This is a genomic window from Agromyces sp. NDB4Y10 (assembly GCF_001620055.1).
Classification (GTDB): domain Bacteria; phylum Actinomycetota; class Actinomycetes; order Actinomycetales; family Microbacteriaceae; genus Agromyces; species Agromyces indicus.
On sequence record NZ_LQGY01000014.1, the window covers coordinates 57,080 to 170,102 of the forward strand.

The window sequence follows — 113,023 nt, forward strand, 5'->3', positions numbered from 1 at the left end:
ATCGCCGCCGCGCAGCTCGCGCAGTTCCCGAACGTCGTGACCCGCATGGTCGAGCGCCGTCCCGGGCGACTCGCGATCGGGCAGGCCGACGGCATCCAGGCGCGCAGCGTCGAGACCTTCCAGGCCTTCGGGTTCGCCGAGCGCATCATCGCCGAGGCCTACCGGATCACCGAGATGTGCTTCTGGAAGCCCGACCCCGCCGACCCGTCGAAGATCGTCCGCACCGCGCGTCCGGCCGACGACCCCACGGGCATCAGCGAGTTCCCGCACCTCATCGTCAACCAGGCCCGCGTGCTCGACTACTTCGCCGAAGTCGCCGCGAACGGTCCCACCCGATCGGTGCCCGACTACGGCTACGAGTTCGTCGGGCTCGAGATCGCCGACGAGTCCGAGGGCGCCGAGTACCCGGTGGCGGTCACCCTCGCGCACACCTCGGGCGAGCGGGAGGGGCAGCAGCGCGTCGTCCGGGCCAAGTACGTGCTCGGTGCGGACGGCGCCCACAGCCGAGTCCGCGCCGCGATCGGCTGCACCATGAAGGGCGACAGGGCCAACCACGCCTGGGGCGTCATGGACGCCCTCGCGGTGACCGACTTCCCCGACATCCGCACCAAGTGCTCGATCCAGTCCGAGGCGGGCAACATCCTGCTCATCCCGCGCGAGGGCGGGCACCTGTTCCGCATGTACGTCGATCTCGGCGAGGTCGCGCCCGACGACGCCGGCAGGGTGCGCCAGACCACGCTCGACCAGGTCATCGCCAAGGCCAACGCGATCCTGCACCCGTACACGCTCGACGTGAAGAACGTGGCGTGGCACAGCGTCTACGAGGTGGGCCACCGGCTCACCGACCGGTTCGACGACGTGCCGACGGATGCCGCGGGCACCCGCACCCCGCGCGTGTTCATCGCCGGCGACGCCTGCCACACGCACAGCGCGAAGGCCGGCCAGGGCATGAACGTGTCCATGCAGGACGGCTGGAACCTCGCGTGGAAGCTCGGCCACGTGCTCGAGGGCCGCAGCCCCGAGAGCCTGCTCGCGACGTACTCGGCCGAGCGCCAGGTCGTCGCGCAGAACCTCATCGACTTCGACAAGCAGTGGTCGACGATGATGGCGAAGAAGCCCGAGGAGTTCGCGAGTCCCTCCGAGCTCGAGGACTTCTACGTGCAGACCCACGAGTTCCCCGCGGGCTTCATGACCCAGTACACGCCGTCGCTCATCGTCGGCGAGGCCGCCCACCAGGACCTCGCGACCGGGTTCCCCGTGGGCAAGCGGTTCAAGTCGGCGCCCGTGACGCGCGTGTGCGACGGCAACCCCGTCCACCTCGGCCACCACGCCACGGCCGACGGGCGCTGGCGCATCTACGTCTTCGCCGACGCCGCCCCCGTCGGCGGCGGGTCGGCGGCCGCGGAGCTCGCGGACTGGCTCGCCGCCTCGCCCGAGTCGCCCCTCGCCGCGACGCCCGAGGGCCTCGACCGCGACGCGTGGTTCGACGTGAAGCTCGTCACCCAGCAGCCGCACACCGAGGTCGACCTCGGCAGCGTGCCGTCGGTGTTCCTGCCGCACGTCGGCCCGTTCGGCCTCGTCGACTACGAGAAGGTGTACGCGGCCGACCCCGCCGACGACATCTTCGAGGTGCGCGGCATCGACCGCGCCGGGGCGATCGTCGTGGTGCGACCCGACCAGTACGTGTCGCACGTGCTTCCGCTCACCGCGACAGCCGAGCTGGCGGCGTTCTTCGCGCCGATCCTCCGGTCGGGCGAGCGCCAGCCCGCGACCGCCTGACGGTCGTCATCGGCCGAACGCCTCGCCGAAGGGTCGCGGTGCGCGGCCCTTCGGCTGCGTGGGTCGCGGGCCCGGGTCCGGCAGGGGCGGGGTCGCGCGGGTCGTCGGCCGGTGCGACTCGAGCTCGACCGCCTCGTCGAAGTGGCGCACCGTCACGGGCTCGCCCTCGACGAGGGTGTAGGTCGTGGCATCCGTCGACGCGTCGACGCGGAGGACCCGGCCGCAGAACCGGATGCCGAACGCCAGGCGCGTGAGCTGCGGCGGCAGCCGCGGAGCGAACCGCACCTCGGTCTCGCTGTCGCGGAACCCGCCGAAGCCCGCGACGAGCGCCGTCCAGATGCCGGCGAGCGAGGCGAGGTGCACGCCGTCCTCGGTATCGCCCTGCACGTCGTCGAGGTCGAGCGTCGCGGCCTCCGCGAGGTAGTCGGCCGCGAGTTCGAGCTGCCCGACCTGCGCGGCGATGACCGCCTGGATGCAGGCCGACAGCGACGAGTCGCGCACCGTGATGGCCTCGGAGTAGCGGAAGGCCCGCTCGGTCTCCTCGGGCGTGAAGGCGTCGTACGCGAAGTACAGCGCGAGCACGAGGTCGGCCTGCTTGACGACCTGGCTCCGGTAGAGCGAGAAGTACGGGTAGTGGTCGTGCAGCGGGTAGTGCTCGGCCGGGGTGCCCTCGAAATCCCAGCGGGCGTACTCGGTGAACCCCGCCGCCTGCTGGTGCACGCCTCGGCGCTCGTCGTACGGCACGACGATCCGGGCCGCGGCGTCGCGCCATCCGTCGACCTCGTCGGCGCCGGCGCCCAGCCGCTCGGCGACGTCCGGCACGCTCCGAGCAGCGGATGCCGCGGCGCGCAGGTTCTGCGCGGCCATGAGGTTCGTGTACGCGTTGTCGTCGACCATCGCGCTGTACTCGTCGGGCCCCGTCACGCCGTCGAAGTGCACGCCGCCGTCCTCGTCACGACGGGCGAGGGACATCCAGACCCGTGCCGTCTCGATGAGGAGTTCCGCGCCGCACTCGCGCAGGAACGCCTCGTCCCGCGTGCCCCGGTGGAAGTGGATGACCGCGGCGGCGATCGCCGCCTGCAGGTGCCACCCGATCGTGCTCGCGGGCCAGTAGCCCGAGCTCTCCGTACCGTCCAGCGTGCGCCAGGGGAACGCCGCACCGGCCAGGTGCAGCTCCCGGGCGCGTTCGCGCGCGAGGTCGAGCGTCGCATGCCGCCATCGCAGCGCCTCGCGGGCCGACTCGGGAAGGGTCGAGGTGAGCACCGGCAGCACGAACCCCTCGAAGTCCCAGAACGTGTGGCCCTGGTAGCCCGCGCCCGTGAGCCCCTTGCCCGGCACCGACCGCCCGTCGAGGCGGACCGCGGACTGGAACACCTGGAACAGCGCGAACCGCACCGCCTGCTGGAGCCGGGGCTCGCCCTCGACGACCACGTCGGCGGCGTGCCAGAACCGATCGAGGCGGCGGCGCTGCGCGTCGGCGAGGGCGTCCCAGCCCTCGCGGAGCGCTTCGGCCACCTCGGAGTCGGCCCGGTCGCGCAGCCCGCCGGCCGTGGCATCGTCCGCCCACTCGTAGGCCACGGCCTTCACCAGCTGCAGCCGTTCGCCCGGCCCGAGCCGGACGCCGACGGTCGTGCGGGCGAGGTCCGGCGACGTCTCGGTGTCGACGCGCGCCCCGCCGGGCGCGTCGACGAGGTGGTCCATGGCCGCAGCGACGCGCAGGCGGCGTCGGCGCAGCCGATGGACGAGCGTGGCGGCCGTGCCGAGGACGTGGTCGCCGACGGGTGCGAGCGGTCGCTCGAGCATCCGCTGGATGCGCTCGTCCGGGTGGGTGCCGTCGGGCACCGGCACGTTCGCCATGAGCTCCGACTGCACGGTCACCTCCACCGCGGCGTCCGCGGCCTCGACCGAGTACCGGACGGCCACGACCGACGGGCGATCGTAGGAGACCAGGCGCGTCGACGTCACGCGCACCCGTGACCCCGACGGCGAGACCCAGTCGACCTCGCGGTGCAACGTGCCCGCGCGGAAGTCGAGCCGCTGCTCGTGGCGTTCCAGCACGCCGGTCCGGACGTCGAACGGCTCGCCGTCGACGAGGAGCCGGATCAGCTGTCCGTCGGGCACGTTGACGATGCTCTGCCCTTCGGAGGGGTACCCGTAGGCGGGCTCGGAGTACGGCATCGGATGCGTCTCGAAGACGCCGTTCGCGTAGCATCCGGCGATGCCCACCGGCTCGCCCTCGTCGAGGACGCCGCGCCAGCCGATGCAGCCGTTCGACAGGGCGAACACGGACTCCCGGTGGGGCAGTCGGTCGGCGTCCACGCCCTGGAGGCCGAGGCCCCACGGGTCGTCGTCGAAGCGCAGGGGGCGGCGGTCGGGATCGTGTCGGTCGTCGCTCACGGCGACAACCTAGTCGCGATGCCGCGCCCCGGCCCGGCGGCGCGTCGGATCCCCAGCGCTCGCACGGTTCCACCGGCCGCCGTCAGCCGCCGAGCGCCTCGCGGATGGACGTCGACGCGGCCGTCAGCCGCTCGGCGATCTCGGCATCCGGGTGGGGACTGGAGACGTAGACGACCGCGATGGCGGCCGGCTGCCCGTTCGGGAGCCGGAGCGGGACGGCGGTCGAGCGCACGCCGGGGATCACCTCGTCATGGCTGATCGCCCAGCCGCGTCGGCGGACCTCGTCGAGCTCCGCCCGCCGTGCGGCATCCGTCGGCTCGGGCACCTCGCCCGGAGGCAGCTGGGCGAGGATCGCCTTGCCGGGCGCGCCGATGCCCATCGGATGCCGCGTGCCCGGCCGCTGGGCGACCGACGCGACCGCGTGCCGGGGCTCGACGCTCGTGAGGGTCACGATCTCGTCGGCGTCGAGGACGGCGAGGAAGCAGGTCATCGCCAGTTCGTTCGCGGCGCTCGTGAGCTCGGGCAGGGCCTCCGCCTGCAGGTCGTGGGCGACGCCCGCGGCGAGCGCCGCGAGTCGCGCGCCGAGCGCGATGCGCCCGCGCGGGTCACGCACCGTCAGGCGGTGGTGCTCGAGGGTGCGCAGGAGCCGGTACGCGACGGATCGGTGGACGCCGAGGCGCTGGGCGAGTTCATCGATCGAGAGCGGCTCGCGTGCGTCGGCGAGGATCTCGAGGATGCGGATGCCGCGCGAGAGCGTCTGCGAGTGCGGGGCGGCGGTGCTGCCCTCGTCGGCGGCGGGCATCGGATCTCCTCGGATCGGGGGAGTGGACCGCGTTCGACGGCGCTCGGCAGTCGAACGTTGCGTTCGACTTTAGAACATCGAGACGTGGGACGTTCGGCACGCCGGGCACCGGACGGACCCCGCGGGGCGGCTCGAACCGCCCCGCATGCGCCGGGCGGCATGCGGCGTCGCTGCGCGGAGTCACCGCCCGGCGGCGGAGGGCGGCCTCCGGAAACGCTTCCACGATCCGCGGAGCCAAGTGTCCATGCCGCACGCGGCCGCACGGCGTCGACCGCGCGTCCTGCGACGAGAATGTGCGCCGCGTGCACGTTTCGCGCTGATTTCGCGATTCGAACCCACTGTTGACGCACGAAGCGCGCGTGGGCTAGACAGAAGCCACGGTGCCCGGGTATCGCTTTCCGCGGCTGCGGGAGGCGCCTGCCGTCCGAACCGAATGCACCACCGCAATTGATGAAGCACCACCCACGAAAGGGAACGCTTGATGCACACGGTGACACGACGAGCGCTCGGCGGGACGGCGGCGGCAGCCGCGCTCGCCGGGCTGCTGCTGACCGGCATGACGCCGATCAGCCCCGCTGCCGGCACGGAGCAACTGCCGGAACTCACCCACGACGCCCACGAAGAGGTCGGCGTCGTCGAGGTGGTCCTCCCCGACCAGACCGAACTCGACCGGCTCGTCGACCTGGGCGTCGACCTCGACCACGCGGCGCACCTGAACCCCGACGGCACCATCACGGCGCACGCGGTCATCAGCGAGGGCGAGGCGGAGGGCCTGCGGGCGCGCGGCTTCACGGTCGGCAAGACCGTCCACGACGAGGACGACACCGAGGCCGTCCTCGCCGAGCGCGACGCCATGCGGACCGCCGCCGCCGAGGAGAACGCGGCATTCGCCGAGGCCGCCGAAGCCGCCACCGTGTCGGACGTCAAGATCATCCGCGCCGACTACTACACCTCGTTCGGCGTCGGGTACCTCAACGTCGAGGCCAAGTGGGCCAACGGCCAGACGGCCACCAACGCCCTCACCGTCCAGCGCGACAGCGGCCCCGGCACGGCCATGGGCTCCGGCGGAACCCAGAGCATCACCCGCTTCGTCGACGCGAGCGTCTACCTGTACCACCGCGGCGCGGCCGTTGTGCAGACCCGGCCCGACACCGTCCAGATCACGAGCCCGACCGGCGACGTCGCCACCGCCAAGGTGACCGACTGGCTGCCGATCGAGGGCGAGCCCGAGGTCAGCCCCGACTACCAGTCGGACTTCATCACCTCGTACCTCACCCCGACCGAGCTCTACGACCGCATCCACGCGCTCGCGGCCGAGTTCCCGCAGATCTCGGAGATCGTCGAGCTGCCGAAGCAGACGAACGGCTACCGCCGCCTGGCGCAGGCCGTGCTCGGCAGCGCCAACGCCAGCCGCGTCGGCATCGACTCCAAGGCCTGGGGCCACGAGGGCGGCAACGCCATCCGCGTCCGCGCCCTCAACCCCGGGGCGGCGAACTCGCCGCTGTCGGTCGGCGTCTCGGGCAACGACATCACCGTGTCGCTCGCCACGAACGGCGCCGGTGCGCTGACGAGCACTGCCGCCCAGGTGGTCGCGGCGATCAACGCGAACCCCGCGGCATCCGCCCTGGTCTCGGCCTACACCTACCGCGGCAGCGCCGGCACGGGGGTCGTGGCAGCGGCCGGGTTCACCGCGCTCAGCGACGGGCTCAACGCGCCCGCCTCCGTCTCGCGCGACCCGCAGACCGTCTACGCGATCCGCATCGGCAAGGTGCGCGACGGCTCGAAGCCGGGCGTGCTCGCCTACGCCCAGGAGCACGCACGCGAGTGGGTGCCGCCGCTGGTCACCATCGAGGCCGCCGAGCGACTCCTGCGCAACTACGAGCTCGACGGCAGGACGAAGCAGCTGGTGAACAACCTCGACATCTGGATCGTGCCGTCGGTCAACCCCGACGGCGGTCACTACTCGTTCTACGACTTCAACTCGCAGCGACGGAACATGACCAATCACTGCCCGATCACCGGCAACGCCGACTTCCTGGCCCGCAACACCTGGGGTGTCGACAACAACCGCAACTACGACACGTACAGCCTGTTCGACGGGTACAACGGCGCATCGACCGCGTGCACGAGCGACACCTACGCCGGGCCGAGTGAGCTGAGCGAGCCGGAGAGCGCCAACATCGACTGGATCGCCGCGAACAACGAGAACATCAGGTTCGCGATGAACCTGCACAGCTCGGGCAACTACTTCATGTGGTCGCCGGGTGCGTACATCACCCCGGGTCGCATCTCGGCACCGCGCCCGACGCTCGAGCAGGAGGGCTACTTCTGGGGCAGCTCGTCGCGGATCCTCACCGAGATCAAGCGCTACCGCGGCATGTCGGTGACGCCGGCCCGCACCGGCCCGATCTCGGACGTGCTGTACTCGGCGGCCGGCAACTCCGGTGACATGCTCTGGTACAAGTACGGGATCTACGCGTGGAACTTCGAGGTCGGCACCACCTTCCAGCCGCCGTTCTCCAATGCGAACCCCAACGGCGCCTCGGCGCACGCGGAGTCGCAGGAGTACGCCAACGGACTCATGGAGCTGTTCCGGGTCGCGTACGACTTCGACCGTGACAAGCAGCGCCCCGAGAGCACCGTCGCGGTGTCGAAGAGCGCGCAGGCGGGCATGGTCGACGTGAAGTTCAACGCGACCGAGGCGGCATCGGTGTTCTACACGCTCGACGGCTCGAAGCCCACCTACGACTCGACGCTCTACGCGAGCGCCGGGATCCGCGAGGGCGGCGAGACCATCACCGTCCCGGTCGGCACGAAGATCCACTGGTTCTCCGTCGACTCCGCCGGCAACGTCGAGAAGAACTACCGTCCCGACGGCAAGTCCAACAACCACAACAAGCTGACGGTCACCGCCCCCCAGTGATCCGTCGATGAGAGCTGCGGCCGCGGCATCCGGCGAACGGATGCCGCGGCCGCGGCCTGTGCCTACGATGGAGGACCACGCCCATCGTCCGACGGGAGGCGTCATGGTCCAGGTCCGGGTCCTCGGGGTCGCGCTCGACCAGTCCGGCCAGCACATCATCCTGCTGAAGCCGCTCGGCGAGGACGAGGGCCGCGGCCGCGTGCTCCCGATCTGGATCGGCGCGCAGGAGGCCACGTCGATCCTCATCGCCGTGCAGGGCGAGCAGGCCCCACGGCCGCTGTCGCACGACCTGATGAAGCTGCTGCTCGAGGCGGTCGGCTCGAACATCGAGCGCGTGGACGTCACGCGCATCGAGGACGGCACGTTCTACGCCGAGCTGACGATCATGACCCCGACCGGGCCGTACGTGATCGACGCGAGGCCGTCCGACTCCGTCGCGCTCGCCTCGCGCACCGACGCGCCGCTGTTCGTGGCCGACGAGGTGCTCGAGCAGGCCGGCATCCCCGCCGAGATGGTCGAGTCGCGCTCCGACGAGGAGGAGTCCGAGGAGTCGGCCGAGGAGAAGCTCGAGGAGTTCAAGAAGTTCCTCGAGGACGTCGATCCGGAGGACTTCCAGGGCTGACGGGCGGGGCCCGCGGCCGCTGTTACGATCCAGCGTGCGCATCCTCCGCCGTACGGTCGCCGTCGTCGCCGTCCTCGCCCTCGTGCTGATCGTCGCCTTCACGGGCGTCTCCCTCTGGCAGCAGCCCATCCTCCTCACGGGCACCGGCTACGCCGCGCACAACGCATGCGCCGTGACCGAGCTCGCGGGGCGCGACGACCCCGCCTCCGACCTGCCGTCGAACCCGCTCGTCCCGTACCTGCGGGTCGACGGCGCCGGTGACCCGACGACGGGCGCCCTGCCGGGCGCCATCGCCACGCAGCGCGCCTGGTACGCCGAGGGGTTCGGGTGCACGCTGGCCGACGAGCGGCCGGAGCTCGGCGCGGCATCCGTCATCGAGCCCGGTGCCAACCCGTTCACCGACGCGCCGGCGCCCGACGCCGACCCGGCCCTCGACGAGGCCGTCGCCCGTGCGTTCGGCGACGACCTGCCCGACGACGTGGCGGCGGCGCTCGGCACGCGCGCGGTCGTCATCGTGAAGGACGGCGAGCTCGTCGCCGAGCGCTACGCCGACGGGTTCGACGCCGACACCCCGCAGCTCGGCTGGTCGATGTCGAAGAGCGTCGCGAACCTCCTCACGGGCGTGCTCGTCGAGCAGGGCGTCGTGTCGCTCGACGACGACGGGCTGCGGCCGGAGTGGACCGACGAACGCGCCGACATCACCATCGACCAGCTGCTGCGGCAGACCAGCGGACTGGAGTGGGACGAGACCTACGACCTCGGCACGCCCATCACGCGCATGCTCTACCTCGAGCCCGACATGGGGCGGTACGTCGCCGGGCAACCGCTCGCGCACGAACCCGGCACCGTGCAGCAGTACTCGAGCGGCAACACCAACCTGCTCTGCTCGGTGCTCGCCGAGCGCACCGGTCTCGGCGCCGACCTGCCGCGGCAGGTGCTGCTGGGGCCGCTCGGCCTGACCTCGGCGGTGCTCGAACCGGATGCCGCGGGCACGCCCGTGTGCTCGTCGTACCTGTGGGCGACGCCGCGCGACTGGGCCGCGATCGGGCAGTTCGCGCTGCAGGGCGGCGAGTGGAACGGCGAGCGGATGCTGCCCGAGGGGTGGATGGCTCAGAGCCTCGAGGTCGACGAGGTGGAGGAGACCGACGACCCGGGGCTCGGCGCGAGCTGGCGGGGCAACGAGGTGCTGTTCGGTGAAGCGCGCTGGCCCGAGCTCCCCGAGGACACGTACTACGCCAGCGGACACGACGGGCAGAAGATGATCATCGTCCCGTCGGAGCAGCTCGTCGTCGTGCGGCTCGGCTTCACGCCCGAGGCCGACGACGACCCGTCGGTCGTCGCGCTCGTCGAGGAGGCCATCGCGGCACTCGGCTGACGCGCCTGACCCGCCACGTACGATGGCGGGGTGGAATGGCTCTGGGTGGTCGCGGGCGTCGTCCTCATCGCGCTCGGGCTCAACGAGGTCTTCCACACGCTGCTGCATCCCACGGGCCGGGGTCGTCTCTCGCACTTCGCGGCGAGCACCACCTGGAACCTGTCGTCGCGGATGGGCCGGCGGGGCCGCAGCCTCGCGGGCCCGCTCGCCGCGGTCGCGGTGATCGGCAGCTGGGCGGCCCTCCAGCTCATCGGCTGGTCGCTCGTGTACCTGCCGTTCGTGCCGGACGGGTTCTCGTACGGCAGCGACATCCGCCCCGAGGACTACCCGGCGATCGTCGAGGCGTTCTACTTCTCCGTGGTCAGCATGTCGACCCTCGGCCTCGGCGACGTCTACCCGATCGAGCCGTGGCTCCGCGTGTTCTCCCCGCTCCAGGCCCTGATCGGCTTCGCGCTGCTCACCGCGGCGGTCGCGTGGTTCCTCGAGCTCTACCCCGGCCTCGGCCGCCGGCGGGCCCTCGCCCTGCGCCTCGCGCTCATGGGACGCGCCGACACGTCGGGCCACCTGCTCGACATGGAGTCGGCGAGCTCGAGCGGCGTGCTCGACTCGATCACCGTCGCGCTCGCGCAGGCCCGCGTCGACCTCTGGCAGAACGCGGAGACCTACTACTTCACCGAGGAGGAGCCCGAGACCTCGCTCGCCGCGCAACTGCCGTACGGCCTGCACCTCGCGCGCGTGGCGCGGCGATCCTCCGATCGCACCGTGCGCAACAGCGGGCAGATGCTCGAGGAGGCCATCGACGACTTCGCCGACCTCGTCCGCAACCGCTTCACGCTGCGCGTCGAGGGCACCGACGAGATCCTCCGCGAGTACGCCCGGCAGCACCGCCAGCGACCCGTCGAGATCGACGAGTCGACCGAACGCGCGTCCGACTGACCCCGACCGCGCGCCGACGGGTGCGCTGTGGCACGGGTCGGACTAGCGTGAGAACGTGTCCGCTCCGGCGATCGACGCTCGGGCCGCTCACGCCGAGGGTGTCGAGCGCCTGCTGCGGAGCGCGCGGGCCATCCCGCCGGGGGCCCCGGTCCGGCTCGCCAAGCGCACGTCGAACCTCTTCCGGTCACGCGTGCGAACGGATGCCGCGGGGCTCGACACGTCGGGCCTGACGGGCGTCATCGCGGTCGACCCCGATGCGCGCACCGCCGACGTCCAGGGCATGTGCACCTACGAGGACCTCGTCGCCGCCACCCTGCCCCACGGCCTCGCGCCGCTCGTGGTGCCGCAGCTGAAGACCATCACCCTCGGCGGCGCCGTCACCGGACTCGGCATCGAGTCGACCTCGTTCCGCAACGGGTTGCCGCACGAATCCGTCCTCGACCTCGACGTCCTCACCGGCGCCGGCGAACTCGTCACCGCGTCGCCGCACGAGCACGCCGACCTGTTCCGCGCGTTCCCCAACTCGTACGGCACGCTCGGGTACGCCGTGCGGCTCCGCATCGAGCTGGAGCCGGTCGAGCCGTTCGTCGCGCTCACCCACCTCCGATTCCACTCGCTGCCCGAACTCGTCGCGGCGATGGACGCCATCGTCGCGACCGGCCGCCACGACGGTGCGCCCGTCGACTACCTCGACGGCGTGGTCTTCGGCGCCGACGAGGGGTACCTCTGCCTCGGCGTCCGCACCGCGGCATCCGGACCCGTCAGCGACTACACCGGGCAACGCATCTACTACCGCTCCATCCGGCACGACGAGGGCGCCGCGCACGACCGCCTCACGACGCACGACTACCTGTGGCGCTGGGATGCCGACTGGTTCTGGTGCTCGGCGGCGTTCGGCGCGCAGCATCCGCTCGTTCGCCGCGTCTGGCCGCGGCGGTACCGCCGCAGCCGCTCGTACGCGACGCTCATGCGGCTCGAGCGCCGCTACGACCTCGGCAACCGGCTCGAACGGCTCAAGGGTCGCCCGCCGCGCGAACGCGTGATCCAGGACATCGAGGTGCCGATCGAGCGCACCGCCGAGTTCCTCGACTGGTTCCTCGCGAACGTGCCCATCGCGCCGATCTGGCTGTGCCCGCTGCGCCTGCGCGACGACGAAGGCTGGCCGCTGTACCCGCTGGAGCCGCGCCGCACCTACGTCAACGTCGGCTTCTGGTCGACCGTGCCGGTCGGCGCGACCGAGGGCGAGGCGAACCGGCGCATCGAACGCGAGGTCGCCGCGCTCGACGGGCACAAGTCGCTCTACTCCGACGCCTACTACCCGCCCGACGAGTTCGACCGGCTCTACGGCGGGACCGCCTACCGGGCGGTGAAGCGACGGTACGACCCCGACTCACGGCTCCTCGACCTCTACGCGAAGGCGGTGCAACGACGATGACCTCGTTCAAGGACGACGCGGCGACGACGCAGCGAGACCGGGCGACGGCGACGGATGCCGCGGCGCCGGCGCACGACGGCCGGCTCACGCTCGCCGGCATCCTCGAGACCCTGGCGGGCGGCAGGCTGCCCATCCGCTTCACCGCCTACGACGGCAGTTCCGCCGGCCCGGCCGACGCCCGGTTCCGACTCGACCTCGTCTCGCCGCGCGGCACCACCTACCTCGCGACCGGACGCGGCGACCTCGGGCTCGCCCGCGCCTACATCGCCGGCGACCTCGAGGCGCACGGCGTCCACCCGGGCGATCCGTACGAGCTGCTCCGGGCCCTCGCCGACGACCTCGTGTTCACCCGGCCATCCCCGCCGATGATGGCGAAGCTCGTGCGTTCGGTCGGCGTGCGGCACCTCCGGCCGATCGCGCCGCCGCCGCAGGAGGCGCGACCCCGCTGGCGCCGCGTCGCCGCCGGGCTCCGGCACAGCAAGGCGCGCGACGCCGAGGCCATCCACCACCACTACGACGTCTCGAACACCTTCTACGAGTGGGTGCTCGGCCCGTCGATGACGTACACGTGCGCGTGCTACCCGCGGCCGGACGCCACCCTCGACGAGGCGCAGGAGAACAAGTACCGGCTCGTGTTCGACAAGCTGCGCCTGTCGCCGGGCGACCGGCTCCTGGACGTCGGCTGCGGCTGGGGCGGGATGGTGCGCTACGCCGCCCGTCGCGGCGTCCGGGCCGTGGGTGTCACCCTCTCCGAGCAGCAGGCGGCGTGGGCCCGACGGGCGATCGCCGACGAGGGCCTCGACGACCTCGCCGAGGTGCGGTTCGCCGACTACCGCGACGTCGCGGAGTCCGGCTTCGACGCGGTGTCCTCGATCGGGCTGCTCGAGCACATCGGCGTGCGCAACTACCCCTCCTATTTCGAGTTCCTGCGCTCGCGCCTCCGCCCCGGCGGGATGCTGCTCAACCACTGCATCACCCGCCCGGAGAACCGCACCGACCCCGCCGCCCACGGGTTCATCGACCGCTACGTCTTCCCCGACGGCGAGCTCACCGGCTCGGGCCGCATCATCAGCGCCGCACAGGATGCCGGCTTAGAGGTGCTGCACGAGGAGAACCTGCGCCCGCACTACGCGCTGACCCTGCGCGACTGGTGCGCGAACCTGGTGGCGCACTGGGACGAGGCCGTCGCCGAGGTGGGCCTGCCGACCGCGAAGATCTGGGGACTGTACATGGCCGGGTCGCGGCTCGCGTTCGAGCAGGGCGGCATCCAGCTGCACCAGGTGCTGGCCGTGCGTCCCCACGACGACGGCGGTGTCGGCGACCTGCCGCTCCGGCCGTGGTGGACGCCGTAGCGACCGGCAGAATGGGCGCATGGATGCCCCACTGCCCGCCCTGACGGAGATGCCGTCGCCGCAGTTCGTGATGTCGGGGGAGGGGCGCCGCATCGCGACCTACCTCTGGGGCGACGAGGACGCACCCACGGTGCTGTGCGTGCACGGGTTCGCCTCCAGCTGCCGCGACAACTGGGTGAACACGGGATGGGTGCGCGACCTCACGCGCGCCGGCTTCCGCGTCCTCGGGGTGGACCAGCGCGGCCACGGACAGAGCGACAAGCCCCACGAGGCCAACGCGTACGGGATGGACGCGCTCGTCGACGACCTCCTGACGGTGCTCGACACCTACCTGCTCGATACCGTCCGCTACGCCGGGTACTCCCTCGGCGCGCGCGTGGGATGGCAGGTCGCCGTGCAGGCGCCCGACCACGTCGAACGGGCCGTCCTCGGCGGCATCCCCGACGGTCGCCCGCTCGCACGCATGCAGATCGAGCAGGCGAGGGCGTACGCCGCGGACCGCACGCCCGTCGACGATCCGGTCACGCGGAACTACGTCACCCTCGCCGAACGCGTGCCGGGCAACGACCTGAATGCGCTCGTCGCGCTCGCCGAGGGCATGCGCCTGGGCGACGCCGACCCCGATCCCGCGAACCCGCCCCGCCAGCCGATCCTGTTCGCGACGGGCAGCGATGACGCGATCCTCGCGCAGTCGCGGCAGTTGGCGGATGCCACGCCCGACGGCACCTTCGTCGAGCTGCCCGGCCGGCACCACTTCAACGCGCCGGGTTCGCGGGTGTTCCGGCAGGCGGCGGTGGACTTCTTCACGCAGGGCTCCTGATCACGCACCCGACCGCCGGCACCGCCTCGCGCAGAAGCGGACACCGGAAGTCAACACCCTTCCGCCGGCGTGCACCGCGTGGGCATGATCCCGGGACGGGACGCATCCGACGGGCCGGAGGTCGCGACGAGGGAGGGGCCATGCGGGAGATCACGACGCTGCGCGAGCTCGGCGAGGCCATCGCCGATGAGGAGCTGTACGTGCGCTACTCCGAGGGTCCGGACGACGACCGGTCCAGCGGCAGCCTCGACACCGAGAGCGGACTCGAACTGCCCGGACTGTCGGCCAACCCGCTGCGCCCGGAATCGTGGTGGACCCGGCCCGTCGAGGACTGGCTCGCGCGGCAGGTGTGCCAGTACGAGCACCTCCGGCGGAAGGAGCCCGCACGCTTCGCCTGGGTGCTCGCCGGACCCGTCGTCGGACGCGGGCCGGACTGCGAGCCGCTCATCCGCCCGTTCCGACCTGTCGCACGCCTGTCGGACGACCTGCTCGAGGAGGCGACGCGGCGATACCGGGAGCGGTTCGACGCCGGCCGCGGCCCCGGCGACGACGAATCGTAAGCGTGCACCCTTCATCGCCACCGAAGCCCGGGTGCAGCGCCTGTGAAACACCGGTATGCGCTTGCCGCCCCGCGGCGGCACTGCAACCGTGGGGCCGATGCGACAACACGAAGCACACGCCCGACCGTCAACCGACCCGGCCCTCGCGGTCGATGGCTGGATGCGCATCGAGCTGGATGACGAGCTCCTCGCGCACGTCGCCCTCGTCGTCTTCGCCAAGCTCCGCCGCAACGAGCCCATGCTCGTCTCCTGGACCGACCCCGCCGGCAGCCCCGCCCAGGCCTGGCTGCACCCGAACGCCACCATCGTCGCCCGGCACACGCCCGGCGCCGACACCTCGATCGACCGCCGCCGCGCCGAGCGCATGATGATCGCCGCGAACAGCAACCTCGGCCTGCGCCTGGCCGACGACCCGGCGCACCTCGTCGCTGCGCCCGACGCCGCGGAGTCGGTGCCCGCCTAGCGCGTCAGCCCTCCACCTGGAAGTACAGGTGGGTGTGCAGCCGGCAGCGCTCGTTGAACCGCGAGCCGCACGCCGGACACCCGGTCGCCTCGAGGTAGGCCGCGATCGTGAGCTCGGTGCCGCACTCACCGCACAGCACCGCCGCACGGTCGCGCGCGGCCACCGGCCACTGCTCGGCGGGGTGGTCGGCGGTCTCCTCGTGACACCGGTGGCACGGGTAGTACTCGCCGCAGCACGCGAAGCGGATCGCGATGATGTCGACCTCGGTGCGGTAGTGCACGCACCGGGTCGCCTCGTCCACGACCGGGCCGAGCACGCGCGGCCGATCGCCGGCGGTCACGGTCTGGCGGGCGGGGCGTTCGGTCACCGGTCCATGATCGCAGGCCGAACGGGCAGCCCTCCCAGCGGCTTCGCAGAGGATCCGCAGCCCCGGGGTCGCGTCGGCGCCTACGGTCGATCACATGGACGGACGCGCGCACGCACGGGGCTCGAACGCCCGCCCCGCGCCCGTCCGGCGCCCCGGCGCGGAGCCGCCCGCCTGGACGCGCGCGCTCGCCGAGGGCGACGACGCCGGCTGGTTCGGACCGGGCAGTGCGGTGTGGGCGGTGCACGGCGCGCTGCCGACCCTCGTCGCCGGCATCCGTGCGCTGCTGCTGCAGACCCTGCACCCGGGCGCCATGGCCGGCGTGCACGATCACTCGCGATACCGCGACGACCCGCTCGGCCGCCTCGACGGCACCATCCGCTGGGTCGCGACGACCACGTTCGGCGACCGCCGGGCCGCCGCGGCCGCCTGCACGTTCGTGACGCGGCTCCACGACCGGGTCACCGGCACCTACGTCGACGCGCGCGGCGTCGAACGTCCGTACGCCGCGAACGACGTGGAACTGCTGCGCTGGGTGCACGACGCGTTCACCGAGGCGTTCATCGGGGCGCACGAGATCTGGGGCGGGCCGATCCCGGGCGGCGCGGACGTTTACGTGCGCGAATGGGCGCAGGCGGGTCGACTCATGGGCCTGCCCGACCCGCCCACCTCGAGGGCCGAGCTGCGGCAGGAGCTCGACGCGTTCCTCGCCGACGCGAAGCCGGACGACCGGGTCGCCGAGGCGGTGCGGTTCATCCGTCGACCGGGCCTGCCGGGCCTCACGGGGCGCCTCTACCCGATCCTCTTCGGTGGCGCGGTCGCCTCGCTCGATCCGCGCCATCGCGAGCTGCTCGGGCTGCGCCGCCCGCGCTGGCCCGCGATCACGATGACGCGCGTCCTGCTGTGGTCGGCGACGCGCGTGTTGGGGCGGATGTCGCCGAGCGAACGCAACGCGCGAGCGCGCATCGCCCGCCTCGACGCGGCAGGCCGTCAGCCGGGGGAGGGGTCGCGCAACCCCTCGCCGGGAAGGTCCGCGGCCGCGTAGCGTGGCTGCCCGACCGAGAGGAGCATCATGCGAACGTACCGGGTCGGAACCTTCATCGGCAGCCTGTCCTCCACGTCCATCAATCGCACGCTCGCGAAGGCGCTGATGCGCGTCGCACCCGACGACCTCGAGTTCACGGAGATCCCGATCGGGAACCTTCCGCTCTACAGTCCCGACTTCGACGACGCCTACCCGCCCGAGGCGACCGCGCTGAAGGAGGCGATCGCGGCATCCGACGCGGTGCTGTTCGTCACGCCGGAGTACAACCGGTCGATCCCCGGGGCCCTGAAGAACGCGATCGACTGGGCGTCGCGGCCGTGGGGGCAGAACTCCTTCGACCACATCCCCGCCGCCGTCATCGGCGCGTCGCCCGGGCAGATCGGCACCGCGGTCGCCCAGCAGAGCCTCCGCGCCGTACTCAGCTTCTGCAACGCGCGGCAGATGACGGCCCCGGAGGGGTACATCACGTTCAAGCCCGAGGTGTACGGCGACGACGGCTCGATCGCCGACGAGGGCACCGAGCAGTTCCTCACCGAGTTCATGGCGGAGTTCCGCGACTACATGGAGCGGGTGCTCACCGTGCTGCCGCGCTGAGCGCCGGCGCCCTGGACGCATACGACGGCGGATGCCGCGGGCTCCACCCCCGCGGCATCCGCCGTCGACCTGGTCCCGGCCCGACCGGTGGGTCGCACCGACCGGGCCGGAGTCTCAGCCGCGACCCTGCACGGCGTACGGGTTGAGGATCGCCTCCTCGGTCCCGGGGACGATGCCCTCCTCGGTCGCGGTGGGCTTGCCGGGGTCCGGCGGGAAGGACTCGGTCATCGACATCGGCATCGCGCCGTTGCGGTAGAGGTTGTTCGATCCCGTCGACGGCTTCCACTCGCCGGGCTCCCAGTCGGGCACGTAGTTGCGGTAGCCGCCGGTGTTCCACTCGATGCGCATGCCGCTCGGGTCGCGGAAGTAGAGGAAGCTCTGCTCGCCGACGCCGTGGATGGACGGGCCGTACTCGATGTGGGTGCCGCGCTCCATGAGCACGTCGGCGGCCTGCAGCAGCTCCTCGCGGGAGTCGACCCAGAACGCGTAGTGGTTCACGCGACCCGGACGGTCGGAGCTGTCGAGCACCACGCCGAGGTCGTGGGACTTCTCGTTCGTGGTGATCACGCCGAACACCGTCACGGGGTAGTCGTCGAGCGTCGTGTAGGCCATGATGCGGAACCCGAGCACGTCGCGGTACCACTCGGTGAAGGCCCGCACGTCGGAGGCCGCGACCGTGACGTGGTCGAGCTGCCGGGGGCCCACGGCGTGCTGCGTGCGCTTCTCGGGGCGGTCGGGGAAGACCGACCGGAACTCCTCGGGCGCGACGTACTTCTCCACCTCCCAGAAGAGCTCCATGGTGTGGCCCCACGGGCCGGTGAAGCGGTAGGAACGGCCGTGCCCGTGGCCCGGGTCGAGCCACTCGCCGGTCACGCCGGCGGCCTCGACGCGCTTCGCGGCCTCCTCGAGCGCCTCGGGGCTCGACGTGCGCCAGGCCATGACGTTGAGCGCGGGCTCGGGACCCTCGACCAGGACGAGGGAGTAGTTGTAGTAGTCGCCCCACGAGCGCAGGTAGACCTTGCCGTCCGCGCGCGACTGGACCCGAAGCCCGACCTGCTCCTCGTAGAAGCGGACGGAGGCCTCGACGTCGGGCGCCGCGATCTCGAGGTAGGAGAGGTGGGAGAGGAGTTTGATCATCGTCGATCCTTCGGTCGGAGTGCGGTGATGACGACCGCGTGGTTCGGGTGCCGTTCGGGTGGCACGTCCTCCACTGTCGGCGCTGGCGGAGTATCAGGGAAGCCGAATCTCTTGATGGCGCCCATTGCTGCGACTGATGTGGCGTGCGGCGCGGGCTAGCATGTGCGCATGTCGGGCGGTGCCGCGGATTCGCGATCGGTCGCGGAGAAGCTCTTCGCGATCGCCGACGCGTTCGTCGGTCGCGAGTCGCTGAGTCTCAGCGACATCGCCGCCCGCGCGCGCCTGCCGCTGTCGACCGCGCACCGGCTCGTCGCCGAGTGGGTCGCCTGGGGTGGACTCGTGCGCGGCGACGACGGCCGCTACCGGGTGGGGATGCGGCTCTGGCAGCTGGGCGTCCGCCAGCCGACCGCGCTCCGGTTGCGCCGCATCGCCATGCCGTACCTCGAGGACCTGCTCGAGGCGACGGGTGAGCACGTGCACCTGGCGGTGCGGGACGGCCTCGGCGCGGTCTACCTCGAGCGGCTGAGCGGTCCCGGCGCGGTGTCGGCGATCTCGGATGTCGGCTCGCGCCTGCCGCTCCACGCCACCGGTGTCGGCCTCGTGCTCCTCGCCCACGCGCCGACCGAGGTGTTCGACGAGGTCATCGCCGCGAAGCCGCGGAAGTACCTGCCCAACACGCTCGTCGAGGAGCGCGAGCTCCGCCGGCGGATGGCGGAGATCCGCTCGTTCGGCATCTCCACCTCGGTCGAGGAGCTGACGCGCGGGGCGTTCTCGATCGCCGCGGCGGTCCGGGATGCCACGGGAGAGGTGGTCGCCGCCGTCTCGGTCATCGCGCACGTCGAGCGCGTGGGCGAGCCGCAGTTCGCGCTCGGCGTGCGCATGGCGGCGAGGGGGATCTCCGCCGCGCTCGGGTACCGCCCGCCGAGCGACTGATTCTTCCACTGGGCGGAAGTGGCGACCCGCGGCCTCCCTCGAGCACGCACCCTCGACACGTCCATCCCGACGACGTGAGAGGCATGCACGTGCGAAAGTCCACCTCCGTGGCCATCATCGGCGCGGGCCCAGCGGGCCTGCTGCTCGGCCACCTCCTCGCGCAGGCTGGGGTGCCGTTCACGATCCTCGAGGCCCGCAGCCGCGAGCACGTGCTCGGCCGCATCCGGGCGGGCGTGCTCGAGCAGGGCTCGGTCGACCTCCTCGCCGAGCACGGGCTCGACGCCGACCTGCGCGAACGCGGGCTCACGCACCACGGCATCTACCTGCAGTACGAGGGGCAGCGCCACCACCTCGACTTCGTGGACCTGGTCGGGCGGACCGTCACCGTGTACGGCCAGCAGGCGCTCGTGCGGCACCTCATGGACGAGCACGACCGCATCGGCTCGGACGTGGTGTTCGAAGCCGGCGACGTCGAGCCCGTGGGCGTGACCGGTACCCGCCCGACCGTCATCTACACGACGGACGGCGTCACCGAGGAACTCGAGTGCGACTTCGTCGTCGGCGCCGACGGCTACCACGGCGTGTGCCGCCGCACGATCCCCGACGGCGGGATCCGGGTGTTCGAGCGCAGCTACCCGTTCGGTTGGCTGGGCATCCTCGCTGACGTGCCGCCGTCGACCGACGACCTCATCTACGCGCTGCACCCCGACGGCTTCGGCATGCACTCCATGCGCTCGCTCGAGGTCTCGCGCCTGTACGTGCAGGTCGCACCAGACGAGTCGATCGACGACTGGAGCGACGCGCGGATCTGGGATGCGCTGCAGACGCGACTCGGCGTGGAGGGCTGGGAACTGCAGGAGGGCGAGATCACCGAGAAGTCGATCACGCCCATGCGCAGCTTCGTCGTCTCGACCATGCAGCACGGCCGCCTGTTCCTCGCGGGCGACGCCGGCCACATCGTGCCCCCGACGGGCGCGAAGGGGCTGAACTCGGCCGTCGCCGACGTCGCCCTGCTCGCCCGCGCCATCCTCGACCACCGCGCGGGCGACGACACCGGACTCGCCCGGTACAGCGAGCGGGCGCTCGCCCGCCAGTGGAAGGTGCAGCACTTCTCGCAGTGGATGACCGAGATGCTGCACGTGCACCACGAGGTGCCGGATGCCGCCGCGCGCGCCTTCCGCTACCGCAGCCAGGTCGGCCAGCTCGAGTACGTCACCGGATCCCGCGCCGCCAAGCAGAGCCTCGCCGAGCAGTACGCCGGCCTTCCCTTCACCACGGAGTGACCATGCATCCACCGACGACCCAGCCCGAGACCACGCAGCGGCAGATCAGCGACGAGATCGCCGAACGCCAGCGGCGTGAGACGGATGCCGCGGCATCCGCTGCCCGGCCGCTCGCCGTGCACCCCCGGCGCGACTTCGCGCCCTACCGCTCGACGACGCTGCGGCACCCGACGCACGAGCTCGTGCGCGCCGACCCCGAGGAGATCGAGCTCGTCTCGCCCGCATTCGGCCACACCGACGTCGCGGCCGAGGAGTCCGACCTGACGATCCAGCACGCCGGCGAGCCGCTCGGCGAGCGCATCATCGTGACCGGTCGCATCCTCGACGGCGATGGCCGGCCGGTGCGCAACCAGCTCGTCGAGATCTGGCAGGCGAACGCCTCGGGCCGGTACGTGCACAAGCGCGACCAGCACCCGGCACCGCTCGACCCGAACTTCACCGGCGTCGGCCGCGTCATCACGGGCGACGACGGGTCGTACCGCATCACGACCATCAAGCCCGGCGCGTACCCGTGGAAGAACCACCGCAACGCCTGGCGGCCGGCGCACATCCACTTCTCGTTCTTCGGGAGCGCGTTCACGCAGCGGCTGATCACGCAGATGTACTTCCCCGGCGACCCGCTGTTCGCGCTCGACCCGATCTACCAGTCGATCGTCGACCCGGCCGCGCGTGAGCGACTCGTCGCGCAGTACGACCACGACGTGTCGGAGCCCGAGTGGGCGATCGGCTACCGGTGGGACGTCGTGCTGACCGGCCCGAAGTCGACGTGGATGGAACCGGAGGACGCCGACCATGCCTGAGCAGCCCACGACCGACGAGGCGTTCGACGCCGCCGACCTGCCGGGCGCCGACGCCCACCCCGAGCCGCACACCGGCCCGCTCGGCCAGACCCCCTCGCAGACCGTCGGCCCGTTCTTCGGCTACGCGCTGCCCTACGCGGGCGGCCCCGAGGTGCGCGCGCCCTGGCAGCCCGACGCGATCCGGGTCCACGGCACGGTGCGCGACGGCGCCGGCGATCCCATCCCCGACGCGTTCGTCGAGATCTGGGGCGCGGATGCCGCCGGCCGGCCCGCCACGGCGCGCGGGTCGTTCGCCCGCGACCCGCACGGCTTCGCCGGCTTCGGCCGTGCCGCCGTCGACCGCGACGGGCACTACTCGTTCACGACGGTCAAGCCCGGCGCGATGCGCGCGGGTTCGGCGCCGTACCTGCTCGTGACCGTCTTCGCGCGTGGCGTGCTGCAGCACCTCTTCACGCGGGCGTACTTCGGCGACGAGCCCGAGGCCAACGCGGCCGATCCCCTGCTCGCGCGGGTGGACGCCGAGCGGCGCGGGACGCTCATCGCCGAACCCGACGGCGAGCGCTCGTACCGGTTCGACCTCCGACTCCAGGGCGACGGCGAGACCGTGTTCCTCGACTACGGCACCGAGGTCTGAGCAGGATGGGGCGATGACCGACTGGGGATTGCTGGATCCGGGCGCGGCCGACCGCGCCGGCACCGACGACGACGCCGTGCTCGCCACGATGGTGGAGGTCGAGCGGGCGATGCTGCGAGCGTGGGGCGACGTGCTCGGCGAGCGGCTGGACGCGCAGGCGGACGCGCTCGATGCGAGTGCCGTCGACCGCGGGGCGCTCGCCGCGGGCGTCGAGCGTGACGGGGTGCCGGTCGTGTCGCTCGTGCCGGCGCTGCGTACGCAGCTCGACGCGGCGGGCCTGAGTACAGATCGGCTGCACCTCGGCGCGACGAGCCAGGACGTCGTCGACACCGCGCTCGTGCTCGTCGCGCGCGACGCGCTGCGCGCGAGCCGCGCCTCCCTGGTGACCGCGGGGCGCCGCCTCGCCGCACTCGCGCACGCGGCCCGGCAGAGCCCGCGCATCGCCCGCTCGCTCGCCCGGCACGGCGAGGCCTCGACGCTCGGCGTGCTCGCGGCCGGGTGGCTCGAGGGCGTCACCTCGGCGATCGACGCGATCGACGCGACGCGCTTCCCCGTGCAGTTCGGCGGCGCGGTCGGCACCGGTGCGGCAGCGGATGCCGCGGCGGGCCGCACCACGGGCGCCGCAGAGCTCCGCGCCGGCCTCGCCCGCCGCCTGGGGCTCGCCGACCCGGGGCGGTCCTGGCACGCCGAACGGACGCCGACGCTCGCGATCGCGTCCACGTGCGCGATCGTCATCGCCCCGCTCGGGCGGATCGCCGGCGACGCCGTGTTCCTCTCCCGGGAGGAGGTCGGCGAGGTCCGGCTCGCGAGCGCCGGCGGCTCGTCGGCGATGCCCCACAAGCAGAACCCCGTCGACGCCGTCGCGATCACCGCCGCGGCGGTGGAGGCGCCCGGTCTCCTGCAGGTCGTGGCGAGCGCCGCCGTCGCGGGCGACGAGCGGTCCGCGGGTCGGTGGCACGCCGAATGGTCCGCCGTCCGGCGGCTCGCGCGGCTCGCCCGCTCGGCCTCGGCCGCCGTGGACCGGCTCGTCGGCGGGCTCGAGTTCGACGCGGCCCGCGCGGCGGCGATCGTCCGCGGGGCCGGACCCGCGGGGGCACGACCCGACGTCGAGGTCCTCGCCGCGGCATCCGACCGCATCGTCGACGCCGCCGTCGCCCGCTTCATCCGAACCGCAGGAACGGAGGCCCGACCATGACCGCGCCCCGACTGCTCGGCTCCTTCGTTCCGGGCGCCGCCCCGAGCGGGTCGAACCCGCTGCTCGTCCTCCGGCCCTCGCTCGGCACCACCTCGGCGCTGTGGGACGGGGTCGTGTCGCGCCTCCGAGCCGACCGGCGCACCGCCGCCCTGCGCATCCTCCGGGTCGACCTGCCCGGCCACGGCGCCTCGCCCGCCGCGCACGAGCCGTTCACCGTGGCCGACCTCGCCGACGCGGTGCTCGCGGTCGTCGAGGAAGCCGGCGGCGGGGCCTTCCACGTCGCGGGCGTCTCGCTCGGCGGCGCCGTCGCGCTCGAGCTCGCCGTCGCGCGCCCGGAGCGGGTCCGCAGCCTCGTCGTGAGCTGCAGCGGTGCGCGCATCGGCACCGCCGAGGGCTGGGCCGAACGCGCCGCCGCCGTGCGCGCGAGCGGCACGGCGTCGCTCGTCACGGGCAGCGCGGCGCGCTGGTTCGCCCCCGGGTTCCTCGATCGCGAGGGCGGCGGGCCGGGGGCGGCCTCGCTCGGGCGACTCGTCGACGTCGACGACGAGTCGTACGCGCGGTGCGCGGAGGCGCTCGCGACGTTCGACCGCACCGGTGACCTGCCGGAACTCCGCGTCCCGCTGCTCGCGATCAGCGGCGAGCACGACACCGTCACCACGCCCGAGTCGATGGACGACCTCGCCGACGCCGTCCCGGGTGCCCGGCACGTCGTGCTCGACGGCGCCTCGCACCTGGCCGTGCTCGAGGAGCCGGCGGCGGCGGCCGAACTGATCGCGCAGCAGGCCGACGAGGCCGAGCGCGCCGGAGCGGCATCCGTCGCCCACGACCGCGGGATGACCGTGCGTCGCGAGGTGCTCGGTGACGCGCACGTCGATCGCGCCGTCGCCGGGACCACGTCCGAGACCGCGGCGTTCCAGGACTTCCTGACCCGGACCGCGTGGGGCGACGTCTGGGCGCGACCCGACCTCACCCGTCGCGAACGGTCGATCGCGACGCTCGCCTCGCTCACGACCGGGGGACACGAGAACGAGATCGCGATGCACGTGCGCGCGGCCCTCCGCAACGGCCTCTCCCGCGACGAGATCGCCGAGGTGCTGCTGCACACCGCCCTCTACGCCGGGCTGCCCGCCGCGAACTCGGCCTTCGCGATCATGCGCGACGTGTTCGCGCAAGCGGATGCCGCGGCATCCGACGCCGACCAGACCCCCTGACCCCCGGAGGAGACATGGACAAGACCACCGCGTCGGCCGCGGAGGCCGTCGCCGACATCCCGTCGGGCGCATCGCTCGCCGTCGGCGGCTTCGGCCTGTCGGGCGTGCCGATCACGCTCATCCGCGCGCTGCTCGAGCGCGACGTCGACGATCTCGAGGTCGTCTCGAACAACTGCGGCGTCGACGGCTGGGGGCTCGGTCTCCTCCTCGCCGAGGGGCGGATCCGCCGCATCATCGCGTCCTACATCGGCGAGAACCGCGAGTTCGCCCGCCAGTACCTCTCGGGCGAGGTCGAGGTCGAGCTCACGCCGCAGGGCACGCTCGCCGAACGGCTGCGCGCCGGCGGCGTGGGTATCCCCGCGTTCTACACCGCGACCGGCGCGGGCACCGCGGTCTCCGACGGCGGCATGCCGCTGCGCTACGCGCCCGACGGCACGGTCGCGCTGACGAGCGACCCCAAGGAGCTGCGACCCTTCGACTCGTTCGGCCGGACCCGCGAGTACGTGCTCGAGCACGCCATCCGCACGGACTACGGCCTGGTGCGTGCCGCCGTCGGCGACCGGCACGGCAACCTGCGGTTCGAGAAGTCGACCCGCAACTTCAACCCGCTCGCGGGCATGGCCGGCCGGGTGACGATCGCCGAGGTCGACGAGCTCGTCGAGCCCGGCGAGCTCGGCCCCGACGACATCCACCTGCCCGGCATCTACGTCGACCGCGTCGTGCAGCTCACGCCCGAGCAGGCCGCCGACCTGCCGATCGAGAAGGTCACCACCCGCCAGAGGAAGGACGCCTGATGCCGCTCACCCGTGACGAGATGGCCGCACGCGCGGCGCGTGAGCTCGAGGACGGCACCTACGTGAACCTCGGCATCGGCCTGCCCACGCTGATCCCCAACCACCTGCCCGACGGCGTCGAGGTCGTGCTGCACTCCGAGAACGGCATCCTCGGCGTCGGCCCCTACCCGTGGGAGGGCGAGGAGGACCCCAAGCTCATCAACGCGGGCAAGGAGACGGTCACCGTGCTGCCCGGCGCCGCGTACTTCGACTCGTCCGCGAGCTTCGGCATGATCCGCGGCGGGCGCATCACGACCGCCGTGCTCGGGGCCATGCAGGTGTCGTCGCACGGCGACATCGCCAACTGGGCCGTGCCCGGCAAGATGGTCAAGGGCATGGGCGGGGCCATGGACCTGGTGAACGGCGCCGAACGCGTCATCGTCGTCATGGAGCACGTCGCGAAGGACGGCTCGGCCAAGCTCGTCGAGCAGTGCACCCTGCCGCTCACCGGCCGCGCCTGCGTCGACCGGGTGATCACCGACCTCGCGGTCTTCGACGTCACCGCCGACGGATTCCTGCTGGTCGAGCTGGCGCCCGGCGTCACGGTCGAGCAGGTGACGGATGCCACGGGCGCGCCGTTCGCGATCGGCCCGGGGCTGTGAACGCCATCCGGTGGTCGAGTAGGACGCGACGCCGTCGCGCCCGTATCGAGACCCGCGAGCCGAGCGTATGACCGAGCTCCGCGACGTCGTCGTCTGCGCCCCGCTGCGCACCCCCGTCGGTCGCATGGGCGGCGCCCTGGCCGCCGTCCCCGCCGTCGAGCTCGCGACCACGGTCCTCACCGCGCTCCTCGAGCGGACCGGCGTCGATCCCGCCGCGATCGACGGCGTCATCGCCGCGCAGGGCTACCCGACCATGGAGGCCCCCGCGATCGGCCGGGTCGCCGCCCTCGACGCGGGCTTCCCGGTCACGACGACCGGCTACCAGCTCGACCGCCGCTGCGGCTCGGGCCTGCAGGCGGTGCTCAACGCCGCGATGGAGGTGCAGACCGGCGTCGCCGACGCGGTCGTCGCACTCGGGGTCGAGTCGATGTCGAACGCGCCGCTCTACACCGTCGAGGGCCGCCGGGGACTCACCGGCGCAGGGCTCATGCTGCACGACGCGCTCTCGCGCGGACGCGAGACCGTCGGCGGTCGGCGCTTCCCCACGCCGGACGGCAACGTCGGCTCCGCCGAGCTGCTGCGCGCCGAGTACGCCATCTCCCGGGAGGCGCAGGACGCGTTCGCGCTGCAGTCCCACCGGCGGGCGGTCGCCGCCCAGGAGTCCGGGGCGTTCGACGCCGAGCTGGTGCCCGTGGAGGTCCCGGGTCGCCGGGGCAGCACCACGGTCGACCGCGACGAGCACCCGCGCGCCGACACCTCGCTCGAGGCGCTGGGGTCGCTCCGCGCCATCCTCGGACGACGCGATCCGGACGCCACGGTCACGGCGGGGAACTCGAGCGGCCAGAACGACGCGGCCGCGGCCTGCATCGTGACGACGCCCGAGCGCGCGGCGGAGCTCGGGCTCACGCCCATGCTCCGCCTCGTGTCGTGGGCAGTCGCGGGCATTGACCCGCTCCGGTTCGGCGTGGCGCCGGTGCCGGCGGCGAACCTCGCGCTCGAGCGCGCCGGCATCCGCTTCGAGGACCTCGACGTGATCGAACTCAACGAGGCGTTCGCCGTGCAGGTGCTCGCGTGCCTCGCCGACTGGGGCCTCGACGCCGAGGACCCGCGCCTGAATCCGCGGGGCAGCGGCATCTCGATCGGCCACCCGATCGGCGCCACCGGCATCCGGATGCTCGCGACCCTCGCGCACGAGCTGCCCGCACTCGACGGCGAGCTCGCGCTCGAGACCATGTGCATCGGCGGCGGCCAGGCGCTCGCCGCCGTGTGGGCACGCGTCTGAGACCGGGGCGCGCGGCGACTACCGCGCGCGCTCGGGACCGCCCGTGGCGTCGATGCCGGTGACGGTCGTCAGCAGGAAGACCGAGTCCTCCAGGGCGAGGACCGCGTGCCGCGAGTGCGTCAGCACGTCCAGTCGCCCGGCGGTGACCTCGGTCGGCTCCTGCCCGGTCACGCGCACGCGTCCGGCCAGGACCTGGATGCTCGCCGCCGCGGGCGAGTTGTGCTCGGCGAGCTCGACGCCCGATCGCAGCGCGATGATCGTCTGGCGCATGGGTCCGTCGCGGAGGATCAGCTCCGCACTGCGGCCGTGCTCGTCCTCGAGCGCGGCGGCGAGGTGGGTTCGGGCGAGGTCGGTGAGGTCGGCCACGGTGTCCTCCGTCCGGAGTGGTGTGGTCCAGTATGCCAACCACGAGCCATCGCCATCCGTGATGCGGGACATCAGGCGGCCGTGCGCGCGCGACGATGGAGGCTCGGGCGTTCGCAGGGAAGGGGCCGCCGATGGGGTCGCATGAGGGCCGCACGTACGTCGTGACCGGGGCGGCGTCCGGGATCGGCGCGGCGACGGCCGCCGCGCTCGCCGCAGCGGGTGCCCGCGTCATCGCCGCCGACCTGGCGTGGGAGGCGGCGCCGCGGGCAGGAGAGGTCGAGCCGGCGTTCCTCGACGTCGCGGATGCCGACGCGTGGGTCGCGCTCGCGGACCGACTCGCGGCGGCCGGCGGCGGCCCGGCCCTCGACGGCCTCGTGAACGCGGCCGGCATCACGCGTCGCGCGCGCCTGCAGGACGTGACCGCCGACGACTTCGCGCAGGCGTTCGCCGTCAACGCGACCGGCCCGGCGCTCGGCATCCGGGCGCTCGCGCCGCTGATGCCCGGCGGTGCGTCGATCGTCAACGTCGGCTCCGCGGCGGGCGCGACGGCGCACTACGGCATCGCGTACGGCGCCAGCAAGTGGGCGCTGCGCGGCATCACGAAGAGCGCCGCGATGGAACTCGGGCCCCGTGGCATCCGCGTGAACCTCGTGAGCCCCGGCTTCATCGAGACGCCCATGACGGCGAGCGCGCCCGAGGCGTTCCGCGCGGCGAACCTCGAGGCGACGCCGCTCGGCCGGCCGGGCTCGGCCGAGGAGGTGGCCGCGGTCATCGTCCACCTGCTCTCGCCGGAGGCCGGGTTCGTCACGGGCACGGAGATCGCGGTCGACGGCGGGCTCACGGGCCACGGCGGCGGCTTGCCGATCGCCCGGGCGATGGGAGCCGCGCATCCGGATGAGTGATGCCCGCCATCATCGATCGCCCCTTCACTGATACCCCGGCAAGGCGGTTGACTGGTTCCACGCCGCTCATCGCCGCGCGCGTGATTGGAGACATCCGTGACCTCGTCGTCCGACGGCCTGACCGCCCCCTACGCGCTCGTCCGGTTCCGCCGCGCGGGCGGCGCGACCGATGCCGAGCCGGTGCTGGGCCTGGTCGCGGGGGACCGGGTGCGCGAGATCGGTCCCGCCGAGCTCGGTGCGCCCGACCTCAACGCGTTCCTCGCCGAGGCGCCCGCCTCGTGGGAGCGGCTGCGGCGCGTCGCCGAACAGGCCGACGGCACGTGGCATCCGCTCGCCGACGTCACCCTGACCGCACCGGTCACCCCGCGGCAGGTGCTGCAGACGGGCGCGAACTACCGCACCCACGTGATCGACCTCGTGGCGGCCGGGCGTGCGAAGAACGACCCGCGCCCGATCGAGGAACTCCGCGAGTGGGCCGCCGACATGATGGACCGTCGCGCACGCGAGGGCACCCCGTACTTCTTCATCGGCCTGCCGGCCGCCGTGGTCGGCGACGACGTCGACCTCGTGCTGCCGTCGTACAGCGACCAGCACGACTGGGAGCTCGAGCTCGCCGTCGTCATCGGCCGCGAGGCGTTCCGCGTCGCCCGCGAGCACGCGATGGAGCACGTCGCCGGCTACACGATCGTGAACGACATCACGACGCGCGACCTCGTCTTCCGCGAGGACATGAAGGAGATCGGCACCGACTGGTACCGCGGCAAGAACGCCCCCGGCTTCCTGCCGACCGGCCCGTTCCTGGTGCCCGCGCCGTTCGTGCCGAACCCGGGCGACCTGCACCTGCAGCTCACGCTCAACGGCGAGACGATGCAGGATGCCACGACGTCCGACCTCCTCTTCGACCTGCCCGCGCTCATCAGCGGGGCGTCGCAGAACATGCCGCTCCTCCCGGGCGACCTGCTGCTGACGGGCAGCCCGGCCGGCAACGGCATCGTCCACGGGCGCATGCTCCGCGACGGCGACGTCATGGTCGGCGCGATCGAGGGGCTGGGCGCGCAGTCCGTGCGCGCGGTCGCCGAGACGACGGATGCCCCAGCCGGCCGCATGCACGCCGAGGCGGGTGCACGATGACCACGAAGCTGCTCACCGAGGACCCGGCCGACCTCGACCGCACCGACCCCGAGCGGCACATCGCCGAGACCGCCGAGGCGGTCCGCAACTGGGGTCGCTGGGGCGAGGACGACCGGCTCGGCACGCTGAACTTCATCGGCGACGCCGAGCGCGCCCGCGCCGCCTCGCTCGTCCGCCGCGGCGCGAGCTTCTCGCTCTCGCAGCCCTTCGACATGAACGGCCCGCAGCAGGGCTGGCGGCGGCGCACCAACCCGGTGCACACCATGCTCGACACCGGCACGGATGCCGCGGCCGGGACCCAGGGCTTCCCCCACGGCATCGGCGGCGCCGACGACGTGATCGCGATGCCCCTGCAGTGCTCGACGCAGTGGGACGGGCTCGGCCACATCTTCGACCGCGGCATGGCGTGGAACGGCCGCCCGGCCGGCCAGGTGGTCACGAGCGACGGCGACCTCGTCACGGGCATCGAGCATGCGGCATCCGTCATCGCGGGCCGTGGCGTGCTGCTCGACGTCGGCCGCCACCTGCGCCCCGAGACCGGGGAGCTGGAGGACGGCTACGCGATCACGGTCGCCGACCTCGAGGCCTGCATCGCGGCGCAGGACGCGACCGCCGCCGTCGGCCGCGGCGACCTCGTGCTCGTGCGCACCGGCCGGTACGCACGCGCCCTGCGCGAGGGATGGAACGGCTACGCCGGCGGACCCAGCGCGGGCCTGTCGTTCACGACCGCCGGCTGGCTGCACCGCACCGAGATCGCCGCGATCGCGACGGACACGTGGGGCTTCGAGGTACGGCCCAACGAGTTCGACGACGCGTTCCAGCCGCTGCACCAGGTCGTGATCCCCAACATGGGGCTCACGATCGGCGAGATGTGGGACCTCGAGGCGCTCGCCGCGGACTGCGCCGCCGACGGCGTGTACGAGTTCCTGCTCGTCGCCCCGCCGCTCCCGATCACGGGTGCGGTCGGCTCGCCCGTGAACCCCATCGCCCTGAAGTAACCCGGAACCCGAACCGCATCCCAAAGGAGGGATCAGCTCATGACCGCAGTCTCCCGTGTCGCGATCGTCGGCTCAGGTGTGGCCGGCACGGCCGCCGCCATCCTGCTCGCCGAAGGAGGCGTCGACGTCGACGTCTTCGAGGTCAAGCCCGACCTCACAGCCCTCGGCTCCGGCATCACCCTGCAGGGCAACGCGCTGCGCGTGTTCGACCGCCTCGGCGTGTGGGACCGCGTGCAGGAGGCCGGGTACTTCTTCAACCAGACGGGCCTGCGCGCCCCCGGCCCGGACGCCCCGTTCATCGCGCAGATCCCCGACGCGCGGACGGGCGGCCCCGAGTACCCCGCGGTCGCCGGCATGTACCGCCCCGAGCTCGCCGAGATCCTCGCGGACCGTGCCACCGAGCTGGGTGCGCGCATCCACTACGGCACGACCGTGTCGAGCTTCACGCAGGACGACACCGGCGTCGACGTCACCCTCAGCGACGGCTCGACCGCCCGGTACGACCTGCTCATCGGCGCCGACGGCCTCAACTCGTCGATCCGCAAGCAGCTCGGCATCGAGGTCGAACCCGAGCGGACCGGGATGGGCATCTGGCGTGCCTTCGTGCCGCGTCCGAAGGAGGTCACGCAGACCGACCTCTACTACGGCGGGCCCGTCTACATCGCCGGCTACTGCCCGACGAGCGACGACATGATGTACGCCTACCTCGTCGAGCCCGCGCAGGACCGCCACCTGCTCTCGCCCGAGCAGGGCGTGCAGGTGATGAAGGAGCTCTCGCAGGCGTACGGCGGACCGTGGAACGAGATCCGCGACTCGCTCGACGGCGCCTCGCGCGTGAACTACACGTGGTTCACCCAGCACGTCATCCCCGACGCCTGGAACCGCGGCCGCGTCGTGGTCATCGGCGACGCCGCGCACAGCTGCCCGCCCACCATCGCCCAGGGCGCCGCGCAGGCCGGCGAGGACGCGGTCGTGCTGGCCGAGCTCCTGCTCTCGCGCGACGAGGTCGACCAGTCGCTGTGGGACGAGTTCCACGCCCGGCGCCTGCCCCGCGCGACCGAGGTCGTCGAGGCCTCGGTGCAGCTCGGCCAGTGGCAGATCGACCACGTGCGCGACGCGGACGTGCCCGGCCTCATGCGTCGCATCGCCATGCTCGTGAGCCAGCCGGCATGAGCGCCCGCTTCGATCCGGCGACGGATGCCGCGCCGCCCGTCGTCGACGTGCACGCCCACCTGCTCCTCCCGGCCCTGCAGCAGGCCGTCGCGGAGCGCGACCCCGACGGCTTCGCCGCCGCCCAGGCGCTCGAGGCGCGCCGCAACGGACCCGAGAGCCTCGCGGCATCCGGTCGCATGATCGGCGAGCGGATGCCGCTGCTCACCTCGCTCGAAGCGCGCCTCGCCGAGATGGACCGGCAGGGCGTCGACGTGCAGGTCGTCTCGCCGTCGCCCTCGCACTACTACCCCTGGGCCGGCGCGGACCTCGCGACCTGGGCCGCCCGCGAGGCGAACCGGGCCATCGCCGACCACGTCGCGGGCGCGCCCGACCGGCTCCTCGGCCTCGGCCTCGTTCCGCTCCAGCACCCGCACCTGATGGTCGACGCGCTCGAGGACGCCGTCATCGGGGCCGGCCTCGCCGGCGTCGAGCTCTCGTCGTTCGCGGGCGACGTCGAGCTCTCCGACGAGCGGCTCGACCCGTTCTGGGCCCGCGCGGAGGAGCTCGACGCGATCGTGTTCCTGCACCCGTTCGGCTGCAGCCTCGACGAACGGCTCGACCGGTTCTACCTGTCGAACACCGTCGGCCAACCGGTCGAGAACGCCGTCGCGCTGTCGCACCTCATCTTCTCCGGCGTGCTGGATCGGCACCCGGACCTGAAGCTCGTCGCCGCGCACGGCGGCGGCTACCTGCCGACCTTCCTCGGCCGCTCCGACCACGCCTGGCAGGTGCGACCCGAGGCGCACGGATGCCGCCACCTGCCGTCGTCGTACCTGCGGCGGCTGCGCTTCGACTCGCTCGTGCACACCCCCGACGCGCTCCGCGCGCTCGTCGCGGCCGCCGGCGCGGACCGCGTGCTCGTCGGCACCGACTACCCGTTCGACATGGGCGTGGACGACCCCGTCGAGCGCCTGCGGGAGGCCGGACTCGCCGAATCGGACGAGCGCGCGATCCTCTCGGGCAATGCGGCCGACCTGCTCGGCGGGCGACTGCCCCGGGGACGAGCGCACGCCGTCGCCGCGGGGGGAACGGCATGAGGATCGCGAGGTGGATGCACGACGGTGCGGTCGCCGAGGGCTTCGTCATCGGCGACGGCGTGGTGCCGTTCCCGCGCGGGCTGACGGTCGGCGACGTGCTCGCGGCCGGGCTCGCCGACTTGCCGGCGCTCGCCGCGGAGCTCGAGGGCGATGCGGCGGCATCCGTCACGCCCCTCGCCGACGTTCGGCTGCTGGCTCCGCTCGTGCCCGCGAGCGTGCGCGACTTCGTCGCCTTCGAGGAGCACGTCGAGGGCGTCACGGCATCGGTCGACGGGGCGAGCCACGTCGCCGACGAGTGGTACACCTTCCCGACGTTCTACTTCACGAACCCGCACTCGATCATCGCGACGGGCGACGAGGTGCGCCCGCCCTCGACGGGCCGCCTCGACTTCGAGCTCGAGGTCGGCGCGGTCATCGGCGGCGTGGCCGGCTCCGACGGTCGGGACCTCGCGCCGGCGGAGGCCGCCCGGCACGTGTTCGGCTACACGATCTTCAACGACTGGTCGGCACGCGACATCCAGGGGCGCGAGATGAAGGTGCGGCTGGGGCCGGCGAAGGGCAAGGACTTCGCGACGACCCTCGGGCCCTGGATCGTCACGGCCGACGAGTTCGACGGCCTCCTCGACGACGAGGGCTTCCTGCCGATCCGCATGGAGGTCCACGTCAACGGCGAGCGCATCGGCCACGACCTGCTGTCGAACATGGGCTGGCCGTTCGGCGACCTCGTCGCCTATGCGTCGCGGGATTCGCTGGTGGTGCCGGGTGACGTGCTCGGGTCGGGCACCGCGGGCAACGGCGGATGCCTCGCCGAGCTGTGGGGTCGCGCGGGCGAGCTGACCCCGCCGCCGCTCGTCGAGGGCGACGAGGTGCTCATGCGCGTCGAGGGCATCGGCGAGATCCGCAACGTCGTCGGGCGCGCTCGACCCGTCCCCGACATCCCGCCCGCGCGCCACCGCTCCCGTGAGCGGGAACGCGCCTGACGATCAGGCCGACTCGGCGCCCAGCGCGGTGGACGCCTCGACGAACAGGCCCCGGAGCCACTCGTGCTCGGGATCGCGACGGTGCACCGGATGCCACCACATGGCGTTGTGGATCGGCGTCGCGTCGAACGGCGGCTCGAGGACCCGCACACCCGCCGTGTCGCGGGCGTAGTCGGCGAGGCTCGACTGGATGAGGGCGAGGCGATCGGTGCCCGCGACGAACATCGGCAGCAGCAGGAAGCTCTCGACCACCGCCTCCACGCGGGGCTCGATACCGAGCTGCTGGATCTGCCGCGTCGCCGACGTGAACGCCGACCGCGACTGGTAGGTGAACACCCAGGGCAGCTGCGCGACGTTCTCGAGCGTCACCTCCTGGTCGATCGCCTCGTTGTCGGCCGAGGCGAGGACGACCCAGCGGTCGGTCCACAGGTCGGTGAAGGGCAGGTCGGTGAGGAAGCCGTGCGGCATGAGCAGCGCGTCGGCGCTGCGGAGCCGGTTCACCGCGTCCTCGACGATCTGCGGGTTGTGCATCATGAAGCGGAAGCGCACGCCGGGGGCCCGGTCGGCGGCCAGTGCGGCCACGCGCCGGCCGGTCGTGGCCACGCTGTAGTCGGAGCCGTAGATGGCGAAGTCGCGGGTCGACTGGCTCGGGTCCCATTCGGCCGAGCTCTCGAAGACGCGGCGGGCGGCGTCGAGCGCCGCGGCGGTGTGCTCGGTGAGGCGCGACGCGAGGGGCGTGAGCTCGTAGGTGTTTCCCGTGCGCGCGAGGATCGGGTCGTTGAAGTGCGTGCGCAGCCGGGCGAGGGACGCGCTCAGGGCGGGCTGGCTGAGGTGGAGCCGCTCGGCTGCGCGGGTGACGCTCCGTTCGGTGAGCAGTGCGTCGAGCGACACGAGCAGGTTGAGGTCGAGTCGGGAGAGGGGCGGCTGGGAATCGGACACGTCGCTGTGTTCCTTCGCTGGGTCGAGGCGCTCAACTCTATCAGTGCGATCGATTCGAGGCCTAGCGTCATCGCGGCGAGTGATGTGCGATCGTGACCGGCCGGCTCAGGTCCTGACGTCGGCGGTGAGCGCCCCGGCCGCGAGGGAACGTGCGGAGAGCGCGAGGTGCGCTCGGGTCATCGCCTCGGGATCCGCGTCGAGCCATTCGTGCCCGCCCCACTCGCTGCACAGGGTGCCCGCGAAGCCCGCGCGGCCGAGTTCGGCGCCGAGATCGCGGATCGGGTTCGACACCCGGCCGTCGGCGTCCTCCAGATCCCAGAACTTCAGGTGGAAGGCGCCGATGAGCGGCAGGATGTCGCGCAGCACCTCCGCGTCCGAGCGCCCGAAGCGCACGAGCATGTCCATGAACAGCGCGTGGGCGTGCGGCGGGACCGCGCCGGCTCGGAGCGTCGAGACGAGCGCGTCGATCGTGGCCGGGTCGCGCCATCCGCTCGTCAGCCGATCGAGGAGCGCGCGCTCGAAACCGGCGGCCCGGAGCGCCTCGAGGTACGTCACCGGCAGGGAGGGCATGAGCATGCTGGAGTCGACCAGCACGCGGACGTGCGGATCGTCGAGGGACGCGATCGCCTCCAGGGCGCGGGCGGTCTGCGGGTCGTCCGGGGTCTGCCGGCCCTGCGCCTCCTCGAGGAGCACGAGGTCGAGCTCCTGCAGATGGGGCAGCAGGCGGGCGAGCAGCGCCGATCCGGCCTGCCCGATCGGGAGGCGGACGCCGTCCGCGCCGATGCGATGCGCCGCGCGGAGCTGCGGCAGCAGGAACGCCAGCCGCTCGTCGTCGTCGCGACGCCGACCCGAGGCGTCCCAGTCGTCGAGGCTCGCCCCGACGATGCTGACGGTGCCGTCGGCCGACGCGAGCCCCGCGCGGAACGCGTCGACCTCGTCATCGCCGGGGGTGGGGAACCCGCGCCACATCTGGCCCGGCTCGATCTCGATGACGGAGGCCACGCCATCGCGGACGACGCCCGCGGCGATGTCCGCGGCGGGACGCTCGGCGCGCACCGCCTCCGGGGTCCAGTTGAACGCGCTCGCGGCGAGCGTCCAGCCCGCTGGCAGGTCCGCTGAGGGGGCGGGTCGGACGCGGGTCGTCGCTTCGGCGCCCGGATCGCTACCGAACGCGTCCGAGGCTCCGGCGTCGGCGGCGACCTCCGCGACCAGGGTGCGAGCGTGGTGGAACGGCAGGATGAGCGGGCCGTCGGGGCCCGCCTGCAGGTAGGGGATGAGCAGCCGGAACGACACGGCGACCTCGTGCGGCCCGTCGTCGAGGCGCTGCCCGGCTTCGACCACGAGTCGATCCTGCAGGAACCACCAGTCGCCGCACGGTCGGATGCGGAGGTCGGTGACGGGCGTGCCGTCGATCGAGACCTCCAGGTCCCGGAGGCTGGAGACGGGCAGCGAGCGGATCCAGGGCAGGCTGAGGCGCAGCGCGACGCCGTCCGCGGTGCGGGCGAGTGCGTCGTCGAGCAGGATCGGCAGGCTCATCCGAGTCGTCCGCCCGTGACGATCAGGGTGCGGATGGTCGGCTCGGGCATGGCACTCCTTCGTGTCTCATTGAGACGAAAAGGTACACCCTTAAGTCGAAATCAGGAAGAAGTCATCCTCGAGTCAGGATGCCGCGGGCATGACGTCGCGGATCAGCGGCCGCCCCTCGGCGAACCACCGGGGGAACGTGGCCTCGAAGAGCTGTTCGCGCACCATCTCGGCGCCGCCGCGCAGCGGCTCCTTCTCGTCGCCGTGGGACCGGACGATCGCCAGGTCGCGTGTCGCCAGCGGCAGGGAGAGCTCGTACACCCGCTGGCGCACCTCCGCGAGGTAGATCTCGCCCGCCGACGAGACGGCGCCGCCGACGACGATCACGCCCGGGTTGAACATGTTGACGAGGGCCGCGATCGACTCGCCGACGAGGCGCGCCGAGCGCTGCACCAGCGAGATCGCCAGCGCATCGCCGTTGATGGCGGCCATGGCGATCTCCTGCGGGGTCAGCCCGTCGCCGCTCCCGCGCTCGCGCGCGAGGGCGCCGCCGGCACCCTCGTCGAGCGCCTGGCGCGCATCGCGGACGAGCGCCCAGCCGCCCGCCTCGGCCTCGAGGCAGCCCACCTTGCCGCAGCGGCACGGCGACTCGGACTCCCGCACGCGGACATGACCGACGTCGCCGGCGGCCCCGTTGGCCCCGCGGTGGATGCGCCCCTGCGAGAGCAGTCCCGCCCCGATGCCGGTGCCGACCTTGAAGAAGATGAGGTCGAGGCGATCCTCGCCTCGCCGTGCGCGCTCGCTGAAGGCGAGGAGGTTCACGTCGTTGTCGACCCAGACCGGCGCGTCGAACCGCTCCTCGAAGCGGCGGCGCAGGTCGAAGCCGTTCCATCCCGGCATGATCGGCGGGGCGACCGGACGACCGCTGTCGAAGTCGACCGGGCCCGGAATGCCCACCGCGACGCCCCAGACCGGGACGTCCTCGTGGCGGAGGAGGATCTCGTCGAGCATCGCGAACGCCTGGTCGATCGTCGCCGCGGGGCCGCTCGCGATGTCCCAGTGCGCGTGGCCGTCGTCGATGATGTCGCCGTCGAGCGAGGCGATCCCGACGCGGATGTGAAGCGCGCCGAACGCGCAGATGATGATGCGCCCCTGCTCGGACCTGAATCGCAGGGTGCGCGGAGCTCGCCCGCCGGACGAGGGGCCGTAGTCGCCGTCGGCGAGGAAGCCCATCTCGATGGCCTGGTCGACGCGCTGGGTCACCACGCCGCGGCCGAGCCCGGTGAGCCGACCGATCTCGGGGCGGGTCATCGCCTCGCCCGTGCGGACGAGGTTCACGATGCGGAGGAGGCTCGTCACTTCGTCGGTCTGCGCTCCGAACCGGAGGGTGGACTCGCGTGTCATGCCCCTGATTCTGGCACAACGGCCGTCGATGAGCGGGCTTTCGGCACGATGAAGAGTGCATTCCGGCACAACTTCTGTGTAGTCTCTGCAGAAGTTCTGCGCCGACCGTGGACTCGGTCGGGAGTGAGGGGAGCCGTCGTGCGAGGTGTGGGGATCATCGGGGCCGGTCCCGGGGTGGCGGCGCTGCACCTGCCGACGCTGGCCCGGCTCGCGGAGCGGCTCCGCGTGGTCCACCTCGCCGATCGCGGCAGCGGGCGAGCCGCCGCCCTCGCCGAGCCGCTCGGCGCCGCCGCGTCGGAGGGAACGGCCGCCCTCCTCGCCGATCCGGCCGTGGAGATCGTGGCGATCTGCAGTCCGCCGGACGAGCACGCCGGCCACATCCTGGCCTGCGTCGAGGCGGGTGTGCGCGCCATCCTGTGCGAGAAGCCGCTCGCGACGAACGCCGCCGACGCCCGTGCCGTCGTCGAGGCGTGCCGCGACGCCGGCATCCCACTGCTCGTCGCGACGAACCACGTCTACGACGAGGCCTGGGACCGCGCCAAGCGGTACCTGGTCGCGCTGGGCTCCGATGTGCGATCCGTCTCGGTGACGGTCGCCCTGCCCCCCAACGGCCGGTACCACTCCGCGGTCGCGGAGCTCGCGCCCTCGGCCGCACCGCCGCGCGGCGCGCCCGACCTCGGCGACCCCGACGTCGCCGCCGCGGTCGTGCGGCAGCTCGTCCTCGGCCTGGCCGTCCACGACCTCCCGGCGATCCGGGATCTCGCCCCGGACTTCGAGGGCGTCGATTTCGCCGCGGCCGTCGCGCCCCTCGGGTACTCGATCGGATTCCGTTCGAGCGGCGTCCCCGTCCTGCTGGACGCCGTCATGCTGCCCGACGGACCGGACGCGTTCTGGCGCTTGAGCATCGGCGCGGGGGCCGACCGCGTCGACGTCGAGTTCCCGCCGTCGTTCGTGCACGCGGGCAGCGCCACGGTCCGCGTGCGCAGCGCCGAGCCGCGGGAGACGACCTACCGACGCGACGGCTCGGACGGCTACGTGCGCGAGTGGCTCGCCCTCGCGGAGCTCCTCGACGGCGTGACCGCGATGGAGCCGCACGAACTGCTCGACGATGCGCTCTTCGCGATCGGGCTGGCGGACGCCGCGGCGGCGGCGATCCGGGCAGGGGGCGCCTCATGACCGCACCGGTGTTCCTCACGGGCGACCTGCCGGCGTACCGGGTGGCGATCGCGTCCCTGTCGCACTCGGCCGCCCGTGCGGACGGCCCGGCGGGCGCGCTGGCCGTCATCCGCGGCGACGGCGCCTGGTGGGAGGACGCGCGGCGCGCGGCGGCGGGCGGGGCGGTCGCCCTGCTGGTCGATGAGCCCGAGGCGGCGCCCACGGACGTGCCCGCGCTCCGGGGCGAGCTCGGTGTCCCCGTGCTGGTGCGTCGGCCGAGCCTGCGATCGGGCATCGTCGACGACGCGCTCCGGAGCCTCGACGGCTCGGCCTTGCGATCCGTCGTCGCGGAGTGCCAGGCGAGCTTCGCCGACGCGCCCCGCGTGGTCCGCGACGCAGTGGGCTGGATGCGCGTGCTCACGGGCGGCGCCGACGGCGCCCCGGCCGTCCTGCGCGGTCGCCCGGGACGTCATGGCACGACCGCGCGGCTCCGCTGGGCGGGAGGAGTCGGTGCGTCGCTCATCGTCACGCTCGTGGCCTCGGGCGGCGGGCTGCTCCGGGTGCGCGCTTCGGGGGAGACGGCCCTCGAGATCGACCTGGACGCCCCGATGGGCCGGAGCGTGCTCGGGGTGGGAACGTCCGCGGGGTGGCTCATGACACCGCCTCGACACGAACAGCCCGAGCGCGAAGCACTCCGCCGCGCGCTCGAGCTGGTGCGCGACGGTTCGCCGACGGGGGATCTGGCGGGCTTCGGTGCCGACGCGGCGACGGCGGCGACGATCCTCGCGCGCTGAGTTCGGCGCGTGCCCCTCCGTCTTATGTTGTTGTTCAACTAAAGATCGCATAGAATCGACGTGACGTTGGGGTCCCGCTGGGATCCGATCCGAGCCGTGAAGTCGCGGCGAGGGCACATCCGGTCACGTCGACGGCCCGATCGTTCGGGTGGAACCACGCAGATGTCGCTTTCCCCGTTGAGGCTCCGCCTCCTCGTCGCCTCGCTCCTCACGGTCGCCTTCCTCGGCGCACTCGACCACACCATCGTCGCCACGTCGCTCGCGACCGTCGCCGGCGAACTCGGCGCGCTCGAGCACATGAGCTGGGTGGTGGTCGGCTACACCTTGGCCGGCACCGCCCTGTACCCGGTGCTCGGCAAGCTCGGAGACCTCGTCGGACCCCGACTGGTCTTCCTCACCTCGGTCGCGGTGTTCCTCGCCGCGTCGCTCGCGTGCGGCTTCGCCCAGGACATGACTCAGCTCGTCGTCGCGCGCGTGGCGCAGGGCATGAGTTCCGCCGGCATCCAGCTGATGTCGCAGACCATCGTCGCGCACGTGACCACGCCCCGGCAGCGGCCCCGCTACCTCAGCATCATCGGCGCGGCCTTCCCCATCGCCATCCTCGTCGGCCCCGTGCTCGGCGGGCTGATCACCGACTACTGGGGCTGGCCGTGGGTGTTCTGGATCAACCTGCCCTTCGGCCTCGTCGCGCTGGCGCTCGCCGCGTTCGCGGTCCCGCACGTGCAGACCGGAGCCCCGCGCCGGTTCGACATCGGCGGTGCCGTCACCTTCACGATCGCCCTCGTCGCACTCGTGCTGGGCGTCACCTGGGTCGGCGCCCCCGAGACGGCACTCTCCGCCGTGGTCGCCTTCGCCATCGTCGCCGTCGCCCTGGCCGCGTTCCTCGCGATCGAGATGCGAGCACCGGAGCCCATCCTGCCGCTCGGCTTCTTCGCCGACCGCACCATCGCCGCCGGGGTGGCGCTCTCGGCCATCATCGGCATCGGACTGTTCTCGGTGACGGCCTACCTGCCGACCTACTTCCAGATGGCGTACCGAACGAGCGCGACGGTGTCGGGTCTCGTGCCCATCGCCACGGTGTTCGGCATGCTCGTCGCGAACCTCACGACCGGATGGCTCGCCAGCCGGACCGGCCGCTACCGCGGCTACACGATCTTCGGCACCGGCCTCGCTGCGATCGGGCTCGCCGTGATGGCGCTCCTGCCGGTCGGCACGCCGCTGTGGGTGCCGATGGTCGTGATGTTCGGGGTCGGCATCGGCACCGGCTCGTTCATGAGCCTGATCATCGCGGTCGTCCAGGGCGCCGTGCCGCGTCACGAGACCGGGACCATCACCGCGACGACGAACCTCGTGCGGCAGCTCGGCTCGACCCTCGGCACCGCCGTCATCGGCGGGGTGATCGGGGCCGGCATCGCCGCTCGGCTGCCGTCGTCGCTCGACCCGTCGTCGCTGACGCCCAGCCTCGTGCACGGGTCGGCGCCCGCCATCCAGGCGGAGGTCGCCCAGATCTACGGCGACATCTTCGTCCCCGTGTTCGCCGCGCTCGCCCTCACCTACGCGGTGGGGATCGTCGCGGCCGTCCTGCTCCCGTCCGGGCGGCTCTCCGACGAGCCCGCACCGGCCGCCGAATCCGTATCCGAACCCGCCAACGCGTGAGACTCGAAGAGGAGACGCACATGTCCCACCACCCCACCATCGCCGTCGTCGGCAGCGGGCCGATCGGCTCCGCGTACGCCCGCCTCCTCGTCGAGGGCCTGCCCGACGCTCGGGTCGTCATGTTCGAGGCGGGTCCGCAACTCACCGAACGGCCGGGCGAGAGCGTGCGCAACATCGCCGATCCCGCCGAGAAGGCCCTCGCGCGCGAGCGTTCCCAGGGTCCGCAGGCGGGCGACCACCGCGAGTCGCTCGGCATCCCGGCCGGCACGGTCGTCGAGGGCATGTTCACGGCCCGCCAGGGCACGCACCTGTTCGACTTCGGCGGTGCCGGCTCCGCGCACGCGCCGACGTTCCCCGCGGCGGCGGCGGCCACCAATGTCGGAGGTCAGGGCGCGCACTGGACGTGCGCCATCCCGCGGCCGGGCTTCAGCGAGAAGGTCGACTTCATCGCCGACGACGAGTGGGACGACCTCATCCGCGAGGCCGAGGGCCTGCTGCACGCCCAGAGCGCCGCGTTCGCGGACTCGGCGGTCGGGCGCGGCATCCGTTCGCTGCTCGCCGAGGAGTTCTCGGGCGAGCTGCCCGAGGGCTACGGTCCGAGCACCCTGCCCGTCGCGGGCGACCCGCAGCCCGACGGATCGATCCGCTGGGCCGGCGCCGACGTCGTGCTCGGACCGCTCATCGAGCCGGGCAACCCGCTCCGCGAGCGCTTCGAGCTGCGCGACCTCACGCTCGTGCGCCGCATCGAGCGCGACGGCGACCGGGTCACGGGCGTGACCGTCGAGGACCTCCGGACCCGCCAGACCTCGTTCGTCCCCGCCGACCTCGTCGTCGTCGCGGCGGACGCGTTCCGCTCGCCCCAGCTCCTGTGGGCGTCGGGCATCCGGCCGGCCGCCCTGGGGCACTACCTGACCGAGCACCCCGTCGTGATCTCCACCGTCGCCCTCGACGGCGAGCGGATGAGCCGCTACGCGACCGTGGACGAGCTCGAGGCGGAGCTCGCGCGCCGCGCCGCCAACGCGGCCGACCCGGTCGCGGCGGTCAACCGCATCCCGTTCTCGGAGCCCGACCACCCGTTCGCGCTGCAGGTCATGTACTCGGAGACCACGCCGTTCCCGATGGACCCCGAGCACCCGCTGGCGAAGAACCGCTGGGGCTACGTCAACATGGGCTACGGCATGCGCAAGTTCCCGCGCTACGAGGACGCCGTGACGTTCGACGACGACGAGCTCGACTACCGGGGCTTCCCGAACATGACCATCGAGTACGCGCTCACCGAGCGCGAGGAGACCGAGATCGCCGCGGCGACCGAGCGCCTCCGTCGTGCCGGCCGGGCGCTCGGCACCTTCGTCGCGGAGCCGCGGCTCATGCCGAACGGGTCGAGCCTGCACTACCAGGGCACCATGCGCATGGGCCCCGCGGACGACGGCACGTCCGTCGCCGACCCGTGGTCGCGGGTGTGGGGCGTCGAGAACCTCGTCGTCGGCGGCAACGCGCTGATCCCGACTGCGACGGCCATGAACCCGACGCTCATGAGCGTCGCGATCGCGGTGCGCGGGGCGCGCAAGGCGGTCGAGGAGCTCTCGGCCCGCACCGCGGCATCCGTCACCGCCTGATTCGAAGGGAACCAGCACCGATGCTGCTCGAACGCGATCTCATCCAGTCCACCGGCTTCCGGAACGTCCGCGAGGGCGACCGGGTCACCGGCTTCCAATTGCGCGTGCGCATGCCCTCGTACCGCGGCATGGCGGCCTCGCTCATCGACGGCATCGCCGTGCGGGTCGGCGACCTCGTCGACGTCGGCCCCGAGGTGCCGCGATGGACGTTCGGCGACACCACGTACTCGCTCGGCGAGCTGTGGGACTCCGACGGCGTGCGCTGGCCCCTCGAGGAGGCGGCGATCGTCACCGTGCCGCATGAGGGCGGGCTGCCCGAGGGCACGCACGAGGTGTCGATCGAGCTGCGCCTGCGGATGTCGTACATCCCCGAGGAGCACCAGCCGAGCACCTATCGCGTCACTCGCCACATCACGCTCTCGCCGGACGGCGACGGCGGGCCCTTCCAGTACGGCGTCTCGCTCTACAGCTACATGACCGACTACGGCACCGTGCTCGATCTCGAGACGGCGCTCGCGCACGTGGCCGACGTGGGCGCCACGGGCGTCGAGATCCTCGGCGAGGGCCACGTCGCGGGCTACCCCGAGCCGACCACCGAGTGGATCGACCGGTGGTTCGCGCTGCTCGACCGCTACGGGCTCGAACCCACGAACTACGGCTCGTGGATCGACACGCGGCTGCACTCGAGCGGTCCGAACGCCCGCCGGCTCACCGCCGAGGAGGGCGCGGGCATGCTGCAGCGCGACCTGCGGCTCGCGAAGCGCCTCGGGTTCCGGTTCGTCAGGCCCAAGATCGGCGTCGTCTCGAGCGACCTCGTGCCCGATCCCATCTGGACGGAATCGGTCGAGCGCTCGCTCGACCTGGCCGCCGAGCTCGACGTGGTGATCTGCCCCGAGATCCACTCGCCGACCCCGATCAAGCACCCCGTCGTCGACGACTACATCGAGCTCATCGAGCGCACCGGCACGCAGCACTTCGGGCTCCTGCTCGACACGGGCATCTTCCAGGACCGCCCCATCCCGCTGCGACCCGGCGAGCTGCCCGGCCGGCGGCCGGCCTTCCTCGACGGCATCGGCGTCGATCCGGCCGACATCGCCGACATCGCGAAGTACGTCGTGTTCATCCAGGCCAAGTTCCACGACATCGACGAGCACCTCGAGGACCAGCAGATCCCGTGGGAGCCCGTGCTCCGCGCCCTGAAGGACGCCGGCTACACGGGCTACCTCTCGAGCGAGTACGAAGGCGAACGCGAGCCCTGGCGCTCCATCGAACAGGTGCGGCGCCAGCACTCGCTCATCCGCCGCATCGCCGCCGGGCTCTGAGCCGCGGCATCCGCTCCCGCTTCACCCCGTCAGGACAGGACCATGCCGAACGGACTCATCCAGGCCGACAGCCTGCGCACGCACCCCGAGGGCCTCGCGCTCTCGCTCACCCTGCCGTGGTACCGGAGCCTCTGGCTCTCGTCGGTGTCGACGCTGCGGCTCACGGTGGACGGCGAGCCGGTCGCGGCCGAGGACCTCGCATTCGAGCTCGGCGGCGTGCGCTACGCGCTCGACGAGCTGCCGCAGCAGAGCGAGGTGCTCTGGTACCTGCAGGCGCATCCGCTGCTCATCGCGAAGCGGGACCAGCCCGTCGCACTCGGCGAGTCGCACGAGGTCGAGGTCCTCGGCGAGCTCCGCCTGCCGTACATGCAGATCGCGCCCGGCGCCGACGGCGGACCCGGCATGTACGTGCCCAACGTGGTGCGGCAGTCGCTCGAGCTGACGGTCACCGACCGCGATGCACCGGCGCCGGCGATGGTGACGCATGTCGCTCCGCCGCCGCCCGCCGCGGACGGCGACCCGTTCGCGCTGGGCCTGACCCTGTACTCGGCCAGTGCCGAGTTCCGCGCCGGCTGGTACGACTTCGACGGCCTGCTCGACCGGGTCGGGGAGCTCGGCATCGGCCCGGGCATCGAGATCGTCGCCTCGCAGGTGCTGCCGACGTACCCGGTCGTGTCCGACGACTTCGTGCGCACGTGGCGCGACGCGTTCGACCGGCACGGCTTCGACGCGAGCTCGTTCGGCGCGAACCTCGACATGGGCCGACGGCGCGACCGCGACATGACACCCGACGAGGAGTTCGAGTTCAGCGAGACGCTGTTCCGCGGTGCGGCGAAGCTCGGCTTCCCGCTCGTGCGCATCCAGAGCGCCAAGCCCGAACTGCTGCGCCGGCTCCTCCCGGTCGCCGAGGAGCTCGACCTGAAGCTGGGCTACGAGATCCACGCGCCCCTCGGCCCGAACGCCGAGCCGATCCTCAAGGTGCGCGAGACCTACGCCGAACTCGACTCGCCGCTGCTCGGGTTCGTCGCCGACTTCTCATCCACCATGCACGCGATGTCGCCGACGTTGCTGCGGGCGGTGCGTCGGGCGGGCCTCGACGACGAGGCGGTCGAGCGGCTGCAGGCGATCTGGGCGACCGACGCGCCGATGCGGGAACGCCAGGAGGCGTTCATCGGCTACCTCCGCGGCCGCGACTTCGACCCCGGCCGGCTCGGCGCGTTCGCGCACCTCGCGTTCAACATGCACGGCCACGTCGACCCGCGCGAGTGGGCCGACATCATGCCCCAGATCCTGCACGTGCACGCCAAGTTCTACGACATCGACGGCGACGGCCAGGAGCCCGCGATCGACTACCCGGAGCTCGTGCGCGTCTTCGTCGAGGGCGGCTACCGAGGTTACTGGTCGAGCGAGTGGGAGGGCCACGCCTTCGCCGAGCTCGGCGAGGTCGACCCGCTGCTGCTCGTGCGCCGCCAGCACGACCTCATCCGCGCGAGCATGCGGGCGGTGCAGCCCGCCTGAGCGAGCCGGACACGTTCGAGGCGGATGTCACCGGCCCGCGCGTGGCATCCGGAACCATGACCGACCCCGCGCAATTCACCGGCCCGGCACGGCCGGCTCGGCGAGGACGGGCGCGCCGACAAGCCGCGCGTCGCCCGCGGCATCCGTCGCCCGGAAGCCGGTCGACTCGGTGCGCTCGTCGGCCTCCGGCACGTACGGGTGGTCGAAGAGTCCGAGCGCATCGAGCGCGCGCGTGACGGTGTCGTCGATGCGGACGGCCGCCTCGACCACGGCCAGGATCGGCTCGAGGTGCACGTTGCGCAGGCGGTGCTCCGAGACATCCGCCGCGTCGTTCATGACGGCCTTCTCAGACAGTGGAGACGCCGATCCGATGCCGTCGCGCACGAGCTGAGCGGCATCCTCCGCATCGGGGCGGAAGACGAGCTGCAGCTGGCCGAGCTTCTCGGCGCAGGTCAGCTCGTCGAGCAGGGCGCGGACGCGACGGCTCGCGGACGGGCGACCTGCTTCGGGGCGGGACGCCGGTGGGGGGCCGGTGGGACGCGGGTGGAACGCGGATGGAACGCGGATCGCCGCCCAGGCCGTGAGGCCCGGGCGGCGATCCGGTGGTGCGGTCGGGAAGGATCCGTCAAGGCATCAACCCCAGGCGGCGTCCATCTCGTCGAGGATCTGGTCGACCGTCTTCTGGCCCGTCAGGAGACCCTGCACGCCGGCGCCGAGCGCGTCGTACACCGCCGGGTTCGGCCACGTCGAGTTCGGGAGGCCGGTGAAGGCACCCGACTCGAGGAGGCCGCCGATGGGCTGGTAGATCGGGAGGAGGTCATCACCGGCGACACCGGTGATCGGCACCGCGCCGAAGGTGTCAGCGAAGGACTTCGCCTGCTCGGGCTCCGCGGCCCAGTCGAGGAACTCCTGCACGGCAGCCTTGACGTCGTCGTCGGCGGAGGCGTTGATCGCCCACGCGTAGTTCGCCGAGGCCAGCGTGTACTCGCCCGCGCCGTCGGCCGGCGGGAACGCTCGCACGTCGGTCTCGAGGCCGGCGCCGGCGTTGATCGAGTTCGCCGCCGAACCGGGGACCGGTGCCGCGAGCGCGGAGCCGCCGCCGATGCCGTTGGTGATGTTGTCGAACGTGCCACCCGCGGCGCCGTCCTGGAAGCATCCCGCCTCGTTGAGCTCGACGAAGTCCTCGAGCACGTCACGCCATCCGCTGTCGGCGAAGGTGACGTCGCCCGCGGCGCGCTGCTCGTTCCAGTCCGGCGTCTCCTCGTAGACGCGCGTGGCGGAAAGGATCTGCGAGAACAGGCCGGTGTTGAACGGGATGGAGCCGGCGATCACGAGGAAGCTCTTGCCGCCCTCACGCGCGGTCGCGCAGGCGTCGAGCAGGTCCTCGTACGTCTCCGGGAACTCGTCGATGCCGACCTCCTCGGCGGCGGCCGGGTTGTAGACCAGGCCGACGGGCTGCAGCGACGTGGGCTGGGCGTAGGTCTCGCCGTCGACCTCGTAGAGCGAGGCCGTTCCCTCGGGGATGACGCCCGCCGAGGTGTCGTCGAGCGGCTCCAGGAAGCCCGCCTCGGCGAGGGTGATGACCGAGATCGGCTGGCCGGTGCCGGGCGAGAGGATCATCGCGTCGGCGGCGTTGCCGCCCTGGAGCTGCGTGGTGACCTGCGTGTTGTACGCGTCGGACGGGTAGGGGATGACCTCGACCTCGACGCCGGTCTCCTCGGCGTACTGGTCGATGAGCTGCTGGTACGCGGTGTCCTGGTCGTTGGCCTGGGCGACCATGATGGAGAAGCTGTCGGCGGCGCCGCCATCGGCGCTCCCGCCTCCGTCATCCGACCCGCCGCCGCCGGCGCAGCCGGCGAGGACCATGACCCCGGCGACCGGTGCGGCGAGGAGCGACCACCGGAACTTGTTGGCGGGGTGCTGTGCGTGCTGTGGCATTTCGACCCTTTCGTGACGTCGTTGTCGCCAGCTCTGGGGCGGCTGGCACGGCGCTCGGCCGTTGCAACCAGCGTGGCATACATTGGCTTGATTCTGACATTAGTATCGGTTATGCGGGGCAATAGTCCCGGTGATCCCGGTCACGAGCCTTCGAAGCGGATGGTGACCGGCCCGGCGAGGCCCGCGCGCGACGGAGCGGCGTGAGGCTCGAAGACCGCGGCCATCGCAGCCGGGATCTCGCCGCTCGGCGAGGCCGCTTCCGCGATCAGCCGATTCCGCCACGGAGTCGCGACCTCGACCTCGAGCACGTTGCGACCCGAGCGGAGCGCGGCGGTGACCTCGACCCGGAACGGCTCGGTCCACGCGACCCCGCAGTCGAGGTCGTTGAGCCGCACGCGCGCGATGTCGCGCACCACGCCGAGGTCGAGCCTCGATCGGCGGGCGACGTCCTCGACCTCGGGAAGCTCGAACTCGAGCCGGTAGGTGGCGACTCCGGAGAAGCCCGTTGCACCGAGGTCCGTCCAGAACTGCGGGCCGGGCGAGACGGGCACGGGGTCCCGACCGGGCAGCAGGAGGTGCCATTCGCCCTCGAGCGTCAATGCGTCGACGGGCTCACATGCAGCCGCCTCGGCGGCGCCCGCCGCCGCGGAGAGGACGAAGACGGATCCGAACGGCTCGAGCGCGATCAGCTCGGCCTCGCCGTCGGCGGACCGGACCAGGCGCGACCGTCGCACCTCGACGGGATCCCACGCGACGAGCGGCCCCGTCCCGCCGCTCACGAGGCGGAGGTGGATCGGCTGGTCCGACGGGTTGGCGAGAAACGTCACCCGTCGCCCGTCGATCTCGCGTGCGATCCTCCGCACCGGAGGCCCGTCGATCTCGAGCGCCGGGCGCCACTCGAGTTCGCGCAGGGCCTCCCCGAGATCGGCCGTATCGACGACGCGGCCGCCGCCGCGGCGCGCGCCCCAGATGCGCGCGCACGCCGCGGCGAACTCCTCGGGATCGTCGGCGAGCGACGGCGTGGCGGTGGGTCGCGTTCCGATGACCGTCGCCCCGGCATCGAGGAGGCGCTCGACCGCTCGGAGCGTCGACAGCGTCATCCGTTCGCTCGACCCGCCCAGGAACAGGGCCCGGTACGCGGCGCCCTCGGAGACCAGCCGATCTCCGTCGAATCGGAGCACGTCGCGGAGTGCGTCCGGCCCGACGTAGTCGAAGTCGAACCCGGCAGGCACGGCGCTGTCGACGACCTGCTCGAACAGGCCGGTCACGGGCGCCTCCTCGCCGACGAACACCGCCACGTCGACGGCAGGCGCACCCGCGGCCAGAACGGCGGAGCACCGGGCGAGGTAGTCGATCCATGGTCGCGCCATCTCCGACCACGTCTCGTGCACGGTGAAGGCCTGGCCGAGGAACGGCGCGAGCGCGATGCCCGGGGACGGAGCGGCGATCGGCTGGTGCGGCGAGGTGTGGATGCAGAACCGGGTGACCCCGAGCGAGAGCTGCAGATCGGCGATGTGCTTCAGCGTGCGTGGGGTCCACGACCAGGGCCGGTCGAACGACGTGAACGCCTCGGCGCCCACCCAGCGGCGACCGTGGACGTGCGCGACCGAGGCAGCTCCCTTCAGGTCGGCGACGTAGGTCGGCCGCGGCCCTTCCCGGGACTCGAACGTCCACATCGCGCCCATCGGGACATCCGCGGGAGCCCGCATCGCGAGGTCGTCGCCGAGTTGCGGCCGGCCGTCCTCGAGCGCCTCGGCGTAGTACGTCATGCCCCGTCGGTGCGCCTCGGCGGCCAGCGTGCCGTAGTACTCGTCGGCGTAGAGCTCGGCGATGGTGCGTCGGTAGTCGTACAGGAACCGGTCGGTCTCGTCGGGGCTGCCGACGACGAGTCCGGCGAGTGCCGGCAGCCGGCTCGTCGGGTCGTACCCCCGCCGCCGCCGGAACTGCTCGATCATCCCCTCGGTCCAGTTCTGCGAGCCGGCCTCGATGCTGTCGCTGAGCAGCGCCGAGATGCCGGGGCCACCGGATGCCGCGCCGCCGCGATCCACGCCGAAGCGCTCGAGGTGCGTGGCCAGGTAGGCGCGCACCCGCTCGCCGTCGAGCTTGTCGACCTCGAGGCCGGTCGAATCCGTCGGAGCCGGCCCATTGGTCTGGCCGGTGAGCGATGCGCCCAGCCGAAGCACCGTCCACTCGCCCTCCGGCGGCGTCCACCGCAGGACGCCGTCGACGACGTCGCCCGTGACGTCGACGACGTCCTCGGGCCCGATCGCCCCGATCCGGGCGTCGGCGGGGGTGGGCACCACGTGGTAGTCGGGCACGACGCCGAAGCCCGCCTTGGCCTCGGCGAAGTGGACGCGTCCCGCCGTGCGGAGCGCGAACTCGGAGACGGCGAACGCGTCGGAGGTGCGCAGGACGGGCGGAAGGCGCACGCCCGCTGCGACGGGAGGCAGGGCCTCCGCGGCGCTCGCGGCCGACAGCACGAGCCGGAACCGTCGGGCCGTGACCGCGGGGAAGCTGACGGTCCGTGCGGGGAGCGTCGACGCCGGAAGCGCGGCGATGTCGCGGTAGTGGACCCCGTCAGCGCTCGCCTGGAGGGTGGCGTCCGGCGGCGGGGCGGCGCCGAACCCACGAGGTCCCGGCAGGCCGACGCTGACCGAGCGGACGGTGACGTCCTCGTCGAACACCTGCTCGATCCACGCCGACGACCAGCGGTCGGGGTCGCGGGGGAGGAGCAGCGCGTCGCCGAATGCGCCGTCGGTGAGGCAGGACGCGTCGTCGACGGGTGCCGACGCGCGGAACGATGCCGGCTCGAGGGTCGCGCGTCGCGCGTCGGCCGGGAAGGCCAGCACGCGCCAGTCGACGGCGAACGCCGCGGTCCCGCCCCCGTCGCCCCGACGCGGGCAGTCCAGGAAGGCGCCCGCGACTCCCGGCAGCGTCGGCAGCTCGATCGTGATGGGCGCGCCGCCGCTGATCTGGCATGCCGCCCAGACGACCTTCTTCATCGCGTCGCCGGGCGCCACCCATGGACCGCCGGAGGCGCTCCAGCCGGACGAGGTCGCGACGGCGAGCTCCAAGCCGAGGGAGGCGGCGGTGTTCACCGCGGCATCGACGGCTCGATCCCATTCGGGCGTGTCGGGCCGGACCGGGGACGGCACGACGAGCGGGCCGCCCATCCCGCCGTCGAAGATCTGCGCACCGCGCACTCCTGTCGCGTGCAGCCAGCGCAGGTCGCGCTCGATGCCGTCCGGGTCGACGTTCCCGTCCATCCAGTGCCACCAGACGCGCGGGCGCGCCTCGTCGGGCGGATCGACGAACGCGTCCCACAGCGGGTCGCGTCCCGTCGCCGGTCGCGTCGATGGCAGTCGGTCCATGGACTCGAATCCTCCCAGCAGCGCGACGCGGATGATCGCCGCCGGTACTTATACGCGGCATCGAGATGACTAATGTGTGTTTTCGACACAAGCGTGGGAGAGTTGGCGTATCGCGTCCCGACCCGATGGGGCGCCGCGACGACGATGTCAGGAAGCGAAATGACTGTGACGACGCAGGACAGCACCCGCACCATCACCGTGCCGCCCGACGCGCGCAACACGCCGCCGCCGAGGCCGCGGGGCGGGCGCAAGCCGCTCATCACGTTCGGACACTGGTGGTGGGCGCTCCCCGCCGTCGCCCTCGTGATCGGGGTCCACTACGCCGCAACGATGACGGGCGGCTTCTTCGCGTTCACGAACTGGACCGGACTCGGCGAATGGGACTTCATCGGCTTCGCCAACTTCGAGCGCATATTCAGCGACCCGATGCTGCTCGGCTCGGTGTGGAACACCCTGTTCCTCGCCTTCGGGTCCGTGATCCTCACCAACGTCTTCGGGCTGCTCTACGCACTCGCCATCAACCGCATGCTGAAGACCCGGTACATCCTCCGGACCCTCCTCTTCATGCCCGTCGTGCTCAGCCCGCTCGCGGTGGCGTACGTGTGGAAGTTCATCTTCCAGTTCAACGGCCCGCTGAACGGCTTCCTCGGGTTGATCGGCCTCGAGGAGTGGCAGAAGGTCTGGCTCGCCGACCCCTCCTGGTCGATCTGGGCGATCCTCATCACCGTCGTCTGGCAGCAGACGGGCTTCGTGATGGTCATCTACCTCGCGGGACTCGCCAGCGTCCCCGTCGAGGTCGAGGAGGCCGCGGCGATCGACGGCGCCGGCATCTGGGGCCGCTTCTGGCACGTGGTGGTGCCCGCCATCCGTCCTTCGATCGCGATCGCGACGACCCTCGGCATCATCCAGGGCCTGCGGATCTTCGACCAGATCCTGGCCCTCACGGGCGGCGGCCCCGCGGGGGCCACGGAGACCCTGGCGACCCAGGTCTACAAGCAGGCGTTCGCGCTCGGCCAGTTCGGCTTCGGTTCCGCGCTCGCGCTCGTCCTCACCGTGATCATCCTCGTGTTCGCCATCCTCCAGCAGCGGGTCACGCGCGACCGTGACGCCGGAAAGGCCTGAACGTGTTCCGCTACACCAAGCTCACCGCCCTCCGGGAAGTGCTCGTCTGGATCGTCACCCTGATCGGGCTCCTCCCGCTCTACCTGCTCGTCGTCACGGCATTGAAGCCCGACCAGGAGGTCCTGACCACGAGCGCGGTCGCACCGCCCTCGACGGTCGACTTCGGTGCGTTCGTCGAGGTGCTCACCTCGACGGGCCGCAACAGCATTCCCATGAGCATCCTGAACAGCGTGATCATCACGGCCGGCGCGATCGCCGGGCTCGTGCTGCTCGGCTCGCTGACCGCCTACGTCATCGCCCGCCGTACGCGCACGTGGACCAACGTCACGTACTACCTGGTGCTGATCGCGATCATCCTGCCGGCGCAGCTCGGCACCGTGCCGCTCTACATCGGCGCACGGTCGGTCGGTCTCACGGGCAACGCCCTCGGCATGATCCTGCTCTGGATCGGCATCCTGCTGCCGCTGTCGATCTTCCTGTACGCGAGCTTCTTCCGCGGGCTGACGACCGAATACGAGGAGGCGGCCGTCATCGACGGCGCCACGCCGACGCAGGCGTTCTTCCGGGTCGTGCTGCCCCTGATGGCCCCGGCCACGGGCACGGTCGCGATCCTCGCGGGACTCATCGTCTGGAACGACTTCTTCAACTCGCTGATCTTCCTCGGCGGCTCGGAGACGCAGACGCTGCCGGTGGCGATGTACACCTACGTCGGCGGCCTCGTGTCGGCGTGGAACAAGATCTTCGCCGTCGTCATCATTTCGATGATCCCCATCCTCGCGTTCTACATGTTCGCCCAGAAGCGCTTCATCCAGGGCTTCGCGGGCGGGCTGAAGGGCTGACCGTCCACGGACCCACCGATTCGAGAACGGCCGGATCGTCGAGCACTGGGACGTGCTGCAGCAGGTTCCCGTGCATGCCGTTCACGACCACCCGATGTTCTGACTCCAGGAGACGCACGTGTACCAGCTCGCACCCAATATCGAACTCCTCTTTACCGAAGCCGGCGACTACCACGACCGTGTGCGCGCCGCCGCCGCGGCCGGCTTCACCGCCGTCGAGATGTGGGGGCCCACGGGAGTGGACGCCCCGGCGAAGCCGAAGGACCTCCCGGCGCTCAAGGCCGCGCTCGTCGAGACCGGCACCCAGTTGACGGCCCAGCTCGCCGAGCCGCGCACGCAGTTCATGATCCCGCCGTGGGACCACTCCGAGTTCTTCCGGAAGCTCGACGAGGGCGTCTCGATCGCGAAGGAACTCGGGTGCCCGCGCATCGTCGTGGGCAGCGGCACCGGGTTCGGCGGGTGGAAGCGGCAGGTGCAGCTCGACAAGCTCATCGAGATCTACGAGAAGGCCATCGCGCAGATCGACGGCTCCGGCATCACGCTCGTCCTCGAGCCGGTGAACGTCCGCGTGGATCACCCCGGCTCGCTGCTGGACCGTACGGCGGAGGCCGTCTACGTGGCCCGCGGCGTGGACTCGCCGTTCTTCGGCATCCTCTACGACATCTACCACTCGGCCGTCGAGGGCGAGGACATGGCGGCGGAGCTCGCCAATGCCGGCGACCTGGTGAAGTACGTCCAGCTCGCCGACACTCCCGGTCGCGGCGAGCCGGGCTCGGGATCGCTCGACTGGGCCGAGACCCTCGGTATCCTGCGCGCGTCCGGGTACGACGGTCCGATCGGGCTCGAGTACTACCCGACGCAGGAGTCCGAGGCGTCCGTCGCCCTCATCCGCGAACTGGCGGTGACCGCATGAGCCGCTATCCCGAGGCCGTCGACGTCGCGATCGTCGGCAGCGGCCCGACCGGCGCCGCGTACGCGCGCATCCTCAGCGAAGCGGCGCCGGACGTCACGATCGCGATGTTCGAGGTCGGCCCGACGGTCTCCGACCCGCCCGGCGCGCACGTCAAGAACATCGAGGACCCGGCAGCGCGTGCCGCCGCGCAGCGCGCGTCGGAGGGTCCCGGCGCCGGCGCCGCGACGGTGAACTCGCCCGGCGCCGTGAAGAGCGGCGAGCGTCGCGCCCGCCCCGGCACGTTCCTCCTCGAGGAGGGCTACGCGTTCCCGGGTGAGGACGGCCTGCCCGTCGCGGCCATGTCGAGCAACGTCGGCGGCATGTCCGCCCACTGGACGGGCGCCTGTCCGCGTCCGGGCGGCAGCGAGCGCATCGCGTTCCTGCCCGACCTCGACGAGCTGCTCGACGAGGCCGACCGCCTGCTCGGGGTCACGACCGATGCGTTCGACGGCGCGCCCTTCACCGACCTCGTGCGCGAGCGCCTGGCCGCGGCGGTCGACGAGGGTCGCGACCCGGCCGCGAGGGTGCAGCGGATGCCGCTCGCCGTGCACCGCCGACCCGACGGCCGCCTCGTGTGGTCGGGCTCGGACGTGGTGCTGGGCGACGTCACGCGCGCCAACCCGCGCTTCGCCCTGCACGACGAGTCGCTCGCCACGCGTGTGCTCGTCGAGGACGGCCGTGCCGCGGGGGTCCGGGTGCGCGACCTGCGGACGGGGGAGGAGCACGAGGTGCGCGCCCGCGCGGTCGTGGTGGCCGCCGACGCGCTCCGCACCCCGCAACTGCTCTGGGCCAGCGGCATCCGCCCCGACGCCCTCGGTCGCTACCTCAACGACCAGACCCAGGTCGTCTTCGCCTCGCGCATCCGCGACGTCGGCCCGGGCGCCGGTGCCGAGGAGGCCGCGCCCGCCGAGGGCGGCCTGAGCGAGCAGAGCGGCGTGAGCTGGGTGCCGTACACCGACGAGCAGCCCTTCCACGGACAGATCATGCAGCTCGACGCGTCCCCGATCCCGCTCGCCGAGGACGACCCGGTCGTGCCGGGCTCGATCGTCGGTCTCGGGTTGTTCTGCGCGAAGGACCTGCAGCGCGACGATCGCGTCGAGTTCAGCGACGAGGAGGTCGACGCGTACGGCATGCCGGCGATGCGCATCCACTACCGGCTCACCGAGCGCGACCGCGAGGTGCTCGAGCAGGCTCGCGCGGAGATCGTGCGCCTGGGCGAGGCGGTCGGCCAGCCGCTCGACCCGCGACCGTTCACCATGCCGCTGGGTGCGTCGTTGCATTACCAGGGCACGACCCGCATGGGGGAGCGCAACGACGGCACGAGCGTGTGCAACCCCGACGGCGAGCTCTGGGATGCGTCCGGAGTCTTCGTGGCGGGCAACAACGTGATCCCAACGGCCACGGCGTGCAATCCGACGCTCACGAGCGTGGCCCTCGCGGTCCGCGGCGCGCGGGCGATCGCACGTCACCTCGCGGCGGATCTTGCTTCCGTCGAAAACTGACATTAGAGTGTAGGAATCATGACGAAGAAGTCCAGGAGGTCCGCATGATCGCCGACCGCATCATCGAACACGGCACGCTCAGCACCGACGGAGACCGTGCATCGGTCGAGGTCCGGATGCCGTGGTACCGGGCGCTGCCCGGCTCGTGCATCGCCGGCGCGACGCTGGCGATCGATGGCGTCGAAGCGCCCGCCGAGTCGCTGCGCTGGCGCATGAACGGCCGCGAGTTCACGTTCGGCGAGCTCGTCGACGCGACCGACGAGTGGTGGTTTCCCAGCGATTCCGCCGTGCTCTCTGGCGACGTGGCGGTGGCGACGGAGGCCGCGGAACACGAGGTGAGCGTCCAGCTCACGCTCTACATCCCCTACATCATCATCGGCGACGGCGAGACCCTCCACATCGAGGAGCGCGACACGAAGTCGATGCCGGCACGAAAGGCGGTGGCGGCATGACGCAGCTCGGCACGCCCGTCCAGGGCGTCACGCTCTACAGCTTCACTCGCGCATTCCACGGCCGCGAGATCGATCTCGAAGGGCTGATCCGACGGGTCGCCGCCGAGGGGTACGGCCCCGGCCTCGAGATCATCGGCTTCTCGAGCTTCCGCGGATTCCCCGAGGTCGACGACCGCTTCGCGGGTGAGTTCCGCGACCTCGTCGCGGAGACGGGGCTCGTCACCACCTCGCTCGCCGTGAACGCCGACATCGGCATCCACCGCGACCGCCTGCTCACGCAGGACGAGCTCATCGAGTACATGCGCCGGCAGATCGAGGCGGCCGCGAAGCTCGGCTTCCCCATCGCGCGCGTGCAGATCTCCCTCACGCCCGACTCGATGGAGCAGCTCGCTCCCATCGCCGAGCAGTACGGCGTGACCCTCGCGCTCGAGGTGCACGCCGACCAGTACGCCTCGCACCCCCGCATCCTCGCCCTCCGCGACCGGTACGAGCAGGTCGGGTCGCCGTTCCTCGGGTTCACCATGGACTGGGGTGCCACGGTCACGGGCTTCGCACCGTCGCTGCTCGAGGCGTACCGCCGCCGGGGCGCGTCCGACGAACTGCTCGCGAAGGTGGTCGACCTCTGGAACGCCTTCTACGAGCAGGGCCCGCCCGCCGACCAGGCGGAGCACGGGCAGCGGTTCGGCGCGTTCATCGGTCTCGCCGCGCAGAACGGCCGACCCGACCTCGGCATCGACTTCGGCATCAACGGCACGGGACTCTTCGGCCCGGCCCGCGTCGACGACTGGCTCGAGATCATGCCGTGGATCCGGCACGTGCACGGCAAGTTCTTCGGCATCGACGAGCGCGGCGAGGAGCCCTCGGTCCCCGTGCGCGACCTCGTCCGCCTGCTCGTCGAGCAGGGCTACTCGGGCGCGATCTCGAGCGAGTACGAGGGGTGGCACTGGAACAACTGGGAGAGCCCCTTCGACATCATCGCGGCCGAGCAGGCCGTGCAGCGGTCGGCCGCCGAGGCCACCGGTTCCCGCATGATCACGGATGCCGCGGAGGCCCGCCGCATCCTCGACACCCACCTCGGAAAGGCGGTCCAGGCATGAGCGAGACGACCGACGGCATCGCCGGCACCGGCATCAAGCTGGGCACCACCCTCTACTCGATGACCAGCGAGTTCGCGGCCGGCGTCTACACCCCGGAGACGTTGATCAGGGCCGTGCACGACGAGGGCATCGGCCCGGGCGTCGAGTTCAACATCGCCCAGCTGCTGCGCACGTACCCCGACGTCGACGAGGAGTTCGTGAAGCTCTGGTTCGACTCGCTCGAGAAGTACGGCCTCGAGGCGAGCGCCGTCGGCACCAACCTCGACATGGGCCGGCGCAAGGACCGTGACATGACGCCCGACGAGGAGCACGAGTTCCTCGCACGCCAGCTGAAGACCGCGCACACGCTCGGCTTCAAGCGGGTCGTCATCCGGTCGCACGGCAAGGAGCTGCTGCGCAGCCTGCTGCCGCTCGCCGAGAAGTACGACCAGTACCTCGGCTACGAGATCCACGCGCCCTCCGGGCCGAACAACCCGCAGGTGCTGCAGATGCGCGAGATGTACGACGAGCTGCAGTCGGAGCGCCTCGGCTTCACCGCCGACTTCTCCTCGACGATGCACTCGCTCTCGCCGACGCTGCTGACCACGCTCGCGCAGATGGGGATGGACGAGAAGCACTTCCCGGTCATGGAGGAGATCTGGCACGAGCCGACCCCCATGCACGTGCGCAACCAGAAGTTCGAGGACTACCTCGTGGGCGAGGGCGTGGACCCGCTCACCTTCGGGCCGTTCACGCGTCTGGCCTTCAACATGCACGGCCTGGTTCCGCCGGAGGAGTGGCTGGACATCATGCCGCAGATGTTCCACGTGCACGCGAAGTTCTACGACATCGACGAGAACGGCGACGAGCCCGCCATGGACATCCCGCGCATCGTCCGGCAGTTCGTCGTGGGCGGATACCAGGGGTACCTCTCCAGCGAGTGGGAGGGTCACGCCTTCCAGGATCTCGGCGAGGCCGACCCGATCGATCTCGTGAAGAAGCAGCACGCGCTGATGCGCAAGGCGATCGAGGAGACCGTCGCGTCGCAGGAACCCGCGAAGGAGCACGCCGATGTCTGACACGACCACCGCCCCGGCATCCCTCTCCGAACTGCAGGCCGAACTGGCCGCGTTGCGCGAGGAGGTCGCCGGAGCCCGGGCGCTGGCGCAGCGGGCAGAGGACCGCGGCCAGGTAGAGAACCTGTTCAACCGCTACATGTACCTGCACAACGCGTTCGAGGACGAGCAGATCATCCCGCTGTGGGTGAAGGAGGGTACGGAGGGCATCCGCGCCCGGTACACCAACGCCGGCCAGTACACGACGTGGCAGAGCGTCACCGACTACCACCGCGGCCGCCCGCATCCCGAGGGCAAGCTCATCCTTCACGCCACGACCACACCCGTGATCGAGGTCGCCGCCGACGGCAGGACCGCCAAGGGCGTGTGGTTGATGGCGGGCACCGAGTCGGGCCTGACCGATCCGAAGGTCGCCGAGGCGTTCCCCGACATGTACTCGCCGAAGGAGGTGCTCGGCAAGAAGGTCTGGGCGCACTGGGTGTGGTGCAAGTACGCCATCGACTTCCTCAAGCAGGACGGCGAGTGGAAGTTCTGGAAGTTCCGCTGCTACGAATTGGCGCGCGCGCCGTTCGAGGAGAACTGGGTCAGCTTCGGCCTGAAGAACCAGGGCGCGTTCGACCTCGACCTCATGTACTTCGGCGACGACGGCAAGCCCGTCTTCATGCCCCCGGCCGACGAGCCCGTGCCCTCGACCAACCACCCCTACAGCCCCGAGACCGTGCAGAAGCTCGAGCCGGCACCGCCCGTGCCGCACGAGCACTTCACCGACACCTACGCCTGAGGAAGATCATGGCCACGCACAATTCGCTTTTCGCCGACAAGGACGTCCGTCGCACCGAGACGGGACTCTCGGTCTCACTGCAGCTGCCCTGGTACCGGAGCCTGTGGCTCTCGGCGGTCGACGGCGTCGCGGCATCCGTCAACGGCGTCCAGATCCCGACCGACCAGCTGCGCTTCGAGCTCGAAGGCCGCGTGTACCGCATCGAGGAGCTCCCCGAGCAGTGGGACACGCTCTGGTTCGTCGCCGACCGCCCCAACGTGCTCATCGACCTCGGCCGCGCGCCGGAGGAGGGCGAGCAACTGACCGTCGAGGTGGTGCTCACGATGCGACTGCTCTACATGCAGATCATGCCGGGAGTCGACGGCGGCCCCGGCCGGTACGTCACGAACCGCGTGCCCGTCGAGCGCGAGGTCGTGCTGGCATGACCTCCCGCCCGGCGCTGCGGGTGGCCATGATCGGCTACGGCTTCATGGGCGCCGCGCATTCGCAGGCGTGGCGCACCGCCCCGCGCGTGTTCGACCTCCCCGTCGACGTCGAGATGGCGGTCCTCGTGGGCCGCAACGCCGATGCGGTGGCGGATGCCGCGGCGAAGTGGGGCTGGGCCGAAGCGGCCACGGACTGGCGCGAGGTCATCGCGCGCGACGACATCGACCTCGTCGACATCGTCACGCCGGGCGGCTCGCACGCCGAGATCGCCATCGCCGCGCTCGAGGCGGGCAAGCACGTCATGTGCGAGAAGCCGCTCGCGAACGCGGTCGACGAGGCCGAGGCGATGACGGATGCCGCGGAGCGCGCCGCCGCCCGCGGCATCCGATCGATGGTCGGCTTCACCTACCGCCGCGTGCCCGCGGTCACGCTCATGCGCGACCTCATCGCCGAGGGCCGGATCGGGCGCGTGCAGCAGGTCCGGGCGAGCTACCGCCAGGACTGGCTCGTCGACCCGGCGATGCCGCTCGGATGGCGGCTGCAGAAGGAGCACGCCGGTTCGGGCGCCCTCGGCGACATCGGGGCGCACGCCATCGACCTCGCGCAGTTCGTCACCGGGCTGGAGGTCACCGCGGTCTCCGGGGTGCTGGAGACGATCATCCGCGAGCGGCCCCTCCAGGGGTCCGGCTCCGGGCTCTCGGGCACGGCCGCCGAGGGCACGGGCGAGGTGACCGTCGACGACCTCGCGATCTTCACGGGCCGCCTGTCGTCGGGAGCGCTCGCCTCGTTCGAGGCCACGCGGTTCGCGACGGGACGCAAGAACGCCCTCGCGATCGAGGTGTCCGGGGATGCCGGCGCGCTGGCGTTCGACTTCGAGGAGCTCAACGTCCTGCAGTGGTACGACCGCACCGCGCCGAACCGGGTGCAGGGGTTCACGCGCATCATCGCGACCGAACCCGAGCACCCCTATGTCGCGGCGTGGTGGCCGGCCGGGCACATGCTCGGCTACGAGCACGGCTTCAGCCACCAGGTGAAGGACCTCGTCGAGGCGATCGCGGGCGGAACGGATCCGCACCCGGCGTTCGCGGAGGGCCTGCACGTGCAGCGGGTGCTCGCCGCGGTCGAGGCCAGCGCCGCCCAGGATTCGAGATGGGTGGGCGTCGACGCGCCCGCCGAAGCATAGAGGAGGACCCGATGCCCCGACCGATCACGCTCTTCACCGGCCAGTGGGCCGACCTGCCGTTCGAGGAGGTCGCGCGCCTCGCGGGCGAGTGGGGCTACGACGGCCTCGAGATCGCCTGCTGGGGCGACCACCTCGACGTCTCGCGCTGGGACGACGACGCCTACGTGTCGAGTCGACGCGAGATCCTCGAGCGCAATGGCCTGGCGGTCCACGCCATCTCGAACCACCTCACCGGCCAGGCCGTGTGCGACGACCCGATCGACCAGCGGCACCGCGACATCCTGAGCGATCGAGTCTGGGGCGACGGTGATGCCGAGGGCGTGCGCCGGCGCGCGGCCGAGGACATGAAGGACACCGCGCGCATGGCCGCCAAGCTCGGCGTCGCGACCGTCAACGGCTTCAGCGGGTCCAGCATCTGGAAGTACGTGGCGATGTTCCCGCCCGCGTCGGACGAGATGATCGACGCGGGCTACCGGGACTTCGCCGATCGCTGGAATCCCATCCTCGACGTGTTCGAGGAGGTCGGCGTCCGCTTCGCGCTGGAGGTGCATCCCTCCGAGATCGCCTACGACTACTGGACCGCCAAGCGCACGCTCGAGGCGATCGGCCACCGCGAGAGCTTCGGCTTCAACTTCGACCCCTCCCACTTCGTGTGGCAGCAGCTGGACAGCGTCGCCTTCGTCCTCGACTTCGCGGACCGGATCTACCACGTCCACTGCAAGGAATCGATCACCAACCTGGACGGACGGAACGGCGTGCTCGGCTCGCATCTCGCCTGGGCGAACCCGCGTCGCGGCTGGACCTTCGTGTCGACCGGCCATGGTGCGGTGCCCTGGGAGCCCCTCTTCCGGGCGCTCAATGCGATCGGCTACGACGGGCCGACGAGCGTCGAATGGGAGGACGCGGGCATGGACCGGCTGGTCGGAGCGCCCGAAGCCCTGGCGTTCGTGCGCAGGCTCGCCGAGATCACCCCGCCGCACGCCTCGTTCGACGCGGCGTTCTCGACGAAGGCCTGAGCGTCGCCGCACCCCATCGACCTCTCGTGAGCTCGCTCTCGCGGAGAGAACGGAGACCTGCCGCATGCCCGACGTGCTGAACGTGCTCATCCTCTCCGGGCACATGACCCGGGAGCACGACAACGAGTTCCGCAGCTTCCGGCTGCACAACCAGTGGATCACCACCCTGCTCGAGGACACCGGGCGCTTCAGGGTGCGCGTCGTCGAAGACCCGCGCGGCCTCGGCGCCGACATCATCGACAAGTACGACGTGCTGGTCGTCGTGTTCGAGGGTCGCGACGGGTTCTTCGAGAAGGCCGTCGGATTCGGCCCGGAGACGGATGCCGCCATCCTGAAGTTCGTCCACGATGACGGCAAGGGCATCGTGTGGTTCCACGGGTCCGCGGCGCAGGAGGACCGCTGGGGCTATCCCGAGGAGTACAACGTCATGCGGGGCGCGAAGCTGAGCGCGTACGAGACCGGGCTCCGGCCCCGGCCCTGGGGCGAGGCGCAGCTCGACACCGTCGAGCCGCGGCATCCGATCACGGAAGGCATCAGCGCCCGCTGGACCGTGACCGGCGACGACATCCTCACGGGCGTGGATCTCTACGAGGGTGCTCAGGTGCTCCTGACGACCTTCGACGACCTGGAGGCCTACGAGAACGCGCCCGTCTGGCCGATGTCGCACTATCCGGTCGAGATCCCCGAGGGCGGCATCGCCGAGCTGAACGGCATGAACACCGACCAGCCGATCGCGTGGATCAACGAGTACGGCGCGGGTCGGAGCTTCACCATCACGATCGGCCACGACATCGACACGTTCCGGCGCATCGAGTTCATCCGCATGTTCCCGCGCGGCGTCGAGTGGGCCGCCGTGGGCGACGTCAGCCTCGAAGGACCCGATCGGCGCGGCGAGCGTCGATTCCTCCCGTGGCCGTACTACAACCGCGAGGGATGACGGGACTGCGCTTCCCCTTATGCGCAAGATAGCAACCACTTATGTGCGATTCATGCGCAAGTGCGAGACACTGGAGTGGCACTCACCACGACCAGAGGAGCATCGCATGTCGGTTCGCGCAGGGATCATCGGCACCGGGTTCATGGCGCGCGTCCACGCGCAGGCCATCGCGTCCGGCGGTCACCACCTCGTCGGCGTCGCCGGCTCGACACGCGAGAAGGCGGAGGCGTTCGCAGCGAACCGCCCTGCGACGGCGCCCGTCGCGACCATCGACGAGCTCATCGGGCTGCGGCCCGACGTCGTGCACGTCACGACGCCGAACGCACTCCACCGCGAGCAGGCCGAGGCGATCATGGACGCCGGCATCGGCGTCGTCGTCGAGAAGCCGCTCGCCACGAGTGTGGAGGACGCCGAGGCGCTCGCCCGTCGACAGGGTGACGTGCCCGTCGCCGCCGTCCCGTTCATCTACCGCTACTACGGCCTCGTGCGGGAGATCCGCGAGCGCATCCGCAGCACGCCGGACAACCGCCTCTGGATGCTGCACGGCAGCTACCTCCAGGACTGGCTCGCGGGCGTGGACCAGTCCAACTGGCGCGTCGACCCGGCCGCCGGCGGTGCGAGCCGCGCCTTCGGCGACATCGGCGTGCACTGGTGCGACCTCATGGAGTTCGTGACCGGACACCGCATCACCACCGTGACCGCGACGGTCGGGAACGCCTTCGAGCGCGCCGGCGGCCCGTCGCAGAACCGCACCGAGGACGGGGCGGTGCTCACCTTCGCCACCGATCACGGCGCGATCGGCTCGCTCGTCGTCAGCCAGGCGAGCGCCGGCCGCGACAACCGGCTCTACTTCTCCTTCGACGGCCCCGAGGAGAGCTACGAGTTCGACCAGCAGCTGCCCGAGCGGGCCTGGATCGGCCGCCGCGACGAGAGCCGCCTGATCACCCGCAACCCGGCGAAGGCGGCCGCGTCGCCCGTCGGCCTGGAGCCGGTGCCGGCCGGGCACCCCCAGGGCTACCAGCAGTGCTTCAACGACTTCGTCGCCGACGCCTACGGGGCGCTGCGCGGGACGCCCTCCGACACCCTCCCGACGTTCGCCGACGGGCTGCGCGCCGCGCACCTGACCCAGGCCGTGCTCGAGTCGGCTCGGACCGGATCGGCCGTCGCGGTGCCCGCCTTCACCGGCCTCGCCGACCGGGTCATCGCCTCCGCGCTCGCCGTGTCGCACTGATCCGGTCGACGCCCACTGCCCCCGCCGCGGCATCCGCCCCTAGCATGGGCGCATGAGCGCCCCCGCCCCCGCTCCGGCCGCCACGACCGAGGGCGGTCGGCGGCGCCCCCGGCTGCACCTCGGCACCGGCGACCGCGCCGCCGCCGCACTGCTGCTGCTGGCCACCGTGCTCGCGATCGCGTGGGCCAACTCGCCATGGGGCGAGACGTACGAGGCGTTCTGGGGCCTGCCGATCGAGCTCGGCATCGGCGACGTGGTCCTGCGCACCGACCTGCACCACTTCGTGAACGACGCGCTGATGACGCTGTTCTTCTTCGTCGTCGGCCTCGAGGTCAAGCGCGAGTTCACCCTCGGCGAGCTCACCGACCGTTCGCGCGCGATCGTCCCCGTGGTGGGCGCGATCGCGGGACTCATCGTGCCCGCGCTGATCTTCCTCGCGATCGCCTGGCCGACCGGGCAGGCGCACGCGTGGGGCATCGTGATCTCGATGGACACCGCGTTCCTGCTCGGGGCGCTCGCGATCATCGGCCCGAAGCTCCCGGCGCGACTGCGGGCGTTCCTGCTCACCCTCGCGGTCGTCGACGACATCGGCGCGCTGCTGGTCATCGCCGTGTTCTACAACACCGGGTTCGATCCCGCGCCGCTCGCCATCGCGGTGGTGCTCATGGTCGCGATCGCGCTCGTCCGGTTCCTCCGCGCGGGCCGCGGCATCGCCTACGCGGTCCTCGGCATCGCGCTCTGGTTCGCGGTGCTCGCCGCCGGCATCCACCCGACCCTCGCCGGGGTCGCCGTCGCCCTGCTCATCCCCGTGTTCCCGCCGGCGCGGTCCGACGTGGAGCGCACCGCCGAACTCACCCAGGCGTTCCGCGAGTCGCCGAACGCCGCCTACGCCGCCGCGGTCAACCGGAGCCTGCGCGAGTCGATCTCGATCAACGACCGGCTGCAGGGGGCGTGGGGGCCGTACATCTCGTTCCTCGTGCTGCCGATCTTCGCGCTCGCGAACGCGGGCGTGCACCTGAATGCCGAGACCATCGGCGCCGCCGTCGTGTCGCCGCTCGTCTGGGGCATCGTCGCCGGGCTCGTCGTCGGCAAGTTCGTCGGCATCACCGGCGCGGTCGCCGTCGTCACCGCCACGGGACTCGGCCGGCTGGCACCCGGTCTGCGGATGCCGCGCATCGCCGGCGGGGCCGCGCTGTCGGGCATCGGGTTCACGATCTCGCTGTTCATCGTGTCGCTCGCCTTCACCGACCCCGAACTCCGCGACCTCGGACGCGTCGGCGTGCTCGCGGCATCCGTCATCGCCTTCCTCCTCGGATGGGCCGTGTTCACCGTCGGCGACCGGCTCTGGCCGCCGCAGCCGGTCGGCAAGGTGCTCGTGCGCCCCTTCGACCCGACCCGCGACCACTACCGCGGACGACCCGACGCGCCGTACCAGATCGTCGAGTACGGCGACTTCGAGTGCCCGTTCTGCAGCCGTGCGACGGGGTCGATCGACGCGGTCCTCGAGCACTTCGGCGACGACGTGTGCTGGGTGTGGCGCCACCTGCCGCTCGAGGGCGTGCACGCGCACGCCAAGGATGCGGCCCAGGCGTACGAAGCCGCGGCGCTGCAGGGTCGCCACCTCGAGCTGGCCCGCCTGATGTTCGCGAACCAGGACGCGCTCGAGACCGACGACCTGTGCCGGTACGCCGCCGAGATCGGCCTCGACGTCGAGCGCTTCCTCGACGACCTGCACTCGCCGAAGGTGGTGCGCCGCGTGGAGGACGACCAGCTCGACGCCGAGGTGATGGACCTGCACTCCACGCCGACGTTCTTCGTCGGCGGCGTCCGCCATATCGGTCCGTGGGACTCGCGCTCGCTGATCCGCGCCCTCGAGCGGTCGGTCGAGACACCGCGGTCGATCGGATGACGGTCCGCCTCCGTCCGTACGGGCCCGCCGATGCGGCGCCGACGCTCGAGGTGTTCCGGCGCGCCGTTCGCCTGACCGCGGCGGCCGACTACGGCCCGGAGCAGGTCGCGGCGTGGGCGCCGGACGATCTCGACCCCGCAGCATGGGCCGTGCGGCGTGCGGAACGCAACACGGTGGTCGCCGAGGTGGACGGTCGGGTCGTCGGATTCACCGATGTCGACGCCACCGGCTACCTCGACATGATGTACGTCGATCCGGCCGTCGGCGGCCGGGGCGTGGGTCGCGCCCTGCTCGCCTGGGCGCTCGAGGAGGCGAGCCGCGCGGGCGCAGAGGTGGTGCGGACGCACGCCAGCATCACCGCGAGGCCCTTCTTCGAGGCCCACGGATTCCGTGTCGACGCGGTGCGCCACCCCGTGCGCAACGGCGTCGTCTTCGAGAACTTCGCCATGAGCCGCGTGGTCCGGGGATCGGGCTGACGGCACAGGGAACGGGGGCGGATGTCCTGCGACATCCGCCCCCGTCGTTCGCGCGGACCCCACCGCGCGCTGCACGCGCCCCCTACACGTGCAGGTCGGTGCCCTTCGTCTCCTTGATGAGCGAGACGGCGACCAGCGAGATGACCGCGGCGATGGCGATGTAGACGCCGATCGTCCAGGAGTTGCCGGTCGCGGTGAGCAGCGCCTCGGCGATCATCGGGGCGAACGCGCCACCGAGGATCGCGCCGAGCGCATAGCCGATCGAGACGCCGGAGTAGCGCACGTTCGCCGGGAACAGCTCGGCGTAGAGCGCCGCCTGCGGGCCGTACGAGAGGCCGAGGCCGAACGTCATCACGAACAGCGCCACGAAGTACCAGACGATGTTGCCGGTGTCGATGAGGAACCACATCGGCACGGCCCACAGCGCGAGGAACGCGTAGCCGATCTGGAACGTGCGGATCCGGCCGAGGCGGTCGGAGAGGCGGCCGCCGAACATCGTGAAGCCGAGCCAGCCGAACGAGGCGAGGACCGTCGCGAGGAGGACCGTCGGGCGGTCCATGCCGAGCGAGGTCACGGCGTAGGTGGCGAAGAACGCGATGAGCAGGTACCCGGCCGCGTTGTTGGCGATGAAGACGAGCGCGGTGAGGACGACGTTCTTCGTGTTGTGGCGGAAGAGCTGGCCGAGCGGCGCCGACGACTCCTGCTTGCGGCGCTGCAGGTCCTGGAAGACCGGGCTCTCCTCGACGGCACGGCGGATGACGTAGCCGACGACGATCAGGACGATCGACAGCAGGAACGGGATGCGCCAGCCCCACTCGAGGAACGCCTCCTGGGACATGGTGGAGGTGATCACCCAGAGCGTGAACGTGGCGAGGATCATGCCGACCGGGACGCCGATCTGCGGGAACGCCCCGAAGAAACCGCGCTTCTGGTTGGGTGCGTGCTCGACGGCCATGAGGGCCGCGCCGCCCCACTCGCCGCCCGCCGAGAAGCCCTGCAGGATGCGCAGGGTGATCAGCAGGATGGGCGCGGCGATGCCGATGGCGGCGTAGGTCGGCAGGAAGCCGATGAGCGAGGTCGAGACGCCCATCATGATGAGCGTGAAGACCAGCATCTTCTTGCGGCCGAGCTTGTCGCCGAGGTAACCGGCGACGACCGCGCCGAGCGGGCGGAAGAGGAACGAGATGCCGATGGTCGCGAAGGCGAGGATCTGCGCGAGCGCCGGGTTCGACTCAGCGACGGGCGCGAGGAAGAGCGGGGCGAGCACGAGGCCGGCGGCTTGGGCGTAGATGAAGAAGTCGTACCACTCGATGGAGGTGCCGACCAGGGTTCCGGCGAGGACCTTGCGCTCCTCCTTCGGCATGCGCCCGGTGCGCTCGGCTTCCTCGTGGATCTGTGACGTCGTCGTCATGCGAACTCCGTTGTTCTGTGCAGGTTCGGGTGGGTCGGGTTGTCCGCGGCGCGGGGGGTGGGTGCGCCGTTGCGGATGCAGGCCGGACGCCGGTCGTTTTGCTGACCGATCGTTCGGTATGTAAAGCAGACCATAGCGCACGCAGGTCGTTCACCGAAACCCCCTGCGATGAACGGTCGCCCTGACGCGACGAACGGCGGCTACCGCAGGTCGAGCCGCATCAGGACGCGCGGGAACCCGTTGATCACCGACTCCGTGTCGGACGCCTTCGTGAAGCCCGCGGCCTCGTACAGCGCGCGCGTGCCCACGTACGCCATGGTCAGGTCGACCTTCGCCCCGCCGTTGTCGACCGGGTACCCCTCGACGGCCGCCGCACCGTGCTCGCGCGCGAACGCCACGGCGCCGGCGAGCAGCCGGTGGGAGAGCCCCCGACCGCGGTGGCCCGGCCGCACCCGGATGCACCACACCGACCACACGTCGAGGTCGTCGACGTGCGGGATCTTCCGGTTCGTGGCGAAGCTCGTGTCGGCCCGCGGGTGCACGGCCGCCCAGCCGACCGGCTCGTCGCCGTCGTACGCGATCACCCCGGGCGGCGGGTCCTGGGCGACGAGCTCGCGCACGCGCTCGCCGCGCGCCGGGCCGCGCAGCGCCAGGTTCTCCTTCGAGGAGGTGAGCCGATAGCTCAGGCACCAGCACACGTTCGCGTCGGGCCGCTTCGGCCCGAGCACCGCTGCGACGTCGTCGAAGACGGATGCCGCGCGCACCTCGATCGCCATGAGCCGAGCATGCCAGCGGCATCCGACATCGCGGGCGACGCGGCGGACGGCCGGTTCAGAGCGCGGCGAACACCAGCGGCAGCGCGAGGAAGGCCAGGATGAAGGCCCCGGCCACGACCGCCGTGGTGAAGCCCATCAGCGCGACCGGCACAGCCGAGCGCAGGCGGACCGCCATGGCGGCCACGAGCGCGGCGCCCAGGACGATCACCGCCCACCAGTACACGGGGCTCGTGGTCTCGGCGACGACGACGAGACCGTAGGCGCCCTCGCCGATCAGGATCCCGGCGAGCACCCCCGCGCCCACGGCGGCCTCCATCGGGCGCCGGCGCAGGGCGTGCGCGGCGACGCCGACGACCGGTCCCGTCACGATGCCGATGACCCCCCAGACCACGGGATCGAACGGGAAGCCGCGCCATCCGGAGACGACGGCGTAGCCCACCGTCAACGCGACGAAAGCGAGCGCACCCGCGATGGCGGCCTCGGGCCGGCGGCGAGCGCTGAGGAACACCAGGACCGCGGTCGGCATCATCCAGCCCGACGCCGAATTGGCGAGCGACGCGAACTCCGCGGGCGGGAACGCCTGCCCGAACGACGTCGCCCCGCCGAGCACGAACGCGACGGCCGTGACCGCCGCGACCCGCAGCGCGGCCGGACGGATGGGCACGAGGAACCGGTCGTCGGCGAGTCGCGAAGGCGGAGGGGCGGTGCTGGTCGAGGTCACCGCACGATTCTCCTCGGCTCCGGCCCGCCCCCAACCGGTCGGCGGACGATCTCATCCTCATGGGGGAGGCCGTGGAACGGCGACGAACGCCCGACGCAAGGCCCTCGTGCCATCCGCTCGCCGCCCCTATCGTGGCGCGTGAGGCCGACGGAACCGACCCGACGAGGTGAGGACCATGACCGACGTGCTGATCTTCGCGCCCGCGCCGCTGCTGACCGTGACGCTCGAGGGCGACCATCCCGGCGGCGACCTGCACGTGCACTCGGGCGGGCAGGGCGTCTGGCAGGCGCGGATGCTGCGCACCCTCGGCCGCACCGTGGCCATCGTGGGATCGTTCACCGGCGAGTCCGGTCGCGTCGTGCAGCACCTGCTCGGCGACGAGGGCATCGAGGTGCACCCCGTCGTGCGCACCGGCCGCGGACCGGCGTACGTGCACGACCGGCGCACCGGCCAGCGGACCGTCGTCGCCGAACTCGCCGGCGACCCGCTCTCGCGGCACGACCTCGACGAGCTGTACGCGGCGGTGCTCCGCGAGGCCATGGCCGCCCGCATCGTGATCCTCAGCGGGCCGGCCGACGAGGGCATCCTGCCCGACGACGTGTACCGGAGGCTCGCCGCCGACCTCCGGGCCGAGGGCGTGCCGGTCGTCGTCGATCTCGCCGGGGCCCGCCTCGAGGCCGCGCTCGCCGGCGGGGTCACGCTCGCAAAGGTGAGCGACGCCGAACTGCGCGAGGCCCGGGAGATCCGCGGCGACTCGGTCGACGAGGTCGTCGCGGCGGGCCGGCGACTCCGCGATGCCGGAGCCCGCAGCGTCGTCATCACGCGCGCCGGCGAACCGCTCGTGCTCATCGACGGCGAGCACGCCCGCCTGGTGCGCGTGCCGCGCATGCAGGAGGTCGACCCGAACGGCGCCGGCGACTCGCTCCTCGCCGCGGTCGTGAGCGCGCTCGCCGAGGACCGATCCCTGCTCGAGGCGATCGCCTTGGGCGCGGCGGCCGGGGCGCTCAACGTCACGAGGCACGGCCTCGGCACGGGCGACCCCGAGGCCATCCACCGCCTGCGGGCGCGCGTCACGGTCGAGGAAGTCGGCGACGACGACGCGCAAGTGGTCACACCCGACCAGCTCGCGGCGCGTGCGGAGGTGGACGACCGATGAGCACCGTGCTGATCACCAACGACGACGGCATCGACTCGCCCGGGCTGCACGCGCTCGCGGCGGTGGCGATCGACGAGGGGCTCGAGGTGGTCGTGGCGGCGCCCGCCTCCGAGGCGAGCGGGTCGAGTGCCTCGATCATCGGCGCCGACCACGACGGGCACGTGCACATGTCGCGCCGCGAGATCGCGGGGCTCGACGTGCCGTGCTACGCGGTTCGCGCGGCGCCGGCGCTGATCGCGCTCATCGCCGCGCACGGCGCGTTCGGCGACGTCCCCGACGCGGTGCTCTCCGGCATCAACCGCGGCGCGAACATCGGACACGCGGTGCTGCACTCGGGCACGGTCGGCGCCGCGCTCACGGGCGGATCGAGCGGGGGTCGCGGTCTCGCGGTCTCGCTCGACGTGGGCATGCACCCGGTCGCGCACGAGTGGGATGCCGCGGCCGCGCTCGCCCGCGGCATCCTGCGCCCGCTGCTCGCCGCGGTGCCCGGCACGGTACTGAACCTCAACGTGCCCAACCGAGCGGATGCCGCCGGCCTGCGCCCGGAACCGGCGACCCTCGCCCCGTTCGGCATCGTGCAGACCACCGCCGCCGAGGCGGGCGAGGGCGGCGTGCGCCTGACGGTGGCCGACCTCGAGGGCGAGCACGACGAGCGGAGCGACGCGTCGCTGCTCGCGGCCGGCCGGGCGACGCTCACCGCGATCACCGCGGTGGGGGAGACGGCGCTGCCCGACGGGCTCAGCCGGTCGTGAGCTCCTGCTCGCGCGGCAGGATCAGCGAGAACGTGGTCGTGGGTGCGGAGTCGAGCAGCAGGTGCCCGCCGAGGGCCTCGGCCAGTTCGGCCGCGAGGGCGAGGCCGATGCCCTCGCCGCCGTTGGTGCTTCGCCCGGGCGTGCGCTGGAAGACGGTGTTGCCGATCGGTCGCTCGCCCTCGTCGGCGACGCGGACGGTGACGTAGGCGCTCGCGGTCGACGCGGACACGGTCACGTCGCCGCGTCCGTGCTGGAGCGCGTTGTGGATCAGCACGTCGAGGATCTGCCCCGCCGGTGCCGGAGCTGCGGCGTGGGCGAGCTCGCTCGTCGTCACGACCTCGATGGTGCGGTCGAGTTCGTCCGCGAGCACGCTCCAGCGGTCCGCGGCGTCCTCCAGGAGCTCGTCGACGGGCAGCCAGTCGTCGGCGCCGGGCGTGCCGCCGCGGGCGAGGTCGAGCAGGTGCCCGATAGCGTCGGAGAGCCGGTCGATCTCCTGGATGGCGTGCTCGAGCAGGTCGCGCTGCTCGGGCGTGGTCTCCTTCCAGAGCGACAGGTCCTCCAGTTCGAGGCGCAGCGCGGTGATGGGCGTGCGGAGCTGGTGCGACGCGTTCGCGGCGAACTCGTGCTCGCGACGGATCCGGTCCTCCAGCGTTGCCGCGCTCGTGCGGAGGGCCTGGTCGATGGCGCGCGCCTCGGGGATCCGCAGGTCGTCGCCGGGTGGCGAGAGGCGGCCGCGCCCGAGCTCGCGCGCCGTGCCGGCGAGGCGCACGAACGGGTCGGAGAGGCGGCCGGCGAGCAGCACGCCTACGATGGCCGACGCGAGGAGCAGGCCGACGCCGATGACGACGACCGGCATGAGCGCCTCCTGCACCCGATCGCCGATGACCTCGCTCGAGCGGCTGAACTCGACCGTGCCCCCGTCGGCGAGTTCCGAGGTCGCGGTGATGTCGTCCGGTTCCGGGTCGACGCCCGCGGTCACGACACGTCCGTCGGCGGCGGTGAACGTGATGCGCTCGCCCTCGACGAGGAGCGGCTCGAGGAACTCCTCGGTGACCTCGTTCCCGGCCTCGCGCTCGGTCATGAGCACGGCGAGGAAGTCGGCGAGGCGCACGACGCGGCGCTGCTCGCTCGACTGCACGAGGTCGGCGACCATGTACGCGCGCGGGATGCCGTACAGCGCGATGATCCCGACCGCCAGCGCGACGAACGCGATGACGAGCCGTTCACGCATCCGCGCGACCCTCGTCGAGGCGGAATCCGACGCCCCGGATGGTCGTGATGCGCACGTCGGCGCCGGCGTCGTCGAGCTTCTGCCGCAGTCGCGCCATGGTCACGTCGAGCGTCTTGGTCGAGCCGAACCAGTTCTCGTCCCACACCTCGTCCATGAGCTGCTCGCGCGTGACGACCGCGCCGCGGTGGCGGTCGAGCTGGGCGAGCAGGTCGAACTCCTTGGTGCTGAGCTGCACCTCCCGGTCGCCGGCGTGTGCGCGACGCGAGGCGGGGTCGACGGTCAGGGGCGTGACGGATGCCGCGCCCGGGGCGCTCGCGCCCGGCGGGGCGCCACCGCCGGGCTCGGCGGCGAGCGGCCTGCTGCTGCGGCGGAGCAGGGCCCGCAGGCGGGCGAGGAGCTCGGCCAGCGCGAAGGGCTTGGCGATGTAGTCGTCGGCGCCGACGTCGAGCCCGACGACGCGGTCGAGTTCGCCGTCGCGGGCGGTGAGGATCACGATGCCGCCGTCGTACCCGAGGTCGCGGAGGCGGCGGCACACGTCGAGGCCGTCCATGTCGGGAAGCCCCAGGTCGAGCACCACGAGCTCGACCTCGCCCGCGGTCGCCTGCTCGATCGCGGCGCGTCCCTCGGCGACGCGCAGCACCTCGTAGCCCTCCCGCGAGAGGGTTCGAACCAACGGCAGCGCGATGCCGTCATCGTCTTCCACAACAAGGATCTGCCGCCCCACGACGTCGATGCTATCGACGTCGCCCTCGTCTTCCCGGGGCGCGCGACCCCGAGTGTCGGCATCTCGTCGCCCCGGGTCGCCCATGCTCAGAACTCCCGGTCCAGCGCGCCGGACTCCGTCACCGGAGCGGTCGAGCAGGGGTTGCCGGCCATATCGGTGGCGGCGGCCGTGGGGCTCCACACCATCGCGGACGCCGTGTTCACGGTTCGCAGCGCGCCGCCGTTCAGCAGCGACCCGACGGTGACCTGGACGACGGTGACGGGCACGCCGTTCACCGTGGCGGTGGTCGCGGTGAGGGTCGCGTTGAAATTCGACGTCTTGCTCGTCTTGATGTAGTCCTGCCTGAGGTTCACCGACCCGAGGTTGACGGCGGCGCCGGAGCGGAGGATGTCGACGGTGTCCCCGGCGTTGCCGAGTCCGAGCAGGTTGCCGTCGCGCAGGCGGAGGGTGACCGGCAGCGCCGATCCGTTCCACCCGGCCACGATGCTCGCCGGGTTCATCTGCTCGCTGTAGGTGAACGTCATGGTGTCGCCGGTGTCGACCTTGCCCGGGGTGGCGCCGCCGTTGGCGGTCTGCACGTCGAACCCGCGTACGGGAGTGTTGTCGATGCGGCGGCCGCTCAGCGTGTTGGAGGTGGCCTGCTTGTTGGCGTTGTCGGTCAGGATGGCGCGGAAATCGACGAGTCCGTCGGCGACGGTGCGGGTGTCCCATGCGCAGCTGTACGGCGTGGTCGTGATGGTGCACACGGTGGTCCACGTGCCGGTGCCGCTCGGAGCCCGCTGGATGACGATGGACTTGACGCCGGCGCTGGAGTTCGCGGCGGTCGACAGCGTGACGGTGCCGCTGAGGTAGGCGCCCGGGTCCTCCATCGAGATGGAGATGACGCTGTTGTCGACCGTGCGGTTCGACACCGTGGTCGAGGTGGCCGAGTTGCCGGCGTCATCCGTCGCCACCGCCCGGAAGGCGTAGACGCCGTCGGCGACCGTCGTGGTGTCGAAGCGGCACGAGTACGGCGGCGCGGTGATCGTGCACGCGTCCTTCCAGGCGGTGGTGCCGGTGGGCGTGTACTGGATCACGACCCGGTTCACGCCCGAGTGGGCGTCCGAGGCGGATGCCGCGAGCGTGACCGTGCCGCTCAGCGGCGTGCCGGGGTCGGTCATGGCCACGGTCGGGGCGACGTTGTCCACCAGCACGTCGGTGACGACGGCCGAGGTCGTCGTGATGCCGTTCAGCGTGGCGACCGATCGCAGGTCGAAGTAGTCGTTCGCGAACGACGCGGTGTTCCAGTTGCAGGCGTACGGCGCCGTGAGGTTGCTGCACAGCGTCCGCCAGGTGCCGGAGCCGGCGGCGGCGTACTCGACGCGGACCGAGTAGGTGCCGGTCCCGGCGTTCTGCAGGGTCGTCGCGAGCGGCACCGTGCCGCGCACCACGTCGCCCGGGTCGGCGAGCAGCACGGCGAACGCGTTGGCGACGGTGGTGCGGACGAGGGCGGAGGTGGTGGTGTACCCGGCGTTGTCGGTGGCGATCGCGCGGAGGTCGTAGCTGCCGTCCGGCACGGTCCGCGTGTCCCAGCTGCAGCGGTACGGCGACGCGGTCGCGGTGCACAGCGTGGTCCAGGTGGTGGCGCCTGCGGCCTGCACCTGGACGACGACGTCGCGGATGCCGGTCTCGGCGTCGGACGCGGCGGCCGTGATGGAGACGGTGTCCTTCAGGCCGGTGCCCGGGTTCTGGACCGAGACGGTGGGCGGCGTCCAGTCGACGGCGGCGCCGACGGCGCTCGATCCGTTCGAGGTCTGGGAGGTGAACGCCGCCGAGGAGAATCCCGGGCCGTTCGCGCCGACGCCCGCGACGAGCAGCACCGCGAGTGCGGCGCCGATCGCGATGCGGACGGCAGCGTGGATCATGGGGTGGTCCCTTCAGGGGGCGGGGGTCGGTTCCGACGCTACGCGGCGGTGGGTTACAGCCACGCCACGGGAGCACCTCACCGGCGCAACAAACGCTCGCGCTCGCCCGCGCCGGCGCGGGCGGGCGCCGGCTCGCATTCGCTGCTGAGCCCGACGCGGAGGGCGACGAGGAGGCCCGCGGCGAGGACCGTGATCGCGATCTCGCGGGCGCTCCAGGGCTGGGCCGCCGCGCCGGGGAGGCCGACGACGTGGGTGAGGAGCGCACCGACGAGCGATGCGCCCGCGACGATCGCCATGCCCAGGCGGGACTCGATGCACCCCGCGGCGGCGAAGCGCGCGGCCGCGCCGAGGCCGATCAGGCCGATCAGGAGCGACAACATCAGGTACGGGTCGGTCGTGATGTCGCCGAAGGGGGCGGCGACGAGGTGCAGGAGCGACAGGGCGGTGAGCGCGGCGACCGCCGCCCACCGGAGTGGGCGGCGTCGCCGGGGGGAGGTGGGCGCGGTCGTCACGTGACGACCTGCCCGGTGGGGATGGGGGCGGGAGTGAGAACCGGGACGCCCGCGTTCGGGTCGGGGGGAACAGGCGTCCCGGTGGTCTTGGAGCCGCGGAGCGCGCTGATCACGTCGCGGAGGCAGAGGAGGGCGACGATGCCGGCGGGGATGCCGATCACGAGGACCCTGGTGAGCGGTTCGGCGAGGCCGATGAAGATCCAGCCGACCTCGGGCAGCCAGCCCTCGACCCGGGGCTGCACCGCATCCTCGAGGGCGAAGGTCCACGGGTCGGCGCTCCCGTTGGCGTCGCCCTGCGTCTGGAAGATCGGGGAGTCGGTGCCGGCGGGGGCGGGCTCGATGGAGATGATCCGGTGGGTGACCAGTTCGGTGATACCGGACTCGGCCGGGGGAAGGTAGGTGATGACGTCCCCGACGCGGAGGTCGGCGACCGGGACCTGCCGCTCGAACACGAGGGCGCCGCGTTCGAAGGTGCCCGACATGGAGCCGCCCGTGATCACGTAGCGGTCCAGCCCGAGCAGGCCGGGCAGCAGCATGAGCGCTGCGATGGCGGTGGCGATGAGGGCGACCGCCGTGATCATCGCGTTGCCGATGGTCTTCGCCGTGCGCGTGGCGCTCATGCTGCTGCTCCCGTCCTGGTCTCGTGGTCGTCAGGTCGTCACTGGTTGTAGGTGGTGGCGGCGGTCTGCGTGCCGTTCCAGGTGTACGTGGCCGTCGCGGTCTTGCCCTGCTCGGCGTTGGTCGCGGCCTGGGCGAGCGTGACGCTGAACGTGTACTCGCGCGCCTCGCCGGCGGCGAAGGTGCCGAGGTCGATCGGGCCCGAGGTGGTGAGCGCGCCGAAGGTGCCGGACCACACGGGGGTCTGCGAGCCGGTCTGCGTGATGACGAGCGTGAGGTTCGACTTGGTGACGAAGTTGTTGACCGCGTCCTCGGTGAGCTTCATGTTCGAGGCGAGCGAGCCGGTGTTGGTGATGGTGACCTTGCCGTTGACGACGTCGCCCGGCTTGAGGTTGCTCACGTTGAAGATCGCGTTGCCGGCCTTCGAGTTCGACTGCGTCAGCGTGCCGGCGTTGAACGCGTTGGCGGAGTTGACCGAGTTGGAGATGAAGTCCGCGCCCGATCCTGCGGTGACCGCGGCGGCGACCAGGAGGCCGGCGAGCGGGACGAGGATGCGCTTGCGCGAGCGGGGCTTCTCGGTGGCCTGGGGGGCCTGGGGGGTGATGGCGTCCATGGGGGTGGGGTTCCTGTTCTGTTCGTGTGAACGTCGTGATGGCAACGCTATGGAGGCGTCGGCAACAGGAACCCCACGGCAGATCCACCGTCCGGACAGGCCTGGGTCACAGCTGGGGGATCAATGCAACGGTATGGAAACCCCGGGTCGCGTCATCCGTTCGGGTTCGTCGCCGCGCCGTCGAGCCACAGCGTGTCGGCGGGGTCGCTGTGGGCGCCGCCGCTGTCGACATGCTTGGCGCTGATCCGCGGTCCCTTCGTGATGACGTGCACGAGCGCCATGGCATGGCCGCGGCCGAGGCCGTAGTCCTCGGCGAGCCAGGCGACGATCGGCGTCGCCTTGGTGCCGGGGCCGAAGCCCCGTTCGGTCGCGAGCTCGATGAACTGCCGCGGGGTGAGGCCGGTCTTGGCCTCGATGTTGTCGAGATAGGCCTGGAAGGACATGCGCTGCTCCTCAGCGGTCGGCGGGCCCGTCGGCCCAGATCTGGATGATGGTGTCGGACGCGTGGATGCACAGCATCCGCAGTGGGCCGTCGCCGGTGTTGGTGAAGCGGTGCCACACGCCGGCTGGCACCGTGGCGGTGTCTCCGAAGGTGGCGACCAGCTCGGCGTCGCCGACGATGATGCGGGCGGTGCCCTCGAGCACGACCCACGTCTCCGGGTAGGGATGCCAGTGCAGGCCTGGCCCCTGACCGGGGTCGTTGTCGACGAAGAAGTACGAGACGCCGGCGCCGTGCTCGCGTCCGACGAAGCGCCGCGTGCGCCCGGTGCCGATGCGCAGCGTCTCGGCGGGCACGAGCACCGGAGCCCTCGCCGCGGTTCCGGACGGGCTGAGGGTGATCTCTGCATCGGTCATGGGGCAAGCGTCGCGCCGTGGCATCCGTCGCCGTTAGTGTTTCGACGTGGAGCGAAACTTCGCTGAGTTCCGGCTCGCCCCCGGGGACATCTCCGCGATCCGGTTCGGCGTCTCGCCAGGGCACGAGCTGTGCCACGCGGTCCGCGTGCTGCAACGTCCGGACGAGCACCCGTTGCAGTGGGGCTGGCTCCGAAGCGTGCGCGCGAACGTGCCGCGCGACGCGTTCGAGCTGTTCGCCGTGCTCATCGGCGAGCGCGGCTACTTCCCCGACTTCCTCACGACCACGCCCACGTGGGACCTCGAGCCGGCCGATGAGGCGGCGCGACTCGGCGAGGCGCCGCTCGGCCCCATGGCCGTCGACCTCCGCAAGGTCGTGGTCCGCTCCGCGGGCCACCGCCGCGATGCGGTCGAGCGCATGCTGGCCGATCTGCCGCTGGCGCGGCGCCTCATCGCCGACGCGTGGCTGGAGCTGTGGGCGGCCCTGCTCGCGCCCGTGTGGACGGAGCTCGAGCGCATCCTGCGGGCCGACATCGCGGTGCGCGCCCGCAGCGTGGCGACCGACGGGCTCGGCGGCATGGTGGGCGGGCTGCACCGCTCGATCGAATGGCACGACGACGCCGTCCGGGTCGAGCTGCGCCTCCACTCCGAGGTGCTCGACTGCCGGGGCTCCGGCATCGTCCTCGTGCCGTCGGTGCTCGGCGGAACCGGATGCTCCGTGCTCACCGAGCCGCCGGCCCAGCCCACCGTCTTCTACCCGGCGCAGGGCGTGACCGAGCGATGGGCGACGGATGCCGCGGCGCTCGCCGATGCACTCGGCGCGCTGCTCGGCCCCGCCCGAGCCGGCATCCTGCTCACCTCGCACGCGCCGCGCACGACCTCGCAGGTCGCCGCGGACGCGTCACTCGCCCTGTCGACCGCGTCGCACCACCTGACGGTGCTGCGCGAGGCCGGCCTCATCGTGAGCCGCCGCGAGGGTGCGCGGATGCTGCACCTCCGGGCGCCGCTCGGCGAGGCGCTCGTCGGGTCGGCGCGCGTTCCCTGATCGCGACCTGGATGCGGGGCTAGCCGAGCACGAGCTCGTCGAGACGGGCGAGCAGGTCGGCCGGATCGTCGAACACCTCGCGCGCCCCCGCCTCGCGCAGTTCCGCGGCCGAGGTGCCGCCCGATCGCACGCCGTAGGCGATGACCCCGGCGCGTTCGGCGGCGATCATGTCCCACGTCGAGTCGCCGACGAAGGCGGCGTCGGCGGCCTCCGTTTCCGCGCGCTCGAGCGCGACGGCGAGGATGTCGGGGTCCGGCTTGGCGCGGTCGACGTCGTCGGCCGAGGTCGTGGCGTGCACGGCGTCGCCGGCGTCGAGCGCACGCAGCAGCAGTTCGAGTTCCTCGTCGGGGGCGGAGGTGGCCAGCACGGCGCGCGTGCCGCGGTCGGCGACCGCCCGGAGCAGGTCCGTGGCGCCGTCGAAGGCCCGCAGCCGCGGGGCGAGCTCGCGGTAGAAGAGGGAGTGCCCCTGCTTGGCCTCCGCCGTCCACGCCTCGTCGCGTTCGCCCGCGAGTTCCGTCACGAGCCTGGAGGCGTCCTGTCCGATGGCCCGGTGGATCCGCCAGGCGTCGGCGTGGACGCCCTGCAGGGCGAACGCGCGCTGCCATGCGTCCACGTGCAGGAAGTTGGAGTCGACGAGCGTTCCGTCGATGTCGAACAGGATGGTGCTCGGTCGGGCCGTGGGCGTCATGCGTCCCGTTCTACGCCTCATTCCGGCCGGTTGCCCGAGACCGCGCCGATGGTGGACGACGTGGTGACGCCCTCGTAGGCGATGTGCCCGCTGGCGGGTGGGATGCGGCGCTCAGCATCGCCGCACCCCACCCACGCGGCTCACCCGGCGACCGTGACGAGGAACTCGGTTCCCTGCGTGACCCCGGCCGAGTTCTCGACGTCGACCCGGTAGCGGTGCTCGCCCGGCGCCGCGCCCGTGACCCGGAACGTGAACGTCCGCTCCGAATCGGCGGTGCGGTACACGCGGTCGATCACCCGGTCGTCCTCGAGGAGGCGGACCACCGTGGTCGGCTCGCCCTTGCCGACCTTGACCTTGACCTCGTAGTTCCCGTCTGCGTCGGGCTTCTTGCGGGGGCCGGTGAGCGCCGTGACCTCTGCCGCGGGCGGCGCGGCCGTCGCGCCGTCGGCACCGGCCTCGCGGTACATCGCGCCGTGCATCGGCGTCACCGTGAGCGAGTCGAGCCGCGCGTCACCGCCCTCGGCCCACAGGCCGATGGCGTCGGCGCCCGCGTTCGGGAACACCTGGTCGGTGATGGTCGTGCGCCCGTCGTCGGCGAACACCTCGACCGAGGCGCGATCGACGTAGACCGTGAGGGCGAGCCGGCCGTCCTCGAGCTCCACCGGCGCGTCGTCGAACGACGCGAACGCCGGATGGAAGGCCGTGTTCCCCGAATCGCGCCGATCGACGTAGAGGCGAGCGGATGCCGCGTCCCAGCCGATCCGCGTCGCCGACTCGTCGTCGCCCAGCACGCTGAGGCCCACCGCATCGGCGTCGCCCGGGTCGAGGACCACGTCGATGCGCACCACGTCGGCCGAAACGGGCAGCGTCTCCGCTCCCTCGACGATGTCGCGCCCGCCATCCGTGAACGCCACGTCGGGCCGTTCGAGTTCGGCGAACTCCGGGACCACCCGCTGCGCGAGGCGCGGCCCGCGATCGGTGCTCACGAGCTCCACGTCGCGGGGGAGGGTCATCGCACTGCGCCAGGTCCCGGTGGGGATGTCGTTCGCGTAGTCCCAGTTGTTCATCCACCCGAGCATCACCCGGCGGTCGTCGGGCGCGTTCGCGAACGACACGGTCGCGTAGTAGTCGCGGCCCCAGTCGAGCCAGTCGTATCCCTCGAGCCGCGGTGCGGCGGCGACGTCCGAGAACATGACCTGGTCGACGAGGATGTGACCCCAGCCGAACCGGTTGTTGTCGATGATCCTGATCGTGGCGTCCTGCCCGGCGAACTCGGCGACATCCCAGCTGACCCAGTCGAGGTTCTCGCTGTTGCGGCCCGTGGCGCTGCGCACGATCTCACCGTCGACCACGAGGTTGACGGAGGTCTCGTCCGAGCGGGGCGTCGCGGGCTCCGCGCCGAGCACGAGGTGGTCGACCGTGAGGTGCCCCCAGCCGCCGGTCGCGTCGTCGTGCACCTGGAAGCGCACCTCGTCCCCGGCGAATTCCGAGACGTCCCACGCCTGCCAGTTCAGCTGACCGGCCTCCGGGCCCGTGGCCGTGCGCACGACCTCGCCGTCGACGAGGAGGCGCACCTCGAGCGTGCCGTTGAGGCGCTTGCCGCCACCGATGAGGAACGAGAGGTGATCCTCGCCCGGCTCGATCGTGAAGGCCGGGGATGTCAGGTCGCCGAGGTTGTCATCGCCCTTCGGGCCCCCCTCCCACGTGTTGAGGCGCTTCGCGCCGAGGTAGTAGTCGCCGCCCGCGGTCGACGGGTTGCGTGCGGGGTCGGTCGCGAAGTCGCCCGTGACCTCCCAGCCGGTGTCGGCGAGCGTGGTGCCGTCGGCGAACTCGAAGCCGTCGAACAGCAAACGGCCCGCCGGCGGCTCGTTGCCGAGCTGCGTGCCCTCGACGTGCGGGTGGTTGCCGCCGCCGACCAACAGGTTGATACGGCGCTCGTCGATGGTGAAGGCCGGCGACTCCATCGTGCCGACCGGCCAGTCGTGATCGGCGAACCCGTTCACGAGACCGGCGCCGATGAATCCCGTCACCGGGTTCTGGCCGGGCAGCGTACCCGTCGCCGGTGCGTCGGTCCACGGGCCGTTGGCCCAATTGCCCGGCTCGTTCGCGACGCTCCAGCCCTCGTACGTGCCGTCGTCGAAGCCGGCGAAGAGCTCGCCGGCCGGCAGCGAGTCATCCGATACGGTGCTCTCCGACGTGAACGTCGTGCCGTCGAAGTCGCCGACGAAGTACTGGCCGCCGGATCCGCCGGCGACCGAACCGGGGTTGAGGTTCACGACCATGACCCACTTGACGTTCTGGGGATCGCCGTCCACTGCGAGCGGGAACAGGTCGGGGCACTCCCAGATGCCGCCTGTCGCGTTCGCGGGGCCGAAGTCGCTGAGGTGGGTCCAGTTCTTCAGGTCGTCGCTGCGGTAGATCACGACCTTGTAGTCGAGCGCCTCGACGGCGACCATGACCCAGTACGACTCGCCCGTCTCCGGGTCCTCGTACCGGAACACCTTGGGGTCGCGGAAGTTCGCCGAGTCCCGGTCGAGCACCGGATTGCCCTCGTACTTGGTCCACGTCATGCCGCCGTCGGTGCTGTACGCGAGCGACTGCGCCTGCTTGCCGGCGTGCGTCGGATGCGCAGGCGTGTAGGCGCTCGTATAGATCGCGACCATGGCCGGGTCCTCGGCCGTGCCGAACCCGCTCGTGTTGCCCTCATCGATCACGACGGACCCCGAGAAGATGTCCTCGATGGCAGTGCCGTCCTCATCGAAGGTCTGCGGGATGGCGATCGGCTGCTCCTCCCAGTGCACGAGGTCGGTGCTCGTCGCGTGGCCCCAGCTCATGTTGCCCCAGCGGGTGCCGTACGGGTTGTGCTGGAAGAACAGGTGCCAGGTGCCGTCGTCGTACACCATCCCGTTCGGGTCGTTCATCCAGTTCTCCTGCGGGGAGAAGTGCAGGGCGGGCCGGTACGGCTCGTCCGCCGGGTGCACCTCGGGATCCGCCGCCGCGGCGGGCGGAACGCCCCCGAGCGTGGTGGCTGTCGCCGTGGCGGCGACGATCGCGATCGTTCTCCATCTTGATACCGTCGTCATCGACTGGTTCGCCCTTCGTTGCGCGGGTCACGCCTCACGGGTGACATCGTTGTCAGAACGCGGGCGATGCTACGCAGTGTCCAGCGGACAAATCAACCACCCCGCACGCGGGATGAACACTCCGCGTCAGGCGACCCGAGGCTGGTCGGTCGCCGTGCGCAGCAGCGCGCCCTCGTGGCGCACGGTCGCCGCGGCGACGGTCATCGCTCCTGCGAGGGCCGATGACCATGCGTCCGCGGTACCGGGCATCCCGTTTCGGACGATGTCGTCGATCACGGCCGCGAGCGTCGCGTCGCCCGCGCCCATCGTGTCGATCACGGGTCCCGGCAGGTCCACGATCCCGGCCTGCACCTCGAGCCGGCCGTGGTGCACGGCGGCGCCGTCGCGACCCGCCGTCGCGAGGACGGCGGTCTCGTGGGCGGGCGGCGCTCCCGAGCCGGGTCGGAGCCGGGAGACGAGCTCTGCGAGCGACGCGTCCAGCAGCAGCGCCGCGTCCTCGTCGCCGACCTTCACGAGCAGGGAGCGGGCAGCGGTGCGTTCGAAGTTCGACTGGAAGCGGGCACGGTCGTGGAGCATGCCCGAGCGGGGATTGCCGTCCACGACCAGCCGCTGCTCGGGATCGCGGATCGCCTCCAGGAGGTCGGCGACCTGGTGGTCGTCGTCGAACGGGAAGCAGCTCACGGCGACGACATCGGCCTCGTCGAGCGCTGCGCGTGCCGCATCGTCGAACCGGAACCGGCGATGACGTGCCGCGTGGTTGAACTCGTACCTCGGCTCGCCGTCGGTGCGGTCGGAGATCGCGCGCGCGGTGCCGTGCGCGGAGCGGCACTCGACCATCCGGACGCCGTGGTCGTTCAGGAACGTCCGGATCCGACTGGCGGGTTCGTCGTCGCCGAGCATCGTGATGAGCGTCGGGCGGTGTCCGAGGACCGCGAGCCCCACCGCGACGTTCAACGCGGCACCACCGACGAATTCGCGGGAGCCGGTGGCGTCGCGGAGCTCGTCGATGAGGGCGTCGCCGACGACGGTGATCCGGGCGGGGGTGAGGGCGGGGGAGGTGGGGGGCACGGTCATCCTTCTGTTCGGGGCGTGATCTCGCCGGAGCCGCGCGCGATGAGGCGGGTTCGCACGACCGAGCGCGCAGCGGGTGAGTCATCGCCGTCGAGGCGCGCGAAGACGCGCTCCGCAGCGATCCGCCCGATCTCCTGGGGGTTCTGCGCGACCACGGTGACCCCCGGCTCGAGCAGGTCGGCGAGCGGCACGTCGTCGAAGCCGACGAGCGCGGTGTCGCGGTGTCGACCGAGTTCGCGGAGCGCCCGGATCACGCCGATCGTGACGAGGTTCTGGCTGGAGAAGATCGCCGTCGGCGGGCCCGGGCGGGTGAAGAGCTCGATCGCGGCGCGTCGGGCGGCCGCCTCGTCGTGGAGATCCTCCACGACGGGGATGTCGCGGGTGGCGACCCCGGCGGAGCCGAGCTCGTCGAGGAATCCCCGTCGGCGCTCTTGAGCGGTGCGAATCGTCGAACGGTCGCCGAAGTAGGCGAGTCGGCGGTGTCCGCGCTCGAGCAGGTGCCGGGTGGCCAGGGCGGCGCCATCGCGATTGTCGCTCACGACGGTGTCGGAGGTGACGCCGGCGGGCTCCCGGTCGACGAAGACCACGGGTGTGCCGCGTCGCAGTTCGGGCGCGAGGTAGGACTGGCTCTCGGAGACCGTGGTGAGGATGAGGCCGTCGACGCGGCGACGGAGGAACGCCGATACGGCGGCCTGTTCGCGCGCCGGGTCGTCGTCGAGGCTCGAGGCGAACACCGCGACGCCCCGGCCGAGGGCCACGTCTTCGACGGCTCGGTGCACTGCCCCGGCGAACGGGTTGTCGACACTGCCGACGAGCAGGCCGAGCGTTCGCGACCGGCCGTCGGAGCGCCGCAGGTTCCCCGCGTGCAGGTCGGGCTCGTAGTCCAGGGAGCGCGCTGCGGCGAGCACCTTCGCCGTGGTCGCGGGGGACACGTTGGGCTCGCCGTTGATGACGCGCGAGACGGTCTTCACGCCGACGCCGGCAAGGGCGGCGACATGCCGCATGGTCGGCCGTGCGCGGGCGGGCTCAGGCGCCGCGCCGCCGTTTGACAACGGTGTCACGTTTATATCTCCATCGACGGGTCGTGTCTTGACTATACACATCGTCATGCACTAGACCTGCCGTGACATCGTTGTCACCGAGGGTGACGATGCCCCACACCAAGAGGAGATTCCCGGATGAATCACGAAAGCCCCGGCGCGATCCGCCGCCGACTGGTCCTCGCCGGCTCGCTCATGGCGAGCGCAGCGCTCGCCTTCACCGGATGCGCCTCGTCGGGCGCCTCCGGCGAGAGCGCGAGCGGCGCGGAGGGCGAGACCATCAGCGTCTCGCTCATCACGAAGACCGACACCAACCCGTTCTTCGTCGCGATGCAGGAGGGCGCCAAGACGGCCGCCGAGGACCTCGGCGTGGAGATCACGCTCGCCGCAGGCAAGGAGGACGGCGACGAGGACACCCAGATCCAGGCCGTCGAGAATGCGATCTCGCGCGGTGACGCGGGGATCCTGATCACCCCGAACGGCCCGGCCGTCGAGGATGCGCTCGTCAAGGCCCGGGACGCGGGCCTGTACGTCATCGCGCTCGACACCCCGCCCGGCGACCCGGAGTCGGTCGACATCACCTTCGCGACCGACAACTACCTGGCCGGTCAGGAGATCGGCAAGTGGGCCGCGGCCAAGCTCGACGGCGAGAAGGCCACCATCGCCATGATCGACCTCTTCGACGACAAGATCGTCTCGGTCGATGTCGCACGCGACCAGGGCTTCCTCGACGGCATGGGCATCGACCTCGCCGACGAGTCGAAGAACGGCGATGAGGCGCAGACGGGCGAGTACTCGGGCGGCGAGTACGAGATCGTCGGCAACGAGGCATCGCAGGGTGCCGAGGACGGTGGCCGCACCGCCGCCGAGACGCTCCTGTCGAAGAACCCGGACATCAACGTCGTCTACACGATCAACGAGCCGGCCGCATACGGCGCGTACGAGGCCTTCAAGGCCGCCGGCGCGACCGACGACCTCGTCGTCGTCTCGGTCGACGGCGGCTGTGCCGGCATCGAGGCCGTGACCGACGGCGTCATCGGCGCCACCAGCCAGCAGTACCCGCTGAAGATGGCCGAGCTCGGCGTCCAGGCCATCCACGATCTCGTCACCACCGGCGAGACCCCCGAGGTCAGCGAGGGGCTCGACTTCTACAACACCGGCGTCGCGCTCGTGACCGACGAGCCTCAGGACGGCGTCGAGTCGATCGACACCGCCGAGGCGAGCGAGATCTGCTGGGGCTGATCCGGTGACCCCATGAGCGGGGCGGGCCGCCACGGATGACTCGTGCCCGGTCATCTCGACCACCCGCCCCGCTCATGCCCGGATCGCACCCGAACCGCCATTTCCGAACGGAGCCCACGTGACTCAGCACACGACCGAGCCGCCGACCTCGGCGCTCGACCTGGCCGAGGAGTTCCTCGACCGAACCACCCCGCTCAGCCGCATCCGCAACACGCTGCACCGGTACCCCGCGATCAGCCCGGCCATCGTGCTCGTCGTCGCCGTCATCGTGTTCGGGCTGCTCAACGAGCGATTCCTGAACCCCGCGAACCTCTCGCTCATCACCCAGCAGGTCGCCGTCGTCGGCACGCTCGCCGTCGCCCAGACCCTCATCATCCTGACCGCCGGCATCGACCTGTCCGTCGGCGCGGTCATGGTCCTCAGCTCGATGGTCATCGCCCAGTCCACGGTGCAGGCCGGCCTGCCCGCCGTGCTCGGGCTCGCCGCCGGCCTGGCCGTGGGCCTCGCCGCGGGCGCCCTCAACGGCGCACTCGTCACCCGGCTGAAGCTGCCGCCCTTCATCGTCACGCTCGGCACGTTGAGCATCTTCCTCGCCCTCACGCTGCTGTACTCCGGCGGGGCGACCGTGCGCGGACGGGAGATGCCCGAGCTGCTCACCTGGACGGGCGCGACGTTCCCCGTGTTCGGCGTGAACTTGACGGTGGGCGTCGTGATGATGCTCCTGCTCTACGTGGCGGTCGCCTTCATCCTCCAGAAGACGGCCTGGGGTCGGCACGTCTACGCCGTCGGCGACGACCGGGAGTCCGCGCGCCTCGCGGGTATCAGCGTCAACCGCGTGCTGATGAGCGTCTACCTCGCGGCCGGTGCGATCATCGCCCTCGGCGCGTGGATCCAGATCGGCCGCTCCAACGCCGCATCGCCGAACGCGGGCGCCGACCTGAACCTGGACTCGATCACCGCGGTGGTGATCGGCGGCACCAGCCTGTTCGGCGGTCGCGGCATGGTCTGGGGGACGCTCCTGGGCGCGCTCATCGTGGGCGTGTTCCGCAACGGCCTCGCGCTCGCCGGACTCGACGTGCTGTGGCAGACATTCGCCGTCGGCGTGCTCATCATCATCGCCGTCTCGGTCGACCAGTGGATCAGGAAGGTACGCGCATGACCACCCGCACAACCCCGAGCACCGGAGTCGAGCCCGAGGAGGGCGCCGCCGACGGCCGCGTCCCCATCCTCCGCGCACGCCGCCTCGTGAAGACGTTCGGCCGGGTGGTCGGTCTCGATGGAGTCAGTCTCGAGCTCTACCCGGGTGAGGTCCTCGCGGTCATCGGCGACAACGGAGCAGGGAAATCCACGCTGATCAAGTGCCTGACGGGTGCTGAGATCCCGGACGAGGGGCAGATCTGGCTGGAGGGCGAGCCCGTCCACTTCAAGCGGCCGCAGGATGCCCGCGCGGCCGGGATCGAGACCGTCTACCAGGGCCTCGCGGTCTCGCCCGCGCTCGACGTCGCGGCGAACCTGTTCCTGGGCCGGGAGATCAGGCGCAAGGGAGTCCTGGGCTCCGTGTTCCGCATGGTCGACCAGAAGGGCATGCGTCAGCGCGCACGGGACGAGCTGTCCTCGCTCGGGATCTCGACCCTGCAGGACGTCACCGTCCCGGTGGAGAACCTGTCAGGTGGACAGCGGCAGGCGGTGGCGGTCGCGCGCGCCGCGGCGTTCGGGTCGAAGGTCGTCGTCCTCGACGAGCCGACGGCGGCGCTCGGCGTGCGCGAGTCCAACCAGGTGCTCGAACTGATCATGAGCCTGCGCGATCGGGGGATCCCGGTGATCCTCATCTCGCACAACATGCCCCATGTGTTCGAGGTCGCCGACCGGATCCACGTCCAGCGCCTCGGCAAGCGCGCGGCGACGATCACGCCCCAGTCGCACTCGATGACCGATGCGGTGGCGATCATGACGGGAGCGAGCCGCGGATGAGCCTGACCCAGACCTCGACGTCGGTGGAACTCGTCGCCGAGTTCACCGCGCGGCCTGGCAAGGAGGCGGAGGTGGAGTCGCTGCTGCGCGATCTCACGATCGCGGTGCGGGCCGAACCGGGATGCCTCGTGTTCGACGCGTACGTGCTGACCGATCCGCCGGCCGTCGCCGAGGTGGATCCGGACTGGACGGCGGTCGGGACCCGCTTCGTCGTCGTCGAGGCGTACCGCGACGCGGCCGCCTTCGCGGAGCACCTCGCCCAGCCGCACGGCGCGGTGTTCAACGCCGCCCTCGGGCCGCTCATCGCCGAGGCGAACGGGTCCGAACTGCGGTTCCTGCGTCGAGTGGCGTGAGCGGATGCGGCAGCCGTCCGGCTCGGTCGGGCGGCTGCCGCGCCTCCGTGGCGCGGCGCGCAGGCGCGCCGGTCAGTCGGCGCGCCAGGCCACCTCGAACCGTTCGAGCACGATCTCGTGCTGCTCGGTCCACTCGAAGCCGAGGGTCGCCGTGACCCGCTGCCAGTAGCGGCGGTGGTTCTCGCGCCATGACGCGAGCGAGCGGTCGTCTTCGCCCTCGTCGTACGCGAACCGGTCGTCGACCTCGTCGAAGGCGGCAAGGCGCAGTTCGGTGCTGCGCAGGATGACGCGTGGCCGGCCGGTCGAGTCGCACGCGATCCAGTGACCGCCGATGCGTGGGAGCGGCTGCCCTTCGGCCGCGAACTCCGCGACGAGGGCTGCGGTCGCCCGTTTGGTGCCGTCGAGCACGAGCCCGAGCAGCTCGTCGGTGAGTTCAGGGTGGTCGCCGAACACCTCGACGGACGGCGGCTCGAGGTCGGTCGCGCGGTCGGGGTGCGCGCTCCGGTACGCCTCCCAGAGCGCGTGCGCGGCGGCGTGGTCGACGGGTGCGTTCGGCATGTGTTCAGTCTGGCAGCGACGGATGTCACGGCCCGCCGTCGCGGGTCGGAAACCTGGGCTCGTCGGCCACGACCTGCGCACGCTTCCCGAACGCCCGTTCGTGCCGGTCGATCGCGCGACCGGGAGCAGCCGGCCCGGATCGCGGCGGGCGGGCGGCGAGCCGCACGAACCTTCTGAACCGCCCGATCTCCTTCCTGATGAGCCTCCGCGGCTGAGTCCTGACATCGCCGCCTGAAAAGTTGCAACCAAGCAGTTGCGCTAAAGTCGAAGAAGTGCAATCCTGTGGTTGCAAGACGCGGATGCTGCGGCATCCCGTCCCACGTCAGCAGCCCGAGAAGGAGAGATCATCGTGACCATGACCGACAACCCGGCATCCGTCATCGACGAGGGCACGTACACCGTGCGCCGTACCATCCGCATCGCCGCGCCCATCGAGCGCGTGTGGCGCGCCGTCACCGAACCCGAGCACATCTCGCAGTGGTTCGGGCGAACCGTGCTCGACGGCTCCGGCCCGGGCGCGCAGGGCACCATGACGTTCCCCGACTACGGCGCCGTGCCCATCCGCGTCGAGGCGATGGATGCCCCGCACACCGTGACGTATCGCTGGGGCAACGATGATGCCCTCGGCCACCTGCCCGACATCGTCGACGACGAGACCTCGACGGTCTTCACGTTCACCCTCGAGACGGTGGCCGACGGCACGCGGCTCACCGTCGTCGAGACCGGCTTCGACCGCACGTCCGACCCGGCCGCGAACCTCGCGTCCCACGGCGAGGGCTGGGTCTCCGAGCTCGACAAGCTCGTCGCCGTGCTCGAACGCGCCGAGGGCGCCGCGTGACCACCGGAACGCTGGTTCCGGTGTTCGCCGCGCTCGGCGACGAGACCCGGTGGAGCATCCTGGCGGCACTCGGCGAGGGCGACGCCTCGGCGTCGGCCCTCGCCGGGCGCCTGCCCGTGACGCGGCAGGCCATCATGAAGCACCTCGCCGTGCTGCAGGAGGTCGGCCTCGTCGAGTCCGAGCGGGTCGGCCGCGAGGTGCGCTACCGGGTGATCGGCGCGCAGCTGAGCGACGCCGCCCGTCGCCTCGACGCCATCGGGGCCGAGTGGGACCGCCGCCTCGCCGCGATCAAGCAGATCGCCGAGGGGCTCTGAGCGCGAGCGCTCACTCCGGCCGGTTGCCCGAGACCGCGCCGATGGTGAACGACGTCGTGACGCCCTCGTACATCACGTGGGCGACGAGTCCGTCGACCGCGTGCCGCAGCGTGTGGCAGTGGTCGCTCCAGATGCCCGGGTTGTCGGCGACGAATGTCACGTCGTACGCCTCGCCGGGGTGCACGTCGAGCGAGTCGACGACCCACGGGCTCCCGGATGCCGCGATCCCGTCCCGCGAGAGGACCACGACGTGGTGCCCGTGGAGGTGCATCGGGTGCACGTCGCCGGAGTCGTTGCGGACGTGCATGACGACCACGTTCCCCTCGCGCACGTCGAACATCGGCATGTCGGGGAACATGCGCCCGTTGATGGTCCAGAAGTTGCCGGGCCGGCCGTCGATGATGCCGAAGCGGCGGGCGATGACGTAGTCGAACTCGCGGTCGGGGTCGGCGGTGCCGAACGCGAGCGGCTCGGGGCTGCCGTAGGCGAGCAGGTCGAGGGTCCGCGAGGGCTGCGCGGCGGGTGGGGGCACGGATGCCGCCGGGCCGCCGACGATCACGCTGCGGCCGCCGGTGTGCAGGCGCACGGCGGAGCCGTCGTCGGGTGCCCGCACCGCGACATCCGCTCGACCGCCGGCGGGGATGAGCACGCGCTCGCCGTCGACGGGTGTCGGCTCGTGCACGTCGTGCCCGTCGGTCGCGACGACCCGGAACGGCATCGCCGACCACACGGCGGCGGTGCCCTGGTCGGTGTTGATCACGCGCACGCGCACCGTCGTGCCGGGTTCGGCCGCGACGCGGGCGTCCTCGGCGCGGCCGTTCACCGTGTGCCGCCCGCCGTACACGTGCAGCAGCGCGGTGGCCTCGGCGTCGGTCGCGACCTCCGGGAGGTCGGCGGGTTCGATCACGATGGCGCCGAGCAGCCCGCGCTCCACCTGCACATGCGAAACCTGGTGCGAGTGGTACCAGTACGTGCCGGCATCCGTCGCCTCGAAGCGGTACACGTGGCGCCCTCCCACGGGTACGGCGTCCTGCGTGATGCCCGCGACGCCGTCGGCCGCGTTCGGCACGTCGATGCCGTGCCAGTGCAGCGTCGCGCCGTCGGCCACCGACTCGTTCACGAACGTCACCTCGACGAGGTCGCCCTGCCGGGCGCGCAGCTCCGGCCCCGGCGACGTGCCGTTCACGGTGTAGCCGTCGACCGTGCGTCCGCCGGGAACGTCGATGCGCTCCTGCCGCGCGACGAACTCGACCCGCACGTCGGCATGCCGATCCGGGTCGGCGGTCAGCGCGGTCACGTCGGTCGTGCCCGGGCTGCCGGCGACGGATGCCGCTCCGCCCGCCGCGTGCGCGCCGTGCCCCGCCTGCTCGGCGCCGAGGTCCATGACCGAGTACTCGCCGAGCAGCGTGGAACTCCACGCGAGCCCCGCCGCGCCGAGTCCGGTCGCGACCGCGACGCCGACGGCGACGCGTCGCAGCAGCTCACGCCGCGACCGCACGTGAGGTCGCCTCCTCCGGGGCGGACTCGCCGCGAGTGCGACGCATCCGGAGGGCGGCGACGGACGCCGCCGCGACGACCGCGAGCGCGTTCGCGCCGTGCACGAGCCCGAGGTAGGGCAGGTCGGTGACGGAGAAGCCGAGGGTGACCTGCAGCGCCACGAGCCCGAGGACGATCGCCGCCCACATGGTGCTGCCGCGCTCGCGGACGAAGAACGACACGACGAGCAGCGCGACGGCGACGAGCGGGATCACGATGCCGCCGACGAGTCCGTGGACCAGGAACCCGGCCTCGCCGACGCCCGCCGCCTGGAAGCCCTCGAGGAGCGCCTTGTCGACCACGCCGCCCTCCGAGACGAGGTTCAGCATGCCGCTGAACGCGAACGCGATCGCGGCGGCCTGGACGACGACCGCGCCGGCGACGGTCCAGGCGAGACCGGTGTACAGGGTGCGCATGATGCCTTCTCCTTCGTGCGGCGCCTCGTCGCGGCATCCGCTCGACCCCACGTTCGCCCGGCGCCGCCCGGGCCGGAACGCAGCCCGCCGGATGCCGCATGGCGGAGCACCGGACGCGTGATGGAGGCCAGCCGCCAAGGGGCGTCCCGGTTCGCCCCCTCCCGCGATCGCCGCGACAGGAGGACCATGGAACCGTGGACCGCAGGTGGGTGTGCCTCGCGACGTTCGGCCCCATCGGGGTCGCGTCCCTGGTCTACGTCGTCGTCGTGCGGGGCTTCCTCGACGCCGACAGCGACCACGGCCTCGCCTGGCCGCTGCTCGGCGCACTGCCGCTGTTCGTGTTCGGCATGTGGCTGCTCACCGTGTCGTCGTCTCGGGTCGCGGTGCTCATCGCGCTCGGGGCCACGTCGATGCTCGTCGGCTCGGCCTACGAGACCCTGGTGCTCCGCACGCCCGACCTGCTGACCGAGTCGTGGTTCCCGCTCTTCAACACCCTCGGCCTGACCGCCGACGCGCTCGCGACCTCCTCGCTGCTCATCGTCTTCGCGACCTTCCCGGACGGGGTCCCCGAACGGCGCTGGGAGCGCGTCGCGGTCCACTTCCTCTGGCTGCCCGTGCTCGTCGGCCCGTTGACCCTGCTCACCACCCCGCACGTGGTGATGTCGCCGTTCCTCGGCATCAGCGGCGAGGCGATCCCGAACCCGCTCGCCGTGCCGTGGCTCGAGTGGGCGGCGCCGCTCGTGCAGTACCTCGTGCTGCAGGCGTGGGCGGCCGTCGCGCTCGCGCTCGCGGTGCTCGTCTCCCGGGCCGCGTTCGGCCCGCCCGAGGTGCGGGCCCGCACGAGGGTCATGGCGCTGACCGTCGCCGGGGCCATCGTGGCGTTCCTGCTCTGGACGTTCGCGCCGGGCCTGTGGGGCGTCGGGCTGCTCGTCTACGCGTCGATGCTCGCGATCCCGGTCGCGGCCATCCACGGCATCCTCCGCTACGGCGCGTTCGACATCGGGCCGGGCGAACGCGGCGCGCGCGTCGAACGCTCGTCGAACCTGCTCATCACGGTCGTCTACGCCGCCGGGGTCGCGACGCCCGCCGTGCTGCTGACGCCACCGCTGCAGACGGTGCCGGCGATCCTGCTCACCACGCTCCTCGCGGTCGTGCTGCTGCCGGTGCGCACGTGGATGCAGCGTCGGCTGCACCGCGCCCTGTTCGGTGATCGCGACCGCCAGTTCGGCATGCTGAGCGAGCTCGGCTCCCGCCTCGAGCAGGCGGGCGAGCCGCGCGAGCTGCTCACCCGGCTCGCGGAGGCCGTGCGCGCCGGGCTCGACGCGACGTGGGTCCGCATCCGGCTGGCGGCAACGGATGGCGCGCTCGCCGATGCCCCCGCGGGCGTCGCCGCGATCCCCGGCGAGGCCGCCGGCACCGAGCCGGTCGAGTCGGTCGACCTGGTGCACGCCGACGAGACCCTCGGCCGGATCGAGCTCGGACCCCGCCGCCGCGGCGAGTACTCCGACGAGGAGCGGACGATGCTCCGCACCGTCGCGGGCCAGGCTGCGGCATCCGTCGCCAACCTGCGCCTCACCGCCCAGCTCGCCGAGCAGCTCGACGAGCTCACCGCCTCGCGCGAACGGCTCGTCGCCGCGCAGGACGACGAGCGGCGCCGCCTCGAGCGCGACCTGCACGACGGCATCCAGCAGGACGTCGTCGCGCAGATCGCCGGGCTTCGCCTCGCCCGGAACCGCCTGGAGCGCGGCGAGCTCACCGCCGACGAGCTGGCGGAGCTGCAGGACCAGGCCCGGGAGACGCTCACCGACCTGCGCGAGCTCGCCCGCGGCATCCACCCGCCGGTGCTGAGCGACAACGGGCTGGTCGCGGCGGTCGAATCGGGTGTGGCCCGGTACCCGATCCCGTTGACGGTCGACGCGGATGCCGCGGTGCGCGCCGAGCGCTACCCCGACGACGTCGAGACGACCGCGTACTACGTCGTGCGCGAGGCGCTCGCGAACACCGCGAAGCACGCGCACGCGTCGCACGCCTCGGTCGGGCTCGCGCGCGACGACGGGCACCTGCGCATCTCGATCAGCGACGACGGATGCGGCATCGGCGACGTGTCGCCCGCGTCGGCGACGAGCGGGGGGCTCGCGAACATCCGCGACCGGGTGGCGGCGCTCCGCGGCACGGTGCAGGTGGCGCCCGCCGTGCCGACGGGGACCACCGTGGTCGTCGACCTGCCACTCAGCGCGCCGGGAGCGTCGGGTGGCTGACGGGAGCGCGCTGCGCGTCGTCATCGCCGAGGACAACTACCTCGTGCGCGAGGGGCTTCGGCGCCTCCTGGAGGACTCGGGCGAGGTCGAGGTCCTCGCCTCGGTGGGCAACGCGACCGAACTGCTCGACGCCGTGCGACGGCTCGGTCCCGACGCGGTGCTCACCGACATCCGGATGCCGCCGGGCCACCACATGGAGGGGGTCGAGGCCGCGCACGCCATCCGTGCGACGGCGGCCTCGACCGGGGTCGTGGTGCTCTCGCAGCACGCCGACGAGAGCTACGCGCTCGCGCTGTTCGCCGACGGGTCGGCCGGCCTCGGCTACCTGCTGAAGGACCGGATCGGCGACCTCGAGGACCTCGTGCACGCGCTGCGAGAGGTGCGCGCGGGCGGATCGGTCATCGATCCGCAGATCGTCGACACGCTCGTGCGCCGGCGCAGCGCGAACGCCGCGAGTCCGCTCGCCGCGTTGTCGCCGCGCGAGCTCGAGGTGCTGCGCGAGATGGCGGCGGGCAAGACGAACGCGGGCATCGAGCAGGCGCTGTTCCTGTCGTCGTCGACCGTCGAGAAGCACGTCAACGCGATCTTCACCAAGCTGCGGCTGCCGGAGTCGGGCGTGCACCGGCGGGTGGCCGCGGTGCTGGCGTTCCTGAGGAGCGCCGAGGGGTAGATGGCGGGCGGTGGAAACGGCCGCTGTCCGGCCGTTTCGGCACTTCCGTCGGGCCTCGTCGGGTGTCGGTGGGTGCTGCTTGGATCGAGGTATGAGCAGCTCGATCGGCACCATCCTCGACGCGGCCACGGGCGACATCGGCGACGACTTCGACGATGCCGACGGCCTCCTCCGCGAGGCCCGTGGCGTGGCGGCTCCCGTCGGCCGGGGCGCTCAGCGCTCCCAGGCGGCGCGCTCCCGCGCCGCGAACTCGGCGAACGTCGTCGCGGGCCGACCGGTCAACCGGCGCACCGCGCGGTTGGGCAGGGCCGAGACGTTCCAGCGCACGACGCGGTGGATCATGCGCTGCACGGCGAGGTAATCCTCGGGCGCCCCGTTCGCGGCGAGACGCGCGAGGTACTCCCGCTCGCCCGGGCGCGCGTAGCGGATCTCCCGGCCGAGCACGTCGGAGAGGATCCGGGCCACCCGGCGGTACGTCAGGCTCTGCTCGCCCGACAGGGTGTACGCCGCCCGGAGGTGGCCCGGCCCGGTGAACACCGCCGCCGCGACCCGGCCGATGTCGCGCGCGTCGATGAAGGCCGTGCGCGATCGGCCGGCCGGCACGAAGATCTCGTCGTGGTCGCGGATGTCGTCGCGGTACGTCGTCGTCAGGTTCTGCATGAAGAAGTTCGGCCGCAGGAAGGTGAACGGCGCATCGACCTCGCGCAGGTACCGCTCGACGGCGTGGTGCGGGGTGGACCGGTTCGCCTGCACGCCCTGCAGCGAGAGGAACACGATCTGCCGGAGGCCGCGGCGCATCGCCGCGTCGATGAGCGGGAACAGGTACCGCTCCACGTCGGCGATGGGCGGCGGGCGCATCAGGAAGAGCCGGTCGCATCCGTCGAGCACCGCATCGAGCCGGTGCGCGGGCATGCCGAAGTCGAAGTGGCGGTGACGGATGCCGCGTGGCAACTGTGCGGCATCCGCCTCGGTTCGCACGCCCGCCACGACCGGCTCGCCGCGCTCGAGCAGGTGGTCGACCACGGCCGACCCGACGATCCCGGTGGCGCCCGTGACGAAGACGGCGTCGCTCGTCATCGCGCGCTCACTGCGGTCGGCCGACCCGGTCGAGGAGCGAGGCGAGCGTCTCGAGCTCGGCATCGTCGAGGGCGTCGAACGTCGGCAGCGCGTGCGCGACGAGCTCCTGCTCGAAGGCGTCGACCTGCTCCGTGGCCTGCGCGCTGAGGCGGATGACGCGGGACCGGGCGTCGTCGGGGTGCGGCGCCGATTCGACCAAGCCCTCCGCACGGAGGCCGTCGACGAGCTGCGTGACCGCGCCGGGGGTCAGGGCGAGCGCCGCGGCGAGGGCGCTCGGGGTCACCGGTGCGGGGCCGTGGGCGAGGTGGAACAGGGCCTCGAGCTGCGAGCCGGTGAGCACCCGCCCGTGGAAGGGGGTGCGCCGTCCGCTGCGGAGCGAACGACCGAGGGCGACCGTCCGCTCGATGACGCGGGCGACGTGCTCGCGGCGCGAGGTGTCGTCGGTCATGCGCTGACGAACGGCAGTTGGTGCACGTAGGTGCGGTCCTCGACCTGGCTCAGGATGAAGTCGGCGAGGTCGTCGCGGCTGATCTGCATGCCCGTGCCGACGCCGACCCAGCCGACGCGGTACGTCCCCGTGCCGGGGGTCTCGAGCAGTCGGGGGCCGCGGACGATGGTCCAGTCGAGGCCGCTGTCGCGGAGCACGCCGAGGTGGGCCTCGGCGTCGGCGAGGACGTCGCCGGCGAGGGTCTTGAGCAGCAGGCGCATGACCCGGTCGGCCGCCTTGGGGCGATCGTGCTGCTCGGCACGCAGGCCGCCGCCCGAGAGGGACACGATGCGGTTGACGCCGTGGCGCTGCATGGCCGCGACGATGTGGCGGGTGCCGTCGGCCTGCAGCGACGCCGGCGACCCCTTCACGTGGCCGAACAGGCTGAGCACGGCGTCGGAGCCGGCGACGGTCTCGTCGACCGCGGCGGCGTCGAGCACATCGCCGCGGATGACGGTGAGCCGATCGTGCTGCACCCCGAGGCGGGCGGGGTCGCGCACGAGGGCGCGGACGTCGAAGCCCTCGGCAAGGGCCCGATCCAGGACGCGGCGACCGGTCTTCCCGGTCGCGCCGAAGAGAGCGAGGGTGGTCATGCAGACAGTTTAGCCGCTAAAGCAACTGCCTGCGGCATCCGTTCGTCAGGCCTGCTCGAGTTCGGCGATGACGACCTTCTTCTGCTGCATCATCACCTGGACCTGCTCGGGCCGCCGGGTGAGCTCGTTCATGTTCGCGGGCAGGATCTGCCAGCTGACGCCGAACTGGTCCTTGCACCACCCGCACTGCTCGGCGTCGGGCACGTGCGAGAGGCGCGACCAGTAATAGTCGATCTCGGCCTGGTCGGCGCACGAGACGATGAACGAGATCGACTCGTTGAACGTGAAGAGCGGACCGCCGTCGAGGCAGGTGAACTCGACGCCGTTCAGGACGAACCGCCCGTTCACCACCTTGCCCGCCATGCCCCGGAAGTGCTCGTCGAGCGACTCGTCGGGATACTCGACGACCTCCACGATGCGCGAGTTCGGGAAGACGTCGACGTAGTAGTCCATCGCCGCGCGCGCCTGGTCCTCGAACCACAGGCACGGTTGGATCGGTGCGAGCTCGGCCATCGGGAACCCCCCTTGTTCGGAACGCTGCTCGGGGCCACGGTACGCCCGCCGCGTCCCATCCGCGCGGGCCTTCGCGAACGTGCGCGGCGTCGCTAGAGTCGAGGGGTGGGGGCGAAGCGAGGTTTGCTCGCGTCCGCGGCCGTGCTGGTCGCGGCTCTCGCGGGATGCGCCGGCGGGCCGCAGGCCGGGCAGACGCCCACGGCGGGCGCGAGACCGTCGCCGTCGGCGGATGCCTCGGGGCCGCTGTCCTGCGACGACCTCGTCTCCGGCGAACTCGTGGCCGCCGCCCTCGTCGGCGCGGACGGCGACCCGGTCGACCCGGTTCCCGCGGTGAACGGCACCGACGCGTTCACCGGCGTGCTGCTCGAGGGCGTGGGCGGATTCGCCTGCTCCTGGCGCGTCGGCTCCGGCATGCCCGAGTACCAGGCGCCGAGCGACTGGGCCTACCTGCGACTCGACGTGCTTCCGGATGCCGCGGGCGACTGGATGCCGCTGCAGCTCGGCGACGCGCCGTCACCCGACACTCGGGAGGTGGCGGGCGTGGAGGCCTCCGTCGCTGCGGGCGATGCGGGCTGGCTCCTGTCGGCGCCGGTGGGGGAGGACTGGGCGGTCGCGTCGATCACCGCCGCCGGCCTCGCGGGCACCGGCAGCCGGTTCGAGGGCATCGATGCCGAGCGGATGCTCGACCGACTCGCCGACGTCGCCGAGGCGGCGTTCGCGACGCTGGGCACCGCGCCGCCCGACCGGCTCGAGCGGCCCTCGGTCGAGCTGCGTGCGACGGATGCCGCGTGCACCGGCGCGCTCGACCGCGACGGCATCGTGGACGCGGCGCAGCTGCGGGTCGGCACGACCGTCGAGTACCTGATGACGGATGCCACGGCGGAGCCGCCCCGCGACTTCGCCGCCGCCGTGCACGCCGCCGCGCGCACGTTCGACTGCGAACTGCGGGTCGACGGCGGGACGGTGGTGACCGTGACCGCCGCACCCGGGTTCGGGCCGCTCATGGACGCCTTCCGCGCCCCCGACGCCGACGTCGCGTTCGACGGGCTCCCGCTCGACGGTGCGCCGTCCGGCGTCGAGGCCTCCGCTGTGGTCGAACGGCCCGCGGAGGACCCGGCGGCGGTCGCCGTCGTCGCCGTGGGCGATGCGCTGTACCAGGTGCGCGGCGAGCGCGTGGAGGAGGTCGCCCGCGCGATCGCCGCCCAGTCGCGATGACCGCGGCCTAGGCGGCGCGCACCGCCGCGAGGCTCTCCCGCACGATCGCGAGGCCGCGACGCAGCTCGTCCTCGGTGATCGTGAGCGCGGGAAGGAACTTCAGCACCTCGTCGTGCGCGCCCGACGTCTCGATGACGAGGCCGCGCTCGAACGCCGCCTTCGACACGCGGCCCGCGAGGGTGCGGTCGGCGTCGCAGGCGATGCCCATCATGAGGCCGCGCCCGCGGACGACGAAGTCGAGGTCGGGGTGCTCGTCGGCGATCCGCTCGAGCTCGGTGCGCAGTAGCTCGCCCTTGGCCGTGACCGCCTCGGCGAAGGCGGCATCCGCCCAGTACGTCTCGAGCGCGGCCCGGGCCGAGACGAACGCGAGGTTGTTGCCGCGGAAGGTGCCCGTGTGCTGGCCGGGCTTCCACACGTCGACGCCCGGACGGAGAAGCACGAGCGACATCGGCAGCCCTGAGCCCGAGATGGACTTCGAGACCGTCACGATGTCGGGCACGATGCCGGCGTGCTCGAACGCGAAGAAGCGGCCGGTGCGGCCGACGCCCGCCTGGATCTCGTCGAGGATCAGCAGGATGCCGCGGGCCTCGGTGATCGCACGGAGCCGCTGGAGCCATTCGACGCGGGCCACGTTGATGCCGCCCTCGCCCTGCACGGCCTCGACGATGACCGCCGCCGGGAGGTCGAGACCCGAACCCGGGTCGTCGAGCTGCTTCTCGAGCAGGTCGAGCGTGTCGACGTCGGCACCGAGGTAGCCGTCGTACGGCATGCGCGCGACGTCGTCGAGGCCGACGCCCGCCGCCGAGCGGTAGTGGCTGTTGCCGGTGACCGCGAGCGCGCCCATGCTCAGCCCGTGGAAGGCGTTCGTGAACGCGACTATGGTCGACCGGCCGGTCGCCTGGCGGGCGACCTTCAGCGCCGCCTCGACGGAGTTCGCGCCGGTCGGGCCGGTGAACTGCAGCTTGTGGTCGAGGCCCCGCGGCTCGAGGATGAAGCGCTCGAACGCCTCGATGAACGCCCGCTTGGCCGAGGTGGCCATGTCGAGGCCGTGGATGATGCCGTCGCGCTCGAGGTACTCGATGAGCGCCCGCGTGAACGCCGGGTTGTTGTGCCCGTAGTTCAGCACGCCCGCGCCCGCGAAGAAGTCGAGGTACTCGCGGCCGTCGGCGTCGACGAGGGTCGATCCGGTCGCGCGGTCGAACACGGTCGGGAACGCGCGCACGTACCCGCGCACCTCCGACTCGCGGCGGTCGAAGACGTCCAGGTCGGTGGCGCTGGTCGTGACGCTGCTCATGGCAGGCGGTCTCCTCTCGAGGAAGGTGGCGGTGCATCGACCCTACGGCCTCAGCCCGGGAGCGCAATGTGGGAGGGGGTCAGCGGGGGCGCAGCTCCGCTTGGGCCGCCACCACGGGAAGCAGTCGCGAAGCGACATCCGTCAGCGTGACGATGCCGAGCAGGGTGCCCGCGCGCTCCACGACCGCGAGTTGGACCCGCTGCTCGCGCAGGTCGCGGAGCAGCTCGTACACCGGGGTCGCCGCGTCGACCCGGTACGCCGGCCTCGCGAACGTGTCGGCCCGCGTGCCATCGGCCGCCTGCAGCGTGTCGCGGACGTGGACGAACCGCGTCACGCGACCGTCGGGGTCGCGGACGAGGATGCGCAGATGCCCCGAGGCCAGCGCGGCCGCGCGGACGTCGGCGACCGTGGCGTCCGCCCCGACCGCGGCGGGCTCGGCGTCCGGGTTCGCGATCTCCCCGACGGTGAGCTCCTGCAATCCGATGACCTCGGTGATCTGCGTGCGCAGCTCGGGCTCGAGGACGCCCGCCTGGGTCGAATGCTCGACGAGCTGTCGGATGGTGTCGGCGTCCCGACCGCCCACAGCGGCGCGATCGACCGGCTCGACGCCCGAGCGGGCGACGAGGCGGTTGGCGATGCGATTGACCCAGACGAGGAACGGGCGGAAGACCCAGATGAAGCCCCGCGACGGCAGGGCGATCGCCTTCGCGGCGAGCTCCGGATGGGCGATGGCCCACGACTTGGGCGCCATCTCGCCGATCACGAGGTGGAGGAAGGTCACGAACAGGAGCGACAGCGCGAACGCTGCGCTGCCGGCCAGCCAGTCGGGCACGCCCCACGAGGCGAACGCCGGGCCGAGCCATCCGTCGACCGCGGGTTTCGTGACCGCGCCGAGCGCGAACGTGCATGCCGTGATGCCGAGCTGCGCGCCGGCGAGCATGATGGTCAGCTCGTTCATGCCGCGCAGCGCCGCCCGCGCGGATCGGCTGCCCGAGGCCTCCTGTTCGAGGCGGTGGCGGCGTGCCCCCATGAGCGAGAACTCGATGACGACGAAGAACGCGCTGAGCGCGATGAGCGCGATCGTGATCGCGACGACGGCCCCGGCGCTCATCGCTCGCCCTCCTCTTCGACGACCCTCGCCTTGATGACGGAGGGCACGTGACGGTCGACCTCCGCGACCTCGATGAGGAGGTGGCGGCGCCCGGGCTCGTCCTCCGCGAGCTCGGCACCGGTCGTCGGCAGGTCGACGCGCACGGTCTCGCCGACCTCGGGAAGGCTGCCTTCCTGCGCGATGATGAGGCCCGCCATCGTCTCGTAGTCGCCGCGCGGCAGGTCGCGGTCGATGATGCGCTCGACCTCGTCGAGGTGCAGGTCGCCATCCATGACCCAGGCGCCGTCGGCGTCGAGTTCCGCGCCGACCCCGGCGGGGGTGTCGTGCTCGTCGTCGATCTCGCCGATGAGCTCCTCGGCGAGGTCCTCGATGGTCACGATGCCGCTGAAGCCGCCGTACTCGTCGATGACGCAGGCCAGTTCGTTGTGCGACTCGGTGAGTGCGGCGAGTGCGTCGGGAAGCGGCATGAGCGTCGGCAACACGAGCGGTTCGCGCATGACGGCCGTGACCGGGCGCGCGTCGTCCGGCTCGGCGGCGAGCACGTCGGCGAGATGCACGACGCCGACCGGCTCCTCGCCCTCGCCCAGCACGGGGTAGCGCGTGTGCCCGCTCGCCATGCGAGCGCGCATCTGTGCGATCGTCGTCTCAGGGCCGGCGACGTCGACCCGGACGCGGGGGATCATGGCGTGCTCGACATCGCGCTCGGGGAAGTCGAGGACGCGATCGAGGAGGATCGACAGCTCCGCGGGCAGGTCGCCGCTCGCGCGCGAGTCGTCGATGATGTGCTCGAGGTCGGCCGCGGTCGCGCTGATGTCGATGTCGTGGACGGGCTCGACCCGGATCAGCCGGAGCACTGCGTTCGAGGCGTGGTCGAACAGGGCGATGAGCCATCCGAACACCGCGAGGTAGGCCTGCGTGGATCGTGCGAGCGCGCGTGCGAGGGGTTCCGGGTTCGCGATGGCCAGGTTCTTCGGGTACAACTCGCCGAAGATCATCTGCACGACCGTGGCGAGCGCGAGAGCGAACACGGTGCCCACCGCGATGCCCGTCGTGGTCGGAACGCCGACCCCGCCGAGCAGCATGCCCAGCGACTCGCCGATGAACGGCTCGGCGACGTACCCGACGAGCAGGCCGGTGACCGTGATGCCGAGCTGCGCCCCCGACAGCATGAACGACGTGCGCTTCGTCACGGCGAGGGCCCGCGCGGCCTGAGCGTCGCCGGCTTCGGCTCGAGCGCGGAGTCGCGCTCGGTCCACCGACATGTACGCGAACTCCTGGGCGACGAAGTAGCCGTTCGCCGCGATGATCGCAGCGGTGAGCAGGAGTCCCAGCAGCAGGAGCAGCAGCGCGGTGATCATCGCGTCACCGCCGGAGACCCGTGCTCGGATCTATGGCTGGGATCGTCGGCCGGGGGTGTGTCAGCGGTCGCGGGTCCGCACGTCGCGGCGGGACCCTCGGTGGTGGTGGGCACGGTGTGCTCGTCGCCTCCAATGCGAATGTGTGCGGCCCAGCGTACGAGCGGACGCTTGAAGGCGGCTGTACGGACCGAGCGCTGATCGTCCGAGGGATGTCACGACGGGTGCGCGGCCGGTGTCTCCATGTCACGACGAACGAACGTTGGAGGAGACATGACCACCACGAGGATTCCCGCCACCGAGGTCACCGGGCTGTACGGCGCGTTGGTGAAGTTCGCGATGCGGCGGATGGTCGGCGATGTGCCCGACTCGATCGGGGTGCTCTGGCACAACCCGCGGGTGTTCACCGACCTGATGGGCATCGGTCGGAAGTCGGAGCGCTGGGACGCGCTCGACGAGCACCTCGCCGTGTTCGCCCGCATGGCCGCGGCGGCCGAGGTCGGCTGCAGCTTCTGCCTCGACTTCAACTACTTCATGGCGCACCACCGCGGGCTCGACGAGGAGAAGGTGCGCCAGGTGCCCGGATGGCGGGAGGCGTCGGTCTTCAGCCCGCTCGAGCGCCGCGTGATGGAGTACGCCGAGGCGATGTGCCAGAGCCCGCCGGCCGTGAGCGACGAGCTGTCCGACGCCCTGCTCGCCGACCTCGGTCCGGCGGCGCTGGTCGAGCTCGCGGCCAAGGTCGCGCTCATGAACGCGACGGCGCGCATGAACCTCGCGCTCGGCATCCGCTCGGACCACTACGCCGACGCGTGCGGCCTGCCGCCGCTCGCGGAGCGCGCGGCCGTGGCGGGGGCGGCGTAGGGTGACGCGCATGAGCGCCGACCCGTTCGTCACGCACCGGAACCTGCTGTTCACGGTCGCGTACGAGCTGCTCGGCTCGGCCGCCGACGCGGAGGACGTGCTGCAGGAGTCGTGGCTGCGCTGGTCGCGCGTCGATCGCGCGGAGGTGCGCGACCCGCGCGCCTACCTCGTGCGCATCGTCACCCGCCAGGCGCTGAACCACCTGCGCACGCTCTCGCGCCGCCGCGAGGACTACGTGGGGGAGTGGCTGCCCGAGCCGGTGCTGACGAGCCCGGATGTCGCCGACGACGTGGAACTCGCCGAGTCGCTGTCGATGGCGACCCTCACGGTGCTCGAGACCCTCGGCCCCGCCGAGCGGGCGGTGTTCGTGCTGCGCGAGGTGTTCGACGTGCCGTACGACGAGATCGCGGATGCCGTCGACAAGACGCCCGCGGCGGTGCGCCAGATCGCGCACCGGGCCAAGCAGCACGTCGCCGCCCGCCGGCCCCGCGTCGAGGTGGCGCGGGCGGAGCAGGAGCGCGTGCTCGAACGGTTCCTCGACGCGTTCAACACGGGCGACCTGCAGGGGCTCATGGACGTGCTCGCACCCGACGTGGTGTCGGTCGCCGACAGCGGCGGCAAGGTGCGCGGCGCGGCGCGGCGGCCGATCGTGGGCGCGGAGAAGCTCGTCGCCTACCTCGCGGGCTCCATCCGCAAGTACGCGGTGGCGTACCGGGCGGTGCCCGCGTGGGTGAACGGCGGACCGGGCGCGCTCGTCGAGGTCGACGGGCAGCTCGTCGGGGCGCTCAGCGTCACCATCGATGGCGGGCTCGTGACCCGCATCTACTCGGTCGCGAATCCCGACAAGCTGGCGCGGCTGGGCGCCGAGGCCGCGCTCGCGCGCTGACGGATGCCGCGCCGCCGCCGTCCGCGAGTTCATGCCGGGTGCACCGTTCGACGCTCGCAGCGGTTCGGCATGCATTCACCGGCTCGTCGCGCGGTGCGCGGCGCGGGATGCGGCCCGCTGCGGCGGGCGGCGACGGCGGGACGCGTCATCCGCTCATGGTCGCCGCGGTGGCAGCCCGCCGCTGCCCGCCGCCTCGATGAGGACCTCGAGGGCGTCGGCGACCTCCGCGGGGCGCTGCAGGTGGCCGAGGTGCGCGAGCTCCATGGTCTGCGTGGCCCAGCCGAGCGATTCGGCCAGCAGCCGCTCGTCGGCATAGGCGTCGCCGAAGGCGAGGTACGCCGCCCGGAGCCCGTCCGTCCATCCGGCAGGCACGTCCACGGCCGCGCCGAGGTACGACGCCGGCACGCGCGGCGTCGCCGCGTGCACCCGCTCGAACGTCGCCGCGTCCGGGAACAGGGCGCGGACGGTCTCCGGCGGCCACCACTCGGTCCAGCGGGGGAGGGTGTCGTCGACGACGAGCGGGCGGAGCAGCCGGCCGAGGTCCGGGCGCACGGCAGGCACGACCCCGCCGGTCGGAGCGGGGAGGACGGCATCCATGAACACGATCGAGGTCAGCGCACCGTCGGCCACGAGCGCCGGGACGTAGGTGCCCGCGTTCGAGTGGGCGACGCCGATGACGTCGCCGCGCTCGCCGATGGCGGCACGGTAGGCGGCCAGGACATCCTCGGCGGTCGCCGCCGGGCCGGCGTCGGCGACCCGCACGGTGCGCCCACGACGCTCGAGCACCTCGGCGAGCGGGTCGAACGCCGCGGCCGGGAGGAAGACGCTCCCGAGGAGCACGAGGTCCGGCATGCCGCGATGGTAGCGAAGGCGCGCGGATGCGACGAGGGGCCCGGGTCGCCCCGGGCCCCTCGTTCGGAACCGTGATGTGCCGAGGCAGCGCCTACTTCTGCACGAAGGCGAGCAGGGCGCGGGTGACCTCGTCGGCGTGAGTCCAGAGCAGGCCGTGCGGCGCGCCCTCGATCTCGACGTACTCGGCCGACGGCAGGCGCTTCGCGAACTCGCGCGCGGTGGCGTCGATCGGCAGGATGCGGTCGGCGGTGCCGTGCAGGATCAGCGACGGCACGTCGACCTTCTCGATGTCGCCGCGGAAGTCCGTGAGCCAGGACTGCACGACGGCCGACGAGGCGAACGAGCCGGCGGATGCCGCGGTGTTCCAGCTCGCGCGGACCGCGGCCTCGCCGATGCGGGTGCCGAGGTTCTCGTCGAGGTTGTAGAAGTCCTGGAAGAACTGGTCGAACCAGGCGTAGCGGTCGGACTTCGCGGACTGCTCGATGCCGGCGAACACGTCGGCGGGCACGCCCGTGGGGTTGTCGTCGGTCTGCAGCAGGAACGGCTCGAGCGAGGCGAGGAACGCGGCCTTGGCGACGCGGGCGGTGCCGTAGGTGCCGAGGTAGCGGCCGACCTCGCCGGTGCCCATCGAGAAGCCGACGAGGATCACGTCGTTCAGGTCGAGGGTGTCGAGCACGACCTTCAGGTCGGCGGCGAAGGTGTCGTAGTCGTAGCCGACGGTGGGCTTCGACGAGCGGCCGAAGCCGCGGCGGTCGTACGTGATGACGCGGTGGCCCGCGTCGAGCAGGGCGGCGGACTGCTTCTCCCACGACTCGCCGCTCAGCGGGTAGCCGTGGATGAGCAGCACGGGCTGCCCCGCGCCGTGGTCCTCGTAGTAGAGGTCGATGTTCGCCGAGTTCTCGGTTCCGACGGTGATGTACGGCATGGGGTGCTCCTTCATCGAAATGCCTAACCGTATGAAATGTTCTTGATGGTTAGTGCGTTGTCGACTGTAGCGCAGCCAACCGCGAAAGTATTCCAAGGGGGTTAGAATTCGATGACGATCCAGCAACACGGGGGTGACCAGATGACGACGGATGCGGCGCGCGCCCTCGCCGAGCACTCGCTGCTGCTCGACCTCGTCAACTCGCGCCTCCGCTACCCCGACCGGGTCGCCGACGAGCTGGGCGACGACGCTGCGGCATCCGCCTGGCTCATCGCGCACGGCGGCACGGGCGACCCCGCCGAGATCGCCGACGCGCGTGCGGTGCGCCCGCTGCTCGTCGACGTGCTGCGCGGCGAGCGCCCGGTCGAGGAGCTCGCGCCGTGGGTCGGCGCGGTGACCCGCCGCCCCGCCCTCGGTCCCGGCGGCCTCGAATGGCACGACGACCTCGACCCCGGCCGCCGCATCGGCGCGCGCGCGATGCTCGAATGGGCGAGCCTGCAGGGCCCAGAGGGGTCGCGCATCCGCCCGTGCGCGGCATCCGACTGCCAGCACTTCTTCATCGACACGAGCCGCGCGAACACGCGCCAGTGGCACTCGATGGAGACCTGCGGCAACCGCGCGAAGGCCCGTCGGCACTACGCGCGCACCCGCAGCGCGTGAGGGGCGCCGGCGCGTCGGCGAGAATGGAACCCGACGCGAAGGGGTTCGACATGGCTGACCACACGAGCGGTTCGACGACGGATGCCGCGGGGCCGGCGACACCCGCGACCGGCGCCGCGCGGCTCGCGCACGAGCCCGGCCACCACGCGATCGGCTGCCCCGAGTGCTTCGAGGAACTGCAGCGCAACCGCGACTGGTGGAAGGCCCGCCCCGAGGGGTCGCGGCTCGTCGGGCTCGTCGTTCCGCGCGACGACATGCCGCCCATCCTCGAGCAGCGCACCGACCTGACCCGGTTCGGCGTGCAGATCCTCGACTTCCGCTACCCGACGCCCGACGCACCCGAGTCGTGGGAGCAGCGACTCGCGCGCCTCTTCGAGACGCTCCGCGCGGGCGACGTCCTCGTCGTCGTCAACGAGCGCGCCCTCGGGCGCACGCCCGACGAGGTGGCCCGCACCATCCGCACGCTGCGACGACACGACCTCGTGGTGAAGGTGCTGAGCCATGGCGCGCCCCACCTCGAGGACGCGCGGGGCGAGGCCGCGGTCGGCTGAGCCGCGTCAGCGCAGCACGGTCTCCAGCCCCCGCGCGTCGAGGCGCGCGAGGTACTGGCGGGTCTCGTCGGCGTCGCGCGGCCGGTACACGCGCATCGCGTAGCGGAACCGTTCGCGCGGGCCGGTGCGGATGACGTTGCCCGTGGCCACGCACGTGTCGTCGCCGAAGTAGACGCTGACGGTCCCGTCGCCGTTGCGCATCATCTCGGTCCCGGCGATCGCGGTGTGGTCGCCGCCGGCGCGGCCGCGCTGGTCGTACTTGACGACCGAGTAGAACCCGTGCTCGGAATCGACCGGCGGCACGTCGAACGTCCAGATGTCGCATCCGCTGCTCGTGGCCACGCCCTCGTGGTACTGGCCGTGCTCGGGCGGCAGCCCGCCCCAGCCGAGGCGGGTGCCGAGCAGGTGCTGCTCGGCGTCCGTCGTCGCGGGGGTGCCGAACGCCCGGCTGAGGTCGGGCGCGGCGCCGGCCCTGCGCGCGAGCTTCGTGCCCACCGTGCGGCGGCTCGCGTCGTCGTAGTCGACGGGGAGGTACGCGTTCGCGGTGAGCGCCTCGACGCGCCGCAGGTCCTGCAGGCGGTGGGCACGGTCGCGCCCTCCGGCCAGCGAGGTGCGGCCGAGCACGTAGACGTGCGTGCCGCTCGACAGGTCGGCTCGCGTGAGGGTGAGCCGCTCGCCCGGGTAGACGACGCCGACGACGTAGTGCTGCTCGTCGATGACCTGGTCGACCTGGAACTCGTCGGACGGCTCGAGCGCGAACGTGGCCGCCTCGCTCACGTCGACGACCGCGTGCGAGTAGAGCACGTCGACGTTGGGGCGCACCGCGCCCGGGTGGGCCTCGTGCACCGGCACCCGGTCGTGGTGGAACGCGTTGACCGGCGCGCGGCCGAGCTGGGCGCGGAATCGGTGCGCGGTCTCGGCCTGCACGAAGTTCCTGGACGTGACCTTGTTCGACATCGGCGTCTTCCCCCTCGGTCCGCCGCCGGTCGCGGCCACCGGGACCAGTGTTCCAACCGGCGGCCGTCGCCGGAACCCCCTCGACGCGGGCTCGCGGACCCGGCGGTGTCCGGCGCAGGGCCTGGTCGCTATGGTGACGAGGGTGGTGACCAGCGATCGCGTCCTCGCCCGATGGCGGCTGCATTCGCAGTTGCTCGCCGCCCCGGTCGACGGCGCCCGGCAGGTGGTGTCGCGGCTGCTCGGCGTGCAGGCCGAGAATCCGTCGCAGTCGGCGTGGGCGGTCGCCACGCGCACGACGAACCCGCGGCAGGAGGATCTCGCCGACGAGCTCGCCGCCGGACGCGTGCTGCGTACGCACGTGCTGCGGCCGACGTGGCATTACGTCGACGCGGATGACGCGGCCTGGCTGCTCGACCTCACCGCTCCGCGAGTCCTGCCGGTGGTCGATGCGCAGTTCCGAGCGCACGGCGAGCGGATGACGCAGCTCACCGACGCGGTCACGTCGATCCTCGCCGACACGCCCGACCGCACCCGCGGCGACCTCGCCGCGGAACTTGCCGTGCGCGGGTTCGAGTTCGTCGGCATGGAGCTGATGCTGCTCCTCGCCGGCCTCGAGCTGCGGGCGCTGATCTGCAGCGGCGCCCCGCGCGACGGCGAGCACACGTACGCGCTGTTCGCGGACCGCGTGCCGAACCCCCGGCGGCTGGATCGCGACGAGGCGCTCGCCGAACTGGCGGTGCGCTACTTCACCTCCCACGGTCCGGCCACCGAGCGCGACCTCGCGTACTGGGCCACGCTGACCCTCACCGACGTGCGGCGCGGGATCGCGGCGGCGGGCGACCGGCTCGAGTCGTTCGAGCACGACGACCGCACGTACCGGCACGTCGGCGGAGCGGTGCCGACCACGGCGGAGCCGGCGGGGCACCTGCTGCAACTGCTCGACGAGATGTACCGCGGCTACCAGGACTCGCGCCTCGTGATCGACGCCGACCGCCTCCTCAGCCGCGGGCGGGAGACGGCCATCGGCATGGCGCTCGTCGACGGGCAGTTCGTGGCGGACATGCGGCGCACGGTCGGCGCGAAGTCCGTCACGTTCCCGCTGCGCCCGCTCCGGCCCCTGCAGTCGTCGGAGCGCGCGGCGCTCGACGCGGCGGCGGGCCGCTACGGCGCCTACCTCGGGTTGGAGCCGCGCGTGGTCGTCGAGGGCTAGCGCCCCTCGGCGGCGTCGGCGCCGGCCCAGCGCAGCACCCGCAGCGCGCGCAGCGTCGTCCACCGGCTCGGGTCGCCCTTGGCCTCCTCGAGCACCCAGGCGCGCAGGGCCGGGCGTTGCGGTCCGGCGGGCCATCGTCCGTCTGGCGCTCGCCGTGACCGGAGCAGGTCGAGGGCGGGGTCGAGCCGAGGGTCGGCCGGCCCGCCGTTGGCGCGGAAGTGCTCGAGCGCGCGGAGGACGTCGTAGTACCAGTAGGTGGGGAACGCGAAGTCGGTGTATCGCTCGTTCGCGACCTCGCCGGTCGACCTCCGCAGGTGGAGGTGCCGGTCGAGCAGGTACTCCTCGCCGGTGCCGATGACGTCGGCGAGCGCGGCATCCGTCGACCCGGTGGCGCGCTGGTACGCGCGCAGGCCCTCGAGCACGCACAGCGTGCTGTCGAACGACGAGCGCGGCGTGGGCCGGGGCTCGGCGCAGTTCCATCCGCCGTCGCTGCGCCGCTGCGAGATCAGGCGTTCGACCATGCGGTCGGCGCCCTCGCCGAGCACGCCGAAGAAGGCGCCGAAGGTCAGGACTCCGCCGTTCACGCACTCCTCGACCTCGCCGTCGAAGAAGGGGCTGCCCCCGACGTCGTCCGGCCAGCGCACGCCGTCGCGCACCTTCTCGATCGCCTCGACGACGGCGGATGCCTCGGGGTCGATGCCGAACCGGGTGAGCACCTGCAGCGTCCACATCACCGAGTCGCGTTCGAGGCGTTCGCCGTAGACCGCGCCACCCCAGTACCCGTCGGCGGCCTGCAGCGCGAGCAGGTCGGCGCCCCAGCCCTCGGTCGCGACGCGCGCGCGGTCGGCGGCGACCGCGTCGGCCGGTTCGTCGAGCAGGTCGCGTCGCACCTGCCAGGTGATCGCCGGGTCGGCGTCGAGCAGCCAGTCGATGACTCCGTCGTCCATTCGAGCATGGTGCCCGAGGCCACCGACATGTTGCGGAGGCGCGGCATCCGTCGGTCAGGTCTGCGCTTCAGCGACCGTCGAGGTCGCGCGCCACGTGCCGCCACGGCACGGAGGCGTCGGGCCGCGCCGCCGCACCGCGCGCCTCGCCGTCGCACCGGACCACGACACCCCAGTCGTCGAGCGAGGTGCCCGCCGCCTCGAGGCGGTCGCGCAACCGGCGGACGGCGCGGCGCGACGGTTCGCCGCGCACCGACACATGCGCCATGTGGGTCTCCGCGATCGCCGCGACCGCCCGCACCAGCGGCACCGGCAGCTCGAGCCGCGCGCCCAGCGACCGGATCAGCTCGGCGCCGTGCTCGGCGTGGCCGTGCGAGATGATGCGCCCGTCACGCGTCTGCGTGGTGTCGGGCTTGCCGACGTCGTGCAACAGCGCGGCCAGCACGAGGAGCGCCCGCCGGTCGACGTCGAGTCCGCGGTGGTCGGCGTCGGTCGCGGCGAGGTCGGCCGCCCAGAGCGAATGCACGAGCACGTCGCCCTCGGGATGCCAGACGGGGTCCTGCGGGGTGGCCGCGAGCGCCGCGAGCTCGGGGACGGCGTCGATGATCCCGGCGGCGCGGAGCGCCTCGGATGGCGTCGGCGCGTGCCGGGCGATGTCGAGCAGGGCGGCGCCGAGGGTTGCGTCGGAGCGAGGTTGCGTCACGGTGTCGTCGTGTCGAGTTCCACCCAGGCGATCAGGATGGGCAGGATCCCGTCGCCGGTCGTCGGGGGCGGTCCGGGCTCGAAGGGGATCGCCGCGAACCAGGCGTGCGCGAGGACGGTCGAGCCCATGGCGATCGCGACGACCAGGGTCCGCGCACGTGCGAGGGTGCGCATCGCGGCATCCTGCGTCTGGGAGTACTGCAACACGATGGTCATGGCGCGCATCACGACGAGCGCCATCGCCAGGTAGACCACCGCGCTCGGCATCAGGGTGATCGTCGTGCAGGTCGTGACCTCCGCGCCTCCCTCGGGGAAGGCATCGCTCGTGCACGAACCGCGTGACGCGTTCGTGAGCAGCCCGTAGGCGACGGCGGCGCCGACCGCGGTCCCGAGGAGGATGCGCGCGCGGTGGAACAGCGTCGCGCCGGCAAGCGTCGACAGGTGGGCGGGCGGCTGGACGGTGGTCTCAGGCATGCGGTCTCCGCGGATCGTAGGGCTGCGGCCATGCTGGCAGCGCGGTCGCGCACGGCACAAGAGCGCGCTGCGCAGCACGCGCGCCTGGAGCGGGCCGACGTCGCTGCGTCGCCCATCGAGCGCGAGTTCGCGACCCGCTCGTTCGTGGCCGACCTCACGACGATCCGCCCGGGGTGCGGCGCACTCGAAGGCTCAGTCCGTCGGCTCGTCCGCCACGTCGATGAGCACCTTGCCGACCGTGCCCGCCTCGACCGCGTCGTGCGCCTCCGCCGCGCGCTCGAGCGGGAAGCGCGTGATCGGCAGCCCCGCCTCCTCACCGACGGACAACGCCCCGTCCGCGACGGCGGCGGAGACATCCTCGGCCGCCGCCGCAAGCGCCGCATCACCGACCGTGTACAGCAGCAGGAACTGGTACCGCACGTTCAGTGCGAAGTGATGCCGCACGTCGAGCGACATCTGCCCGCCGCCATCCGTCGCGTACACCGCGACCGAGCCGTGGTTCGCGAGCACCTGCGCGTTCAACGCCGCATTGCGGGCGGGGGAGACCTCGACCACCTGGTCGACCCCGTCGGGGGCGATGGCGCGGATGGCGCGCGCCGCGTCATCCGTTCGGTAGTTCACCACGTGCTGCGCACCCGCCGCGGTCGCGAGCGCCGCCTTCTCAGGGGAGCTCACCGTCGTGATCACGCGGGCGCCCGCCCACCGCGCGAGCTGGATGGCAGCGTGCCCCACCGCGCCCGCCCCACCCGCGACGAGCACCGTGCGCCCCTCGAGCGCGCCCGGCGCGAGCCGCGACGGCCCGCCCTCGTGCACGGTCAGCGCCCGGTGCGCCGTCATCGCCGGAACCCCCAGCGACGCGCCCAGGTCGAAGCCCGCGGCATCCGGCAGGTGCACCAGGCGACTCGCGGGCAGCACCGTGAACTCCTGCGCCGTGCCCGTCGGACGCTGGTGCGCCGCGAGGAACACCCACACCCGGTCGCCCTCGGCGAACCCGGTCACCCCGTCGCCGACCGCATCGACGACGCCCGCGCCGTCCTGGTTCGGCACGACCTCGTCGAACGGCGTCGACCGGCCGGGCGACGCACCCGCGCGCGCCTTCCAGTCGGTCGGGTTCACGCCCGAGACGACGACGCGCACGCGCACCTCGCCGGCGGCGGGCTGCGGCAGGTCGCGCTCGACGAGCCGAAGTACGGACGACGGGCCGGTCTCGGAGTAAGCGATCGCACGCATGGTCATGGCTCCATCCTGACGGGTCTGCTCAGTTCATCTTCCGCCGGTAGATCGCGACCGCCCCGACGTAGGCGACCACGAGGATCCCGACGAGCCAGGCCAGCGCGACCCACAGGTCGCTGCCAACCGGCTCGCCCGCGAACAGCGCTCGCAGGGAGTCGACGATCGCCGTCACCGGCTGGTTCTCGGCGAACCACGCGACGGGCCCGGGCATCGAGTCGGTCGGCACGAACGCCGAGCTGATGAACGGCAGGAAGATCAGCGGGTAGCTGAACGCGCTCGCCCCGTCGACGGTCTTCGCCGAGAGCCCCGCGATCACGGCCAGCCAGGTGAGGGCCAGCGTGAACAGCGTCAGGATGCCGGCGACCGCGAGCCACGCCCCGACTGAAGCTCCTGTGCGGAACCCCATGATCAGTGCGACGCCGACCACGATCGCGAGTGACACGAGATTGGCGACGAGCGAGGTGAGCACGTGCCCCCAGAGCACGCTCGACCGCGCGATCGGCATCGACTGGAACCGTTCGAAGATCCCGCCCTGAAGGTCGAGGAACAGCC

The 113,023-nt window shown here is 72.1% G+C and carries 109 protein-coding genes (2 of these 109 cut by a window edge); 65 read left to right on the top strand and 44 right to left on the bottom strand.

The genetic code is table 11. From position 1 onward, the window contains the following. Window positions 1-1,779, top strand: the 3' portion of a protein-coding gene (locus tag AVP42_RS03265) for an FAD-binding monooxygenase (RefSeq protein ID WP_067946074.1). Its footprint begins 135 nt before the window's first position; only the last 1,779 of its 1,914 coding nucleotides appear in the window; its start codon lies off the left edge, out of view; it ends in the stop codon at window positions 1,777-1,779. 6 nt (window positions 1,780-1,785) lie between these two features. Here AVP42_RS03265 and AVP42_RS03270 read toward each other — a convergent pair whose 3' ends face one another. Together AVP42_RS03270 and AVP42_RS03275 are read right to left on the bottom strand one after the other, a co-directional pair. Then, entirely contained in the window at window positions 1,786-4,176 is a 2,391-nt protein-coding gene (locus AVP42_RS03270; RefSeq protein ID WP_157356697.1) for a glycoside hydrolase family 65 protein, read from the bottom strand. An 82-nt stretch (window positions 4,177-4,258) separates the two neighbouring features. After that, window positions 4,259-4,978 (bottom strand): IclR family transcriptional regulator, encoded by a 720-nt coding sequence (locus AVP42_RS03275; protein ID WP_067946076.1) that lies wholly within the window; start codon window positions 4,976-4,978, stop codon window positions 4,259-4,261. Window positions 4,979-5,459: 481 nt separating this feature from the next. Here AVP42_RS03275 and AVP42_RS03280 point away from each other — a divergent pair, with 481 nt between their 5' ends. The 9 genes from AVP42_RS03280 (at window position 5,460) to AVP42_RS16375 (ending at window position 15,464) form a co-directional block, all read left to right on the top strand. Beyond that, window positions 5,460-7,901 (top strand): M14 family metallopeptidase, encoded by a 2,442-nt coding sequence (locus tag AVP42_RS03280; RefSeq protein ID WP_067946078.1) that lies wholly within the window; start codon window positions 5,460-5,462, stop codon window positions 7,899-7,901. Window positions 7,902-8,004: 103 nt separating this feature from the next. After that, window positions 8,005-8,523, top strand: a complete 519-nt coding sequence (locus AVP42_RS03285) for a bifunctional nuclease family protein (RefSeq protein ID WP_067946080.1) — start codon at window positions 8,005-8,007, stop codon at window positions 8,521-8,523. Between the two features lie 34 nt (window positions 8,524-8,557). Further along, a complete protein-coding gene (locus tag AVP42_RS03290) occupies window positions 8,558-9,898 on the top strand; it encodes a serine hydrolase (protein WP_231878525.1) in 1,341 nt (446 codons plus the stop codon). Between the two features lie 30 nt (window positions 9,899-9,928). Continuing rightward, window positions 9,929-10,834, top strand: coding sequence for a potassium channel family protein (locus AVP42_RS03295; protein WP_067946084.1), 906 nt, complete (start codon window positions 9,929-9,931; stop codon window positions 10,832-10,834). Window positions 10,835-10,889: 55 nt separating this feature from the next. Then, window positions 10,890-12,269 carry an FAD-binding oxidoreductase gene (locus AVP42_RS03300; protein WP_067946086.1) on the top strand — a complete coding sequence of 460 codons (1,380 nt, stop codon included), beginning with the start codon at window positions 10,890-10,892 and terminating at the stop codon, window positions 12,267-12,269. Then, window positions 12,266-13,621: a class I SAM-dependent methyltransferase gene (locus tag AVP42_RS03305; protein ID WP_067946088.1), complete on the top strand. Its 1,356-nt coding sequence runs from the start codon at window positions 12,266-12,268 to the stop codon at window positions 13,619-13,621. Before AVP42_RS03300 ends, AVP42_RS03305 begins: the two co-directional genes overlap by 4 nt. 19 nt (window positions 13,622-13,640) lie before the next feature. Further along, window positions 13,641-14,441, top strand: a complete 801-nt coding sequence (locus AVP42_RS03310; protein ID WP_067946090.1) for an alpha/beta fold hydrolase — start codon at window positions 13,641-13,643, stop codon at window positions 14,439-14,441. A gap of 140 nt (window positions 14,442-14,581) precedes the next feature. Further along, on the top strand, window positions 14,582-15,001 hold the full coding sequence (locus AVP42_RS03315; RefSeq protein ID WP_067946092.1) for a DUF6098 family protein: 420 nt from the start codon (window positions 14,582-14,584) through the stop codon (window positions 14,999-15,001). Between the two features lie 160 nt (window positions 15,002-15,161). Continuing rightward, window positions 15,162-15,464: a hypothetical protein gene (locus AVP42_RS16375; RefSeq protein ID WP_067946093.1), complete on the top strand. Its 303-nt coding sequence runs from the start codon at window positions 15,162-15,164 to the stop codon at window positions 15,462-15,464. 4 nt (window positions 15,465-15,468) lie between these two features. On the opposite strand, the gene AVP42_RS03325 is transcribed toward AVP42_RS16375, so the two are convergent. Then, window positions 15,469-15,831, bottom strand: a complete 363-nt coding sequence (locus AVP42_RS03325) for a CHY zinc finger protein (RefSeq protein ID WP_231878526.1) — start codon at window positions 15,829-15,831, stop codon at window positions 15,469-15,471. Window positions 15,832-15,925: 94 nt separating this feature from the next. Here AVP42_RS03325 and AVP42_RS03330 point away from each other — a divergent pair, with 94 nt between their 5' ends. After that, window positions 15,926-16,873 (top strand): oxygenase MpaB family protein, encoded by a 948-nt coding sequence (locus tag AVP42_RS03330; RefSeq protein ID WP_082846952.1) that lies wholly within the window; start codon window positions 15,926-15,928, stop codon window positions 16,871-16,873. A 27-nt stretch (window positions 16,874-16,900) separates the two neighbouring features. Next, window positions 16,901-17,467, top strand: a complete 567-nt coding sequence (locus AVP42_RS03335) for an NADPH-dependent FMN reductase (RefSeq protein ID WP_067946094.1) — start codon at window positions 16,901-16,903, stop codon at window positions 17,465-17,467. 114 nt (window positions 17,468-17,581) lie between these two features. Here the strand turns inward: AVP42_RS03335 and AVP42_RS03340 are convergent, their stop codons facing one another. Beyond that, a complete protein-coding gene (locus AVP42_RS03340) occupies window positions 17,582-18,604 on the bottom strand; it encodes a VOC family protein (protein WP_067946096.1) in 1,023 nt (340 codons plus the stop codon). 168 nt (window positions 18,605-18,772) lie between these two features. Here AVP42_RS03340 and AVP42_RS03345 point away from each other — a divergent pair, with 168 nt between their 5' ends. The 9 genes from AVP42_RS03345 (at window position 18,773) to AVP42_RS03385 (ending at window position 27,377) form a co-directional block, all read left to right on the top strand. Continuing rightward, window positions 18,773-19,537 carry an IclR family transcriptional regulator gene (locus tag AVP42_RS03345; protein ID WP_067946098.1) on the top strand — a complete coding sequence of 255 codons (765 nt, stop codon included), beginning with the start codon at window positions 18,773-18,775 and terminating at the stop codon, window positions 19,535-19,537. Between the two features lie 89 nt (window positions 19,538-19,626). Then, the gene (locus AVP42_RS03350; protein ID WP_231878527.1) at window positions 19,627-20,820 is read left to right on the top strand and encodes a 4-hydroxybenzoate 3-monooxygenase; all 1,194 of its coding nucleotides are present in this window, start codon (window positions 19,627-19,629) and stop codon (window positions 20,818-20,820) included. Window positions 20,821-20,822: 2 nt separating this feature from the next. Then, window positions 20,823-21,620, top strand: coding sequence for a protocatechuate 3,4-dioxygenase subunit beta (gene pcaH / locus AVP42_RS03355; RefSeq protein WP_082846953.1), 798 nt, complete (start codon window positions 20,823-20,825; stop codon window positions 21,618-21,620). Further along, window positions 21,613-22,254, top strand: a complete 642-nt coding sequence (gene pcaG, locus AVP42_RS03360; protein WP_082846954.1) for a protocatechuate 3,4-dioxygenase subunit alpha — start codon at window positions 21,613-21,615, stop codon at window positions 22,252-22,254. Before pcaH ends, pcaG begins: the two co-directional genes overlap by 8 nt. A gap of 13 nt (window positions 22,255-22,267) precedes the next feature. Next, entirely contained in the window at window positions 22,268-23,449 is a 1,182-nt protein-coding gene (locus AVP42_RS03365) for a lyase family protein (protein WP_067946102.1), read from the top strand. Next, complete coding sequence (gene pcaC / locus AVP42_RS17045) at window positions 23,446-24,660, top strand: 4-carboxymuconolactone decarboxylase (RefSeq protein ID WP_067946104.1); 1,215 nt, start codon at window positions 23,446-23,448, stop codon at window positions 24,658-24,660. Before AVP42_RS03365 ends, pcaC begins: the two co-directional genes overlap by 4 nt. A 14-nt stretch (window positions 24,661-24,674) precedes the next feature. Then, entirely contained in the window at window positions 24,675-25,454 is a 780-nt protein-coding gene (locus AVP42_RS03375; protein WP_067946106.1) for a CoA transferase subunit A, read from the top strand. Beyond that, entirely contained in the window at window positions 25,454-26,095 is a 642-nt protein-coding gene (locus AVP42_RS03380; protein WP_067946108.1) for a CoA transferase subunit B, read from the top strand. The genes AVP42_RS03375 and AVP42_RS03380 overlap by 1 nt, the downstream gene beginning before the upstream one ends. Window positions 26,096-26,162: 67 nt before the next feature. Then, entirely contained in the window at window positions 26,163-27,377 is a 1,215-nt protein-coding gene (locus AVP42_RS03385; RefSeq protein WP_067946110.1) for an acetyl-CoA C-acetyltransferase, read from the top strand. Between the two features lie 18 nt (window positions 27,378-27,395). On the opposite strand, the gene AVP42_RS03390 is transcribed toward AVP42_RS03385, so the two are convergent. Then, window positions 27,396-27,743: a cupin gene (locus AVP42_RS03390; protein ID WP_067946112.1), complete on the bottom strand. Its 348-nt coding sequence runs from the start codon at window positions 27,741-27,743 to the stop codon at window positions 27,396-27,398. Between the two features lie 131 nt (window positions 27,744-27,874). On the opposite strand from AVP42_RS03390, the gene AVP42_RS03395 reads away from it, so the two are divergent. From AVP42_RS03395 to AVP42_RS03420, 6 genes are all read left to right on the top strand, one after another. Beyond that, window positions 27,875-28,645 (top strand): SDR family oxidoreductase, encoded by a 771-nt coding sequence (locus tag AVP42_RS03395; protein ID WP_067946114.1) that lies wholly within the window; start codon window positions 27,875-27,877, stop codon window positions 28,643-28,645. Window positions 28,646-28,741: 96 nt separating this feature from the next. Beyond that, complete coding sequence (locus tag AVP42_RS03400; protein ID WP_067946116.1) at window positions 28,742-29,776, top strand: fumarylacetoacetate hydrolase family protein; 1,035 nt, start codon at window positions 28,742-28,744, stop codon at window positions 29,774-29,776. Continuing rightward, on the top strand, window positions 29,773-30,774 hold the full coding sequence (locus AVP42_RS03405) for a cyclase family protein (RefSeq protein WP_067946119.1): 1,002 nt from the start codon (window positions 29,773-29,775) through the stop codon (window positions 30,772-30,774). Before AVP42_RS03400 ends, AVP42_RS03405 begins: the two co-directional genes overlap by 4 nt. 39 nt (window positions 30,775-30,813) lie before the next feature. Then, a complete protein-coding gene (locus AVP42_RS03410; protein WP_067946121.1) occupies window positions 30,814-31,947 on the top strand; it encodes an FAD-dependent oxidoreductase in 1,134 nt (377 codons plus the stop codon). Next, window positions 31,944-33,023: an amidohydrolase family protein gene (locus AVP42_RS03415; RefSeq protein WP_067946123.1), complete on the top strand. Its 1,080-nt coding sequence runs from the start codon at window positions 31,944-31,946 to the stop codon at window positions 33,021-33,023. Before AVP42_RS03410 ends, AVP42_RS03415 begins: the two co-directional genes overlap by 4 nt. Then, window positions 33,020-34,003 (top strand): fumarylacetoacetate hydrolase family protein, encoded by a 984-nt coding sequence (locus AVP42_RS03420; protein ID WP_067946125.1) that lies wholly within the window; start codon window positions 33,020-33,022, stop codon window positions 34,001-34,003. The genes AVP42_RS03415 and AVP42_RS03420 overlap by 4 nt, the downstream gene beginning before the upstream one ends. 3 nt (window positions 34,004-34,006) lie before the next feature. Here AVP42_RS03420 and AVP42_RS03425 read toward each other — a convergent pair whose 3' ends face one another. From AVP42_RS03425 to AVP42_RS03435, 3 genes are all read right to left on the bottom strand, one after another. Next, on the bottom strand, window positions 34,007-34,942 hold the full coding sequence (locus tag AVP42_RS03425; RefSeq protein WP_067946126.1) for a LysR family transcriptional regulator: 936 nt from the start codon (window positions 34,940-34,942) through the stop codon (window positions 34,007-34,009). 105 nt (window positions 34,943-35,047) lie between these two features. Further along, window positions 35,048-36,478 (bottom strand): sugar phosphate isomerase/epimerase, encoded by a 1,431-nt coding sequence (locus tag AVP42_RS03430; RefSeq protein WP_231878528.1) that lies wholly within the window; start codon window positions 36,476-36,478, stop codon window positions 35,048-35,050. A 123-nt stretch (window positions 36,479-36,601) separates the two neighbouring features. Continuing rightward, the gene (locus AVP42_RS03435) at window positions 36,602-37,870 is read right to left on the bottom strand and encodes an ROK family protein (protein ID WP_067946128.1); all 1,269 of its coding nucleotides are present in this window, start codon (window positions 37,868-37,870) and stop codon (window positions 36,602-36,604) included. Between the two features lie 138 nt (window positions 37,871-38,008). On the opposite strand from AVP42_RS03435, the gene AVP42_RS03440 reads away from it, so the two are divergent. The 6 genes from AVP42_RS03440 (at window position 38,009) to AVP42_RS03465 (ending at window position 45,931) form a co-directional block, all read left to right on the top strand. After that, complete coding sequence (locus AVP42_RS03440) at window positions 38,009-39,046, top strand: Gfo/Idh/MocA family protein (protein WP_231878529.1); 1,038 nt, start codon at window positions 38,009-38,011, stop codon at window positions 39,044-39,046. Then, window positions 39,043-39,819 carry a hypothetical protein gene (locus AVP42_RS03445; protein WP_067946130.1) on the top strand — a complete coding sequence of 259 codons (777 nt, stop codon included), beginning with the start codon at window positions 39,043-39,045 and terminating at the stop codon, window positions 39,817-39,819. Before AVP42_RS03440 ends, AVP42_RS03445 begins: the two co-directional genes overlap by 4 nt. A gap of 177 nt (window positions 39,820-39,996) precedes the next feature. Continuing rightward, entirely contained in the window at window positions 39,997-41,475 is a 1,479-nt protein-coding gene (locus AVP42_RS03450) for an MDR family MFS transporter (RefSeq protein WP_231878530.1), read from the top strand. Between the two features lie 20 nt (window positions 41,476-41,495). Next, entirely contained in the window at window positions 41,496-43,091 is a 1,596-nt protein-coding gene (locus AVP42_RS03455; RefSeq protein ID WP_067946134.1) for a GMC oxidoreductase, read from the top strand. A 20-nt stretch (window positions 43,092-43,111) separates the two neighbouring features. Then, entirely contained in the window at window positions 43,112-44,413 is a 1,302-nt protein-coding gene (locus AVP42_RS03460; RefSeq protein ID WP_067946136.1) for a DUF6379 domain-containing protein, read from the top strand. Window positions 44,414-44,455: 42 nt separating this feature from the next. Beyond that, window positions 44,456-45,931, top strand: coding sequence for a DUF6379 domain-containing protein (locus AVP42_RS03465; protein ID WP_067946138.1), 1,476 nt, complete (start codon window positions 44,456-44,458; stop codon window positions 45,929-45,931). Between the two features lie 75 nt (window positions 45,932-46,006). On the opposite strand, the gene AVP42_RS03470 is transcribed toward AVP42_RS03465, so the two are convergent. The 3 genes from AVP42_RS03470 to AVP42_RS03480 all read right to left on the bottom strand — a co-directional run bounded on the left by AVP42_RS03470 (window position 46,007) and on the right by AVP42_RS03480 (window position 51,240). Then, entirely contained in the window at window positions 46,007-46,267 is a 261-nt protein-coding gene (locus AVP42_RS03470) for a hypothetical protein (protein WP_157356698.1), read from the bottom strand. Window positions 46,268-46,564: 297 nt separating this feature from the next. Continuing rightward, entirely contained in the window at window positions 46,565-47,869 is a 1,305-nt protein-coding gene (locus AVP42_RS03475) for an ABC transporter substrate-binding protein (protein WP_067946143.1), read from the bottom strand. Between the two features lie 140 nt (window positions 47,870-48,009). Continuing rightward, complete coding sequence (locus AVP42_RS03480; protein ID WP_067946144.1) at window positions 48,010-51,240, bottom strand: glycosyl hydrolase; 3,231 nt, start codon at window positions 51,238-51,240, stop codon at window positions 48,010-48,012. Between the two features lie 159 nt (window positions 51,241-51,399). Here AVP42_RS03480 and AVP42_RS03485 point away from each other — a divergent pair, with 159 nt between their 5' ends. From AVP42_RS03485 to AVP42_RS03555, 15 genes are all read left to right on the top strand, one after another. Then, on the top strand, window positions 51,400-52,362 hold the full coding sequence (locus tag AVP42_RS03485; RefSeq protein ID WP_067946145.1) for a carbohydrate ABC transporter permease: 963 nt from the start codon (window positions 51,400-51,402) through the stop codon (window positions 52,360-52,362). A 2-nt stretch (window positions 52,363-52,364) separates the two neighbouring features. Beyond that, window positions 52,365-53,201 (top strand): carbohydrate ABC transporter permease, encoded by an 837-nt coding sequence (locus AVP42_RS03490; protein WP_067946147.1) that lies wholly within the window; start codon window positions 52,365-52,367, stop codon window positions 53,199-53,201. Between the two features lie 118 nt (window positions 53,202-53,319). Continuing rightward, the gene (locus tag AVP42_RS03495; protein WP_067946149.1) at window positions 53,320-54,114 is read left to right on the top strand and encodes a TIM barrel protein; all 795 of its coding nucleotides are present in this window, start codon (window positions 53,320-53,322) and stop codon (window positions 54,112-54,114) included. Beyond that, window positions 54,111-55,655 (top strand): GMC oxidoreductase, encoded by a 1,545-nt coding sequence (locus tag AVP42_RS03500; protein ID WP_067946151.1) that lies wholly within the window; start codon window positions 54,111-54,113, stop codon window positions 55,653-55,655. Before AVP42_RS03495 ends, AVP42_RS03500 begins: the two co-directional genes overlap by 4 nt. Before the next feature lie 44 nt (window positions 55,656-55,699). Then, window positions 55,700-56,107 carry a DUF6379 domain-containing protein gene (locus tag AVP42_RS03505; protein WP_067946153.1) on the top strand — a complete coding sequence of 136 codons (408 nt, stop codon included), beginning with the start codon at window positions 55,700-55,702 and terminating at the stop codon, window positions 56,105-56,107. Continuing rightward, entirely contained in the window at window positions 56,104-57,204 is a 1,101-nt protein-coding gene (locus AVP42_RS03510; protein ID WP_067946154.1) for a sugar phosphate isomerase/epimerase, read from the top strand. The genes AVP42_RS03505 and AVP42_RS03510 overlap by 4 nt, the downstream gene beginning before the upstream one ends. Beyond that, entirely contained in the window at window positions 57,201-58,262 is a 1,062-nt protein-coding gene (locus AVP42_RS03515) for a sugar phosphate isomerase/epimerase (RefSeq protein WP_067946155.1), read from the top strand. Before AVP42_RS03510 ends, AVP42_RS03515 begins: the two co-directional genes overlap by 4 nt. Then, the gene (locus AVP42_RS03520) at window positions 58,255-59,040 is read left to right on the top strand and encodes a nuclear transport factor 2 family protein (RefSeq protein WP_067946156.1); all 786 of its coding nucleotides are present in this window, start codon (window positions 58,255-58,257) and stop codon (window positions 59,038-59,040) included. The genes AVP42_RS03515 and AVP42_RS03520 overlap by 8 nt, the downstream gene beginning before the upstream one ends. A gap of 8 nt (window positions 59,041-59,048) precedes the next feature. Continuing rightward, the gene (locus tag AVP42_RS03525) at window positions 59,049-59,465 is read left to right on the top strand and encodes a DUF6379 domain-containing protein (RefSeq protein WP_067946157.1); all 417 of its coding nucleotides are present in this window, start codon (window positions 59,049-59,051) and stop codon (window positions 59,463-59,465) included. Window positions 59,466-59,491: 26 nt separating this feature from the next. Beyond that, window positions 59,492-60,649, top strand: coding sequence for a Gfo/Idh/MocA family protein (locus AVP42_RS03530; protein ID WP_067946490.1), 1,158 nt, complete (start codon window positions 59,492-59,494; stop codon window positions 60,647-60,649). An 11-nt stretch (window positions 60,650-60,660) separates the two neighbouring features. Beyond that, a complete protein-coding gene (locus AVP42_RS03535) occupies window positions 60,661-61,665 on the top strand; it encodes a sugar phosphate isomerase/epimerase (protein ID WP_067946159.1) in 1,005 nt (334 codons plus the stop codon). A 64-nt stretch (window positions 61,666-61,729) separates the two neighbouring features. Continuing rightward, complete coding sequence (locus tag AVP42_RS03540; RefSeq protein ID WP_067946162.1) at window positions 61,730-62,602, top strand: ThuA domain-containing protein; 873 nt, start codon at window positions 61,730-61,732, stop codon at window positions 62,600-62,602. Between the two features lie 106 nt (window positions 62,603-62,708). Then, complete coding sequence (locus tag AVP42_RS03545; RefSeq protein ID WP_067946163.1) at window positions 62,709-63,833, top strand: Gfo/Idh/MocA family protein; 1,125 nt, start codon at window positions 62,709-62,711, stop codon at window positions 63,831-63,833. A 52-nt stretch (window positions 63,834-63,885) separates the two neighbouring features. Beyond that, complete coding sequence (nhaA, locus tag AVP42_RS03550; protein ID WP_082846956.1) at window positions 63,886-65,742, top strand: Na+/H+ antiporter NhaA; 1,857 nt, start codon at window positions 63,886-63,888, stop codon at window positions 65,740-65,742. Further along, complete coding sequence (locus tag AVP42_RS03555; protein ID WP_067946164.1) at window positions 65,739-66,218, top strand: GNAT family N-acetyltransferase; 480 nt, start codon at window positions 65,739-65,741, stop codon at window positions 66,216-66,218. The genes nhaA and AVP42_RS03555 overlap by 4 nt, the downstream gene beginning before the upstream one ends. Window positions 66,219-66,300: 82 nt before the next feature. On the opposite strand, the gene AVP42_RS03560 is transcribed toward AVP42_RS03555, so the two are convergent. The 3 genes from AVP42_RS03560 to AVP42_RS03570 form a co-directional block, all read right to left on the bottom strand. Then, window positions 66,301-67,629: an MFS transporter gene (locus AVP42_RS03560; RefSeq protein WP_067946165.1), complete on the bottom strand. Its 1,329-nt coding sequence runs from the start codon at window positions 67,627-67,629 to the stop codon at window positions 66,301-66,303. Window positions 67,630-67,829: 200 nt separating this feature from the next. After that, complete coding sequence (locus tag AVP42_RS03565; protein WP_067946166.1) at window positions 67,830-68,405, bottom strand: GNAT family N-acetyltransferase; 576 nt, start codon at window positions 68,403-68,405, stop codon at window positions 67,830-67,832. Window positions 68,406-68,460: 55 nt separating this feature from the next. Further along, window positions 68,461-69,126 carry a DUF6518 family protein gene (locus AVP42_RS03570; protein WP_067946168.1) on the bottom strand — a complete coding sequence of 222 codons (666 nt, stop codon included), beginning with the start codon at window positions 69,124-69,126 and terminating at the stop codon, window positions 68,461-68,463. A 175-nt stretch (window positions 69,127-69,301) separates the two neighbouring features. On the opposite strand from AVP42_RS03570, the gene AVP42_RS03575 reads away from it, so the two are divergent. Then, window positions 69,302-70,282, top strand: a complete 981-nt coding sequence (locus AVP42_RS03575; protein WP_197466943.1) for a 1-phosphofructokinase family hexose kinase — start codon at window positions 69,302-69,304, stop codon at window positions 70,280-70,282. Beyond that, window positions 70,279-71,034: a 5'/3'-nucleotidase SurE gene (gene surE / locus AVP42_RS03580; RefSeq protein WP_067946173.1), complete on the top strand. Its 756-nt coding sequence runs from the start codon at window positions 70,279-70,281 to the stop codon at window positions 71,032-71,034. Before AVP42_RS03575 ends, surE begins: the two co-directional genes overlap by 4 nt. Here the strand turns inward: surE and AVP42_RS03585 are convergent. The 8 genes from AVP42_RS03585 to AVP42_RS03620 all read right to left on the bottom strand — a co-directional run bounded on the left by AVP42_RS03585 (window position 71,021) and on the right by AVP42_RS03620 (window position 77,491). After that, a complete protein-coding gene (locus AVP42_RS03585) occupies window positions 71,021-72,265 on the bottom strand; it encodes a histidine kinase dimerization/phospho-acceptor domain-containing protein (protein WP_067946174.1) in 1,245 nt (414 codons plus the stop codon). The genes surE and AVP42_RS03585 overlap by 14 nt on opposite strands. After that, window positions 72,258-72,989, bottom strand: coding sequence for a response regulator transcription factor (locus tag AVP42_RS03590; protein WP_231878532.1), 732 nt, complete (start codon window positions 72,987-72,989; stop codon window positions 72,258-72,260). Before AVP42_RS03590 ends, AVP42_RS03585 begins: the two co-directional genes overlap by 8 nt. Before the next feature lie 86 nt (window positions 72,990-73,075). Beyond that, entirely contained in the window at window positions 73,076-74,893 is a 1,818-nt protein-coding gene (locus AVP42_RS03595; RefSeq protein WP_067946175.1) for an Ig-like domain-containing protein, read from the bottom strand. 77 nt (window positions 74,894-74,970) lie between these two features. Next, window positions 74,971-75,405 carry a hypothetical protein gene (locus tag AVP42_RS03600; RefSeq protein ID WP_067946177.1) on the bottom strand — a complete coding sequence of 145 codons (435 nt, stop codon included), beginning with the start codon at window positions 75,403-75,405 and terminating at the stop codon, window positions 74,971-74,973. Further along, window positions 75,402-76,025, bottom strand: coding sequence for a signal peptidase I (locus AVP42_RS03605; protein WP_067946179.1), 624 nt, complete (start codon window positions 76,023-76,025; stop codon window positions 75,402-75,404). Before AVP42_RS03605 ends, AVP42_RS03600 begins: the two co-directional genes overlap by 4 nt. A 38-nt stretch (window positions 76,026-76,063) precedes the next feature. Further along, entirely contained in the window at window positions 76,064-76,636 is a 573-nt protein-coding gene (locus tag AVP42_RS03610; protein ID WP_157356699.1) for a TasA family protein, read from the bottom strand. 152 nt (window positions 76,637-76,788) lie between these two features. Then, complete coding sequence (locus tag AVP42_RS03615; protein WP_067946183.1) at window positions 76,789-77,079, bottom strand: DUF4287 domain-containing protein; 291 nt, start codon at window positions 77,077-77,079, stop codon at window positions 76,789-76,791. A gap of 10 nt (window positions 77,080-77,089) precedes the next feature. Further along, a complete protein-coding gene (locus AVP42_RS03620; protein ID WP_067946184.1) occupies window positions 77,090-77,491 on the bottom strand; it encodes a cupin domain-containing protein in 402 nt (133 codons plus the stop codon). A 46-nt stretch (window positions 77,492-77,537) separates the two neighbouring features. Here AVP42_RS03620 and AVP42_RS03625 point away from each other — a divergent pair, with 46 nt between their 5' ends. After that, complete coding sequence (locus tag AVP42_RS03625; protein ID WP_067946185.1) at window positions 77,538-78,533, top strand: DUF5937 family protein; 996 nt, start codon at window positions 77,538-77,540, stop codon at window positions 78,531-78,533. Window positions 78,534-78,552: 19 nt separating this feature from the next. On the opposite strand, the gene AVP42_RS03630 is transcribed toward AVP42_RS03625, so the two are convergent. The 4 genes from AVP42_RS03630 to AVP42_RS03645 all read right to left on the bottom strand — a co-directional run bounded on the left by AVP42_RS03630 (window position 78,553) and on the right by AVP42_RS03645 (window position 84,379). Next, on the bottom strand, window positions 78,553-79,221 hold the full coding sequence (locus AVP42_RS03630) for an HAD family hydrolase (RefSeq protein WP_067946186.1): 669 nt from the start codon (window positions 79,219-79,221) through the stop codon (window positions 78,553-78,555). A gap of 140 nt (window positions 79,222-79,361) precedes the next feature. After that, complete coding sequence (locus tag AVP42_RS03635; RefSeq protein WP_082846958.1) at window positions 79,362-82,304, bottom strand: GH32 C-terminal domain-containing protein; 2,943 nt, start codon at window positions 82,302-82,304, stop codon at window positions 79,362-79,364. Window positions 82,305-82,430: 126 nt separating this feature from the next. Continuing rightward, on the bottom strand, window positions 82,431-83,372 hold the full coding sequence (locus AVP42_RS03640) for a PfkB family carbohydrate kinase (protein ID WP_231878533.1): 942 nt from the start codon (window positions 83,370-83,372) through the stop codon (window positions 82,431-82,433). Between the two features lie 2 nt (window positions 83,373-83,374). Then, complete coding sequence (locus AVP42_RS03645) at window positions 83,375-84,379, bottom strand: LacI family DNA-binding transcriptional regulator (protein ID WP_067946189.1); 1,005 nt, start codon at window positions 84,377-84,379, stop codon at window positions 83,375-83,377. 174 nt (window positions 84,380-84,553) lie between these two features. On the opposite strand from AVP42_RS03645, the gene AVP42_RS03650 reads away from it, so the two are divergent. From AVP42_RS03650 to AVP42_RS03665, 4 genes are all read left to right on the top strand, one after another. Continuing rightward, window positions 84,554-85,657, top strand: a complete 1,104-nt coding sequence (locus AVP42_RS03650; protein ID WP_067946190.1) for a substrate-binding domain-containing protein — start codon at window positions 84,554-84,556, stop codon at window positions 85,655-85,657. A 118-nt stretch (window positions 85,658-85,775) separates the two neighbouring features. Then, window positions 85,776-86,816 (top strand): ABC transporter permease, encoded by a 1,041-nt coding sequence (locus AVP42_RS03655; protein ID WP_067946192.1) that lies wholly within the window; start codon window positions 85,776-85,778, stop codon window positions 86,814-86,816. Further along, complete coding sequence (locus AVP42_RS03660) at window positions 86,813-87,628, top strand: ATP-binding cassette domain-containing protein (protein ID WP_067946194.1); 816 nt, start codon at window positions 86,813-86,815, stop codon at window positions 87,626-87,628. Before AVP42_RS03655 ends, AVP42_RS03660 begins: the two co-directional genes overlap by 4 nt. Next, window positions 87,625-87,981: a putative quinol monooxygenase gene (locus AVP42_RS03665; protein ID WP_067946196.1), complete on the top strand. Its 357-nt coding sequence runs from the start codon at window positions 87,625-87,627 to the stop codon at window positions 87,979-87,981. The genes AVP42_RS03660 and AVP42_RS03665 overlap by 4 nt, the downstream gene beginning before the upstream one ends. 72 nt (window positions 87,982-88,053) lie before the next feature. On the opposite strand, the gene AVP42_RS03670 is transcribed toward AVP42_RS03665, so the two are convergent. Next, a complete protein-coding gene (locus AVP42_RS03670) occupies window positions 88,054-88,539 on the bottom strand; it encodes an ASCH domain-containing protein (RefSeq protein WP_067946198.1) in 486 nt (161 codons plus the stop codon). A gap of 355 nt (window positions 88,540-88,894) precedes the next feature. Between AVP42_RS03670 and AVP42_RS03675 the strand changes: the two genes are divergently transcribed. Then, complete coding sequence (locus tag AVP42_RS03675) at window positions 88,895-89,377, top strand: SRPBCC family protein (protein ID WP_067946500.1); 483 nt, start codon at window positions 88,895-88,897, stop codon at window positions 89,375-89,377. Beyond that, window positions 89,374-89,691 carry a helix-turn-helix transcriptional regulator gene (locus AVP42_RS03680; RefSeq protein WP_067946201.1) on the top strand — a complete coding sequence of 106 codons (318 nt, stop codon included), beginning with the start codon at window positions 89,374-89,376 and terminating at the stop codon, window positions 89,689-89,691. The genes AVP42_RS03675 and AVP42_RS03680 overlap by 4 nt, the downstream gene beginning before the upstream one ends. 10 nt (window positions 89,692-89,701) lie before the next feature. Here the strand turns inward: AVP42_RS03680 and AVP42_RS03685 are convergent, their stop codons facing one another. Both AVP42_RS03685 and AVP42_RS03690 read right to left on the bottom strand, forming a co-directional pair. After that, window positions 89,702-91,189, bottom strand: a complete 1,488-nt coding sequence (locus AVP42_RS03685; protein ID WP_197466944.1) for a multicopper oxidase family protein — start codon at window positions 91,187-91,189, stop codon at window positions 89,702-89,704. Further along, window positions 91,173-91,643 carry a hypothetical protein gene (locus AVP42_RS03690; protein WP_067946203.1) on the bottom strand — a complete coding sequence of 157 codons (471 nt, stop codon included), beginning with the start codon at window positions 91,641-91,643 and terminating at the stop codon, window positions 91,173-91,175. The genes AVP42_RS03685 and AVP42_RS03690 overlap by 17 nt, the downstream gene beginning before the upstream one ends. A gap of 194 nt (window positions 91,644-91,837) precedes the next feature. Between AVP42_RS03690 and AVP42_RS03695 the strand changes: the two genes are divergently transcribed. Continuing rightward, on the top strand, window positions 91,838-93,901 hold the full coding sequence (locus AVP42_RS03695) for a sensor histidine kinase (protein ID WP_067946205.1): 2,064 nt from the start codon (window positions 91,838-91,840) through the stop codon (window positions 93,899-93,901). Then, a complete protein-coding gene (locus AVP42_RS03700) occupies window positions 93,894-94,571 on the top strand; it encodes a response regulator transcription factor (RefSeq protein ID WP_067946207.1) in 678 nt (225 codons plus the stop codon). Before AVP42_RS03695 ends, AVP42_RS03700 begins: the two co-directional genes overlap by 8 nt. A 213-nt stretch (window positions 94,572-94,784) precedes the next feature. On the opposite strand, the gene AVP42_RS03705 is transcribed toward AVP42_RS03700, so the two are convergent. From AVP42_RS03705 to AVP42_RS03720, 4 genes are read right to left on the bottom strand one after another with little or no spacing between them, the layout of a single operon-like run. Further along, a complete protein-coding gene (locus tag AVP42_RS03705; protein WP_067946210.1) occupies window positions 94,785-95,648 on the bottom strand; it encodes an SDR family oxidoreductase in 864 nt (287 codons plus the stop codon). 7 nt (window positions 95,649-95,655) lie between these two features. Continuing rightward, the gene (locus tag AVP42_RS03710) at window positions 95,656-96,096 is read right to left on the bottom strand and encodes a MarR family winged helix-turn-helix transcriptional regulator (RefSeq protein ID WP_067946215.1); all 441 of its coding nucleotides are present in this window, start codon (window positions 96,094-96,096) and stop codon (window positions 95,656-95,658) included. Continuing rightward, entirely contained in the window at window positions 96,093-96,728 is a 636-nt protein-coding gene (locus AVP42_RS03715) for an NAD(P)-dependent oxidoreductase (RefSeq protein WP_067946217.1), read from the bottom strand. Before AVP42_RS03715 ends, AVP42_RS03710 begins: the two co-directional genes overlap by 4 nt. A gap of 45 nt (window positions 96,729-96,773) precedes the next feature. Continuing rightward, complete coding sequence (locus AVP42_RS03720; RefSeq protein WP_067946219.1) at window positions 96,774-97,241, bottom strand: VOC family protein; 468 nt, start codon at window positions 97,239-97,241, stop codon at window positions 96,774-96,776. Between the two features lie 105 nt (window positions 97,242-97,346). On the opposite strand from AVP42_RS03720, the gene AVP42_RS03725 reads away from it, so the two are divergent. Next, window positions 97,347-98,456 carry a hypothetical protein gene (locus AVP42_RS03725; RefSeq protein ID WP_157356700.1) on the top strand — a complete coding sequence of 370 codons (1,110 nt, stop codon included), beginning with the start codon at window positions 97,347-97,349 and terminating at the stop codon, window positions 98,454-98,456. 7 nt (window positions 98,457-98,463) lie between these two features. Here the strand turns inward: AVP42_RS03725 and ectB are convergent, their stop codons facing one another. From ectB to AVP42_RS03740, 3 genes are all read right to left on the bottom strand, one after another. Next, the gene (ectB, locus tag AVP42_RS03730; protein ID WP_067946223.1) at window positions 98,464-99,750 is read right to left on the bottom strand and encodes a diaminobutyrate--2-oxoglutarate transaminase; all 1,287 of its coding nucleotides are present in this window, start codon (window positions 99,748-99,750) and stop codon (window positions 98,464-98,466) included. A 79-nt stretch (window positions 99,751-99,829) separates the two neighbouring features. Next, a complete protein-coding gene (locus AVP42_RS03735; RefSeq protein WP_067946225.1) occupies window positions 99,830-100,861 on the bottom strand; it encodes a hemolysin family protein in 1,032 nt (343 codons plus the stop codon). Beyond that, window positions 100,858-102,219, bottom strand: a complete 1,362-nt coding sequence (locus AVP42_RS03740; RefSeq protein WP_067946227.1) for a hemolysin family protein — start codon at window positions 102,217-102,219, stop codon at window positions 100,858-100,860. The genes AVP42_RS03735 and AVP42_RS03740 overlap by 4 nt, the downstream gene beginning before the upstream one ends. 270 nt (window positions 102,220-102,489) lie before the next feature. On the opposite strand from AVP42_RS03740, the gene AVP42_RS03745 reads away from it, so the two are divergent. Together AVP42_RS03745 and AVP42_RS03750 are read left to right on the top strand one after the other, a co-directional pair. Next, window positions 102,490-103,077 (top strand): carboxymuconolactone decarboxylase family protein, encoded by a 588-nt coding sequence (locus AVP42_RS03745; protein WP_067946229.1) that lies wholly within the window; start codon window positions 102,490-102,492, stop codon window positions 103,075-103,077. 10 nt (window positions 103,078-103,087) lie between these two features. Continuing rightward, window positions 103,088-103,963, top strand: a complete 876-nt coding sequence (locus tag AVP42_RS03750; protein ID WP_067946231.1) for an RNA polymerase sigma-70 factor — start codon at window positions 103,088-103,090, stop codon at window positions 103,961-103,963. A 153-nt stretch (window positions 103,964-104,116) separates the two neighbouring features. Here AVP42_RS03750 and AVP42_RS03755 read toward each other — a convergent pair whose 3' ends face one another. Both AVP42_RS03755 and AVP42_RS03760 read right to left on the bottom strand, forming a co-directional pair. Continuing rightward, the gene (locus AVP42_RS03755; protein ID WP_067946233.1) at window positions 104,117-104,815 is read right to left on the bottom strand and encodes an alpha/beta fold hydrolase; all 699 of its coding nucleotides are present in this window, start codon (window positions 104,813-104,815) and stop codon (window positions 104,117-104,119) included. 91 nt (window positions 104,816-104,906) lie between these two features. Continuing rightward, window positions 104,907-105,740: an alpha/beta fold hydrolase gene (locus AVP42_RS03760; protein WP_067946504.1), complete on the bottom strand. Its 834-nt coding sequence runs from the start codon at window positions 105,738-105,740 to the stop codon at window positions 104,907-104,909. Window positions 105,741-105,851: 111 nt separating this feature from the next. Between AVP42_RS03760 and AVP42_RS03765 the strand changes: the two genes are divergently transcribed. Then, window positions 105,852-106,400, top strand: coding sequence for a CGNR zinc finger domain-containing protein (locus AVP42_RS03765; protein WP_082846960.1), 549 nt, complete (start codon window positions 105,852-105,854; stop codon window positions 106,398-106,400). 50 nt (window positions 106,401-106,450) lie between these two features. Further along, a complete protein-coding gene (locus tag AVP42_RS03770) occupies window positions 106,451-106,951 on the top strand; it encodes a hypothetical protein (protein WP_067946506.1) in 501 nt (166 codons plus the stop codon). A 6-nt stretch (window positions 106,952-106,957) separates the two neighbouring features. On the opposite strand, the gene AVP42_RS03775 is transcribed toward AVP42_RS03770, so the two are convergent. Next, on the bottom strand, window positions 106,958-107,908 hold the full coding sequence (locus tag AVP42_RS03775; protein WP_157356701.1) for a DUF1214 domain-containing protein: 951 nt from the start codon (window positions 107,906-107,908) through the stop codon (window positions 106,958-106,960). A 142-nt stretch (window positions 107,909-108,050) separates the two neighbouring features. Here AVP42_RS03775 and AVP42_RS03780 point away from each other — a divergent pair, with 142 nt between their 5' ends. Next, window positions 108,051-109,118: a winged helix DNA-binding domain-containing protein gene (locus tag AVP42_RS03780; protein WP_197466945.1), complete on the top strand. Its 1,068-nt coding sequence runs from the start codon at window positions 108,051-108,053 to the stop codon at window positions 109,116-109,118. On the opposite strand, the gene AVP42_RS03785 is transcribed toward AVP42_RS03780, so the two are convergent. The 5 genes from AVP42_RS03785 to AVP42_RS03805 all read right to left on the bottom strand — a co-directional run. Further along, window positions 109,115-110,065 (bottom strand): hypothetical protein, encoded by a 951-nt coding sequence (locus AVP42_RS03785; RefSeq protein ID WP_067946241.1) that lies wholly within the window; start codon window positions 110,063-110,065, stop codon window positions 109,115-109,117. The two genes, AVP42_RS03780 and AVP42_RS03785, sit on opposite strands and share 4 nt — an antisense overlap. A 67-nt stretch (window positions 110,066-110,132) precedes the next feature. Then, window positions 110,133-110,765 (bottom strand): HDIG domain-containing metalloprotein, encoded by a 633-nt coding sequence (locus AVP42_RS03790; protein ID WP_067946243.1) that lies wholly within the window; start codon window positions 110,763-110,765, stop codon window positions 110,133-110,135. Beyond that, the gene (locus tag AVP42_RS16585; RefSeq protein WP_067946245.1) at window positions 110,762-111,238 is read right to left on the bottom strand and encodes a hypothetical protein; all 477 of its coding nucleotides are present in this window, start codon (window positions 111,236-111,238) and stop codon (window positions 110,762-110,764) included. The genes AVP42_RS03790 and AVP42_RS16585 overlap by 4 nt, the downstream gene beginning before the upstream one ends. 192 nt (window positions 111,239-111,430) lie before the next feature. Beyond that, on the bottom strand, window positions 111,431-112,468 hold the full coding sequence (locus AVP42_RS03800; RefSeq protein ID WP_067946507.1) for an NADPH:quinone reductase: 1,038 nt from the start codon (window positions 112,466-112,468) through the stop codon (window positions 111,431-111,433). A 28-nt stretch (window positions 112,469-112,496) separates the two neighbouring features. Then, window positions 112,497-113,023 carry the 3' portion of an ABC transporter permease gene (locus tag AVP42_RS03805; RefSeq protein ID WP_067946246.1) on the bottom strand. Its footprint extends 238 nt past the window's final position, so only the last 527 of its 765 coding nucleotides appear in the window; its start codon lies off the right edge, out of view; it ends in the stop codon at window positions 112,497-112,499.

Coding starts and splice junctions, on each gene's coding strand:
- AVP42_RS03275 (WP_067946076.1), bottom strand. CDS start 4,978: ATGCCCGCCGCCGACGAGGGCAGCACCGCCGCCCCGCACTCGCAGACG.
- AVP42_RS03280 (WP_067946078.1), top strand. CDS start 5,460: ATGCACACGGTGACACGACGAGCGCTCGGCGGGACGGCGGCGGCAGCC.
- AVP42_RS03285 (WP_067946080.1), top strand. CDS start 8,005: ATGGTCCAGGTCCGGGTCCTCGGGGTCGCGCTCGACCAGTCCGGCCAG.
- AVP42_RS03305 (WP_067946088.1), top strand. CDS start 12,266: ATGACCTCGTTCAAGGACGACGCGGCGACGACGCAGCGAGACCGGGCG.
- AVP42_RS03310 (WP_067946090.1), top strand. CDS start 13,641: ATGGATGCCCCACTGCCCGCCCTGACGGAGATGCCGTCGCCGCAGTTC.
- AVP42_RS03315 (WP_067946092.1), top strand. CDS start 14,582: ATGCGGGAGATCACGACGCTGCGCGAGCTCGGCGAGGCCATCGCCGAT.
- AVP42_RS16375 (WP_067946093.1), top strand. CDS start 15,162: ATGCGCATCGAGCTGGATGACGAGCTCCTCGCGCACGTCGCCCTCGTC.
- AVP42_RS03330 (WP_082846952.1), top strand. CDS start 15,926: ATGGACGGACGCGCGCACGCACGGGGCTCGAACGCCCGCCCCGCGCCC.
- AVP42_RS03335 (WP_067946094.1), top strand. CDS start 16,901: ATGCGAACGTACCGGGTCGGAACCTTCATCGGCAGCCTGTCCTCCACG.
- AVP42_RS03340 (WP_067946096.1), bottom strand. CDS start 18,604: ATGATCAAACTCCTCTCCCACCTCTCCTACCTCGAGATCGCGGCGCCC.
- AVP42_RS03345 (WP_067946098.1), top strand. CDS start 18,773: ATGTCGGGCGGTGCCGCGGATTCGCGATCGGTCGCGGAGAAGCTCTTC.
- pcaH (WP_082846953.1), top strand. CDS start 20,823: ATGCATCCACCGACGACCCAGCCCGAGACCACGCAGCGGCAGATCAGC.
- pcaG (WP_082846954.1), top strand. CDS start 21,613: ATGCCTGAGCAGCCCACGACCGACGAGGCGTTCGACGCCGCCGACCTG.
- AVP42_RS03365 (WP_067946102.1), top strand. CDS start 22,268: ATGACCGACTGGGGATTGCTGGATCCGGGCGCGGCCGACCGCGCCGGC.
- pcaC (WP_067946104.1), top strand. CDS start 23,446: ATGACCGCGCCCCGACTGCTCGGCTCCTTCGTTCCGGGCGCCGCCCCG.
- AVP42_RS03375 (WP_067946106.1), top strand. CDS start 24,675: ATGGACAAGACCACCGCGTCGGCCGCGGAGGCCGTCGCCGACATCCCG.
- AVP42_RS03380 (WP_067946108.1), top strand. CDS start 25,454: ATGCCGCTCACCCGTGACGAGATGGCCGCACGCGCGGCGCGTGAGCTC.
- AVP42_RS03385 (WP_067946110.1), top strand. CDS start 26,163: ATGACCGAGCTCCGCGACGTCGTCGTCTGCGCCCCGCTGCGCACCCCC.
- AVP42_RS03395 (WP_067946114.1), top strand. CDS start 27,875: ATGGGGTCGCATGAGGGCCGCACGTACGTCGTGACCGGGGCGGCGTCC.
- AVP42_RS03405 (WP_067946119.1), top strand. CDS start 29,773: ATGACCACGAAGCTGCTCACCGAGGACCCGGCCGACCTCGACCGCACC.
- AVP42_RS03410 (WP_067946121.1), top strand. CDS start 30,814: ATGACCGCAGTCTCCCGTGTCGCGATCGTCGGCTCAGGTGTGGCCGGC.
- AVP42_RS03415 (WP_067946123.1), top strand. CDS start 31,944: ATGAGCGCCCGCTTCGATCCGGCGACGGATGCCGCGCCGCCCGTCGTC.
- AVP42_RS03420 (WP_067946125.1), top strand. CDS start 33,020: ATGAGGATCGCGAGGTGGATGCACGACGGTGCGGTCGCCGAGGGCTTC.
- AVP42_RS03430 (WP_231878528.1), bottom strand. CDS start 36,478: ATGAGCCTGCCGATCCTGCTCGACGACGCACTCGCCCGCACCGCGGAC.
- AVP42_RS03435 (WP_067946128.1), bottom strand. CDS start 37,870: ATGACACGCGAGTCCACCCTCCGGTTCGGAGCGCAGACCGACGAAGTG.
- AVP42_RS03445 (WP_067946130.1), top strand. CDS start 39,043: ATGACCGCACCGGTGTTCCTCACGGGCGACCTGCCGGCGTACCGGGTG.
- AVP42_RS03455 (WP_067946134.1), top strand. CDS start 41,496: ATGTCCCACCACCCCACCATCGCCGTCGTCGGCAGCGGGCCGATCGGC.
- AVP42_RS03460 (WP_067946136.1), top strand. CDS start 43,112: ATGCTGCTCGAACGCGATCTCATCCAGTCCACCGGCTTCCGGAACGTC.
- AVP42_RS03465 (WP_067946138.1), top strand. CDS start 44,456: ATGCCGAACGGACTCATCCAGGCCGACAGCCTGCGCACGCACCCCGAG.
- AVP42_RS03470 (WP_157356698.1), bottom strand. CDS start 46,267: ATGAACGACGCGGCGGATGTCTCGGAGCACCGCCTGCGCAACGTGCAC.
- AVP42_RS03475 (WP_067946143.1), bottom strand. CDS start 47,869: ATGCCACAGCACGCACAGCACCCCGCCAACAAGTTCCGGTGGTCGCTC.
- AVP42_RS03480 (WP_067946144.1), bottom strand. CDS start 51,240: ATGGACCGACTGCCATCGACGCGACCGGCGACGGGACGCGACCCGCTG.
- AVP42_RS03485 (WP_067946145.1), top strand. CDS start 51,400: ATGACTGTGACGACGCAGGACAGCACCCGCACCATCACCGTGCCGCCC.
- AVP42_RS03500 (WP_067946151.1), top strand. CDS start 54,111: ATGAGCCGCTATCCCGAGGCCGTCGACGTCGCGATCGTCGGCAGCGGC.
- AVP42_RS03505 (WP_067946153.1), top strand. CDS start 55,700: ATGATCGCCGACCGCATCATCGAACACGGCACGCTCAGCACCGACGGA.
- AVP42_RS03510 (WP_067946154.1), top strand. CDS start 56,104: ATGACGCAGCTCGGCACGCCCGTCCAGGGCGTCACGCTCTACAGCTTC.
- AVP42_RS03515 (WP_067946155.1), top strand. CDS start 57,201: ATGAGCGAGACGACCGACGGCATCGCCGGCACCGGCATCAAGCTGGGC.
- AVP42_RS03520 (WP_067946156.1), top strand. CDS start 58,255: ATGTCTGACACGACCACCGCCCCGGCATCCCTCTCCGAACTGCAGGCC.
- AVP42_RS03525 (WP_067946157.1), top strand. CDS start 59,049: ATGGCCACGCACAATTCGCTTTTCGCCGACAAGGACGTCCGTCGCACC.
- AVP42_RS03530 (WP_067946490.1), top strand. CDS start 59,492: ATGATCGGCTACGGCTTCATGGGCGCCGCGCATTCGCAGGCGTGGCGC.
- AVP42_RS03535 (WP_067946159.1), top strand. CDS start 60,661: ATGCCCCGACCGATCACGCTCTTCACCGGCCAGTGGGCCGACCTGCCG.
- AVP42_RS03540 (WP_067946162.1), top strand. CDS start 61,730: ATGCCCGACGTGCTGAACGTGCTCATCCTCTCCGGGCACATGACCCGG.
- AVP42_RS03545 (WP_067946163.1), top strand. CDS start 62,709: ATGTCGGTTCGCGCAGGGATCATCGGCACCGGGTTCATGGCGCGCGTC.
- nhaA (WP_082846956.1), top strand. CDS start 63,886: ATGAGCGCCCCCGCCCCCGCTCCGGCCGCCACGACCGAGGGCGGTCGG.
- AVP42_RS03555 (WP_067946164.1), top strand. CDS start 65,739: ATGACGGTCCGCCTCCGTCCGTACGGGCCCGCCGATGCGGCGCCGACG.
- AVP42_RS03560 (WP_067946165.1), bottom strand. CDS start 67,629: ATGACGACGACGTCACAGATCCACGAGGAAGCCGAGCGCACCGGGCGC.
- AVP42_RS03565 (WP_067946166.1), bottom strand. CDS start 68,405: ATGGCGATCGAGGTGCGCGCGGCATCCGTCTTCGACGACGTCGCAGCG.
- AVP42_RS03575 (WP_197466943.1), top strand. CDS start 69,302: ATGACCGACGTGCTGATCTTCGCGCCCGCGCCGCTGCTGACCGTGACG.
- surE (WP_067946173.1), top strand. CDS start 70,279: ATGAGCACCGTGCTGATCACCAACGACGACGGCATCGACTCGCCCGGG.
- AVP42_RS03585 (WP_067946174.1), bottom strand. CDS start 72,265: ATGCGTGAACGGCTCGTCATCGCGTTCGTCGCGCTGGCGGTCGGGATC.
- AVP42_RS03595 (WP_067946175.1), bottom strand. CDS start 74,893: ATGATCCACGCTGCCGTCCGCATCGCGATCGGCGCCGCACTCGCGGTG.
- AVP42_RS03605 (WP_067946179.1), bottom strand. CDS start 76,025: ATGAGCGCCACGCGCACGGCGAAGACCATCGGCAACGCGATGATCACG.
- AVP42_RS03610 (WP_157356699.1), bottom strand. CDS start 76,636: ATGGACGCCATCACCCCCCAGGCCCCCCAGGCCACCGAGAAGCCCCGC.
- AVP42_RS03615 (WP_067946183.1), bottom strand. CDS start 77,079: ATGTCCTTCCAGGCCTATCTCGACAACATCGAGGCCAAGACCGGCCTC.
- AVP42_RS03620 (WP_067946184.1), bottom strand. CDS start 77,491: ATGACCGATGCAGAGATCACCCTCAGCCCGTCCGGAACCGCGGCGAGG.
- AVP42_RS03630 (WP_067946186.1), bottom strand. CDS start 79,221: ATGACGCCCACGGCCCGACCGAGCACCATCCTGTTCGACATCGACGGA.
- AVP42_RS03635 (WP_082846958.1), bottom strand. CDS start 82,304: ATGACGACGGTATCAAGATGGAGAACGATCGCGATCGTCGCCGCCACG.
- AVP42_RS03645 (WP_067946189.1), bottom strand. CDS start 84,379: ATGCGGCATGTCGCCGCCCTTGCCGGCGTCGGCGTGAAGACCGTCTCG.
- AVP42_RS03650 (WP_067946190.1), top strand. CDS start 84,554: ATGAATCACGAAAGCCCCGGCGCGATCCGCCGCCGACTGGTCCTCGCC.
- AVP42_RS03660 (WP_067946194.1), top strand. CDS start 86,813: ATGACCACCCGCACAACCCCGAGCACCGGAGTCGAGCCCGAGGAGGGC.
- AVP42_RS03665 (WP_067946196.1), top strand. CDS start 87,625: ATGAGCCTGACCCAGACCTCGACGTCGGTGGAACTCGTCGCCGAGTTC.
- AVP42_RS03670 (WP_067946198.1), bottom strand. CDS start 88,539: ATGCCGAACGCACCCGTCGACCACGCCGCCGCGCACGCGCTCTGGGAG.
- AVP42_RS03675 (WP_067946500.1), top strand. CDS start 88,895: ATGACCGACAACCCGGCATCCGTCATCGACGAGGGCACGTACACCGTG.
- AVP42_RS03690 (WP_067946203.1), bottom strand. CDS start 91,643: ATGCGCACCCTGTACACCGGTCTCGCCTGGACCGTCGCCGGCGCGGTC.
- AVP42_RS03705 (WP_067946210.1), bottom strand. CDS start 95,648: ATGACGAGCGACGCCGTCTTCGTCACGGGCGCCACCGGGATCGTCGGG.
- AVP42_RS03710 (WP_067946215.1), bottom strand. CDS start 96,096: ATGACCGACGACACCTCGCGCCGCGAGCACGTCGCCCGCGTCATCGAG.
- AVP42_RS03715 (WP_067946217.1), bottom strand. CDS start 96,728: ATGACCACCCTCGCTCTCTTCGGCGCGACCGGGAAGACCGGTCGCCGC.
- AVP42_RS03720 (WP_067946219.1), bottom strand. CDS start 97,241: ATGGCCGAGCTCGCACCGATCCAACCGTGCCTGTGGTTCGAGGACCAG.
- ectB (WP_067946223.1), bottom strand. CDS start 99,750: ATGAGCAGCGTCACGACCAGCGCCACCGACCTGGACGTCTTCGACCGC.
- AVP42_RS03735 (WP_067946225.1), bottom strand. CDS start 100,861: ATGAGCGCCGGGGCCGTCGTCGCGATCACGATCGCGCTCATCGCGCTC.
- AVP42_RS03740 (WP_067946227.1), bottom strand. CDS start 102,219: ATGATCACCGCGCTGCTGCTCCTGCTGCTGGGACTCCTGCTCACCGCT.
- AVP42_RS03745 (WP_067946229.1), top strand. CDS start 102,490: ATGACCACCACGAGGATTCCCGCCACCGAGGTCACCGGGCTGTACGGC.
- AVP42_RS03750 (WP_067946231.1), top strand. CDS start 103,088: ATGAGCGCCGACCCGTTCGTCACGCACCGGAACCTGCTGTTCACGGTC.
- AVP42_RS03755 (WP_067946233.1), bottom strand. CDS start 104,815: ATGCCGGACCTCGTGCTCCTCGGGAGCGTCTTCCTCCCGGCCGCGGCG.
- AVP42_RS03760 (WP_067946504.1), bottom strand. CDS start 105,740: ATGCCGTACATCACCGTCGGAACCGAGAACTCGGCGAACATCGACCTC.
- AVP42_RS03765 (WP_082846960.1), top strand. CDS start 105,852: ATGACGATCCAGCAACACGGGGGTGACCAGATGACGACGGATGCGGCG.
- AVP42_RS03770 (WP_067946506.1), top strand. CDS start 106,451: ATGGCTGACCACACGAGCGGTTCGACGACGGATGCCGCGGGGCCGGCG.
- AVP42_RS03775 (WP_157356701.1), bottom strand. CDS start 107,908: ATGTCGAACAAGGTCACGTCCAGGAACTTCGTGCAGGCCGAGACCGCG.
- AVP42_RS03785 (WP_067946241.1), bottom strand. CDS start 110,065: ATGGACGACGGAGTCATCGACTGGCTGCTCGACGCCGACCCGGCGATC.
- AVP42_RS16585 (WP_067946245.1), bottom strand. CDS start 111,238: ATGCCTGAGACCACCGTCCAGCCGCCCGCCCACCTGTCGACGCTTGCC.
- AVP42_RS03800 (WP_067946507.1), bottom strand. CDS start 112,468: ATGCGTGCGATCGCTTACTCCGAGACCGGCCCGTCGTCCGTACTTCGG.